This is a genomic window from Microbacterium oleivorans NBRC 103075, from assembly GCF_001552475.1.
In the GTDB taxonomy this organism is placed as follows: Bacteria; Actinomycetota; Actinomycetes; order Actinomycetales; family Microbacteriaceae; genus Microbacterium; species Microbacterium oleivorans.
Window position 1 is genome coordinate 1 of sequence record NZ_BCRG01000011.1, and the last position, 115,343, is coordinate 115,343.

A 115,343-nucleotide genomic window follows, 5' to 3' on the forward strand; every position below is an offset into this window, starting at 1 on the left:
CGGGGCACGCCGCGGACCTCCCGGGCCTTGGCGGCGATGCCGAGCCGGTGAGCGGCGCCCACGAGCGCCATGGCCGCCTCTCCCGACGGGCAGGAGACCTCGAGAGCGGCGGAACGACCCGGGTCCGACAGGGTGCCGGAGGCGAGGAATGCGCCCCGCCAGACGGCTGCCAGATCAGGACGGGCACCCGTCGTCAACTTGTTCGGCAAACCGCGGACGGGACGGCGTCGGTTGTCGAGCAGCCCGGTCTGGCGGGCGAGCGTCTCGCCGCCTTCGATGACGCGGACGGCAACCAGGTTCGCGGTCCGACCACCGGAGGACTGCACGTGCGCGAGTTCGGGACGGACTCCGTAGATCTCCACGAGGTCACGGGCCACTCGGCGGGCGAGGACATCGGTCTCGACCTCCGCCTCGACAGCCACGCGACCGGCGATGGAGTGCAGGCCGCCCGAGAACCGGAGGATCGTGGTCAGCTCGGCGACGCGAGCCGTCGGCCGAGGATCACGGACCGAGGTGAGTTCCGTCTTCACGTCAGCAGTCAGCGGCACGGCGATCCTTCAGTGGGGGCGATCGGGGACAAAGGATCAGCTTACTCGGGCACCGCTCACTCGCGACCCAGGTCACGGTGCGTGACCCTGACCGCGACGCCCGGCTCCTCAGCCAGACGTTGCGCCAATTCGATCGCGGTCACGACCGAACGGTGCTTTCCCCCGGTGCACCCGACCGCAACCACGGAGTGCCGCTTGTTCTCCCGCTGATACCCCTGCATCACGGGGCGAAGCGCAGTGGCGTAGGCATCGATGAACTCGCGCGCTCCGTTCTGCCCGAGTACGAACTCCCGCACCGCTTCGTCCTCCCCTGTGAGGGCGCGCAACGACGGCTCCCAATAGGGGTTCGGCAAGAAGCGCATGTCTGCGACCAGATCGACGTCGGGGGGCAGTCCGTATTTGAATCCGAAACTCATCACCGAGACCGTGTGCCGCGCATCGCCTTCGGCGCTGAACAGATCGACGATGCGGTTCGCCAGCTGATGGATGTTCAGCCCGCTCGTGTCGACGATGACGTCAGCCGCTTCACGGATCGCCGCGACGCGCTCGCGCTCCCGTCGAATGCCGTCGAGAATGGTGCCTTGGCCCTGGAGAGGATGCGGTCGCCGCACGGCCTCGAACCGGCGGACCAGCACCTCATCGGAGGCATCGAGGAACAGGACCCGCAGCTGCCGGCCATCGCGCAGCGAGCGGGTGACCGAGGGCAGCTCGCCGAACAGCTGGCGTCCGCGGACATCGACGACGGCGGCGACCTTCGGCAGCGCATCCGCCGCGAGAGCCGTCAGATCCAACAGGTGCGAGAGCATCTGCGGCGGCAGGTTGTCGACCACGTACCAGTCGAGGTCTTCGAGCGCGTTCGCCGCGGTGGTGCGACCGGCCCCGGACATACCGGTGACGATCAGGACCTCGCCCGTCGTCTGGCCGTCCATGCCTGCCCCGCCCTTCACGCGTGTTCGACCAGACTAACCATCCGACCCGCTCGCCACCGAACCGACCGCGAGATGCGAATGGATGCTCGTCGCGAGCCGCGGGCCGATGCCGGGGAGGTCCTGGATCTCCTCAGGAGTCGCCTGCTTGAGTCTGCTGACCGATCCGAAGTGGCGCAGGAGCGCCTTGATCCGTGCATCCCCCAAACCCGGCACTTCCGCCAGGACGGACGTGATGTCCCGCCCGCGCTTCTTCCGCTGGTGGGTGATGGCGAACCGGTGCGCTTCGTCGCGGAGCCGCTGCAGGAGATACAGCGCCTCGGACGACCTCGGCAGGATCACGGGGAAGTCGTCGTGAGGAAGCCACACCTCTTCGAGACGCTTCGCGATGCCGCACAGTGCGATCTCCTCGTGGCCGGCGTCGCGGAGTGCGCGCGCTGCCGCTTGAACCTGGGGCTGGCCGCCGTCGACGAGCAGCAGTTGCGGGCGGTACGCGAAGCGCGGGCGCTTGCGCGTGGCATCCACTTCGCCGTCCGCCATCGGGTCGATGGCCTCCTGCTCGGCCTCGTCCCTGTCGATGTGCGCGAGCCGTCGGGTGAGGACCTGGTACATCGAGTCGGTGTCGTCGGTGGTCTCGCTGACGGAGAAGGAGCGGTACTGGTCTTTGCGGGGTAGTCCGTCCTCGAACACGACCATTGACGCGACGACACCCGTCCCGCCGAGGTGGGAGACGTCGAAGCACTCGATCCGCAGCGGCGCCTCGGTCATGCCGAGCGCTTCTTGCAGGTCGGTCAGTGCCTTGGTGCGCGACGTGTAGTCGCTCGTGCGGCGGGTCTTGTGCAGCATGAGGGCCTGCTGGGCGTTGAGGGTCGCCGTACGCATGAGATCGGCCTTCTGGCCGCGTTGGGCGATCTGCACGGTCACCTTCTTGCCGCGCCGGGACTGCAGCCACTCCTCCAGTTCCGCCGAGTCATCGGGCAGCGTCGGGACGAGGACCTGCCGCGGGATGTCGTCCGCGCCGGCAGCGCCGTAGGCGCGCTGGAGGATCTGATCGACGAGGTCGGGGCCCGAGATATCGAGTTCCTTGTCGATCGTGGTGGCACGCACTCCGCGCACCCGGCCGCCGCGGACGATGAAGTGCTGGACTGCCGCGGAGAGCTCGTCCTCCGCGACGCCGAAGAGGTCGGCATCCGTGTCCTCGCTCAACACCAGTGCGCTGCGATTGAGGACAGCGTCGAGTGCCTGCAGCTTGTCCCGGTACGACGCGGCGCTCTCGTAGTCCATCGCCGCCGCCGCCTCGCGCATGCGCGCCTGCATCCGCTTCGTGTACTGCTTGTCGCTACCCGACATGAAGGCGATGAAGTCGTCGACGATCGCGCGGTGCTCCTCGATCGTCACCTTCATCGAACAGGGGCCTCCGCAGCGACCGATCTGGCCCGGGAAGCACGGCCGACCAGAGGCCATGGCCTTCTTGTAGGACGAGTCGCTGCAGGTGCGGATCGGGAAGACCTTGATGAGCTGATCGATCGTGTCGTGGACAGCCCAGACCTTCGGATACGGCCCGAAGTACTTCGCACCACGGATGCGGCGATTGCGCGTCACGATCACGCGTGGCGCCTCATCAGCAAGCGTCACCGCCATATAGGGGTAGGACTTGTCATCCTTGTACCGCACGTTGAACGGCGGCGAATACTCCTGGATCCACGTGTACTCGAGCTGCAGCGAGTCGATGTCGGTCGCCACGACGGTCCACTCCACCTTCGACGCCGTCGTCACCATCCGACGGGTGCGCTCGTGGAGCGTGTGCAACGGGGCGAAGTAGTTCGAGAGCCGAGCCCGGAGGTTCTTCGCCTTGCCGACGTACAGGATGCGCCCGTCGCTGTCGAGGAAGCGGTACACGCCGGGGTCGGTGGGAATCTCCCCCGGCTTCGGCTTGTACGGCAGAGCGGATGCCACGTCAGCCCGCCTTGCGCGCGGGCGCCACATCCAGGAGCTCGGCGAGGAACTGCCCCGTGTGACTGTCCGGTACGGCCGCGACCTGCTCCGGTGTTCCGGTCGCGACGATGGTGCCGCCGCCCGAGCCACCTTCAGGGCCCAGGTCGATGACCCAGTCGGACGACTTGATCACGTCGAGGTTGTGCTCGATGACGAGCACTGAATTCCCCTTGTCGACCAGGCTGTTGAGGACTTCGAGGAGCCGCTGGACATCCTCGAAGTGAAGGCCCGTTGTCGGCTCGTCGAGCACGTAGATGGTGCGACCGTTGGAGCGGCGCTGCAGCTCGGTGGCGAGCTTGACGCGCTGCGCCTCGCCCCCCGACAGCGTGGTCGCCGACTGCCCGAGTCGGACGTAGCCGAGCCCGACATCGACGAGCGTCTTGAGGAAGCGGTGGATGGCCTGGATGGGCTCGAAGAACTCCGCCGCCTCAGCGATCGGCATGTTGAGGACCTCGGCGATGTTCTTGCCCTTGTAGTGCACCGTCAGGGTGTCGCGGTTGTAGCGCTGACCGTGGCACACCTCGCAGTCGACGTAGACGTCGGGCAGGAAGTTCATCTCGATCTTGATGGTTCCATCGCCCGAGCACGCCTCGCAGCGGCCCCCCTTGACGTTGAAGCTGAACCGACCGGGCTGGTAGCCGCGAGCCTTCGCCTCGTTCGTCTCGGCGAAGAGGGAACGGATCCGGTCGAACACGCCCGTGTAGGTGGCGGGGTTCGAGCGCGGCGTGCGGCCGATGGGCGCCTGGTCGACGTGCACCACCTTGTCGAGGTGCTCGAGACCGGTCACCCGAGTGTGCTTGCCCGCCACGCGACGGGCGCCGTTGAGCTTGGTCGCCAGGACCTCGTACAGGATGCCGTTGACGAGAGACGACTTGCCCGACCCGCTCACGCCGGTGACGGCGGTGAGGACGCCGAGGGGGAAGTCGACGGTCACGTTCTGCAGGTTGTTCGCACGTGCCCCGACGACCCGCAGCTGACGGTTCTTGTCGATTTTCCGACGCTTCTTCGGCATCGCGATCGCGCGTCGGCCGCTGAGGTAGGCGCCCGTGATGGACTCCTCCTCCGTCAGCAGCTGGTCGACCGGTCCGGAGTGCACGACGTTGCCGCCCTCGACGCCGGCGCGCGGGCCGATGTCGACGATCCAGTCGGCCGCGTGGATGGTCTCCTCATCGTGCTCGACCACGACGAGCGTGTTGCCCAGGCTCTTGAGACGCACGAGCGTCTCGATGAGGCGACGGTTGTCGCGCTGGTGCAGACCGATCGACGGCTCATCGAGGACGTACAGGACCCCCGTAAGGCCGGAACCGATCTGCGTGGCCAGTCGGATGCGCTGCGCCTCGCCGCCGGAGAGCGATCCGGCTGCACGGCTGAGGCTCAGGTAGTTGAGCCCGACCTGGATGAGGAAGTCGAGGCGCGCACGGATCTCGCGCAGCACCGCCGCGGCGATCATCGCCTCACGGTCGGTGAGCGACAGGTCGGCGAAGAACTCCTGCGCCTCGCCGAGGCTCAGACGGGAGGCATCCGCGATGGAGTGCCCGTGCACAAGGACGGAAAGCACCTCGGGCTTCAGACGGTCGCCGTTGCAGACGGGGCAGGGCACCTCGCGGAGGAACTCCGCCCAGCGCTGTCGCTGCGTGTCGGTCTCGGCCTGGCTGAACTGCCGCTCGATGTACGGGATGACCCCCTCGAAGCCGGACGCGTAGCGCATCTCACGGCCGTAGCGGTTCTTCCACTTGACCGTGACCTTGTAGTTCTCACCCGAGAGGACGGCATCCTGAATCTCGGTGGGGAGCTTCTTCCAGGGCGTGTCGAGCGAGAAGCCGAGGTCGTCGGCCAGACCGATCAGCAGACGCTCGTAGTACTGGAACAGGCCCTTGCCCTGGGTGGTCCACGGCACGATGACGCCCTCCGCGATGGAGAGCTCCTCGTCGCCGAGCAGGAGTTCCGTGTCGACGGACATGCGGGTGCCGAGGCCGGAGCACGCGGGGCACGCACCGAACGGCGCGTTGAAGGAGAATGTGCGCGGCTCGATCTCGGTGAGCTGGAGCGCGTGCCCGTTGGGGCAGGCGAGCTTCTCGCTGTAGTTCTGCCAGGCGTCGTCGCCCTCTTCGTCGACGAAGTTGATCTGCAGGATGCCGCCCGCCAGACCGAGTGCCGTCTCCACCGAGTCGGTCACCCGGCTGAGGATGTCGGGGCTCGCCACCAGGCGGTCGACGACCACGGCGATGTCGTGCTTGTAGCTCTTCTTGAGTGTCGGCGGCTCGGCCAGTTGGACGGTCTCACCGTCGACGATCGCGCGTGCGTACCCCTTGGCCGAGAGCTCCTTGAAGAGGTCGACGAACTCGCCCTTCTTCTGCGAGACGACAGGAGCGACAACCTGATACCGGGTGCGCTCGGGCAGTTCCATGAGCTGATCGGCGATCTGCTGGACCGTCTGACGCTGAATGCGCTCGCCGCACTCAGGGCAGTGCGGCACCCCGACCCGCGCCCACAGCAAGCGCATGTAGTCGTTGATCTCGGTTATGGTGCCCACGGTCGAGCGCGGGTTGCGGTTGGTCGACTTCTGGTCGATGGACACCGCGGGGCTGAGCCCCTCGATGAAGTCCACGTCAGGCCGCTCCACCTGTCCCAGGAACTGGCGAGCGTAGGAGCTGAGCGACTCGATGTACCGGCGCTGCCCCTCGGCGAAGATCGTGTCGAAAGCGAGGCTGGACTTCCCTGAGCCGGACAGGCCGGTGAAGACGACGAGCGAGTCGCGTGGAATCTCGAGGTCGACGTTCTTCAGATTGTGGACGCGGGCGCCGCGGACACTCAGTTTGGAGGCGTGGGGAACGGGGACGATGGGCACCGGTCAATCCTAGGTTGGGCCACCGACATGGGCTCCGGGCTTCGCTCCCGGCGATCAGTCCGCGCGCGTGGTGCGACCGCCGGCGAAGGGCTGGAGGCCGTCTCGGAGCCGTTCGACATCTGCCACGCCGAGGCCCACGCGCTCCATGATCCGACGGGGCACATCGAGTGCTCGCTCGCGCAGGGCACGTCCCTCGTCGGTCAGTTCGATATCGAGCACGCGCTCGTCAGCCGCCCGGCGCCGCCGGATGACCCGTCCCTGGGCCTCCAGGCGCTTGATCGTCGGGGAGAGGCTGGCGGGCTCGACCGCGAGGGTGGCGGCGAGTTCGGAGAGCGATTGCGGCGCTCGCTCCCAGAGCGCGAGCATCACGAGGTACTGCGGGTGGGTGAGCCCCAGCGGCTCGAGAACGGGTCGGTAGATCGAGACGACGTTTCGCGCAGCCGTCACGATCGCGAAGCAGAGTTGGCTCTCCAGCTTCAGCGCGTCCTCGTCCATCCCAGTCCTCATCCCTCTAATAGTTAGTACACTAAGCAATATGGATGAGGAACGGGAATCACGGCCACCACTGCGTCAGCGGATCCGCGCAGCGGGCGGGTTCTACGCCTGGTGGAACAGCCGCCTCATCCGCTACGCGGGGCCAGCTTCCGTCGGGCCGTACGAGACGGAACCAGAGCCGATCCGCACCGAGCGGGCCTGTCCGTTGTGCGGGCACCCCATGTCGGAGCACACCTTCGACCGGACGGGCGAGCGCCCGCTCATCCACTGCCCGTGACAGCACGCCTGATCAGGCGTGCCCGGCTCGTTCCATCGCCCGCAGCTCTTTCTTGAGGTCTTGCACCTCGTCTCGGAGTCGACCCGCAAGCTCGAACTTCAATTCGTCGGCGGCGGCGAGCATCTGGCGGGTGAGGTCCTCGATCGTCGCTTCGAGCTGATTGGCACCCTCGGCCGCGATCCCCTCCCGCCGCAGCTGCGGTGTCGGACTCTTGCCCTTGCCGGACTTGTTCTTGCCCTTGTTGCGGCTGTCCATCATGTCGCGGGTGTCGCTCGCCTCGCGCGCCAGGGCGTCGGTGATGTCGGCGATCTTCTTGCGCAGCGGCTGCGGGTCGATGCCGTGCTCAAGGTTGTAGGCGACCTGCTTCTCGCGACGACGGTCGGTCTCCTCGATTGCCGCAGCCATCGAGTCGGTGATCCGATCGGCGTACATGTGAACCTCGCCGGAGACGTTACGAGCCGCTCGTCCGATCGTCTGGATGAGGGAGGTACCCGAGCGGAGGAACCCCTCCTTGTCGGCGTCCAGAATGGCGACCAGGGACACCTCGGGGAGGTCGAGACCCTCTCGAAGCAGGTTGATGCCCACGAGTACGTCGTAGACGCCCTGCCGCAACTCCGTCAGCAGCTCGACACGGCGCAGGGTGTCGACATCCGAATGCAGGTAGCGGACGCGCACGCCGTGCTCACCCAGGAAGTCGGTGAGCTCCTCGGCCATCTTCTTCGTCAGCGTGGTCACGAGGACGCGCTCGTCCCGCTCGACCCGGATACGGATCTCCTCGAGGAGGTCGTCGATCTGACCCTTCGACGGCTTCACGATGATCTCCGGGTCCACGAGGCCCGTGGGACGGATGATCTGCTCGACGATGCCGTCGGCGATCCCCATCTCGTACCGGCCCGGCGTCGCCGACAGGTAGACGGTCTGACCGATCCGCTGCTTGAACTCGTCGAAGCGGAGAGGGCGGTTGTCCATGGCGCTCGGCAGACGGAACCCGTGGTCGACGAGCGTGCGCTTGCGGGAGGCATCCCCCTCGTACATCGCACCGACCTGCGGCACGGTGACGTGGGACTCGTCGATGACCAGGAGGAAGTCGTCGGGGAAGAAGTCGAGCAGCGTGTGTGGGGCTTCGCCCGGCATCCGTCCGTCCATGTGACGGGAGTAGTTCTCGATGCCCGAGCAGAAACCGAGCTGCTGGAGCATCTCCAGGTCGAAGCTCGTACGCATACGCAGGCGCTGCGCTTCGAGGAGCTTGCCCTGAGACTCGAACTCCTTGAGTCGTTCCTCGAGTTCGTGCTCGATCGTCCCGATGGCGCGCTGCACCGTGTCGGTCCCCGCGACGTAGTGGGATGCCGGGAAGATCGGCACACTGTCGAGCTTCTGGACGATGTCACCCGTAAGCGGATGCAACATGTAGAGCGCTTCGATCTCATCGCCGAAGAGCTCGATCCGCACGGCGTACTCCTCGTACACCGGGATGATCTCGATCGTGTCGCCGCGCACACGGAAGTTCCCGCGCGAGAAGTCGACGTCGTTGCGGTTGTACTGCATCGCGATGAACTTGCGGATGAGAGCGTCGCGGTCATACCGCTCCCCCACCTGCAGGGCCACCATTGCGCGGAGGTACTCCTCCGGCGCGCCGAGGCCGTAGATGCAGGAGACCGTGGACACGACGACGACGTCGCGACGGCTGAGCAGGGAGTTGGTCGTCGAGTGACGGAGCCGCTCGACCTCGGCGTTGATCGAGGAATCCTTCTCGATGAACGTGTCCGTCTGCGGGACGTACGCCTCGGGCTGGTAGTAGTCGTAATAGCTCACGAAGTACTCGACCGCATTGTGGGGCATGAGGTCGCGGAACTCGTTGGCCAGCTGTGCGGCAAGGGTCTTGTTGTGCGCAAGGACGAGCGTGGGACGCTGTACCTGCTCGATCAGCCAGGCCGTCGTCGCGGACTTACCGGTACCCGTGGCACCGAGGAGGACGACGTCCGTCTCGCCCGCATTGATCCGGCCGGCGAGCTGTGCGATCGCCTGCGGCTGATCACCACTCGGGACGTACTCGCTGACGACCTCGAACGGCCGGACGGATCGCGTGGTCTGCATAGATCCAGCGTAGGCCGGGCCTCCGACACAGGCTCCGGCGTTCGCCGTCGGCGTGGGCCTCAGGGGGCGAGTCGAACCCAGAGGGCGTCGGTCTGGGCGAGGGTGTCGGCCATGTCGCCGGCCGTGTCGATGACGACGTCGGCGATCGCCAGCCGTCGCTCGTCGTCCACCTGGGCGGACAACCGCGCGTCCGCATCTGCGGGGGTCATGCCACGCAGTGCGACCAGTCGCTCCCGGCGAAGGGCCGCCGGAGCATGAGCGACCACGACCAGCTCCCACGGGTCCTCCGCACGCGCTTCCAGCAGGAGCGGCACGTCGTAGACGACGACCGTCCCCGGATCCGCATCCAGGGCCGCACGGAAGCGGCGCGCCGATTCATCGCGGACGGCCGGGTGGACGATCGCGTTGAGGCGACCGACGGCATCCGGATCACCGAAGACACGGGAGGCGAGTCCCGCCCGGTCGAGCTCGCCGGTCGAGGTCAGCACGTCCTGTCCGAACTCGGCGGCGATCGCGTCGAGCACCGGGGAGCCGGGCCGCTGGACTTCGCGCACGAGGCCGTCCGCGTCGACGATGACCGCGCCGTGCTCGGCGAGCCGCCGGGCGATGGTGGATTTCCCCGAGGCGATTCCGCCGGTCAGCGCGATGAGAGGCATCCTTCGAGGATGCCACGGACCGCTCAGGTCAGGTGCGACCGCGCCTCATCGAGACCTCCGAAGAGAACGGATGCCTCGAGGCTCCGTGACGCGCGGACCGCCGCACCGCGTGCGGATTCCATGAGCAGATCGGTGTCGTATCCGACGGTCTCCGTGAGCCCGATCCCGATTCCGACCACGGGCAGGAGCCCCGTGGGGTTGCCCGCGAGGTCGTCGATGCACCCGCGGTAGATGGCCGCCCCCTGACGACGCGCGTCGGCAGCCGTGCTCGCGACGCCGCAGACCGCCAGCGTCGAGTCCCCGTCCTCGCCGACGAAGGCGGATGCCGGGGCGTGGCGCCGGACGGACCGGCGCCATTGCGCGGCGAGTTCGTCGGCGGCATCCGAGCCGAACGCCGCGGCCATCTCGTCGAGACCGTCGACGTGGACGATGATCACGCTGACGAGTTCGCGCCGCCATCCGGCGCGCTCCGCCATGGCCGCGAGCGCGTCACGGTAGGTCCGTCGGAGCAGGATGCCGTCGGCCGCGACCCCGTTCTCGCTGATCCACTCGTACCGCTGGGTCACACTCTTGGACGCTCGGAGAATCGACGTCACGACCACAGCGACCATGGTGAGCACGATGGTCGCGATGTTCGCGGAGATCGACCCGAACCAGGTGCGGAAGAACGTTCCCTCCGGTCCGTCGATGACGAAGGCACCGAGGCGTGCCGCGTAGTACACGGCGGCGGCGAACAGCACTCCGGTGAGCAGTCGCGCGTTGCCCATGCGACCCATCGGGCGGCGCATCGCCTCCCACCCACCGGCCAGGAAGAAGAAGACGATGTGTGCGGCCATGACCGCCCATCCGCCCCACTCCCCCTCGATCGGAACCCGGATGACCGCCGCCAGGAAGGTGGTCACCGCGAGGACCCCGGCGACGACGGACTGCCAGACGATCGGCCGGTCATTGAAGCGACGATTGCCGAGCCACATGAAGGCCGGCGTCATAGCGAAAGCGGCGTTGCCGATCGCGATCGCGACCTCTTCGCCGATGCCCGCCGCCCAGGAGATGTACGCGAAGGTCGTGACCGTGCCGCAGAGGTAGGCGACGGCCCACAGGCGGCCGGCACCGGCATCCCGACGGCGCAGCGTCTCGATCACGAAGATGGCGGTCGCAACGAATGCGACGATCGCGGTCATCACCGTGACGGAGAAGAGGTCGAGCATCATGACACCGCCTCCGTGGCTTCCGGTTCGAGCGTCGCGTGGGCCGGAAGGCGGACGATGAACGTCGTGCCGGTCCCCTTCGTCGACGAGACGGTGATGTCCCCATCGTGTGCGCGAACGATCTCCCGACTGATCGCCAAGCCGAGCCCGGTCCCCGCAACACCGGATTCGGCGCGGAAGAACCGCTCGAACAGGCGCTCCTGATCCTCCGGTGACAGCCCGATCCCGGTGTCACGGACGAGGAACCACGAGACGTCACCGTCCGTCGAACTGCTCAGTGTGATCGACCCACCGTCCCTGTTGAACTTGATGGCGTTACTCAGGAGGTTGTCGACCACCTGGCGGATGCGGCCCGGATCGATGAACGCCGGCGTGTCCGCCACATCGGTCGTGTCGACACGAATGGCTCGCTCGCGCGCGACAGGAGCAAGATCGGATGCCGCGGCCCGCACCACCGCGCCGAGGTCGTGGAGGACCGGTGACACAGTCACCTCGGCCGACATCCTCGAGGCGGTCGAGGCAGCGAGGATCCCCGACACGATGCTGAGCAGTCGCTCGCTGTTGCGGTAGGCCACATCCACTTGGCGGTGCACGGTCTCGGGGACGTCTTCGGTGTCGAGGACCAGTTCGAGGTATCCGATGATCGAGGTCAACGGGGTCCGCAGCTCGTGTGACACGGAGGCGACGAGACTGTCGCGAGCTTTCAGCGCGGTGCGCTCATCGGTGACGTCGCGGGCCACCAAGACCACGCCTGCGGGATCACCGTCGGTATCCCTCATCCGTCGAGCCGTCAGGCTCAGTGCCGCACGACGCGAGTCGGAGACCGCGTACCAGACCACCACATCGCTGAAGCTCTCTCCGCGCAGGATGCGCGCGAGCGGGCGATCTTCGGCGGAGAGAGGCGTTTCGCCGTCGGCGGCGAAGATCTGCTCAACTCCGTCGACCCTCCCGAATCCCGGGATGCGCTGCTGGAACCGGCCGAGCGCGTCGTTGACGAAGGTGATCTCGCCGTCGGCGCCGACGCGCAGCACCCCGAAATCGACGGTGTCGAGAACCTCGGTCAGGAGCTGCTCCTGGCGGCTCGCGTGGCGCAGCGCCGCGGTGAGGCGTTCCGCCTGCCGGTCGAGCAGGGCGCGCTGCGCGAGGAAGCGTCGCGTGGCGTTGTACGTGGAAGCCCCGATCGCGATGACGACCGCAGGAAGGACGATGACAGCCCACGTGAGCTGGAAGTCGGGCACGAACAGCAGGGCGATCCAGTAAGCGCTGATCGACCCGACGCACGCCGCGATGAACCCCAGCCGCCCCATGGAAGACAGCCACATCGTCGGGAACGCCCAGAGCAGCCCGATCCCCGGCACGTCCGATGTCCGCATGAGACCGATGGCCACGATGTCGAGGAGGGGGATGATCGCAACCCACGAGGGGTGGAGCCGAGACCAGGGGACCGCCAGGCTCGCCACAGCCGCCACGACCACGATCACGGCGCCCGGGGCGAACTCCGGGGCGTCAGCCAACCACCCGCTTGGGATTCCCGAGAGGAAGATCGCGGCGACGATACCGGTGAGGAGCAGCTGGTTGTTGGCTGCAACGCGGTCGCGGAGCTCCGTCAGAGGGAGCTGCCGTCGCGGCGCGTCGAAGAATCGATGCATCCGCGGTCCCGTCCGTCGGGACGGCGATCGATCTGCGGTCGATCTCTCGTGCTCTTGCGCCACACCTGCACGTTACCGGGCGGCGGGCGGCGCGGCCTACGCCGCGGGAACGACCGAGGGGCCGGAGCACGTGGCTCCGACCCCTCGATTCAGGTGTTGTCGATCAGCGACCGGACAGCTTCTCACGAAGAGCAGCCAGTGCCTCGTCGTCAGCGAGGGTGCCCGCGCCGTTCGAGACCTCGGACGAGAAGGACGACGAGCCCGAGTCGGCCGGAGCGGCAGCCTCGGCCTCGAGGGCCTTGGCGACGGCAGCCTTGTGGGCTTCCCAGCGACCCTGAGCTGCGGCGTACTCGGCCTCCCAGGCAAGGCGGGCCTCGTCGAAGCCTTCCTTCCACTGGTTGGTCTCGGAGTCGAAGCCCTCGGGGTACTTGTACTCGCCGTTTTCGTCGTACTCGGTGACCATGCCGTACAGGGCCGGGTCGAACTCGGTGCCGTTGGGGTCGACCGACTCGTTGGCCTGCTTCAGCGAGAGCGAGATGCGGCGACGCTCGAGGTCGATGTCGATGATCTTGACGAAGACCTCTTCACCGACGGAGACGACCTGCTCGGCGAGCTCGACGTGCTTGCCAGACAGCTCGGAGATGTGCACGAGGCCCTCGATGCCGTCTGCGACGCGGACGAACGCGCCGAACGGAACGAGCTTGGTGACCTTGCCCGGAGCAACCTGACCGATTGCGTGGGTGCGGGCGAAGACCTGCCACGGGTCCTCCTGCGTCGCCTTGAGCGACAGGGAGACGCGCTCGCGGTCGAGGTCGACCTCGAGGATCTCGACGGTGACCTCCTGGCCGACCTCGACGACCTCGGATGCGTGCTCGATGTGCTTCCACGAGAGCTCCGAGACGTGGACGAGACCGTCGACGCCACCGAGGTCGACGAACGCACCGAAGTTGACGATCGACGAGACGGTGCCCTTGCGGACCTGACCCTTGTGGAGGTTGTTGAGGAAGTTCGAGCGCGACTCGGACTGCGTCTGCTCGAGCAGTGCGCGGCGCGAGAGGACGACGTTGTTGCGGTTCTTGTCGAGCTCGAGGATCTTCGCCTCGATCTCCTGGCCGAGGTACGGCGTCAGGTCACGAACACGGCGGAGCTCGATGAGCGACGCGGGCAGGAAGCCGCGAAGACCGATGTCGACGATGAGACCACCCTTGACGACCTCGATGACGGAGCCGGTGACAACACCGTCGTTCTCCTTGATCTTCTCGACGTCACCCCATGCACGCTCGTACTGTGCGCGCTTCTTGGAGAGGATCAGACGGCCTTCCTTGTCCTCCTTCTGGAGAACGAGGGCCTCGACCTGGTCGCCGACGTTGACGACCTCGTTGGGGTCGACGTCGTGCTTGATCGACAGCTCGCGAGAGGGGATGACACCCTCGGTCTTGTAGCCGACGTCGAGGAGGACCTCGTCGCGATCGATCTTGACGACGGTGCCCTCGATGAGGTCTCCGTCGTTGAAGAACTTCAGGGTCAATTCGACCGCGGCCAGGAAGTCCTCAGCAGATCCGATGTCGTTGATGGCGACCTGCTTGGTGGCCGGGGCGGTCGTTGCGTTAGTCATGTAGGGGGTTGTCCTTGGATGGTGTTGTAATCGGGCCTCGGGACTCATCCACACGAGGACGTGCGGCAGCCGATCGAGGCAGAGTGGTTGATGTTGCGATGCCGCGCGGGCATGGCTCAAGAGCCACGCGTGCGACGCTCCAGAGTATCAGAGGGCGCGGACGTAATACCAGCGGCCGGAGCGTCTGACGAATCGACTGTCTTCCACCAGCACACCCGTCTCCCCCGTCCCCGCTTCCCGCCAGTGCGCGCGGAATCTCACGCGTCCTGTTCGGCCGTCCGGGTCCGTCTCCGCGCCGAGGACCTCGAGCCGCGTCCACGAGGTCCCGGCGTCGAGCATCAGATCGTCGGGGCGCGTCGCGGGGAACCACGTGTCGGCCAGGTGTCGCGCGTCTCCGAGGGCGAACGCCGTGTAGCGCGATCTCATGAGGTCTTCGGGGGTCTCGGCTGGTCGTCCCTCGAGCACGGGCCCGCAACACGTACCGAACGCACGCCTCCCACACGGGCAGGGCTCGCCGAGCGCAGGCCGACGCCCTCGGTGAGCGGATGCCGCAGCTCCGAATGACATGGTCCTCCCCACACCTCACGATCAACGGCGCGAGCCTACGCGCTGTGGAGAACCCGCGGAGGAGGCGCATCCCTTCGTTATTTTGGTCGCATGATCGCTCGACGTTCCGCGGTACTGGTAGCAACGGTCACCCTCGCCGTCGCCCTTTCTGCGTGCACCCCTGCCGCCGCTCCTACTCCCACACCGTCGCCGACCGGCTTCGCGTCGAAGGAAGAGGCATTCGCCGCGGCGGAGGCGACCTATCGCGCGTACGTGGATGCGTTGAACAAGGTGGATCTGTCGGATCCTGCGACGTTTGAGCCGGTGTACGCGCTGCTCGATGGAAGCGCGCTCAACGGCTCAAAAAAAGAGCTGACAAATCTCCACGCAGAGTTGCTCGAGAAGCGAGGAGTCACGAAGGTGAAAAAGATCAATCGCGTGAATGCCGATCCCGAGACATCAACGGTGACCGTCAATGTCTGTCTGGATGTAACGGACGTCGACATAGTCGACGCCTCAGGGAGTTCGGTTGTCCCTGAGGGACGCAATGATCGCCAGCTGCTCGCGATTGAGCTCACTAAAAACCCGTCGGCACCGCGGCAACTCGTGATCTCTCAGAGCGAAGCGTTGAGTGACCAGCCGTGTGGGTAGCCATCGGCCTGAGCGCACAACTCCTTCTAGCTGGGGGGACCGGCAGCAGTGCGGGCTGCACGGCTGAGTCCGTCTGGACAACCTGCGAGACGAGCAACAACGGCTCTTCCGTCTCGATTGGTGCCACCCGCGGCGAGTCCATGCCGGTAGACCTACCCTCGCGCAGCTCCAACGGCGGCGGCCGAGGCGGCGGCTCGACGACTACCCCTCCCCCGGTGCGCGACCCCGACGCGTTCTATCCCGGCAACCGGACGCGAGACGAATGGCTTGCGGAGTGCGCGTTCGACCCGTCGTGCGCGGGGGCCGTCATCGTCCCCGATGGTGCGCCGCTACCGGGGACCGAGGCCGCCGATCAGCAGCCGACCGAACCCGCACCTCCCCCCGCTGTTCCGGACCCGACCACCGCGACCATCGACGACGTCGCGGAGTTCGCGCCGGACCCACCGCGCGTCGTGGGCGAACCTGACGGCGTCGGTGTGGTGGGAATGCCCACGAACTTCGTCGTCGACGCGATCGAACACACCGCGACGGGCGACATCTTCGACATCCCGGTGACGGTCCGATTCACGCCCGTTTCCTATGTCTTCGACTACGGCGACGGCACCCGCCAGGAGACGACGACACCGGGCACCTCCTGGGAAGACCTCGACGCACCGCAGTTCACGGTGACCGACACGAGTCACAGCTACGGAGAGCCCGGCGAGTACGAGGTCGGCGTGACGATCCGCTACGCAGCCGAGGCCGACGCCGGCGGAGGCTGGTTCCCGATCGCGGGACTGTTGGAACTCGCCACACCGACCACCGTTGTCAGGATCGTCGACGTCGACACCGCCCTCGTCGAACGCACCTGCACCGAAGACCCGCGCGGCCCGGGGTGCTGAGTGCGAGGATGAGCGCGTGACCGAACGCCTCATGCTGTTGGATTCCGCGAGCCTCTACTTCCGTGCCTTCTATGGAGTGCCCGACACGGTCAAGGCGGCGGACGGCCGTCCGGTGAACGCCGTCCGCGGCTTCCTCGACATGATCGCGAAACTGGTCGCGACGTACGAGCCGACTCACGTGATCGCCTGCTGGGACGACGATTGGCGTCCGCAGTGGCGTGTCGACCTCATCCCCTCGTACAAGACGCACCGCGTCGCCGAAGCGGTCGACTCCGCGCCGGACATCGAGGAAGTACCGGATCCACTGGAGCTCCAGGTCCCCGTGATCCGCGAAGCCCTCGGCACGCTCGGCATCCCGATCGTCGGCGCAGCCGAACACGAGGCGGATGACGTCATCGGCACGCTCGCCTCCACGAGTACGACCCCCGTCGACGTCATCACCGGCGACCGCGACCTGTTCCAACTCGTCAACGACTCCCGCGGCGTCCGCGTGATCTACACCGGTCGCGGGATGAGCAAGCTCGAGGTCCTGACCGACGAGGTCGTCGTCAGCAAGTACGGAGTCCTCCCCTCCCAGTACGCGGACTTCGCCGCCATGCGCGGCGACGCGTCGGACGGTCTGCCCGGTGTCGCAGGCGTGGGTGAGAAAACGGCGGCCACACTTCTCGCCGCTCACGGCGACCTCGCCGGCATCCGGCGAGCAGCCGACGCCGGTGAGGGAATGAGCGCAGGAGTCAGGGCGAAGATCTTGGCCGCCGCCGAATATCTCGACGTGGCACCGCGCGTGGTCGAAGTCGTTCGGACACTCGATCTGCCCGACGTCGACTCGCGCATCTCCGCTCCGGATGACGACGCCGTGACTCAGCTGGCCGACACCTGGTCACTGGGGTCATCCGCAAAGCGTGCCGCCGCCGCACTGACGGCTCAGGCCTAACGGCTCAGCGCGTCGCCTTCCACTCACGCAAGCGGGTCAGCGGCCACGTCGTGATGATGCGATCGGCCGGCACACCAGCCCGTTCCGCACGCGCGGCGCCGTGATCCAGGAGCGACAGCTGACCCGGGGCGTGCGCATCCGAGTCGATTGAGAACAGGCATCCGATCTCGATCGCGAGCGCCAGCAGGTCGTCCGGCGGATCTTCACGCTCGGGCCGTGAGTTGATCTCCACCGCAGTCCCGTGCTCCGCGCACGCCTCGAACACGGCCCTCGCGTCGAAGACTGACGGCGGACGCGTCCCGCGGGCGCCAGAGACGAGGCGGCCGGTGACGTGACCGAGGACATCGACGCGAGAATCGGATGCCGCCGCCACCAGCCGCCGCGTCATCGGCGCCCGCTCCATCCGCAAAGCCGAGTGAGCCGACGCGACGACGACGTCGAGTGCTCGCAAGAGCTCGTCCTCTTGGTCGAGCGATCCATCGTCGAGGATGTCGACCTCGATACCACTGAGCAGTGTGAAGGTGTCGTCCCCGAAGGCCGGGAGGAGTTCCAGCTGCTCGCGGAGTCGCTCCGGCGACAACCCGTGCGCGACCCGCAGACGCGGCGAGTGGTCGGTCAGCGCCAGGTACTCGTGCCCGAGAGCCCGAGCCGCGTCGACCATCAGATCGATCGATGTCAGCCCGTCGGACCATTCCGAGTGCGCGTGCAGATCGCCTCGAAGTTGGATGCGCAGTCCAGACGGCTCGGGAGGAGCAACTCGCTCGCGGAGCTCGGCCAGGTACGTCGGGACCCGTCCCGACAGGGCCTCCGTGATGACGGCGAACGTCGAGTCGCCGATACCTTTCCGCGATCGGAGGCGCGGCACATCCTCGCGCTCCGACGGGGTCAGACCGGTGAGGGTCTGCGCGGCGACTCGGAACGCCTTCGACTTGTACCGCGACGCCCGATCGCGCTCGAGGAGCCCCGCGATCTCCGTCAGCGCCTCGATCGGGTCCATGGCCGTCTCAGCGTCCCGAGGCGGCGACCCAGGCGTCGAGCTTGGCCGCCGCCGCTCCCGCGTCGACAGCAGCAGCAGCTTCGCCGTATGCCTCGGCGAGGCGTTCCACGAAGGGGCGCTGGAGCTCGGCGGCATCCTGGAACAACCGGTACGACACGATTCCCGCAGCAGCGTTGAGGAGGACGATGTCGCGGACCGGTCCCGCTTCGCCGTCGAGCACCCGCCGGACGATGCCCGCGTTGTGCTGCGCGTCGCCGCCGAGGAGGTCGGAGATCTCCGCCCGGGGAATGCCGAGATCCCGCGGGTCGAGGTCGTGCTCGCGCACGTCGCCGCGACTGATCTCCCACACACGGCTGTGCCCGGTGGTCGTCAGCTCATCCATCCCGTCGTCACCGCGGAACACCAGGGCCGTCGCGCCGCGGGTCTGGAACACACCGGTGATGAGCGGAACGCGATCGAGATGCGCGACTCCGACCGCGTTTGCTTCAGCACGCGCCGGGTTGCAGAGGGGGCCGAGGAAGTTGAATACCGTCGGGATGCCGAGTTCGGCGCGCGTCGGACCCGCGTGGCGGAAGCCCGGGTGGAATGCGGACGCGAACGCGAACGTGATCCCGACCTCACCGAGCACCTCGGCGACGCGCTCGGGCGATTGGGTGAGATCCACGCCGAGGGCGGCGAGCACGTCGGACGACCCCGACTTGGAACTCGATGCGCGGTTTCCGTGCTTGACGACCGGGATGCCGGTGGCCGCCACGACCACAGAGGCCGTCGTGGACACGTTCACGGTCCCATAGCGATCGCCGCCCGTCCCGACGATGTCGAGCACCTCGGCCGGCACCGGGAGGGGCACCGCCGCTTCGAGGATGGCGTCGCGGAAGCCCACGATCTCATCGACGGTCTCCCCCTTGGCCCGCAGGCCCACCAGGAAACCTGCCAGCTGAGCCGGAGTCGCTTCACCCTGCATCACCTGGCGCATGGCCCAGGTCGACTCGGACACACTGAGGTTCTTCCCCTCGAGCACCGTGGTGAGAATCCCGGGCCAGGAGTACATGTCCGCCATGACCCCCGATCCTACTCAGCACTCTGGCAGACGACTCCCGGCGGGCCCATCGCCGCCGCCGATCCTGCGGAAAGAGAGAAGTACCTTCAGGAATGCGAAACCCTCCCCCAACATCGGCCATAATGGGGAGCGTGACGACGACTCCCGCGACATACAACCAGGCACTGCGTTCGGTGAAACGACCGGACCCCGTGGCTGTCGGCACCATCGTGTGGCTGGGCAGCGAGGTCATGTTCTTCGCAGGCCTCTTCGCGATCTATTTCACGATCCGCAACACCTCGCCGGAGCTGTGGGCCGGCCGAACCGAGCTGCTGAACATCCCGTTCGCCGCGGTCAACACCCTGATCCTGGTGCTGTCCTCCTTCACGGCTCAGGCCGGTGTCTTCGCGGCTGAGCGCTTCCAGCCCTACCGTCGCGGGTCCATCTGGAACTTCCGCCAGTGGGGCATGGTCGAGTGGTTCTACCTGACCTTCATCATGGGCGCCGTCTTCGTCTCCGGCCAGGTGTGGGAGTACGCCACGCTGGTCGCCGAAGGCATGCCCATCAGTGCCGACTCGTACGCATCGGCCTTCTACATCACGACCGGCTTCCACGCCCTCCACGTGACGGGTGGCCTCATCGCCTTCCTGCTCATCATCGGACGCGCCTTCGCCGTCAAGAACTTCGGCCGGAAGGAGATGACCTCCGCGATCGTCGTGTCCTACTACTGGCACTTCGTCGACGTCGTGTGGATCATCCTCTTCGCCGTCATCTACTTCATCCGGTAATACAGAGCGGAGCTGAGTTCCTCAAATGGCATCCAAGACCCCGCGTCGGCAGACTGGCCGTCGCAGCAAGTGGGCGGCCGCCGCTCTCATCGGCGTCGGCCTGCTGCTCACGGGTGGCATCTACGCCGGTGCATCCGCAGCCATGGCGTCGACGTCGTCCACCGACACGGCTTCCACGCTGACCGTCGAAGACGGCAAGAAGCTGTTCCAGGCAAACTGCGCCACCTGCCACGGTCTCGACCTCGAAGGCACCGCAGACGGCCCCTCGCTGTACGGCGTGGGTGAGCTGTCGGTCGAGTTCCAGGTGGCCACGGGCCGTATGCCCCTCCAGGCTCAGGGACCGCAGGCTCCGCAGAAGGCTCCGCAGTTCACGGAGGACCAGATCAAGGCCATGGCGGCCTGGGTTCAGTCCGAAGCGCCCGGGCCGACATATCCCGACGAGGAGATCCTCGACGGTGGCGGAAACCTGACCGAAGGTGCCGAGCTCTTCCGCATCAACTGCGCCATGTGCCACAACGTGGCCGCCGCAGGTGGTGCTCTGACCGAGGGCAAGTACGCTCCGGCCCTCACGAAGACGAGCCCCCTCCACATCTACGCCGCGATGGTCACCGGCCCGCAGAACATGCCGGTCTTCAACAACATGACCATCACGCCCGACGAGAAGCGCGACATCATCTCGTCCCTCATGTACCTCCAGAAGAGCGAGCCCGTCGGCGGCTTCACGCTCGGGTCGCTCGGACCGGTATCGGAAGGTCTCTTCATCTGGATCTTCGGCATCGGCACGCTGATCGGCATCTCGGTGTGGATCACCGCGAAGTCCAACTGACCTTCCACTGACGTAAAGAATTTCTAGGCGAGGAGCACAATGTCACACGAGGAAGAGCCGCAGGCGCTCGAGAAGGCTCGGCCTTCGTCGGGGCTCGTCGTCGCGGTCGCTGACCCCGTGCAGAACCCCGGTCTGCCGCCCCACCGCGAGCGGATGACCGACAAGGACCCTGCTGCGATGAATCGCGCGGTCCGCACCGTCTACACGCTGTTCTACATTTCGCTCGCCGCCAGCCTGTGGGCCGTCGCCGCGTACATGCTGTTCCCGATCGAAACGGGTAACTTCGGCGACATCCGGAGCAACAACCTCTTCATCGGCCTCGGTATCGGGTTCGCCCTGCTGACCATCGGGATCGCCGCGATCCACTGGTCGAAGGCGATCATGCCCGACAAAGAGCACATCGAAGAGCGGCACCCCACGCGCGGCAAGGAGTCGACTCGCGAAGCCGCGGTCAACGTCTTCCGTGAAGCCAACGAGGAGTCCGGTTTCGGCCGTCGTACCGCTATCCGCGGTGGCCTGATCGCCGCTGTCGTGGCATCCATCGTTCCCGGCGTCACCCTCTTCCGTGGTCTTGCCCCGCATGGCTCGAACAACCCGGACCACCCCTTCGTGGGTGACCCCGTCGCTCTGCTGAAGCACACGATGTGGAAGGAGGGTGAGCGCCTCGCTCACGACCCCTCCGGTCTTCCCATCCGTGCCGCCGACGTTGCTCTCGGTTCTGCCGTCCACGTCATCCCCGAATCGCTGAAGGACGTCGATCACCTCGACGGCTATCTCGAGGAGAAGGCCAAGGCCATCGTCCTCCTCATGCGGCTGCTCCCCGAGCAGCTCCCCGCCGAGTACAACCGCCTCGACTGGTCCTACGACGGGATCGTGGCGTACTCGAAGGTCTGCACGCACGTCGGATGCCCCGTCGCGCTGTACGAGCAGCAGACCCACCACCTGCTCTGCCCTTGCCACCAGTCGCAGTTCGACGTGTCCCGCGGCGCCGAGGTCATCTTCGGCCCGGCCGCCCGACCGCTCCCTCAGCTGCCGATCACGGTCGACGCAGACGGTTACCTGGTCGCGAAGAGCGACTTCGAAGAGCCCGTCGGGCCAAGTTTCTGGGAGCGTCATTGAGCACCGCGACTGAATCCTCGCCAGCCACGACAACCGTGGCCAAGACGACTGACAAGCCTCTCGGCGGCCGTTTCATCGGCGCCACGGCGAACTACATCGACGAGCGCACGAGCATCTCCGGACTCGTCAAGGAGATCGGCCGGAAGATCTTCCCCGATCACTGGTCGTTCATGCTCGGCGAGATCGCTCTGTGGAGCTTCGTCGTCGTCTTCCTCTCGGGATCATTCCTGACGTTCTTCTTCGAGGCATCCATGGCCCCGACCCACTACAGCGGTGCGTATCAGCCTCTCCGCGGCATCGAGATGTCCGCGGCGCTGGAGTCGACACTGAACATCTCGTTCGACCTCCGCGGTGGCCTGCTGGTCCGCCAGCTGCACCACTGGGCGGCCCTGCTGTTCATCGCCGCCATCGGCGTGCACATGCTCCGAGTGTTCTTCACCGGTGCATTCCGCAAGCCGCGCGAGCTCAACTGGGTGATCGGATTCGTCCTCTTCATCCTGGCGATGGCCCTCGGCTTCACCGGTTACTCGCTCCCCGACGACCTCCTGTCGGGTAACGGCCTGCGCATCATCGACGGCATGATCAAGGGCATCCCGCTGATCGGAACGTGGACGTCGTATCTCCTGTTCGGCGGCGAGTTCCCCGGAACGGCGATCGTCAGCCGGCTGTACACGCTCCACATCCTGCTGCTGCCTCTGATCCTGATCGCCTTGATCGCGGCGCACCTGATGCTGATGATCATCAACAAGCACACGCAGTTCGCGGGCCCCGGTCGCACGAACAACAACGTCGTCGGCTACCCGATGGTCCCGATCTACATGTCGAAGATGGGCGGCTTCCTGTTCATCACGTTCGGTGTCCTCGTCCTCATCGCGTCGCTGTTCACGATCAACCCGATCTGGAACTACGGGCCGTACGACCCCTCCCCCGTTTCCGCGGGTACTCAGCCTGACTGGTACATCGGATTCGCGGACGGTGCGCTCCGCCTGGCTCCGTCGAACCTCGACCTGGTCCTGTTCGACCACACGTTCTCGTTCGGCATCCTTCTCCCGCTGACGGTGCTCGCTCTGTTCATCGTGCTCGTCGCGGTGTACCCGTTCATCGAGGCGTGGGTAACGGGCGACAAGCGTGAGCACCACATCGCTCAGCGTCCCCGCCACGCTCCGACCCGCACCGCCATCGGCGTCGCCGGCGTCATCTTCTACGCCGTGCTGTGGGCCGCTGCCTCGTCGGACATCATCGCGACGCACTTCCACCTCACGATGGAGGGTGTCATCCACACGCTCCAGGCGCTCCTGTTCGTCGGGCCGATCGTCGGGTACTTCGTCACGAAGCGGATCGCGATCGCACTCCAGAAGAAGGACCGCGAGATCGCTCTGCACGGTTATGAGTCGGGCCGCATCGTCCGCCTCCCCGGTGGCGAGTACATCGAGGTTCACCAGCCGGTGGACGCATACGAGCGCGTGAAGCTGATCGACTTCGAGATCCACGAGCCCCTCGTGGTCCGGCCGAACGACCAGGGCCGCATCCCGTGGACTCAGAACGTGCGTGCCTCGCTGTCGCGCTGGTTCTTCGAAGACCGTCTGTCGCCGGTCACTCAGGCCGAGGTGGATGCCGCTGTGGCTCACCAGCACCACGAGCTCGAGCACATCGAGCACGAGGAGCAGGAAGAGATCCGCGGTGCGCACGAGCGTGCCGGTGCCCCTGACGCCCCCCTCCGGCCGATCGACGACGGCCACCGCCCCGAGACGGCGAACCGACCGTCGAACATCATCGTGGTCGACGACGCCGCTCAGAAGAAGAACGATCGCTCCGACGACTGAGTTGTTGTGGCAGTAAAGCTGCGGGGTCTGACCGATCGGTCAGACCCCGCAGCTTTTGCGTGCCCGTAGCGTCGAATCATGAGCATCTCCTCCGCAGCGACCCTCTCCTACTTCCAGACGAAACTTCTCGTTGAGACGGACGTGAGCGATGTGTACGCAGCGCAACGGGCTGGCGAAGACTTCGTCCTCGTCGACGTCCGCAACCTCGAGGCCTGGGACCAAGGACACGCCTCGGGCGCCCAGCACATGCCTCACCGAGACATTGCGACACGGGCGACCGCTGAAATCCCCTTGACGCGGCCCGTGGTGGTCTATTGCTGGAGCCCGGGGTGCAACGGCGGCGCCCGCGGCGCCGTCGAGTTCGCGCAACTCGGGTACTCGGTTCGGGAGATGATCGGCGGCTACGAGTACTGGGCACGGGAGGGTCTGCCCGTAGAGAGCGCGCAAGGGCCTCTCCCCCGCGTGTTCGACCCGTTGGTGATGCCAGTCCGCACAACCGCCTGACGAGCTCTTACGCAGAGGCCAGACCCGCCTCGATGACCTCGGGCCACCGCTGCGCCGCCGCTCCGGCGATGACGGGTACCGCGTCCGCATCCGGCGTCCCGGCGTCGATGTCGCACACCACGGCGGTGACGTTGTCACGCGAGCACGCCTCTATCGCGAGATCGACGACAGCTTTTGCCGCCGTGGCGGGATCGGTGATTCCCACCAGGAGAGCTGCTATCGCTTCCTCCGGCACGTAGTCCGTCACGCCGTCGCTGCAGAGGAACCATCGATCGCCGATCACAGCGTCGCGGGTTTCGACCCGGATGGTGTCGTCATCATGGCCACCGAAGGAGGCGGTGATGATGTTGCGCCGCGGATGGGTCCAAGCGTCCTCCGGTCGAACCAGGCCGCGATCGACGAGCGCTTGAACGTACGAATCATCGCGCGTCTGCCGGGTGAAGCGGCCGCTCCTGAGCAGATACGCGCGGGAGTCACCGGTATGCGCGAGCACCAGATCATCGGCGGTGAGCCACACACCGGTGAGTGTGCTCGCCATCCCAGCGAGAGCAGCATCCCGCCTGACGTGCGCACCGATGTCCCAGTTCGCCGCGCGAAGGCGCTCGACGAGGTTCTCGGCGCTAGGCAGCGCCCCGCGCAGCGTGATCAGTTTATGTACGATCGCGGCTGAAGCCAGATCTCCAGACGGACCACCGCCAACGCCGTCCGCCACGGCTGCGGCGAACGGCGTTGAAAAGGCTGCGTCCTGATTGACGGCCCGGTAGCTTCCGACATCCGAGCGGACGCCTGCGTTGATACGCATGCGGATCAGCGGGCGAAGTAGCCCCGGTAGTACTCGTAGACCCACCCGACAATGGCAACGATGAAAATCGCGAAGCCGATCGGGATCATGAACTCGCCGACGGCCAGGCCGATAAAGGCGATCGCGGCGGATCCTGCGAGCACGAGCGGCCACCAGGACCAGGGCGAGAATTCACCCATCTCAGGGTCACCATCGTCGATGTCAGCCGTGAGCGAGTCCTCCGGCAGAACCCCACCCTGAGCCTTCTCGACGCGGCCGGTGTAGAACGCGATCATCGCACCCATCGCGGTCACGAAGACCAGGGCGACAGAGCCGACCCACTCGATCCGGTTGAACACCGGGAGCTGCGGGTGAGCCAGGATGTTCCATGTCACGTAGACCACCGCGACGAGGGCGAAGAACGCGGTCAGAACCCACCAGAGGTTGGTATTGGTCTTCATTTACTTGACCTTGCCGTTCGTCAGGTCGACCACCGGAGCGTCGGGCGCGTCCTTTGCAGGACCCACACCAACGGGGATGCCGGCTTCGGGGTGGTTCAGGTCGAAGGCAGGCCGCTCGCTGCGGATCCGCGGAATCGACGTGAAGTTGTGGCGCGGGGGCGGGCAACTTGTCGCCCACTCGAGCGAACCGCCGTAGCCCCACGGGTCGTTGACCGTGACGCGCGGCGCCGTGCGAGCGGTGATCCAGACGTTCAGGAGGAACGGGACCATCGACGCAGCGAGGATCATCGACCCGACGGTCGACACCTGGTTCTGCCACGTCCAGCCGTCTGCCGCCGAGTAGTCGGCGTAACGACGGACCATGCCGTCCGCGCCCAGCCAGTGCTGGATGAGGAAGGTCATGTGGAAGCCGATGAAGAGAAGCCAGAAGTGCACGAGGCCGAGGCGCTCGTTCAGCATCTTGCCGGTCCACTTGGGCCACCAGAAGTAGAAGCCCGCGAACATCGCGAAGACGACGGTTCCGAAGACCACGTAGTGGAAGTGAGCCACGACGAAGTACGAGTCCGAGACATGGAAGTCGAGGGGCGGCGACGACAGGATGATGCCGGTAAGACCACCGAAGACGAACGACACGAGGAACCCGAGTGCGAACACCATGGGGGTCTCGAATGTGATCGATCCCCGCCACATCGTGCCGATCCAGTTGAAGATCTTCACACCCGTCGGGACGGCGATCAGCATCGTCATGAGAGCGAAGAACGGCAGCAGAACAGCGCCCGTGACGTACATGTGGTGCGCCCAGACGGACACCGACAGCGCAGCGATCGCGATGGTGGCGTAGACGAGGGTCTTGTACCCGAAGATCGGCTTGCGGCTGAACACCGGGAAGATCTCCGACACGATGCCGAAGAACGGCAACGCGATGATGTACACCTCGGGGTGGCCGAAGAACCAGAACAGGTGCTGCCAGAGCAGAACGCCACCGTTGGCCGGATCGTAGATGTGAGCGCCGAGGATGCGGTCGGCAGCGGCAGCGAAGATCGCCGCGGCCAGGACCGGGAACGCCATCAGGATCAGGATGCTGGTGACGAGGGTGTTCCAGCTGAAGATCGGCATGCGCCACATCGTCATGCCAGGGGCGCGCATCGTCATGATCGTCGTGATGAAGTTGACGCCACCGAGAATCGTGCCGAAACCGCTCATGCCGAGACCCAGCATCCAGAGGTCACCACCGGCGCCCGGACTGAAACTCTCACCGGCCAGGGGCTGATACGCGAACCATCCGAAAGCTGCTGCGCCCTGCGGGGTGAGGAAGCCGGCGACGGCGATCGTCGATCCGAAGGTGAAGAGCCAGAAGGCGAACGCGTTCAGTCGCGGGAAGGCGACGTCGGGCGCACCGATCTGCAGCGGCAGCAGTGCGTTGGCGAACCCGGCGAACAGCGGGGTCGCGAACATGAGCAGCATGATCGTGCCGTGCATCGTGAAGAGCTGGTTGTACTGCTCCTTGGTCGGCACGACCTGCATGCCGGGCTCGAAGAGCTCCGCACGGATGATCAGTGCCATCACGCCGCCGAGCATGAAGAACAGGACGGAGGCGATCAGGTACATGTACCCGATGGTCTTGTGATCGGTGGAGGTGATCCACTTGACCACGATGTTGCCCTTGCGCTCGACGCGCGAGCTGCTCAGGAGCGCAGCCTGCCGCGGCGGAAGGGTCGGTGTCGGGGCCGGAGGTGCGATGGTGGCCATCAGTTCTGCTCTCCCTCAGCGGCGGGCGCGCCAGTTCCCGGTGCGTTCTGCTGGCGGTCCAAGACATCGTCGATGTCGCCGGTCTGTCCCTTGGACTCGAGCGATGCGATGTAGGTCTGGTATTCGGACTCGGAGACGACCTTCACATTGAAGAGCATCATCGAGTGGTACTGGCCGCAGAGCTCGGCGCACTTGCCGACGAACGTGCCTTCCTTCGTGGGCGTGAAGGACCAGTAGTTCTCGCGCCCCGGGTACATGTCCTTCTTGTAGAGGAAGTCCACGATCCAGAACGAGTGGATGACGTCGCGAGACTCGAGCTGCAGCGTCACCTTCTTGTTGACGGGAAGCACGAGCTCGGGAAGCTCGTTGGTGATGTTGCCCTGGGCGTCAGTCTGCGCCTGGACACCCATGGTCCAGACAGCGTCCTTGGGGTCGTCGCAGTCGTTCCCGTTGTACTGGAAGTCCCACGCCCACTGTTTGCCGATGGCGGTGATGCAGACGTCGGGGTCCTCGTACTGCGTCTCGAGGATGGCCTGGTCGCGTGCCGTGAAAGCGAAGAAACCGAGGACGAGGATGACCGGCGCGATCGTGAAGAACATCTCGATCGGCATGTTGTACCGAAGCTGCACCGGAAGGCCCGACTGGCCCTTCCGGCGGCGGTACGCGATCGCCGCGAAGCCCATGAGGGCCCACGTGATCACACCGACGGCGAGGACGACGATCCACGACGTGGTCCAGAGGCCGGCAATCATCGACGTGTGATTCGTCGCCTGGCCGCCCCCCTCATCGAAGCCGGGGAGGAAGCCGTTCGCTGTCGTGGGGCTGCATCCCGCAAGGGCGATCGCGGAGGCGATCGCAAGCGGGAGGGCTACCCAACGGAGTCGGCGGTTGACGCGCACGGTGCACCTTTCGGGGACATGAAGGTCAGACTCATGCCAGTCTAGGGCAACCTCTCACGGGATTCCGGCCATCCCTTCAGGGATACCGGGGCCCGCCGAGGGAAGCCCAGATGGATCAGTGGAAGCTGTCACCGCAGGCGCAACTGCCCGCAGCATTCGGGTTGTCGATCGTGAAGCCCTGCTCCGAGATCGTGTCCTTGAAATCGATCTTTGCGCCGTCGAGGTAGGGCACCGACATGTCGTCGACGATCACCTCGACACCGTCGAAGTCGACGGTCTTGTCTCCGTCGAGGTAACGCTCGTCGAAGTACAACTGGTAGATGAGACCCGAGCAACCACCCGGCTGCACGGCGACGCGGAGCCGAAGGTCGTCGCGGTTCTCCTGCGACAGGAGGCTCTTGACCTTGTCGGCCGCTGCGTCGGTCAGGGCGACGCCGTGAGCGGGAACGGTCTCGGTGGACTGCGTGGCGATGTCGGTCATGACTCTCCCCATGGTCGGGCCGCCAGTGTTCTTGAGGAACGGGGGCGGCGTACTCAGACGATTCTACGTCGCCTCACACGGTCTGGCCTGGCGGCGCGGGTATCGGGCGACCGGTTCACTCCGACGCGTCGAGCGACTCCAGGAGCAATGCCTCGGAGAGCAGGGCGTGGCGGAAGGTGTCGACGTGCAGGGACTCGTTCGGGCTGTGAGCACGCGCGTGCGGGTCTTCGACTCCCGTGACCAGAATTTCGGCGCCGGGGAATTCCCTCACGAGGTCTGCGATGAACGGAATCGAGCCGCCCACCCCGATGTCCACAGGAGTCCGGCCGTATCCGCTCTCCAGGGCGGCACGCGCTTTCTCAACCGCCGGTCCGGACGTGTCGACCAGGAACGCATCGCCGAAGTCGACGTCACGAAAGGCGAGCCGAGCGCCGAACGGTGCGTGCGCACGAAGGTGCGCTTCGATTGCCGCGAACGCGTCGGCGGCCGCCTGGCCGGGTGCGACACGGGTGCTGATCACAACGGACACCTTCGGCGAGAGGGTATTCGAGGCGTTGCGGACGCTGGGAGCGTCGATACCTGTGATGGTGATGGAGGGCTTGTTCCAGATGCGGCTCAGGATCTCGTCGCGCCCGATCGGCGACACACCCGCCGGCAGCCCGGCTTCGTCCCGCAGTGTCTCCTCGGAGTAAGGGGGCGTCGCGGCATCCCGCGATTCCAGACCCTTCACCGCAACCGCGCCGTCCGAGTCCCACAGGGTGGCGAGAAGGGTGACTGCCGCGAGCATCGCGTCGGGGACTGCACCGCCGAACATCCCGGAGTGCGAAGCGTGCTCGAGAGTCTCGATGTCGAGCGTGAACCGCGCATTGCCGCGGAGAGACACTGTGAGTGCGGGCGTCTCGGAATCCCAGTTGCCCGAATCGGCGACGACGATGACGTCAGCCCGGAGCGCGTCAGCGTTGTCGCTGAGGAACTGGGCGAAGGATGCCGACCCGGCCTCCTCCTCACCCTCGAAGAAGAGGTTCACGCCGAGGTCGAAGTCCGGGCCGAGCGCGTCGACGAGAGCGCGGAGGGCACCGATATGCGCCATGATCCCGGCCTTGTCGTCGGCGGCGCCGCGCCCGTAGATCCGACCGTCACGGAGCGTGGGCTCGAACGGAGGCGACTCCCACAGGGAGTCATCGCCGACCGGCTGAACGTCGTGGTGCGCGTAGAGAAGGATCGTCGGGCGGCCGTTACGGGCCTTGCGGGTCGCCAGCACGGCCGGCATCCCCTCCTCCCCGGTTTCGGGAATGACAGCCGTCTTGATTTCGACGTGTTCGAAGATCCCGAGGCCGTCGACGAGCGCTTTGACCGCCTCGGCGCTCCGCTGCACTTCGGCACGGTCGAAGCCCGGGAAGGCCACGGACGGGATGCGGACGAGGGAACCCAGATCAGCGAGGGCGGCGGGCACCTGAGTCAGGGCCGCCTCCCGCACCGCGGCGGACCGAGTGGTGTCGGAAGTCATGCGGGTAATCTTATGTCGCACGCCCTTTTCGCCGATTCCGAGGAACCGCCCCGTGGCAAAGACACCGCCCCCCGCCGACACCGCACCCGACGCCCCCACCGGCGCGGGCAAGAACCGCCCGACGCCTACGCGCGCCGAGCAGGAAGCGGCGCGCAAGCGGCCCCTCGTCGCCAACACGAAGGAGGCCCGCGCTCGCGCGAAGGCCGAACTCGCGGCGCAGCGCGACAAGGCTCGTATCGGCATGGCCAACGGCGACGAGCGTTACCTCACGCCTCGTGACCGCGGCCCCCAGCGTCGGTTCGCCCGTGACTACACGGATGCCGGCTGGCACTTCGGCGAGCTCGTGATGCCGCTCCTGGTCATCGTCATCCTCTTCGCTCTCGTCCCCAACTCCGCCGTCGTCTTCTACGCGTACGTCGGACTCTGGGTCTACATCCTCTTCGTCGTCGCGGACATGGCCATGCTCTCCCGCAAGGTGAAGAAGCTCGCCGCAGCGAAGTGGGGAGACCGCCGCGAGAAGGGCCTGGGCTGGTATGCCGCCATGCGCTCCGTGCAGATGCGCTTCATGCGTCTGCCGAAGCCGCAGGTGCGCCGCGGCGAGTACCCCGCCTGATCTCGACCACACTTGAGAACGGGCCCACACCGAGAGGTGCGGGCCCGTCTTTTCGTGCGACCGATGCCGCGCCTCAGCGCGTGAGGCCACGGTTGATCTGGCGCGCCCAGAGCGGTCCGCGGTACACGAACGCGCTGTAGCCCTGGACGATGTCGGCGCCGGCGGCGAGACGCTCGCGCACGTCGGCTGCCGTCTCCACTCCCCCCGCGGCGATCACGCAGAAGCCGTCCGGGACGGCGGCGCGAACGCGACGAAGGACCTCGAGCGAACGCTCGCGGAGCGGAGCACCGGAGAGTCCGCCGGCACCCATGGCATCGACGCGAGCGGCATCCGTCGTCAGTCCCGTGCGGGCGATCGTCGTATTGGTGGCCACAATGCCGGACAGCCCTGCGTCCACCGCCATCGCCGAGATCCCGTCGATCTCGTCGTCGGTCAGGTCGGGGGCGATCTTCACGAGGAGAGGGGTATCGCCAGCGGCATCCTTCACCGCGGCCAGGAGGGGACGCAGGGTCTCGACGGCCTGCAGTCCGCGGAGCCCGGGAGTATTGGGGGACGACACGTTCACGACGAGGTAGTCGGCGACCGGAGCGACGAGCCGAGTGCTCGCGACGTAGTCTGCGGTCGCGTCCTCGACGTCGACGACGCGAGATTTGCCGATGTTCGCTCCGAGGACGGGGCGTCGTTTGCGGCGGCGCATGCGCGCGAGTCGCGCAGCCACGGCCTCCGCACCGTCGTTGTTGAAACCCATGCGGTTGATGAGGGCACGGTCCGCGGGCAGTCGGAACAGCCGCGGACGAGGATTGCCGTCTTGTGGGATGGCCGTCACCGTGCCGACCTCGATGTGCCCGAACCCCAGAGCGTGAAGCCCGAGCGCGCCGACCGCGTTCTTGTCGAAGCCTGCAGCGATCCCGAACGGCGAGTCGAAAACGAGGCCGAGAGCCTCGGTCCGGAGCTCCGGTGCGGGGCGGGTCAGCGCTCGCGCAACCGCCGAGAACGGCGGCACCGCGGCAACACGGATCACGGCCATCCCGAGGTGGTGGGCGGTTTCCGGATCGAGCCGGCGGAGGACGAGGTCGAAGAGGAGTCGATACATCGGCTCCCAGCCTAGGGGTGGTGCCCCTGGTCTCGTGCTCAGGCGTCCTGGCGCGAGGCTCGCTCGGCGTGATCGGCTCGCAGGAGCGCAATCGCGTCGTCGAAATCGTCGAGGGTCTCGAATGCCTGGTACACGCTCGCGAACCGGAGGTACGCGATCTCGTCGAGTTCGCGGAGAGGTCCGAGGATCGCCAGTCCGATCTCGTTCGTGTCGATCTGCGAGACGCCCGTCTGACGGACCGACTCCTCCACCGCCTGGGCGAGCATGGCGAGATCGGCCTCGGTGACGGGGCGGCCCTGGCACGCCTTCCGGACGCCGGACATCACCTTCTCGCGGCTGAACGACTCGATGACTCCCGAGCGCTTGATGACGTTGAGACTCGCCGTCTCGATCGTCGAGAACCTGCCGCCGCACTCGGGGCATTGGCGACGGCGACGGATGCTGAGTCCGTCGTCGCTCGTGCGGGAGTCGATGACGCGGGAATCGGAGTGGCGGCAGAAGGGGCAGTGCATGGCGGCATCCAGACTACGCGTCGAAGCGCGCCGTCACGGCCTCGCCGTGCGCGGGGAGAACCTCGGCGTTCGCCAGCGTCACGATGTCGTCGTGCACGGCCCGCAATGCGTCGCGATCGTAGGTGATCACCTGCTGAGGACGCAGGAAGGTGGATGCCGAGAGGCCCGACGCGTACCGTGCCTGACCGCCGGTGGGGAGAACGTGGTTGCTCCCGGCGAGGTAGTCCCCCAGGCTCACGGGGGTCCACGGACCGACGAACACCGCGCCCGCGTTCACGTACTCCTCCGGACGCGGGTCGCGGAGGTGAAGCTCGAGGTGCTCGGGCGCGTACGCGTTGCTGAATGCGGTGGCCGTCGGGATGTCGTCGACGAGGAAGACCGCCGACTGCGGACCGGCGAGAGCCTGCGCCACGCGGTCGGCGTGGTGCGTCGCCGCGGCGCGGCGTTCCACTTCGACGACGACGGCCTCGGCAAGAGCTGCGGAATCCGTGACGAGGACAGCGGATGCTTGCTCGTCGTGCTCCGCCTGGCTCACGAGGTCGGCGGCGACAAGGCGGGCATCCGCGGAGTCATCGGCGACGATGAGGATCTCGGTGGCACCCGCCTCGGAGTCCGTACCGACCATGCCCGCCACGACACGCTTGGCGAGCGCGACGAAGTTGTTGCCCGGGCCGGAGATCACGTCGACGGAAGCGAGTTCGATCTCGGCGACGCCGTGCGCGTAGGCACCGATGGCCCCTGCGCCGCCCATCGCGTAGACCTCGGTGATGCCCAGCAGCTTCGCGGCGGCGAGGATCACCGGGTGGACCCGTCCGCCGTGGGCACGCTGGGGCGGCGAGGTCAGCGCGACCTGAGTGACGCCGGCCACCTGCGCGGGGACAACGTTCATGACGACGCTCGACGGGTAGACCGCCTTCCCGCCAGGAACGTATACGCCCGCGCGTCGGACGGGCCGCCAGTGCTGTTCGACGCGGGCACCCGGGCCGATCTCGGTGACGACCGGCGCGGGGACCTGCGCGGCGGAGGCGAGTCGAACCCGACCGATGGCGTTCTCCAGCGCAGAACGGATCGACGGGTCGAGCGAGGCGAGAGCCTCATCGAGGTGCGCGGCCGGAACCCGGATGTCATGCCCCTCGACGCCGTCGAACCGCGCCGCCTGTTCACGGAGGGAGACCTCTCCCCTTTCGGCGACGTCTGCAACGACCGCCGCCGCGGTGGCGAGGGCCTCGTCGCGCGCGGCTGTGGCGCGGGGAACGGCGGCGAGGAGATCGGTCGGTGTGACGGCGCGACCCCGGAGGTCGATCGTGCGGAGCATCCCTCCAGGCTACCGGCGGCTCAGCCCCGGGTGACGCCTGAGACGTCGGTAAGGTAGCCGATCCGACCGTCCTCATGACGGACGACGAACGAATCTCCGCGGTCCTCGATCACCAGAGCCCACGCAGTCGGACCGACGCGGAACACCGGGAGCCCATTCTCATCGACGACGTCGCGCTCGACAGGAGACAGTGCCCAGAACGCCTGCTGCGCGGAGGCGGGAGCAGGAGCCGGCTCGTCGTCGTCGATCGGGTCACCGTACGGAGCGGGGTCGGGGTCGACCGACGGCGCCGCCATTGTGAAGCGTGCGTCCGAGAGGGGACGCGCGACGACCGGACGCGCACGACGAGCGACACGGTGCGCAAGCGTCTCCGTCCGGTGAAGGAAGTCTTCGTGGAACGGCGGGATGAACGGCGCGAGGACGGTGAGCGCGACGCCGGCGGCCATGAGGATCACTTCGACCCAGACGACCCAGCTGCTGAGCCAGACGCCGGTCGCAGCGCCACGCGCGATGTTCGCCCACAGCCAGCTCAACCACACGACGGCCGAGACGGAGAACGCGACCGACGCGAACTGGTCGATGCCCAGGGAACCGACACGACGGATGCCGTCGGGCGAGAAGCGACGAAGAGTGACGAGGAAGACAGCGACCGTCGGGACGCCGATCGTCAGCACCCAGTCGATGCCTGAGGTCCAGACGGTTCCGCCGCCGAGAAGACGGGTGAACTGGTCGTTCGCGTAGAGCGGGAAGAACGAGAACAGGAAGGCCAGCGCCCAGACGCCCAGCAACGACACCTCGCGGAGCGAGAAGGGGCCGACGCCGTACTGCGGCGGAATGTGCCCCTCGCCGGGCTCACTCTCAGCAGGCTGCGCCGCGTCGACGGCGGGGCCAGCGGCCTCGGTGGGCTCCTCCGCGACGACGGGCTCGGCGACGTACGCCTCTCCGTCACCCGCGGCATCCGTGGAGAAGTCGTACGCCTCGGTCTCCTGATCGGCGCCGGCGGCCTCGTACACGGCGGTCTCCGGCGCGCGCACGACGGTCACGTCGAGGTCTTCGACAGAGCTCCCGGCTTCGTCCGGCGTTTCGGGGTTCGTCTTCTGGTCGGTCACGATGCTCCTTCCGAACAGCGCCGATGAGCGCCGCCTGCGATCCTACCCCGCGCGGTCGAGGCGACTCAGCCGAGACACTGCGGACCGAGCAGCCCCTTGAGCTCCCCGTAGAGGTCGACGGTCACTCCCACCTGCGCGGGAACTTCGAAGACCTTCGCCACTCCGCCGCGGTGAAGCTTGAGTGTTACTTCCGTCGAACCCGGATGCCGGTCGAGAACGGCCGCGAGCTGACCGATAGTGGTCTCCGTCGCGCGGTGCTCCGGCAGCAGGAGGACGAGCGGGCCCGCCGCATCGACCGACCCGAGATCGGGCACGAAGGCGGACTGACCGTGGAGGTTACGTCCGTCATCGCGCTGCGACACGCGGCCGCGGACGACGAGGATCGAGTCGGCCACGAGCATCGACTGGAACTCGGTGTAGGTCTTGCCCATGAACATGACCGTCACCTCGCCGTCGAAGTCCTCGACGGTGATCATGCCGTAGGGGTTGCCGCTCTGCTTCGCGACGCGGTGCTGGACGCTGGTGACCAGCCCCGCAATGGTGACGATGTCGCCGTCGGAGATGTCTTCCGAGACCAGCAGGTCATGGATCGACGTCGACGCGTGCTTGGCGAGCGGTATCTCGAGACCGGCGAGCGGGTGGTCGGACACGTACAGACCGAGCATCTCGCGCTCGAACGCGAGCTTGTCCTTCTTCGTCCACTCCGGCCGCTCCGGAACGCGCGCGACCTGCTGCGGCTCGTCGTCCCCCCACAGGCTGTCGAAATCGAACCCGACCTCGCCGTTGGCTTCGCGTCGCTTGTCGAGGACGGCTTGCTCGGTCGCATCCTCATGAATCTCCATGAGCGCACGCCTCGTCGACCCGAGCGAGTCGAACGCACCCGCCTTGATGAGCGACTCGACGGTCCGTTTGTTCGCGACGTGCGCGGGGACCTTCGTCAAGAAGTCATGGAAGCTCGTGTACGGCCCGTCGGTTCGGGCCGACACGATGCCGTCGACGACGTTGGTGCCGACGTTGCGGACAGCGCCGAGGCCGAAGCGGATGTCCTCGCCGACGGCGGCGAAGAAGCGGATGGACTCCCCCACGTCGGGCGGCAGCACGCGGATGCCCATGCGGCGGCACTCGTTGAGGTACACCGCCATCTTGTCCTTGGAGTCGCCGACGCTCGTGAGGAGCGCAGCCATGTACTCGGCTGGGTAGTGGGCCTTCAGATACGCAGTCCAGTAGGAGACGAGACCGTATGCAGCGGAGTGCGCTTTGTTGAACGCGTAATCGGAGAAGGGAAGGAGGATGTCCCAGAGGGACTTGATGGCCGCGTCACCGAAGCCGCGCTCCTTCATCCCGCCGGAGAAGCCCGCGTACTGCTTGTCGAGTTCGGACTTCTTCTTCTTACCCATCGCGCGTCGGAGGATGTCGGCCTGGCCGAGGGAGAACCCCGCCACCTTCTGCGCGATCGCCATGACCTGCTCCTGATAGATGATCAGGCCGTAGGTCGTGTCGAGGATGTCGCGCAGCGGCTCCTCGAGCTCGGGATGGATCGGGGTGATCGGCTGCACGCCGTTCTTGCGCAGTGCGTAGTTGGTGTGCGAGTTGGCGCCCATGGGACCCGGACGGTACAGGGCGATGACGGCGGAGATGTCCTCGAAGTTGTCAGGCTTCATGAGACGCAGAAGCGACCGCATAGGTCCACCGTCGAGCTGGAACACCCCGAGGGTGTCGCCGCGACTCAGGAGGTCGTACGCCGGTCGGTCGTCGAGCTCGAGGTGCTCGAGGTCGAGCTCCTCGCCGCGGTTGGTGCGGATGTTGTCGAGGGCGTCGGAGATGATCGTGAGGTTTCGAAGCCCCAGGAAGTCCATCTTGATCAGGCCGAGCGTCTCGCACGACGGGTAGTCGAACTGCGTGACTATCTGACCGTCCTGCTCGCGACGCATGATGGGGATGATGTCGATGAGCGGTTCGCTCGACATGATCACGCCGGCCGCGTGGACGCCCCACTGGCGCTTCAGTCCTTCGAGCCCGAGCGCGCGGTCGAACACCGTCTTGGCATCGGGATCGGTGTCGACGAGTGAGCGGAACTCGCTCGCCTCCTTGTACCTGGGATGCTTCGCGTCGAACATGCCGCCGAGCTCCATGTCCTTGCCCATGACGGGCGGCGGCATAGCCTTCGTGAGGCGCTCGCCCATGGAGAACGGGAAGCCGAGGACACGACCGGCATCCTTCAGCGCCTGCTTCGACTTGATCGTGCCGTACGTCACGATCTGGGCGACGCGCTCGGAGCCGTACTTCTCGGTCACGTAGTCGATGACCTCGCCGCGGCGTCGATCGTCGAAGTCGACGTCGAAGTCGGGCATGGAGACACGGTCGGGGTTCAGGAAGCGCTCGAAGATGAGGCCGTGCTCGAGCGGGTCGAGGTCGGTGATGCGCATCGCATAGGCGACCATCGAGCCGGCGCCGGAGCCACGTCCGGGGCCGACGCGGATGCCGTGGTCCTTCGCCCAGTTGATGAAGTCGGCAACGACGAGGAAGTACCCCGGGAAGCCCATCTGCAAGATGATGCCGGTCTCGTACTCCGCCTGCCTGCGGACGCGGTCGGGGATCCCGTCGGGGTACCGGTAGTGGAGGCCCGCCTCGACCTCTTTGATCAGCCAGCTGTCCTCGGTCTCACCCTCGGGCACCGGGAAACGCGGCATGTAGTTCGCGGAGGTGTTGAACTCCACCTCGCACCGCTCGGCGATGAGCAGCGTGTTGTCGCAGGCCTCGGGGTGGTCACGGAAGAGCTGGCGCATCTCCTGCGCCGTCTTGATGTAGTACCCGTCGCCGTCGAACTTGAAGCGGTTCGGGTCGTCGAGCGTCGAGCCCGACTGGACGCACAGCAGCGCCTCGTGAGCGTCGGCCTCGTGCTGATGCGTGTAGTGGGAGTCGTTGGTCGCGACGAGCGGGATGTTCAGGTCCTTCGACAACCGGATGAGGTCGGTCATGACGCGGCGCTCGATCGACAGGCCGTGGTCCATGATCTCGGCGAAGTAGTTCTCCTTGCCGAAGATGTCCTGGAACTCCGCGGCGGCGGCACGCGCGGCGTCGTACTGACCGAGGCGAAGGCGAGTCTGCACCTCACCCGACGGACACCCCGTCGTCGCGATCAGCCCTTTGCCGTAGGTCTGCAGCAGGTCGCGGTCCATGCGGGGTTTGAAGTAGTAGCCCTCGATGCTCGACAGCGAACTCAGCCGGAACAGATTGTGCATGCCCTCGGTGCTCTGGCTCCACATCGTCATGTGGGTGTAGGCGCCCGATCCCGAGACGTCGTCGCTCTTCTGATCGGGGGACCCCCACGCGACGCGCGACTTGTCGCTGCGATGCGTGCCGGGCGTGACGTACGCCTCCAGCCCGATGATCGGCTTGACGCCGGCGGACTGGGCCGCACGGTAGAACTCGAACGCGGCGAAGGTGTTGCCGTGGTCGGTCACGGCGATGGCCGGCATCCCGTAGTCGGCGGCTGCCTGCGTCATCGCGCCGATCTTCGCGGCCCCGTCGAGCATCGAGTATTCGCTGTGGACGTGCAGGTGAACGAAGGAGTCGGATGCCACGGATCGAGTCTACGTTCCGGTTCTGACACGGCGCCTAGGCTGGTCGGCATGACCACCCCCGAGTTCGTCCTCGCCCTCCGCGAGAAGATCGGCACCGCCCCGCTCCCCCTCGTCGGGGTCACCGCCGTCGTGTTCCGAGACGAGAAGGTCCTCCTCGGCAAACGCGCCGACAACGGCGAGTGGCAGTCGGTGTCAGGCATCGTGGAGCCGAGCGAGGAACCCGCCGACACAGCGGTCCGGGAGTGCCTCGAAGAGGCCGGAGTCGTCGTGCGCGCGACTCGGCTCGCAGCGGTCCAGCAGATCCCTCGGATCGTCTACGCGAATGGCGACGAGGTCGACTACCTCGACCTCGTGTTCCGGTGCGACTGGGTCTCGGGCGATCCGCATCCCGCCGACGGCGAACTGACCGAGGTCGGCTTCTACGGGCTCGGCGAGCTGGTCGACGTCGACCCGTCTCACGTCCGGAAGATCGCCCTCGCCATCGCCGAGGACGATCCGGCGAGCTTCACCGGCGGGCGCTGACTCACTGGTCGCGCAGGATCTCCAGCGCGTGCGCGAGATCCGCGGGGTACTCCGACCGGAACGTGACCCAGTCCCCCGTCGCCGGATGGGCGAAGGACAGCTCGTGAGCATGCAGCCACTGGCGCGTCAGGCCGAGACGCTGTGCCAGCGTCGGGTCGCCGCCATAGAGCGGGTCGCCGACGCAGGGGTGCTTGTGGGCGGCCATGTGCACGCGGATCTGGTGCGTGCGGCCGGTCTCGAGGTGGACTTCGAGAAGTGATGCCCGTGGAAACGCCTCGAGCGTCTCGTAGTGCGTCACCGAGTCCTTCCCGTCGGGGATGACCGCGAACTTCCACGAATGGTTCGGATGGCGCCCGAGCGGAGCGTCGATGGTTCCGACGAGAGGGTCCGGATGCCCCTGAACCACGGTGTGATAGACCTTCTCGACCTCGCGCTCCTTGAAGGCGCGCTTCAACGCGGTGTAGGCGCGTTCCGTCTTGGCGACGACCATGAGTCCACTCGTCCCGACGTCGAGCCGGTGAACGACGCCCTGGCGCTCCGCCGCTCCCGTCGTCGCGATGCGGAAGCCCGCCGCGGCGAGGGCGCCGACGACTGTCGGCCCCTCCCAGCCGAGCGAGGGGTGCGCTGCGACACCTGACGGCTTGTCGACGACCACGATCTCATCGTCGTCGTGGACGATGCCGAGGTCGGGAACCGGAATCGGAACGATCTCGGGCCCCCGTTTGTCCTCCCAGTCGACCTGCAACCAGGCGCCGGCGACGAGCTTGTCGGACTTCCCGACGGGACGCATGTCGAGCTGTACGCCGCCGCTCTCGGCGACGTCGGCCGCAAACGTCCGCGAGAAACCGAGGAGCTTGGCGAGCGCCGCATCGACGCGCGTGCCGTCGAGCCCGTCGGGGACGGGGAGGCTACGGCTGGGCATGAGGGTTCGCGGATGCCGGTGCGTCGGCGTCCGCCTCTGCGGACGCGGCGGCCCGGGCAGCATCCTTCTCCCGTGTGCCGTCGAACCGGCGACCGAGCAGAACCAGGATTGCGACCGCGATCATCATCGTCACGATGAACATGTCGGCGACGTTGTAGATCGCGGAAGGGAACCACAGCCAGAGCCACGGGGTGTGGATGAAGTCGACCACGTGCCCGACGAGAAGACCCGGAGCACGGAAAAGGCGGTCCGTGAGATTGCCGAGGATGCCGCCGAGCAGCAAGCCGAGGACGACAGACCACGCGCGCGATCGCACCCGGGTTGCGGCCAGGAAGACGATCGACAGAGCGGCGGCGGCGAGGACGAGGGTGAACACCCACGTGACGCCCTCCCCCAGGGAGAAGGCCGCTCCCGGATTGAACGTCAGGTAGAGCTGGAAGAAGTCGCCGATGACCGGCACGACCTCTCGCTCGGGCAGATTCTCCAGAGCGAGGTACTTCGTGAACTGATCAGCGGCCAGCACCAGCACCGCGAGAATCGCGATGGTGGTGCCGGCCGCTGCGGCGCGCAGTGTCGTCCGCTTCGCGGACGTTCGGCTCGACAACGTGCGCGTGGTCAGGACGCGGGGATGGGCGTCGAGCCCGAGGTGCCGGCGACGTCGAGGTCACGCAGCTTGTCCTCGATGAAACCACGGAGCTGAACGCGGTAGTCGCGCTCGAACTGACGCAGTTCGCTGATGCGGCCCTCGAGGGTGCCGCGCTCGCTCTCGAGGCGCGTGATCTCGTCGCGCGCCTTCGAACGGGCGTCGTTAAGAATGGCGTCGGCCTCGGCCTGCGCTTCGGAGATGAGCTTCTCCTTCTGCGACTTACCCTCGGCGACGTGCTCGTCGTGCAGACGCTGAGCCAGCTCGATGATGCCGGCAGAAGCCGCGACGGGAGCGGAGGCGCTCGATGCGGGAGCTTCGGCGGCAGGCTCGGCCTGGGCCGGGACCTCTTCGACGACCTCGGTCTGCGGGGCCGACTCGGCCTGCGGAGCGGACTCCTGCGGGGCGGGGGTCTCGCCGGACTCGAACGCGGCGAGCTTCGCCTTCAGTTCCTCGTTCTCAGCGATGGTCTTGCGCCACTCGACGACGATCTCGTCGAGGAAGTCGTCGACCTCATCGGGGTCGAAACCCTCCTTGAAGCGAACATGCTGGAACTGCTTGGTGACGACGTCTTCGGGAGTCAAAGGCATGTGTCTTTCCTCTTTCGGGGCTCAGGAGGCGGGCCGGTCAATGAAGACCCGCGAGGCGCGAGCCGTACCCCGACAGCATAGTCCGAGGCTGTCACGGGTGCGACGACGCGATGATCACACGCGGCTCAGGACCTGCGTGATCGACAGCAGAACGAAGCAGCAGAGCATCGTGATCGGGAACGCGAGATCCAGCGCGATCGGGCCGATGCGAAGCGGCGGAATGAACCGCCGGAAGAACTTGATCGGCGGATCCGTCACGGTGAACACGACCTCCGCGAGGACGAGCCAGCCGCCCCGCGGACGCCACTCCCGATTGAACATCGGGATGTACTCCAACACCAGGCGTGCCAGGAGGAACAGCACATAGATGAGAAGGAGCGCGTTGAGGATCCCGGCGATGAGGCCGATGACCGACACGGCGTCAGTGGGTGAAGGGCGCGGAGTCCGCGTCGCCCTGAGCGATCGCGCCTTCGCCGGACACCGCGACGTTCTCCGGCGAGAGCAGGAAGACCTTGCTCGTCACGCGTTCGATGCGTCCGTACAGACCCAGCGACAGACCGCTCGCGAAGTCGATGAGGCGGCGCGCGTCAGCGTCGCTCATCTGCGAGAGGTTGATGATGATCGGGATGCCGTCGCGGAAGTTCTCGGCGATCGTCTGAGCATCGCGGTACTGCTTGGGGTGCACGGTGACGATCTCGCTCACCGTGGCCGGAGCAGGCTGACGGACGACCGCGGGGCGGTGGATCGGGGTCACCGGCGCAGTCTTGTTCTCGACCTGCTTCTCCCGACGGGGAGCGGGCTCCTCGTACACCTCTTCCTCGTCGGCGAGGCCCAGGTACACCATGGTCTTCTTGAGCGGGTTCGACATCGCATCCTCCGTATTGCTCGTCTGTGACGAGGCTATCCGTGCACGGGCCTCGGGCCCGTGATTGCCGAACCGATCCGCAGGTGTGTCGCACCTGCCGCGATCGCTTCGGCGAAATCGCCGGTCATCCCGGCGGAAATCCAGTCGGCATCCGGCACCACGGTGCGGATGAGGGCAGCATGATCGGCGAGTCGGGCGAAGGCCGCTGCGGGCTCTTCGTCGAGGGGCGCGACCGCCATGACTCCCCGGAGCCGGAGCGACGGACAGGACGCAGCGACGTGCTCCGCGAGCTCTTCGATGCCCGCAGGCTCGACGCCCCCGCGACCGGGATCGTCGGTCAGATTGACCTGGATGAGCACATCCAGGATGTCGGCGTCGTCGTCCTCCCCGCGAGCTGCGTGCAACGCGTCGGCGAGGCGCGCTCGGTCGAGGGAGTGCACCGCATCGGCATCCCGTCGTACGGCCTTCGCCTTGTTGGTCTGCGCCTGGCCGATGAAGTGCCATCGCACCGGGGCACCCGAGTAGGTCTCGCGCTTCGCGCTGAGTTCCTGCTGTCGGTTCTCCCCGACGTCAGTCACACCGAGTCCGACGAGATCCTCCACCAGGTCCACGGGGTGGAACTTCGTGACGACGATGCGCGAGATCTCGGACGGGTCGCGGCCCGCCGACGACGCGGCATCCAAGATGCGCGCGTCTATGTCGGCGAGCCGCGAACGCAGATCCACGTCGGCGTTACTTCAGGAAGTCGGGGATGTCGAGGTCGTCATCACCGAACGCCGAGTCGTAGTCGCTCGTCGAGGACGGTGCGGACACCGACACCGACTCGCGCGGGCTCGTGTTCTCCGCGGCCGCGAGGTCGCGCGCGACGGTGTCGGCCGGCAGCGGCGGCAGGACCGGTGCGGATGCCGGGCGCGTCGCCGTGATCGGCTCGACCTTCACCTGGGGCTCACCGCCGTCGAAACCGGCGGCGATGACCGTCACACGCACCTCGTCACCGAGGGTGTCGTCGATGACGGTACCGAAGATGATGTTGGCCTCGGGGTGGGCGGCCTCCTTGACGAGCTGAGCCGCGTCGTTGATCTCGAAAATGCCGAGGTTCGACCCGCCCTGGATCGAGAGGAGCACACCGTGGGCGCCCTCGATCGAGGCTTCGAGAAGCGGCGACTCGACGGCGAGCTCGGCAGCCTTGATGGCGCGGTCGGCGCCCCGGGCGGAACCGATGCCCATGAGCGCGGAGCCCGCACCCTGCATGACCGACTTGACGTCGGCGAAGTCGAGGTTGATGAGACCTGGAGTCGTGATCAGGTCGGTGATGCCCTGCACACCGGCGAGGAGCACCTGGTCTGCAGTGGCGAACGCTTCGATCATCGAGATGCCGCGATCGCTGATCTCGAGGAGGCGGTCGTTCGGGACGACGATGAGGGTGTCCACCTCTTCCTTCAGCTTCGAGACGCCCGTCTCCGCCTGGGTCTGCCGACGGCGACCCTCGAACGAGAACGGCTTGGTCACGACACCGATGGTCAGAGCGCCGATCGACTTCGCGATCCGTGCGACGACGGGGGCGCCACCGGTGCCCGTACCGCCGCCCTCGCCTGCCGTCACGAAGACCATGTCGGCGCCCGCGAGGGCCTCTTCGATCTCTTCGGCGTGGTCCTCGGCGGCACGACGGCCCACCTCGGGATCGGCGCCGGCACCGAGACCGCGAGTCAGCTCGCGACCGACGTCGAGCTTGATGTCGGCGTCGCTCATCAGCAGCGCCTGGGCATCCGTGTTGACGGCGATGAACTCGACGCCGCGAAGGCCGAGCTCGATCATGCGGTTGACGGCGTTGACACCGCCACCACCCACGCCAACGACCTTGATCACAGCAAGGTAGTTCTGGTTCTGGCTCACGCCGGCCTCCGTATCGTCCTGAACCTCGAGTGCAAACCTTCAACCTCAACCAGAGGTTTAAAGAATTGCCGAGTATGCAATTCCTGATTCCGAACGTAGGCGGGTCGCGTCCCGCTGCCCGCAGCGGCGCGGGCGTGTCGTCGGATCGGATGTGTCGTCAGCGGATGACGAGCGCGCTCGGGGATGAGACGTCGTACTGTTCGACCTTCGACGGGGGCCGGGCGACGATCGCAGCCTTCAACACGCGGGCCTTCTCGACGGGCTGCTCCGCGCTCCCCCACAGCACATCGGCGCCCTCGATCTCGAGGGTGACGTCGTCGGGAGTCGTCGCCGACATCGCGCTCACCTGTTTGCGCAGGTCGGCGGGAAGCGACCGGTAGACAGCGCCGACCGCTCGGAAGGCCCGCGAGCCGGCTCCGCCCGTCGCCTCGATGACGGGGTACCCCTTCGGCGCCGCCGCCGTCGTGCCGAGGACGACTCCGGCGGCATCGACCAGGGAGAAACCGGCCTTCGTCGACACGACACCCACCGGGGTGCGCTCGATGATTCGGACGACGAGCTCCTGCGGTGGCCGCGCCTCGATCGAATAGCTCTCGACGAGCGGGAAAGACACCAGGGCCGCCTTCACGGCACTCGAGTCGACGAGGGCGAGCGGGGTGCCCATCTCCCCCGACAGGGCCTGTTCGATCGCCGCCGGAGCCAGCTTCTGAGTCCCGATCACGGTGATCTTCGACACGGCGAACAGCGGGCTGTAGGCGGCGCCGACCGCGCCGACCCCGAGGAGGACGACCGCGGCCAGCGCCCCGAGCCACGCGTACCGGCGACGCCGCTGGCGCACCGTGAAGCGGCGCACCTCGCGACGGAGGGCGCGTCGGCGTGCGCGTGCGGCAGCCCAGACGTCTCGCACACCGAGCGGGCGGTCTGCAGCGGCATCCGGAGCGGTCTCGTTCGACTCGGCCGCAGACGAGGCGGTCGGTTCCAGGGGAACGACAGGCGCGAGACGTCCGGGGGCAGCGGACTCGACGCGCTCAGGCGCGGCCTCCGCCGCGGGAGTCGGCGTGGGCGCCGAGCGTCGCGGTGCAGCCGGCGGCGTCGACGGGAGCGGGGACGGCCGCCGCATTGTCAGTCCTGCTCCGGGCCGAGCGCGTCGAGGACCTGCGGGATGATGCGGTAGACGTCGCCGCACCCGAGGGTGATGACGTAGTCCCCGGGCTGCGCGATGGATGCCGCGTACTCGGCCGCCTGCTGCCAGTCGGCGACGAAGCGGACCCGATCCTGATCGACGAACGCGCCGCTGACGAGCGCGCCGGTGACACCGGGAACGGGATCCTCGCGGGCACCGTAGACGTCGAGGACCACCGTCTGATCGGCGCGGGACTCGAGGATCTCGGCGAACTCGCGGTACATCGCCTGTGTACGGGAGTAGGTGTGAGGCTGGTGGAGCGCGATGATGCGCCCCTCGCCCACGACGGTGCGGGCTGCCGAGAGCGCGGCGTCCACCTCGGTCGGGTGATGAGCGTAGTCGTCGTACACGGCGACCCCCGCGCGCATTCCGTGCAGCTCGAATCGACGAACCGTGCCACCGAACTCCTCGACCGCGCGCAGGGCGGGCTCGAGTTCGTAGCCGAGCGTCAGGAGGACCGCGACGGCACCCGCCGCGTTGATCGCATTGTGGGCACCCGGAACAGCGAGAGCACCGGAGACCGTCTGGCCTCGGTGGTGGATCGTGAAGGACACCGGGCCCTCGGTCACGATGTCGTCGATACGGACGTCGGCATCGGGCGACGTGCCGAACGACACGACATTGTCGTGCGTGAGCGACGCCGCGACCTCGCGGGCGCCGAGATCGTCGGACGAGATGACCACGGCCTGGGAGGCGGCATCCGCGAATCGGACGAATCCGTCGTAGAACGCTTCTCGCGAGCCCCAGTGGTCGAGGTGGTCGGGATCGACGTTCGTGATGAGCGCGACCGCGGTGTCGTACAGCAGGAACGAGCCGTCGGACTCGTCGGCCTCGATCACGAACAGGTCGTCGGATCCGGTTCCGCTCGAGACGCCGAGCGACGCGATGACGCCGCCGTTGACGAACGTGGGATCGGCGCCGATGGCCCGAAGGGCCGTCACGATCATGCCGGTGGACGTGGTCTTGCCGTGCGCTCCCGCCACACTGACGAGGCGGCGTCCGCCGACGAGCCAGTGCAGGGCCTGCGAGCGGTGGATGACCGGCACACCGCGCTCCTTCGCCAGGAGGTACTCAGGGTTCTCCGGCCAGATGGCGCCCGTGAAGACGACCGCGTCGACCTCATCGGGCAGGTTGGCCGCGTCATGACCCACGTGCACGTCGGCTCCGCGCGCCGCGAGAGCGCGCATGGTGGAGCTGTCGGAGCGGTCGGAACCCGAGACGCGGATGCCGCGATCGAGGAACATCCCGGCGAGGCCCGACATCCCGGAACCGCCGATTCCGATGAAGTGGGCGGCGGTGATGTCCGCAGGAAGGGGGAGCGAGAGATCGGGGCGAATCATGGCCCGTCAAGTCTAGGTCGGGGCTGCCGCGAGGATGCCGCGGCGCGCTGGGCGGCCGGGGTCGCCGGTCAGCGCGCGAGGGCGCGATCGATCAGGCCCAGCACGTTCGCACTGCCGGAGCGCGTTCCGACGCTCTCCGCGGCCGCGCGCATGCGGTCGAGCGCGGCGGCATCCTTCAACAACGGCACGACGGTCGAACGGACCCGGTCGCCCGTGAGCTCGCCGTCCGGGATGAGCACGGCCGCACCCCCCTGAACGGCGGACGCCGCGTTCAGCGCCTGCTCGCCGTTGCCCACGGCGTACGGCACGTACACGGCCGGGATGCCGAGCGCGCTGATCTCGCTGACGGTCGCGGCGCCCGATCGCGACACGATCGCGTCGGCGAGGGCGAAGGCCAGGTCCATGCGGTCGATGTAGGGAACGACCCGGTACGACGGGTCGTCGGGGTCCGCGACGTCATTGCGCTCCCCCACCGCGTGGAGGATCTGCCACCCGGCGGCCACGACGTCCTGCCACGAGTCGGCGAACGCACGATTGAGTCGGACGGCGCCCAGCGAACCTCCGAACACGAGGAGTACCGGGCGAGCGGCATCCAGCCCGAAGGCCTCCGCGGCCTCGGACCGGAGCGCTGCGCGGTCGAGGTGGACGATCTCGGGACGGAGCGGCATCCCGACGACCTCCGCGCCCTTCAGCGGGGTGCCTTCGAAGGCGACCCCGGAGGCAGCAGCACGACGCGCCCCCAGAACGTTGGCGAGTCCGGGCTTGGCGTTGGCCTCGTGCACCACGACGGGAACACGCGCGCGACCGGCGGCGACGTAGGCAGGCGCGGAGGCGTAGCCGCCGAAGCCGACCACCACGTCGACACCGCGCTCGAGGATGTGGGTCCTCACCTGACGCACCGCGCGAGCGAACCGGCCCGGGAAGCGGACAGCCGCGGCATCCGGTCGGCGCGGGAACGGAACCTTGTCGACGAACAGCAGCTCGTAGCCGCGGAGCGGGACGAGGCGTGCCTCAAGCCCCTCGCGAGTGCCGAGGACGAGCACGGTGGCATCGGGTTCCCGAGCCGTCAGGGCGTCGGCGACGGCGAGCAGCGGATTGACGTGGCCCGCGGTGCCCCCGCCGGCCAGAAGGTACGTGGTCACCGGATCGAGCCTACCGGCGGGCTGCGGGGGCGACCGGCGGAGGGGCCGGCAACGTGCGCGCGAACGCGAGCAGCGCACCGCACGCCATCAGCACTGAGACGAGCGACGTGCCGCCCTGCGACATGAACGGCAGCGGGACACCCAGCACGGGGAAGACACGGAGCACGACGCCGACGTTGATGAGGGCTTGGCCCACGATCCAGACGATGATGCCACCCGCGGCGATGCGGATGAACGGGTCCTGCGTCTTGCGGATCACGTGGAAGGCGCCGACGGCGAACAGCGTGAACAGCGCGAGGACGACGATGCAACCGATCAGCCCGAGCTCCTCGCCGACGATGGCGAAGATGTAGTCGTGGGATGCCGCCGGCAGCCATGCGTACTTCTCGCGCGAGTTCCCGAGGCCGAGCCCGAAGACACCACCGCTCGCGAGGCCCCAGATACCGTGCAGCGGCTGGTAGCACGACGTCAGGTAGTCGTCGATGCAGTTCGGGTTGAGGAAGCTCGCGATACGAGCCATTCGGTTGGGGCTCGAGATGGCGAGATACGCGACGATCGCCGCCGCCACGACCACCGGGATGATGAACAGCCGGAGCTTGACGCCGGAGAAGAAGAGGGCGCCGAGGAGGATGAGCACGAGGATCATCGCCGTGCCGAGGTCTTTACCCGCCACGACCGATCCGATGACGATCGCGGACACCGGCACGACCGGGATGAAGACGTGACGCCACAGTCCGAGGAGCGTGTGCTTGCGGTACAGCACATACCCGAGCCAGAGCGCGAAGGCGAGCTTGAGGAACTCCGAGGGCTGCGCCTGGACACCCGCGATCGAGATCCAGTTGCGGTTTCCGTCGAACTCGTAGCCGAGCGGGGTGAAGACGAGGAGTTGGAAGGCGAGGGCCGCGCCGAGCGCGAACCACGAGATGCGCTTCCAGAACGTCATCGGCAAGCGGCTGAAGACGAACATCAGCGGAACTCCGAGGACGGCGAACATCGCCTGCCGGACGACCGTCTGGAACGGTCCGCCCTCGCTCGACGTCGCCATCGTCGCCGACAGCACCATGACCAGACCGAAGATGGTGAGAATCAGCGCGGTCGACGCGATGAGAAGGAACTCGCTCGGGATCGGCCGGAAGACCTTGCCGAGATCGACGCGGGCGGTGAAGGCGGCCGAGCCGCGGTCAGCCGGATCCGACGGGGCCGGACGGTCGGTCGTTGATGTCACCGGCGTCCTTTCCGATCCGTGCGTTCACCGCGTCGGCGAAGCGCCGGCCGCGATCCGAGTACGAGGCGAACTGGTCGAAGGATGCCGCTGCCGGAGCGAGGAGGACCACGTCTCCGTCCTGCGCGACACCCGCCGCAAGCGCGACGACCTCGGTCATGACGTCCTCAGTCTGAGCGTGGTCGACCTCGAACACCGGAACCGCGGGGGCGTGTCGTCCGAAAGCGGTCATGATGTCCGATCGATCGACGCCGATCACGATGGCGGCCTTGACTCCCGGACCCCGCGACGCGACGAGGTCGTCGATGTCGACGCCCTTCAACAGCCCCCCGATGACCCAGACGGAGCCGGGGTAGGCCTGGAGAGAGGATGCCGCAGCGTGCGGGTTCGTGGCCTTCGAATCGTCGATCCAGGTGACTCCTTCGGCGACGGCGATGACCTCGATGCGATGCGGGTCGAGCCGGAAGCCGCACAGCGCATCGCGGATGGCTGCGGGCGGGACGTCGAACGAGCGGGCCAGCGCCGCTGCGGCGAGGATGTTCGCGACGACGTGCGGCGCTCCGAGCCCCACCTCCGCGAGCTCGTCCACGGTTGTGAGTTCGAGCGCGTTGGTCCGACGCTCCTCGAGGAACGCGCGGTCGACGAGGATTCCGTCCACGACCCCGAGATCGCTCGGACCGGGGACACCGAGATCGAAACCGATGGCGCGGCATCCCTCGACCACCTCGGCGTCTTCCACCATCTCCCGCGTCGCGACATCGCCCTTGTTGTACACGCAGGCCACGCGCGTGCGCTGATAGACGACGGCCTTCGCGTCGCGGTAGGCGTCGAACGAACCATGCCACTCGAGGTGGTCCGCCGCGAGGTTCAGGCACACGCTGGCGTGGGGCGACACGCGGTGGTCGCCGTTCTGCAGCCCCAGGTACCAGAGTTGGTGGCTCGACAGCTCGACGACGAGCACGTCGAAGCCGGCGGGGTCGCGGACGGCGTCCAGCACCGGCACACCGATGTTCCCGCACGGCGCGGCGCGGAGGCCGCCGGCCACGAGCATCGTCGCGGTGAGCTGCGTCGTCGTCGTCTTGCCGTTCGTGCCCGTGATGAGCACCCACTCCGCCGGCGCGCCGTCGGGTCGGAGCACCTTGTCTCGGACGCGCCAGGCCAGTTCGATGTCGCCCCAGACGGCGACACCCGTGGCCCGCGCCCAGTCGATCACGGGATGATGCGGTGCGAACCCGGGCGAGGCGATGACGACGTCGGGGTGGTGCGCGATCAGTTCGTCCGGAACGGCGTCCAGTGCCCCCTGCCACATCTGCGCGCCGATGACGGGAAGAAGACGCGCGTACTCGTCGTCCGCGTGCTCAGTGACGACGAGGACGTCGGCACCCAGCTCCGCGAGGGTGTCTGCGACGGAGAACCCCGTCATCGACAGGCCGAGCACGACGACGCGCAGTCCCGACCAGTCGGCGTTCCAGCTGGTCAGGCGATCGAGGTCGGTGCTCATACCGCCGCCAGCCAGCCGACGTAGAACAGCGCGACGCCGAAGATCGCGAGAATGCCGGCGATGACCCACATCCGGACCACGATCGTGATCTCGGGCCAGCCACGCATCTCGAGGTGGTGGTGGAACGGGCTCATCAGGAAGAGGCGTCTGCCTCCCGTCGCCTTGAAGTAGTAGCGCTGCAGGATCACCGAGGCCGGGGCGATGATGAACACGCCCGCGAGGATGATGGACAGGATCTCGGTGCGGCTGAGGACGGCCATCGCGACGATGACACCGCCGATCGCCATCGAGCCGACATCGCCCATGAACATCTTCGCCTTCGGCGCGTTCCACCAGAGGAATCCGACGAGGGCTCCCACGAACGACGCCGCCACGATGGTGAGCCCCATCGGATCGCGGGTGTCGTAGCAGGCTGCCGTGTACTCGGTCACCAGCGCTGCCGAGTGACAGCGCTGCTGCAGCTGCCAGAACGTCACGAGGCTGTAGGCCGACACCGTGAAGATGCCCGCGCCGGTCGCAAGACCATCGAGACCATCGGTGAGGTTCGTGGCATTCGACCATGCGACCGACATGAACGAGATCCACAGAAGGTAGAGGATCCAGCCCGCGACCACGCCGAGGGCCATGAAAGAGAGAGTCGGGATGTCGCGGAAGAACGAGATGTAAGCGGACCCCGGTGTTTCGCCGTACTGGTTCGGGAAGTTCAGCGCCATGACGCCGAACGGCACGGCGACGGCGACCTGGCCGACGATCTTCCGCCATCCCGACAGCCCGAGGCTCCGCTGGGAACGGACCTTCATGTAGTCGTCGATGAAGCCGATGATGCCGAGCCCGACCATCATCCAGAGGACGAGCAGACCCGAGATGGTCGGTTCTGTTCCCCCCGTATAGCTGCCGACGAAGAAGCCGACGATCGTTCCCAGGATGAACACGATGCCGCCCATCGTGGTCGTGCCCCGCTTCGTGTGGTGACTCGGGTTGTGGGCGTCCTCCGGGGTCCGGATGACCTGGCCCCAACCGATCTTCCGGAACAACCGGATGAACAGGGGGGTCAGAAACAGGGTGAAAGCCAGCGAGATCGTCGCGGCGGCCAGCAGGGATCTCACGAGAAGAATTCTCCCAGACGATCGCCGAGGAACCTGAGCCCGGCGGAATTGGAAGACTTCACCAGCACGCGATCGCCGTCGCGGAGCTCGGTCGTCAGGTAGTCGTAGGCCTCATCAGCGGTCTCGAAGAAGACGGCCTCGCCGTCCCAAGAGCCCTCGCTGATGGCAGCCAGGAAAAGGCGTCGTGCGGCGGTGCCGATCACGACGATGCGTTCGTAGCGGAGGCGTACGGCCTGGAGCCCGATGCGATCGTGCTCCTCCCCCGCCTGCTCGCCGAGCTCGGACATCGCGCCCAGCACAGCGACTTTGCGCTGGTCCGAGGCGGTGATCTGGGCGACCGTGCGAAGTGCCGCGGCCATCGAGTCGGGGCTTGCGTTATAGGCGTCGTTGATGATGCGGACGCGGTCGCTTCCCAACGGCTGCATGCGCCAGCGTTCCGCGATCTCGACCGTGCCGATGCGGGAGATCGCGTCGGCCGGATCGACGCCGAGAAGCTGCGCGACGGTGATGGCGGCGAGGGCGTTCATCACGTGATGCTCGCCGAGCACGCGCAGATGCAACGGCAGGCTGCGGCCGTCGACGTGGATGGTCGCAGTGGTGCCGGATGCCGTGACTTCGACATCCTCGGCGCGGACATCGGCTGCAGAACCGCGTCCGAACCAACGGACGGAGGCGCCGCGCTCCTCGGCGGCCACGGCCATCGCCGCCACCCGCGCGTCGTCGGAGTTCAGCACCGCGGTGCCGCCGGGCCGAAGTGCCTGAACGAGTTCGGTCTTCGCCTTCTGCGTGGCCTCGACACCGCCGAAGCCCCCTGCGTGCGCGAGACCGACCATGAGGACGGCGCCGATGTCGGGGGTGATGAGACCGGCGAGTTCGGCGATGCGGCCGGGACGAGAAGCGCCCAATTCGCTGACGAGGAAGCGGGTGTCGTCCGTGACGCGGAGCATGGTGACGGGGGCTCCGACCTCGTTGTTGAACGAGGCGCGGGGGGCGACCGTCGGCCCTTCTTCCTGCAGGATGCGGGCGAGGAGGTTCTTCGTGGTCGTCTTGCCGTTCGACCCGGTGATGCCGACGACCTTCAGGCGACCCGCCGCCCGCACACGCGCGACGACCTCGCGGGCGAGGGCGCCGAGAGCCACTACGGCGTCATCGACGATGATCTGCGAGACGGGGGCATCGACCATGCGCTCCACGATCGCGAGTGTCGCGCCCGCGTGGACGGCGGTGTCGACGAACAGGTGGCCGTCGGTGACATCGCCGGGCTTCGCGACGAAGACGGAACCCGGTCCCATCTCCCGCGAGTCGGTGTCGACGACTCCGGAGACGACGGTCTCAGGGGTGTCGATGCCGTGGACGTGGAGCGTGCCGCCGATGGCGTGCGTCACCTCGGCAAGAGTCATGCGGATCATGCTGGGGATCTCCTCGTGCGCTCGGGTTCAGCCTGTGACGGGCAGGAGGGGGGTCTCCGAGCCCGACGGCATGACGCGGTAGTGCGTGAGCACCTGCGCCATCGCCTTCTTGAACACCGAGCGGTTGGCCGACGACATGCGCTGCTTCTTGGGCTCGTCGAAGACCGTCAGGACAACATACTGCGGATCCTCGGCGGGAGCGAAGCCGACCAGGGAAGTGAAGTACAGGTTCTTCTTGTACCCGCCCTTGCCGTCGGAGATCTGCGCCGTGCCCGTCTTTCCGCCCATCCGATAGCCCGGGAGCGCGACGTCGTCCGCGAGCGTGCCCTGCGCGAACACGTTCTCGAGCATCAGCGACACCTCTTTCGCCGTCTCTTCCTTCACGACACGTTCGGGGGCCGCGAGCTTCGGCTTGATGACCTCACCGTCCGCCTTCGTGCACGATTCGACGAGGGATGCCGGCATCCGGACTCCCCCGTTCGCGAAGGTCTGGTACGCGCTCGCGACCTGGACGGCGGTGACGGTGAACGCCTGGCCGAACGTGGTCGCGTACTTCGTCTGGTTGTCCCAGGTGTCGGCGGGGCTCAGAGTCGTCTTCGGCTCGCCCGACCAGTCGAGGCCGGATGCCTGGCCGGCGCCGAACTTCTTCAGATAGTCGTAGCGGGTCTCCGGTGCCACCATCGCACCGAACTGAGACATCGCCACGTTCGAGGAGGTGACGAGACCCCCGTTGAGGGTGAGATTCTCCGTGGAGTGCTTTTCGGAGTCGTTGACGACGGCACCGTTGTCGAACACCATGCGGTCAGGGACCTTGACGGTCGTTCCGGGCGTGACACCCGCCTGTTCGATGGCCGTCGCAGCGGTGACGGGCTTGAACGTCGAGCCCGGTTCGAACGAGAACCGGAGCAGCCGCGAACCGCGATCCTGGGGCTCGCTGGCGCCGGGGTCGTTGGGGTCGACCGTTTTGGTCTCAGCGAGTGCACGGATTTTTCCCGTGGCGACCTCCATCACGAGCACCCCGCCCCAGTCAGCCTGGTACCGGTCGGTCTCCTCAGCGATCAGCTGCTGCATGTACCACTGCAGGTCGGAGTCGATCGTGAGCTTGAGCGTACCGCCGTTGACAGCAGGCTTCTCGACCGCGGTGCCCGGGATGGTCACGCCGTTCGCGCCGCGCTGATAGCGGATGTTTCCGTCGGTGGGCTCCAGGCACGAGTCCTGCAGCTTCTCGACACCCTCGAGGGGCTTGCCGTCCGATCCCACGAAACCCAGGATGTTGCCGGCGACCGCGCCATCGGGGTATGACCGCGAGGCGACGGGCTCGAACCGGATGAAGGGAATCTCCAGATCGGCGAGCTTGCGGAACTCCGCGGTCGACACGAGCCGCTTGATCACCTGGTAGCGGTTGTTCGGGTCTTTCGCGATCGCGTCGTCGGCGATGGCACGCACCTCGTCAGGGTCCTGCCCGGTCACCTCGGCGATCTGCCCCGCGATCTCCGGCCACGTGACCATGACAGGCTCGCGGGCGTCGTTCTTGACGACCGCGCCGTTCTCGTCGCGGAGCGACATCCCCTTCTCCGCGAGCATCGGGTCGACGGTGACGTTGTAACGCAGCATGCTCGTCGCGAGGGGCGACCCGTTCGCGTCGACGATCGATCCCCGCGTCCCTTCGAGCGTCGACGTGGTCTGCATGCCCTTGCTGAAGGCATCCTGGACATGCTGACTCGCGTTGACGATCTGGATGTCGACGAGCCGAACGACGAATGCGACCAAGACCGCCAGAACGACAGCGAGAGCGACGACGGTGCGACGGCGCGGGCTTCGGGTTGCTCGTGTCGTCATGATCTCAGTGTGTGGCGGGGGTCGGCAGTCCGTCGGTGATCGACGGGGGTGTCGGCGTATTGGCCAGCAGTTCCTTGTCGATCGACGTGCCCGTGTCGAGGCTCGCCTCGGGGTCGGTGACGAGCGGCACGCCGGAGACCAGCGCGTTGGACACGGCCGCACGCGAGAGCGCCTCGATCGACGAGGCATCCGACGCACCCTTCTGCGGTCCGAGGGTCTTGCCGTCGCTGAGGCGGAGGTAGTTGGGCTCGCCGCCGGCGACGAGGCCGAGCGCTGCCGCATTCGCGGCGAGGAACTGAGGTGAGCTGAGACCGGCGACCTCCTCCTGGAGGATCTGCTTGCGGTAGTTGGCGTCCTGCTGCTGCGACGTGAGGCTCTTCACCTCGAAGGCGCCCTGCGTCGTGACGATGGACAGCCCCATCTGCACGCCGGCGATGGCGAGCGCGCCGGCAACCGCGACGACACCGAACACGCGGCGGGGGCGACGTCGAGGCAGGGGTACGACGCCGGCGCCGATGCGGCCGACGGGGCGGAGAGCGGGTGCTGCCGAGCCGAGGAGGACCTCGTCGGGTGCTGTGTCGATGGCTGTGGTGGCCAGGGCCGAAGCGCTCATGACGCCTCCCTCACTCGCTCGGCCGCACGCAGCCGCACCGGGGTGGCGCGCGGGTTGCGGATCTTTTCTTCGTCGGATGCCAGTTCCGCGCCCTTGGTGAGCAGACGGAACCGGGGGGCGTGCTCGGGGGGCTCGATCGGGAGTCCGGCCGGCGCCGTCGATCGGGTCGCCTCCGCGAAGACGCGCTTCACGAGCCGGTCCTCGAGCGACTGGTACGACATGACGACGATCCGACCGCTGACGGGCAGGATGCCGAGGGCGGCCGGAAGCGCACGCTCGAGCACCGTCAGCTCGCCGTTCACCTCGATGCGCAGCGCCTGGAAGACCCGCTTGGCGGGGTGCCCGCTGCGCTCACGCTGGACGGCCATGGGGGTCGCCGCGATCAGGATCTCGACGAGGTGCGCGGAGCGCTCGATCGGAGCCTGCTGGCGCGCGGTGATGATGGCGCGGGCGTATCGCCCAGCCAGCTTCTCGTCGCCGTAGCGCTCGAAGATCCGTCGGAGGTCGCCCTCGCCGTAGGTCGCAACGATGTCCGCCGCCGTCGTGCCGGCGGTCTGGTCCATCCGCATGTCGAGCGGAGCGTCTTTCGAGTACGCGAATCCGCGGTCGGCTTCGTCGAGCTGCAACGACGAGACGCCGAGGTCGAAAAGGATGCCGTCGGCCTGGCGGACGCCCGCGCTGCGGACGGCCTCGGCGATGCCGTCGTAGACCGTGTGCACGAGGGTCACGCGGTCGCCGAATCGTGCGAGCCGCTCCCCCGCGATCCGAAGGGCATCCGTGTCGCGGTCGAGGCCGACGAGATGAACCCGGGGGAATCGCTCCAGCAGCGCTTCGGAGTGACCGCCCATACCGAGCGTGGCGTCGACGACGACTGCGCCGTCGCGCTGGAGCGCGGGGGCGAGCAGCTCGACGCAGCGGTCGAGCAGAACGGGGGTGTGGATGTCGTCGTGTGTCATGGTGCGTCCGGGTCCGTGGGGCCCTCGACCCCGATCCCCATCCGCTCCGACCTGGCGCCGGGGAAGTGCGTCAGGGCGTGCGGCTGGGAGTCGCAGTCGAGGATCAGAAGAGTCCGGGGATCACCTCCTGCTCCATGTCCGAGTAGGTGTCTTCGTTGGTGTCGGCGTAGCTGTTCCAGGCGTCGGCGTTCCAGATCTCAGCGTGCGCGCCAACACCCGTCACGATCAGTTCCCGCTCGAGACCGGCATAGGTGCGCAGGTGCGGCGGGATCGTGATCCGGTTCTGGGAGTCCGGCTTCTCCGCGCTCGCGCCCGACAGGAACATGCGCTGGAAATCGCGCGCCTGCTTGTTGGTCAGCGGTGCTTCGCGGATGCGCTCGTACACCCGCTCGAACTCGACCGAGCTGAAGACGTACAGGCAGCGCTCCTGGCCGCGGGTGATGACGATGCCGGGGCCGAGATCATCACGGAACTTGGCCGGCAGGATGACCCGACCTTTGTCGTCCAGCTTCGGGGTGTGGGTGCCCAACAACATCGCTCGGTCACCCCCTTAAGTCCGGCCCGCTCCAGGTTGACGCCACTTTACTCCACTTTCCTCCACTCCGCGACAGAATCCTGGGGTGACGCCGCACGCGCACACCACTGCTCGGATGGCGCGCCCGTCGCGGTCGCCGCCGGGCACAAAAAAAGCACCGACCCGGAGGTCGGTGCTTCAGAAGTGGAGTGAGGTGGAGGGCCTCAGATCATCGGTCGTCGTTGCGACGATCCCAGCGGTCGTTCATGCGGTCCATGAAGGATGCGGAGGCCGGCGCTTGCGCCGCGCGAGGCTTACGGGTACCCGTGGCCGCGCGGGAAGCGGCACCTCCCTTGGCGGGGGTGAAAGCGAGGACGACGCCTCCCACCATGAGGACGAATGCGAGAACGCCGATCACGATCAGCGAGGTCGCCACGCCGACGACCAGGCCGGCGATGCCCAAGAGCACGATGACGGAGCCGTAAACGATGTTGCGGTAGCTGAGGGGAGCTGCTCCCCGGTCCGCGCTGACAACATCGGCGTCGTTGCGCATGAGATGACGTTCCATCTCGTCCAGCAGACGCTGCTCCTGCTCTGACAGTGGCATGCATCCCCCTCGGGTCGGTCCGTCAAGTGTACGCGTCCGCGTGATCACTAGGCTAGGCCCGTGCCCTCCTCCCCCGATCCGATCGTGGCCGTTTCCCAGCGAGTCGAGAGGTTCCTGCAGGCTCAGCGCGACGCCGCGGGGGAATTCGGCGAGGAAGCGCTCTCGTTCGTCGAATCCGGCGCATCCGCGGCGACCGGCGGGAAAGGGTTCAGGGCCAAGTTCTGCCTCGCCGGATGGCGAGCTGTCGCGACCGCCGGCTGGAGCGGGTCGAGGAGCATCCCGGAAGTCGTGACCGCGGCATCCGCTGCTCTCGAGATCTTCCACGCGGCGGCTCTCGTCCACGACGATGTCATCGACCGCTCCGACACTCGCCGCGGCCGGCCCGCGTCGCACCGGGCGTGGGAATCCCAGCACGGATCACGAGGATGGGCAGGTGACGGAGCCGAGTTCGGTCGGTCCGCCGCCATCCTCCTGGGCGATCTCCTCGTCGCCTGGAGCGACGACCTGTTAGAAGAGGGACTGGCCGAGACGGACGCAGAGCGGGCGCAGCGAGCGCGCAGCGAATTCGCACGGATGCGCCGCGAGGTGACCATCGGCCAGTTCCTCGACGTCGCGGAGGAGTCGGCGTACGTGGCCGCACCCGTGGAGACGCACCCCGATCGGGCACTCCGCGTCGCCTCACTCAAGTCGGCGAGGTACAGCGTGCAGCACCCGCTCCAGCTCGGTGCGGCTCTCGCAGACGCGGATGCGGAGCAGTACCGCGCGCTGGGAGCCTTCGGACATCCCGTCGGGCTGGCATTCCAACTGCGCGACGACGTCCTCGGTGTATTCGGTGACTCGGCTGTGACCGGCAAGCCGGTCGGCGACGACCTGCGCGAGGGGAAGCGTACGCTCCTCATCGCCTACGCTCGCGCCGCCCTGTCCCCGGGCGCACTCCGCGTCTTCGACGAACTCGTCGGCGACCGAGAGCTGACGGCCGACCAGGTGTCGCACCTGCAGCAGACAATCATCGACACGGGCGCCCTGGCGCGCGTGGAGGAGCGGATCACCGAATGGGCGACGGAGGCCGACCGAGCCCTTCGCGGCGCCCGGCTCGATCACGCCGCGGTCAGCGAGCTCCGTGAGCTGGCACGCGCGGCCACCGTCCGCACGGCCTGACGCGCGACCCGCGATCAGGCGAGCGTCTGCGCGACTCGACGCACCTCACTCTTTCGACCCTGCCGCAGCGCTTCGATCGGGGCGAACCCGATGGACTCCTCGGGGGCGAGCAGCCAATCGATCGCTTCATCGTCGGAGAAGCCGGCATCGTGCAGCACGATGATCGTGCCGCGGAGGGACGAGAGCGGCTCACCGTCGACGAGGAAGACGGAGGGAACTCGCGGAGCACCGAAACGGCGCGAGGCGACGAGCTGATGCTCGTCGAGCATGCGGCGCACGCGCCCGAGCTGCTCCCCGGTCAGCTCCACCAGTTCGGGAAGACTCAGCCAATCAGTGGACACGGGTGCATCAGAACTCACACCTCAACTATCGCATCCCGCGCACGGAACCGCTTGTACCACCAGTCACATACGCCTCATGGATTGACACCAGTCACATCGGCGTGTCACGGTTTCCCCGGGGGGATCCACCGATCCAAGGCTGAATGAAGGAATACCTGTGCGCCGGAACGACGTTCTCCCCGCCTCCCTCCGCCAGATGAGCGCCCCCGCCATGATCGGGTCCATCGCCCTCTCGCTCTCCCTCCTCCCCCTCGACGCCGGAGCGGCGGAAGCGCGGGAGAGGCCCACTCCCGAACCCCTCTCGGCACGCACGCATGCCGCGCCCGCAACCGCTGACGATGAGCGCAGCGTCGTCGGGATGCCCGCGTCCCGGAACTCTGTCAAGACCCACATCGTCGCCCGCGGTGACACCATCAGCGCGATCGCGGCCACCCACGGTGTCCGGACCGCCGACGTCCTGGCGTGGAACGGACTCGGGTGGCGATCCGTCATCCACCCCGGCGATGTCCTGCGACTCGGGCCGAAGGAGTCGCGGGCGGATGCTGAGGCTAAGCCGAAGGCGCGGGCCGCGGCATCCACTTACACCGTTCGTGCCGGCGACACGCTCTGGTCGATCGCCGCACGACACGGGGTCACCGTCTCCGCTCTCTCCCGTGCCAACGACCTCGGAGCGTCGACGACGATCCACCCCGGACAGAAGCTGAAAGTCGGCGTCCTCGCCGCGCCTCGAGCCGCAGCGCGCACCGACGCGAAGAAGCCCGCGGCATCCAAGCCGGCCGCTGGCCCCGTCCACGAGGTGGCTAACGGTGAGACCCTTTGGGCCATCGCCGATCGGAGCGGGGTCAGCCTCGCCCGGCTGCTCGACGCGAACGGGCTCGACGAGGGATCCATCATCTACCCGGGGCAGAAGCTCCGCATCCCGACCGCCGCGGCAGCACGCAAGGCGCCGGCCGTCGCGGGGACCACGGGGGTGGCACTCGACGCCGAGCAGATCACCAACGTCCGCACCATCATCCAGGTGGGCCGCGACCGCGGCGTCTCACGCGACGGCATCGCCATCGCGCTCGCCACCGCGATGGTCGAGTCATGGATCCGCAACCTGGACGGCGGCGACCGCGACTCGCTCGGACTGTTCCAGCAGCGGCCGAGCGCCGGGTGGGGCTCGGAGGCGGAGATCCGCGACCCGCGGCGATCCGCGGCGGCCTTCTTCGGCGGACCGTCGGACCCGAACGGCGATGACACGCGAGGCCTCCTCGACATCGACGGCTGGGAGGACATGGACTTCGGCGACGCCGCTCAGGCCGTGCAGATCTCCGCGTACCCGGAACGGTATGGCCCGTGGAAGAAGCAGGCGTACCGCTGGCTCGAGATGTATGGGTGAATCCGTGACAGCTCCGAGCGAGGGTGCGCCGTTACCCGGGCTCGCAGGGTCGGCTCCGTAGACTTCTGACGTGAACGCCACCCCGCAGACCGACCCGCTGATCGGCCGCCTGGTCGACAGCCGGTACCGGGTTCGCGGGCGCATCGCGCGAGGCGGTATGGCCACCGTCTACGTCGCCACCGATCTTCGACTCGAACGCCGAGTCGCGCTCAAGGTCATGCACGGCCACCTCTCTGATGACACGGTCTTCCAGAACCGCTTCATCCAAGAAGCTCGTTCGGCCGCGCGACTGGCCGACCCGCACGTCGTCAACGTCTTCGACCAGGGCCAAGACGGCGAGATGGCGTACCTCGTCATGGAGTACCTGCCGGGGATCACCCTGCGCGAGCTGGTGCGCGAGCAGAAACGCCTCACCCTCCCCCAGACGATCACCATCATGGATGCGATCCTCGCCGGACTGTCCGCGGCGCACCGCGCGGGCATCGTGCATCGCGATGTGAAGCCGGAGAACGTCCTGCTGGCCGAGGACGGCCGCATCAAGATCGGTGACTTCGGCCTGGCCCGCGCCACCAGCGCCAACACCGCCACCGGGCAGATGCTCCTCGGCACCATCGCCTACCTCGCCCCCGAGCTCGTCACACGCGGTACGGCGGATGCTCGCAGCGACATCTACGCGCTCGGCATCATGCTCTACGAGATGCTCACCGGCGAGCAGCCCTACAAGGGCGAGCAACCGATGCAGATCGCCTACCAGCACGCCACCCACTCGGTGCCTCGCCCGAGCGTCAAGAACCCGGGCGTTCCCGAACAACTCGATGAACTCGTCCTGTGGGCGACGGAACGCTCCCCCGAGGACCGCCCGACGGATGCCCGAGAGATGCTCGACAGGCTCCGCGACATCGAGAAGCAACTCGGCGTCTTCCCCCAGGTCGTCCGGTCCACCCCCGCGGGAGCGACGGTCGTCGTCGACGACTCGCTGGACTCCGACGAGGTCACGCGCGTGATGCCGGGCACCTTCACGGCACCCAGCGTCACCACGGAGATCGACAACGCGACCCGGCTCCGTCGACGCTCGCATCGGAACACCGTCAAGGGCGGCTGGCTGCTCGCCGCCGTCCTCGTGATCGCCGCCGCGGCAGGCGGGCTCGGGTGGTGGTTCGGGTCTGGCCCTGGATCGCTCGTCTCGGTGCCTTCCGTCGAGGGAATGAGCTTCGACAAGGCTGCGAGTGCCCTGTTGGAGAACACGCTCGTCGCCGAGCGTCGCGATGTCCACAGCCTTGAGATCCCCGCCGGGGAGGTCATCGGAACCGACCCCGATGCCGGGACCTTCCTTGGTCGTGACGCCACCGTCACCGTCGAGATCTCCTCGGGCCCCGCGACCGCCGAATTACCCACCCTCCAGGATCGCACCCGCTCCGACGTGGAGACTCTCCTGCAGGAGAACAACATCACGGTGGCGACGACGAAGAAGTACTACACGAGCTTCGCGGCCGACCGGGTCGTCCGGGTCTACGTCACGCAGCCCGGCTCGTCGGACCCGGTGCAGTGCACCGAAGGATGCTCGGTTCTGCAGGGCTCGACCGCCGAACTGCGGGTGTCGCTCGGCGCACTCCCTGATGTCACCGGCAAGAACGCCGACGACGCCACGGACACACTCCGGCAGGCCGGCATGAAGGTCGAGGAGGAGCGCGAGTACAGCAGCTCCGTCGACGACGACCTCGTCATCCGCGTGCCCGAACGGCCCGGCGGCGGCTCCTGGCAGCAGGGTGAGACCATCACCATCGTCGTGTCGGACGGGCCGAAGCCCGTCGAGGTGCCCAACGTCGTCGGCGAGACGGTGCGAACCGCCGTCGACCGTCTGCAGGCGGCCGGGTTCAAGGTGAACCCGAACATCGAGGACGCGGAGATCCCCCTCGGTGGGCGCTACTGGGACGTGTACCGCGTCCGCTCCATGACCCCCGAGGGTGGTTCGCTGCAGCGCCCGGGCACCACCGTCAGCCTGACACCCCAGTTCCAGCCCTTCGGCTGACGGCTCGCCGCCTTGCACCGGAGAACGACGATGGCCCGGTGAGCGTCGTCACCGGGCCATCGCGTCGTGCGGTCAGCGGTTGCCGAGCTCCTCGGCGACCAGGAACGCCAGCTCGAGCGACTGCATGTGGTTGAGGCGCGGGTCGCAGAGCGACTCGTACCGCGTGGCCAGGGTCGCCTCGTCGATCATCTCGGAACCTCCGAGGCATTCGGTGACGTCATCACCGGTGAGTTCGACATGGATGCCGCCGGGGAAGGTGCCGACGGAGCGGTGCGCCTCGAAGAAGCCACGAACCTCGTCGACGACGTCGTCGAAGCGACGCGTCTTGTAGCCCGTCGGCGTCGTGATGCCGTTTCCGTGCATCGGGTCGGTGACCCAGAGCGGGGTGGCTCCGGAGTCCTTGACCGCCTGCAGCAGGGGCGGCAGCGCGTCGCGGATCTTGCCCGCGCCCATCCGCGTGATGAAGGTGAGTCGGCCCGGCTCGCGTTCGGGATCGAGCTTGTCGATGAGCTCGAGCGCCGTCTCGGGCGTCGTCGTGGGACCGAGCTTGACCCCGATGGGGTTGCGGATCTTCGAGAAGTAGTCGACGTGCGCACCATCCAACTCGCGCGTGCGCTCTCCCACCCAAAGGAAGTGAGCCGACGTGTTGTACGGCGTACCCGTCCGAGAGTCGATGCGTGTCATCGGGTGTTCGTAGTCCATGAGGAGACCCTCGTGGCCGGTGTAGAACTCGACGCCGCGGAGCTCGTCGAAGTTCGCACCGGCGGCTTCCATGAACTTGATGGCGCGGTCGATCTCGCCCGCCAGTCGTTCGTAGCGCTGGTTGGCGGGGTTCTTGGCGAAGCCCTGATTCCAGCTGTGCACCTCACGGAGGTCGGCGAAGCCTCCCTGCGTGAACGCGCGGATGAGGTTCAGCGTCGAGGCAGCCGTGTGGTATCCCTTCAGCAGACGCTGCGGGTCGGCCGTACGCGAGGCCTCGGTGAAGTCGTAGCCGTTGACGATGTCGCCTCGGTAGGCGGGCAGCGTGATGTCACCGCGCGTCTCGGTGTCGCTGGAACGGGGCTTGGCGAACTGCCCCGCCATCCGGCCCATCTTCACGATGGGCATCGACGCACCATAGGTCAGGACGACCGCCATCTGCAGGACCGTCTTGATGCGGTCGCGGATCTGCTGCGCGGTGGCGCCGGCGAAGGTCTCGGCGCAGTCGCCTCCCTGGAGGAGGAACGCCTGTCCGGATGCCGCCTTGGCCAGACGGTCGCGGAGGTTATCGACCTCGCCGGCGAAGACGAGGGGCGGGAGGGTCGCGATCTCGGCGGAGACGGCAGCGACCGCATCCGCGTCGGGCCACAACGGCTGCTGCTTGATCGGGAGCGAGCGCCAGTGGTCGAGAGGAGTGGGCATCCGCTCATTCTAGCGGCGGACGACGACCCGGTCGGTCGTGTGACGGACGGCCTCAGGAGGCGGTGGCCGGACGGCGGTCCTTGACCGTCGACGCGTAGACATCCTCGTATTCCTGCTCCCCCATGCGCTGGAGCGCGACCATGATCTCATCGGTCACCGAACGGAGGACGAAGCGGTCGGACTCCATGCCGTAGAAACGGCTGAAGTCGAGGGGTTCGCCGATGACCATGCCCACCCGTCCGACGCGCGGGATGGAACGTCCGATCGGCATGACCTCATCGGTGCCGATCATGACGACCGGGACAACGGGGACGCGAGCGGTCAGCGCCATCCGAGCGAGCCCGGTGCGGCCGCGGTAGAGCTTGCCATCGGGACTCCGGGTCCCCTCGGGATAGATGCCGAGGATGTCGCCCCGCCCGAGCACCTGCAGGCCGGTGTTGAGGGATGCCTCCGACGCCTTGCCGCCGGTGCGATCGATCGGGATCTGGCCTGTGCCCTTCATGAAGACCCGGGTGGCCCATCCCTTCACCCCGGTGCCCGTGAAGTAGTCGCTCTTGGCGAGGAAGGACATCGGCCGGTCGATCATGAGCGGGAAGAAGATCGAGTCGCTGACGGACAGGTGGTTGCTCGCGATGATGGCGGCACCGGATGCCGGAATGTTGCTGCGTCCCACGATCCACGGCCGGAAGATCGCCTTCACGATCGGCCCGATGATCAGGTACTTCAGGACCCAGTAGATCATGTCAGACCCTGCCGCCTGCGAGGTCGGCGACGCCGATGAGACCGGCGTCGTTACCGAGGGTGGCGATCGCGAAAGACGCGATCGGGCGCTCACCGTAGCCGGGCAGCGCGGTCGCGTACGCCTCGCGCACGGGGCCCAGGAGCCGTTCGCCGAGATCCGCGACGCCGCCGCCGATGACGAACAGGCCCGGGTCGAGCACTGCCTGGAAGCCTCCGCACGCCTCGCCGAGCGCCGTTGCGACGCGATGCACGGCTTCGAGTGCTCCGGCGTCACCCGCCGCGATGAGAGCTTCCATCGCCGCGGCCGGCACGATCCCCTCGGCCGTCCGCGCCTCGGCGAGGCCCGCACCGAAGGCGCCGGATGCCGCGATCTCCGCGGCCTCGCGCTGCAGCGCCCGACCCGACGCGTACTGTTCGAGGCATCCGTTCTGGCCGCAGCCGCACGGGCGCCCACCGCGCTCGAAGCGGATGTGGCCGAGCTCACCGCCGATGCCGTTGCCGCCGACGAGCAGCTCGCCGTCGATGATCGCAGCGCCGCCGACGCCGGTGCCCAGCGTGATCATCACCATGTCGCGGACCTCGCGGCCGGCGCCGAAGCGGTACTCACCCCATCCGGCGGCGTTAGCGTCGTTCTCGAGGGTCACGGGGCGACCGATGCGTCGTTCCAGCTCGTCGCGGAGCGGTTCGTCGGTCCAGTCGATGTTGGGCGCGTGGAGGATGACCGAGCGGCTGGCATCGATGAAGCCCGCGGCAGCGACACCGACGGCGTGGACCACTCGATCGGTGACCAGGTCAGCGACCATCGCGGCGACGGCATCCGCCAACGCCTGCGGGTCGGACGGGGTGGGGACGCGGCGGCGGTCGAGGATGGCGCCATCGGGGTCGACGATGCCACCGGCGATCTTTGTCCCACCGATGTCGATGCCGACGTTGAGCACGCCACTCCCCTCCGCGCGTGCGCGATCGCACGGCATCCGTGAGTCTAACGGGGCGGCGCGGCGCGCTGCGGCCACGGGATCGAGGATCACGATGCCCTAGACTCAGTCGCACCAGACGCCACCCGGTACCGAAGGAGTTGCCGCCCATGAGCGCCGTACAATTCGACGTCCCCGCTGTCGTACCCGCGGACCCGACCGCCAATACGTCGGACATCCTGGTCGAGCGGGTGAAGGCCACTCCGTCGCTCGCTCTGTTCGCCGTTCCGGACGGCGGAGGATGGCGCGACATCACCGCCGCCGAGTTCCACCGCGAAGTCGTCGCCCTGGCCAAGGGCTTCGCGGCCAGCGGCATCCAACCCGGCGACAAGGTCGCGTTCCTCGCGCGCACCACATATGACTGGACGCTCGTCGACTTCGCACTCTTCTTCGCCGGAGCCGTCATGGTTCCCGTCTACGAGACGAGTTCACCGTCGCAGATCAACTGGATCCTCACCGATTCGGGCGCCGTCGCGATGATCGTCGAGAGCTCCGTCCACACCGATCGCGTCGCTGAGATCCGCTCCGAGGTACCGCTCCTCCGCGAGGTGTGGACGATGCAGACGGGCGACCTCGACACGCTGCGCTCGCGCGGCTCGGAGGTCACGGACGAGGAGATCGAGCGACGCCGCTCGCTCGCGAACGCGGACGACATCGCCACCCTCATCTACACCTCTGGTTCGACAGGCCGGCCCAAGGGCTGCGTCCTGACGCACAAGAACTTCGTCGAGCTGTCGCGCAACTCGGCGGAAGCGCTCAGCGAGGTCGTCCAGCAGCCGGGCGCCGCCACACTCCTGTTCCTCCCGCTCGCACACGTCTTCGCCCGGTTCATCTCGATCCTCAACATCCACGGCGGGGTGAAGACAGGTCATGAGCCCGACACCACGAAGCTGCTCGCGGGGCTCGGGTCGTTCAAGCCGACCTACCTGCTGGCCGTTCCGCGTGTGTTCGAGAAGGTCTACAACTCCGCCGAGCAGAAGGCGGAGGCGGGCGGAAAAGGCAAGATCTTCCGCGCCGCTGCAGCGGTGGCCGTCGAGCACTCTCGTCGCCTGCAGGACGGCGAGAAGATCCCACTGACGATGAAGATCAAGTTCGCGCTCTTCGACCGCTTGGTCTACAGCAAGCTGCGGACGGCCATGGGTGGCCGCGTCGCCCACGCGGTGTCGGGCTCCGCCCCGCTCGGGTCGCGTCTCGGTCACTTCTTCCACAGTCTCGGGGTGCAGATCCTCGAGGGCTACGGCCTCACGGAGACGACGGCTCCCGCGACCGTGAACCTTGCGACCAAGTCGAAGATCGGAACCGTCGGACCGGCCCTACCCGGCGTCGGGGTCCGCCTCGCCGATGACGGCGAGATCGAGGTCCGCGGCGTCAACGTCTTCAAGGAGTATTGGCGTAACCCCGAGGCGACGGCCGCCGCTTTCGATGACGGCTGGTTCCGGACGGGCGACATCGGCTCGTTCGATTCCGAGGGCTACCTGACGATCACCGGCCGCAAGAAGGAGATCATCGTCACCGCGGGCGGCAAGAACGTCGCTCCGGCTGTGCTCGAAGACCCCATCCGCGCGAATCCGATCGTCGGCCAGGTCGTCGTGGTCGGCGACCAGAAGCCGTTCATCGGCGCGCTGGTCACCCTCGACCGCGAGATGCTGCCGACGTGGATGTCGAACAACGGTCTGTCCGCAGACATGCCGATGTCGCAGGTCATCGTCCACCCGAAGGTGCTCGCAGAGGTGCAGTCGGCGGTGGACCGGGCGAACAAGTCCGTGTCGCGCGCCGAATCGATCCGCAAGTTCGTGATCCTCGACACCGAGTGGACCGAGGCGTCGGGACATCTGACGCCGAAGATGAGCATCAAGCGAAACGTCATCCTGTCGGACTTCGCTGCGGACATCGACGAGCTCTACCAGGCGAACGTGTCGACGACGAACATCTCGCTCGGCAACTGACCGCGACGACTGAGGGCCCCGGGAGACCGGGGCCCTCAGTCGTATGCCGAATGCGGATCAGAACCAGTCGGACTCGCGCACTTCGCGCATCGCCTGCCGGCGAATGTCCTTCGGGAGTCGATCGAGGTAGAGCATGCCCTCGAGGTGGTCGTATTCATGCTGCAACGCCTGCGCGAGGAGGCCTTCCCCCTCGATCACGATCTCGTCGCCGTTCAGGTCGACGCCTGTGACGCGCGCCCACGGGTGACGCATCGCGTCATGCCACAGACCGGGGACGGAGAGGCATCCCTCTCCCGTCGGAACGGGGTCACCGGAGACCTCGAGCGTCGGGTTCAAGACGTAACCGATCACTCCGTCGACGTTGTAGCTGAACGCCCGGAGGCCCACACCGATCTGCGGGGCGGCAACGCCGGCGCGACCCGGCTCGGCCACCGAGTCGACGAGGTCTGTCACGAGACCGTGGACGCCCTCGTCGATGTCGACGATCGGTGTGCTCACGCTCCGGAGGACGGGATCGCCGAAGAGGCGAATCGGGCGGACCGCCATCAGCGGACCGTCCCCGCGCTGCGAAGCCGCTCGACGACGACGGCGGCAAGCTCGCGCGCTGCACCCCGCGTTGCGGCGGAGAGGTCACGGAACGTGATCGGCCCGCCGGTGGCGATGTGAGCATCGTAGGGAATCGTCACGACCGCCCGGACGCGGGTCCGGAAGTGCGACTCCAGCTCGGCGGGTCGGACGAGACTCGCGCCCGGCCGCGACGTGTTGAGGACCACGATCGCGTGCCGAGCAAGCTCGGCGTACCCATTCGATTCGAGCCACGAGAGCGTCTCCGAGGCGAGCTTCGCCTCATCCACGCTTCGACCCGCGACGATGAGGAGCTGGTCGGCCAGCTCGAGGGTCGCATCCATCACGGAGTGGACGATGCCCGTGCCGCTGTCCGTCAGGACGATCGAGTAATAGTGGGCAGCGATGGCAGCGACGTCGTGGTAATCACGATCGCTGAACGCCTCGGAAAGGTGTGGATCGGCGTCCGAGGCGAGGATGTCGAGACGCGTCTCATCGCGCGCGACGATGGCCGAGAGGTCGTTGAACCCCGAGACGTCCGCACGCGCACGCACGAGGTCACGGACGGTCTTGCCGCTCGAGCGCTCGATGCGCTCCGCCAGGGTGCCTCGGTCGGGATTCGCGTCGATGGCGATCACGCGGTCTTCCCGGGCATCGGCGAGGGCCATCCCGAGAAGCGTCGTCACGCTGGTCTTGCCGACGCCGCCCTTGCGGGACAGGACGGGCACGAATTTGGCGCCGCCGGCCAGCGGGGCGGAGATGCGACGATCCAGTTCCTTGCGCGCGCGCACACGAGGGTTGTCAGCCAGCGCGACACGGCCTCGCGTCGCTCCGTAGACGAGCCGCTGCCACACCCCTTCGGGCTCCGGCGCGGCCACGCGGGCGCGATCGATCAGCCGATCGGCGGTGAGGAGGTCGGGACTCTCGCGGTCGGCGCTGAGCTGGTCGAGCCGCCGCGACTGCAGGGGCTCCTCCTCCACTCGCGCGCCGCGTACCCGTTCGAGGGCGTGCTTGTCGTTCGACACCGGGTGGTGCATGGCGCGCCGGGTGACACCCGTGTGCGTGGCCACAGCGGCCTCCGCGGCGGGGACGACGACCTCGGCGTCGACGACCTCCTCCGCCGGCTCGACGGTGGCGAGGTCCTCTGCGGCGAGGTCCTCGCCGAGACCTTCTTCGCCGTCGGCATCCTGATCGCCGTAGCGGAGGTCATGGTCATTCACCGGGACGGCGGAATCCTCGTCCTCGACGTAGTCGTCGTCATCGTCCGACAACCGAGGCAGCGCCAGGTCGATCTGAGCGGTCGTCCCGTCGACGATGCCGATCCCGGTCGTCTCGAGGTTGTCGGTGCGCTCGAGCACACCATTGTCGACGTCGTCCGACGTCTCGTTGTCGCGCTCACGCATCACGGGGGTCACTCCTGGTGGATCTCGGGGCTCGAAAAGCCCGACGCACCAGGTTAGTCCGCAGGACGGACCACGAGCAAAAGGTCCCCCGCCTCCACCTGCGCAGTCGATGCGATGACGACGCGCTCGACGACGCCGTCGACGGGCGCCGCGATGGCCGCCTCCATCTTCATCGCCTCGATGGATGCCACGGGTTCACCCGCGCGGACCTTCGTCCCCACGTCCGCCTTGACCGTGACGACACCCGAGAAGGGCGCTGCCACCTGGCCCGGCTTCGAGGTGTCCGCCTTCTCGGCCTGTCGGGCCTCGACGTCGATGGAACGGTCGCGCACCGTGACGGGGCGCAATTGGCCGTTGAGCGTGGCCATGACCGTCCGCATCCCCTTGTCATCAACGTCGCCGATGGCCTCGAGACCGACGTACAGCTGCACGCCGCGTTCGATCTCGACGACGTGCTCTTGACCGGACCGCATCCCGTACAGGTAGTCGATCGTGTCGAGCACGCTCAGATCGCCGTACGTCTCGCGGACCTCGTGGAACGCCTTCGTCGGAGCGGGGAAGAGCAGGCGGTTGAGCTTGTCGCGACGGGTAGCCGAATCGGCGTCGAGCGCCTCCGCGTCGTCCGCAGAGATCTCGGTGACGCCCACCTTCACGGAACGCCCCGCAAGGACCTTGGACCGGAACGGTTCGGGCCATCCGCCGGGGAGGTCACCGAGCTCTCCCGCCATGAAACCGACGACCGAATCGGGCACGTCGTACTTCTCCGGGTGCGCTTCGAAGTCCGCAGGGTCCGCCTTCACGGCCGCCAAATGCAGGGCGAGATCGCCGACGACCTTCGACGAAGGCGTCACCTTCGGGACGCGACCGAGGATGCGATTCGCCGCGGCGTACATGTCCTCGATCAGTTCGAAGTCCTCGGACAGGCCGAGCGCGATCGCCTGCTGGCGCAGGTTCGACAGCTGCCCGCCCGGGATCTCGTGGTGGTACACACGTCCGGTCGGGCCGGGAAGCCCCGACTCGAAGGGCGAGTACAGGTTCCGAACGGCCTCCCAGTACGGCTCGAGATCCGAGACCGCCTGGAGGTCGAGACCGGTGTCGCGGTCGGTGTCGCCCAGCGCCGCCACGAGTGCGGAGAGCGACGGCTGGCTCGTGGTGCCCGACATCGGCGCGGCAGCTGCGTCAACGGCATCCGCTCCAGCGGCGCTGGCCGCCAGGAGCGTCGCCAACTGGCCGCCCGCCGTGTCGTGCGTGTGCACGTGGACCGGCTGATCGAAGCGATCGCGGAGCGCGGTGACGAGCTTTGTCGCGGCGGCCGGACGCAGCAGACCAGCCATGTCCTTGATGGCGATGATGTGGGCGCCGGCATCGACCATCTGCTCTGCGAGACGGAGGTAGTAGTCCACCGTGTAGAGATCCTCGGCGGGGTCGAGGAGGTTCCCGGTGTAGCAGAGGGCGGCCTCGGCGACAGCGGTATCGGTGGCCAGCACCGCCTCGATGGCGGGGCGCATCTGACTCACGTCGTTCAGCGCATCGAAGATGCGGAAGATGTCGACGCCGGATGCCGCGGCTTCCGCCACGAACGCATCGGTGACCTTCGTCGGGTACGGCGTGTACCCCACGGTGTTCCGCCCGCGCAGGAGCATCTGGATCGCCACGTTCGGAAGCGCGGTGCGGAGGGCGTCGAGGCGCTCCCAGGGGTCCTCGCCGAGGAAGCGGAGCGCGACGTCGTAGGTGGCACCGCCCCAGGCTTCGACCGACAGCAGCTGCGGGGTGAGGCGCGCGACGTGGGGGGCGACGCGGACGAGGTCCTTCGTACGCACGCGCGTCGCCAGGAGCGACTGGTGCGCATCACGGAACGTCGTCTCCGTCACGGCAAGGCTGCGTTGACCACGGAGCGCCTCAGCGAACCCCTTCGGGCCGAGTTCGCGAAGCCGCTGGCGTGAGCCCGACTCGGGCTCGGAGTCGAGAGCGACCGCGGGCAGCTTCGCCGCCGGGTCGGTGTGGACCGGGCTGTCGCCGTGGGGCCGGTTGACGGTCACGTCGGCGAGCCACGCCACGACCTTCGAGCCGCGGTCCTTCGACTCCCGACCGAGGACGAGCTCCGGACGCTCATCGATGAAGGCGGTGCTCAGATCCCCCGCCACGAAGGCCGGGTCGTCGAGGACGCGCTGCAGGAACGGAATGTTGGTCGAGACGCCGCGGATGCGGAACTCCGCCAGAGCCCGTCGCGAGCGGACGACAGCGGCTTCGAAGTCGCGACCACGGCAGGTCAGCTTCGAGAGCATCGAATCGAAGTGCGGGCTGATCTGAGAGCCCGCGGCGGTCGTTCCCCCGTCCAGGCGGATGCCGGCACCGCCGGGCGACCGGTACGTCGTGATCTTGCCGGTGTCGGGACGGAAGCCGTGAGCCGGGTCCTCCGTCGTGATCCGACACTGGAGCGCAGCTCCACGAAGGTGGATCTGCTCCTGGCGCAGGCCGAGATCCTCGAGGGTCTCCCCCGACGCGATGCGCATCTGCGACTGCACCAGGTCGACATCGGTGACCTCCTCGGTCACCGTGTGCTCGACCTGGATGCGCGGGTTCATCTCGATGAAGACGACCTCGCCGGTGCGAGGCCCCGCCGTCTCGAGCAGGAACTCGACGGTCCCGGCGTTCTCGTATCCGATCGACTCCGCGAACGCGACGGCGTACGCGTGAAGGTTCCGTCGGATGTCGTCCGCCAAGTTCGGCGCCGGAGCGATCTCGACGACCTTCTGGTGCCGGCGCTGCACGGAGCAGTCCCGCTCGAAGAGGTGGACCGTGTTCCCCGCTTTGTCCGCCAGGATCTGCACCTCGACGTGGCGGGGACGCTGTACCGCTTGCTCGAGGAAGACTCGGGCGTCGCCGAACGCACTGCCGGCCTCGCGCATCGCCTCCGACAGTGCGGGCGGGAGCGCATCGGGGTGCTCGACCCGCCGCATCCCGCGCCCGCCGCCACCGGCGACGGCCTTGACGAAGATGGGGAAACCGATGCCGTCCGCCTGCGCGACGAGGGCGTCGATGTCGTCGGAGGCCTCCGTCGAGCGGAGGACGGGAACTCCGGCGGCCACGGCGTGCTGCTTCGCGGTCACCTTGTTGCCAGCCATCTCCAACACCGTCGACGACGGCCCGATGAACGCGATCCCGTTGGCCGCCGCCTTGGCCGACAGCTCAGGGTTCTCGGACAGGAATCCGTAGCCGGGGTAGATCGCGTCGGCGCCGCTCTCGAGGGCGACGCGAATGATCTCGTCGACGTCGAGGTAGGCGCGCACGGGATGGCCCACCGCGCCGATCTGATACGCCTCGTCGGCTTTCAGCCGGTGGAGCGAGTATCGGTCCTCGTAGGGGAAGACGGCAACGGTCCGAGCACCGAGCTCGTACGCGGCACGGAATGCACGGATGGCGATCTCTCCGCGATTGGCGACCAGAATCTTGCGAAACATGCTCTTCACCTCTACTGGGTGCGGGGCCGCTGCATCGGGGCCGCGAGGTACGGGCTGAGTACCCTCACAGCCTAGGGGACGGTAACGTGGAGCCTTGTGCACGTACTCTCCGTCAGCTCCCTCAAAGGTGGCGTCGGCAAGACGACCGTGACCCTGGGCCTCGCCTCCGCGGCGTTCGCGCGCGGGGTACGGACCCTTGTCGTCGACCTGGACCCGCAGTCCGACGTGTCGACGGGGATGGATATCCACGTCGCCGGCCGGCTCAACGTCGCCGATGTGCTCGCGAACCCCAAGGAGAAGGTCGTCCGTCAGGCGATCACCTCCAGCGGTTGGGCGAAGGTCCACCCGGGCACGATCGACGTCATGATCGGCAGCCCGTCGGCGATCAACTTCGACGGGCCGCACCCGAGCGTCCGCGATGTGTGGAAGCTCGAAGAGGCGCTCGCCACGATCGAGGCCGACTACGACCTCGTCCTGATCGACTGCGCACCGTCGTTGAACGCTCTCACGCGCACCGCGTGGGCGGCATCCGATCGGGTCGTCGTCGTCACCGAGCCAGGTCTGTTCTCCGTCGCTGCGGCCGACCGTGCCCTGCGCGCCATCGAGGAGATCCGCCGCGGTCTCTCCCCCCGCCTGCAGCCACTCGGGATAGTCGTGAACCGGGTGCGCCCGCAGTCGATCGAGCACCAGTTCCGCATCAAGGAACTGCGCGACATGTTCGGGCCCCTCGTCCTCACCCCGCAGCTGCCGGAGCGCACCTCACTGCAGCAGGCTCAGGGCGCGGCGAAGCCCCTCCACATCTGGCCCGGCGACTCCGCTCAGGAGCTAGCGGCGGACTTCGACTCTCTGCTGGACCGCATCGTCCGGACCGGCCGCATCCCGGTCACCGGCAGCGCCTCCCCCGCCTGAGGCATCCCGCCCACCGTCATCGACGATCGTCGACGGAGGGCGCAAGGAAACATCGCCCTCGACGGCGGATCCCGCTGTCGCGAGCGGAGAGTGTCAGGCCGAGCGAGCGGAACGCCGCGCGGCCAGTTCGTCGACGTGATCCGGCTGCTGCGCGTCGAAGTCGATCAGCGTCGTCTCCACCTCGCGGAGAACCTTTCCGACCGCGATGCCGAACACGCCCTGACCGCGGCTGACGAGGTCGATGACCTCGTCATTCGACGTGCAGAGATAGACCGAGGCACCGTCGCTCATGAGCGTGGTGCCGGCGAGGTCACGGATGCCGGCAGCGCGAAGCTGGTCGACGGCGATCCGGATCTGCTGCAGCGAGATCCCCGTATCGAGGAGGCGCTTGACGAGCTTCAGGACCAGGATGTCGCGGAAGCCGTACAGGCGCTGCGATCCTGACCCGCTTGCTCCGCGGACGGTGGGCTCGACCAGTTCGGTGCGCGCCCAGTAGTCGAGCTGACGGTAGGTGATGCCGGCGGCGCGGGCCGCCTGGGCACCGCGATAACCGACTTCGTCGTCCATCTCCGGAAGGCCGTCGGTGAACAGCAGTTCTGATGAGAACTTCTGCTCGCCCAGCGCGTCGTGCGCAGTCATCGAGGCCTCCTGCAGGTGATCGGTTCTTCCACGCTAGAGGAGGGATGGTCCTCCGGCAACGACATCGGGCTCGGGGGCCCCGGCGTGTCGCTCGGGACGGTCACGGGGTGAGGCGCTCGAGCGCCGCACCGACGAACACCTGTCGGATCTCTTCCAGACGCCGCGCCAGCTCAGGCGCCGCTTCACTCGCCTGCGCGCGTGAGCCCGCATCGGTGCGCCGCAGAAGCGGGGCGATCGCACTCTCGATGAGAGCCACCTCTCGCTCCGCGCTCTGTCGGATGGTGCGGACGTGCCGCGGCTGGATGCCGTGCGCGTTCAGAGCGACCAGGGAGCGCAGCAGACCGAGAGCGCGTTCGTCGAAGAAGTCCGCCGGCGTGATGAGCCCGGCCGAGACGGCCTCGTTCAACAGGGTGGGCGACGCTCCGGCGACGCTGATCAGCTCGTCGCGACGGTAGCGCCGGCTGGTCTGGACGATGGAAGCCGGCGGGGCCGGAGCGACCTCGTCGCCGTGCTCTTCGAGGTATTCGCGGATCCGTGCGAGCGGGATACCGAAGTCCCGCTGCATCGTGAGAGCGGTCCGCAGGCGCTCGACATCAGCAGCCGAGAACTTCCGGTAGCCCGAGTCGGTGCGCACCGGGGTCACGATCCCCTGAACCTCGAGGAAGCGGAGCTTGCTTGCCGTCAGGGCGGGGAACTCGGGGCTCAGCCGGGCGAGCACCTGACCAATGCTCAAGGACCCGGAAGACGCAGCTCGTCCCCGGGTGGCGGCAGCCGGGCTCACGCGCCGATCGCCCGCTCAGCAGGAGCGACGAAGAAGTTGAGGCGGAACTTGCCGACGCGCACCTCGGCGCCGTCGGTCAGAGTCGCACGATCGACGCGTTCTCCGTTGACGTACGTCCCGTTGAGGGACCGCTGGTCGATCAGTTCGTAGGTCGAGCCCGTCCGAGTGATCTCCGCGTGACGTCGCGACACGGTCACGTCGTCGAAGAAGATGTCGGCCTCGGGGTGGCGCCCCACCGTCGTCACATCCGTGTCGAGGAGGTACCGAGCGCCGGCGGTGGGGCCGGATCGCACGATGAGCAGTGCCGCGCGAGCGGGCAGTGCGTTGATCGCCTCGACCTCGGCGGCCGTCAGTTCGGCGCCGAAGGGTACGAAGGAGAGGTCTGAGTCGTGGCCGAAGGTCTGCGTCGAATCCACGAGTCGTGGGTGCGCAGACGTCTCGGCAGCACGATTAATATCGCCGCTCGGTCGCTGATTGTCGTCCACGATGTCCTCCTTCTTCCACAGTAACCGATCGGTCACGCTCCGGGTTGCCGGGCGCCCGGGATCGGCGCGCGTCAGCGGTATTTCTCCGTGTGTCGTCGGGCACGACTCTCGGAGACCCGCCTGCGTAGCCTGGCGCACATCACCCCTCACTAACAAGGAGCAGATCGTGTCCCGCCCATTCCCTCGCATCCCGGCCGCCGTCGCGCGTCAGGCTGCGACGTGCATGTGCGACTCGGGACGAGCGTGCTCCTCCTTCGAACCGGGGCACGCACTGTCCCTCGCCCAGACCCGCCTCGTGGATGCGACGCCCGATGGCTGGACGGACGCCGTCGTGACGGCCGTCTGGGCGGAGACGGGCGAGATCCACCTCGCAACATGGAACGACGACGATCGCATCTCGCTGTGGAACGGTGCCGGAGCAGCGGCCGACGCCGAGCTGGGCGAACCCGTGACATACCACCGACGTCACCACGTCCTGGCGATCGGCTCCCGGCGGTTCAACGCCCTGCCGGTGGTCTGAGCCGAGCCGAGCGGCGAATGGTAGCGGGCCTCGTCGAACGACGACAGGGCGGGTGACAGTCGGGTCACCCCCACGTAACCTCGCGCGCATGTCTTCCACCACACGTCGCGCCTCGCGCCTGAGCGGTGCCATCGCCGGAGCAGCGGTCGCTGCGCTCCTCTTGCTCTCGCCCACCGCCACGGCGGCCGCTCACGATGCTCTCCTCGCGTCCGACCCCGCACCGGATGATGTGCTCGGAACGACGCCGGACAAGATCACGCTGACATTCAGCGACGCAGCCTCCACCGAGCCCGGCGCGACGGAGTTCGCCGCGTTCGACGAGGAATGCTCACCTCTGGCGAGCGGCGAGCCGGTCGTCGACGGCAACACCGTCACGCAGGCCATCAGCGGCCCGGTGGAGGGGGCCGTCCTCGTGCAGTGGAAGGTGGTCTCGAGTGATGGACACCCCATCTCGGACGAGTACACCTTCTCCGTCGGGGAGGAGGGCAAGGTCGCGGCCGTCGAGCAATGCGGCGAGTCCCTCGCCGAGCAAGCCGAGGGCTCATCCGAGGGATTCAACGCGGTGCCGTACGCGGTCGGCGGAGCCCTCATCTTCACCGCTGTCGGCGTCGTCATCGCCGTCGCGATCGTCCGAGGTCGCCGGGGCGCCACGAAGGAGTGACGACACCGACAGCGGGCTAGGCTGGACGCATGCCTCACTACGACGTCGTCATCCTCGGTGCCGGCCCCGGCGGCTATGTCGCGGCCGTCCGCTCGGCACAGCTCGGACTGTCCACCGCCATCATCGAAGAGAAGTACTGGGGCGGTGTCTGCCTCAACGTCGGCTGCATCCCCTCGAAGGCTCTTCTGAAGAACGCCGACCTGGCGCACACGTTCACGCACAAGGCCGAACTCTTCGGCATCAGTGGAGACGTGCACTTCGACTTCGGCACCGCCTGGGATCGCAGTCGTAAGGTCGCCGACACGCACGTCAAGGGCATCCACTTCTTGATGAAGAAGAACAAGGTGACCGAGTACGACGGGCGCGGGACATTCGTCGACGCGAAGACCATCGAGGTGAAGAAGTCCGACGGATCGATCGAGACCGTCACCGCCGACAACGTCATCATCTCGACCGGCTCCACCGTGCGTCTTCTTCCGGGCGTCACGCTCAGCGAGAACGTCGTCACCTACGAGGAGCAGATCCTCACGCGCGAGCTCCCGAACTCCATCGTCATCGTCGGCGCCGGCGCCATCGGCATGGAGTTCGCGTTCTTCATGAGCAACTACGGCGTCAAGGTCACGATCATCGAGTTCCTCGATCGTGCCCTGCCCAACGAAGACGTCGAGGTCTCGAAGGAGATCCAGCGTCAGTACAAGAAGTACGGCATCGAGATCCTCACCTCGACAAAGGTGGAATCCGTCGTGGACTCCGGGGACAAGGTCACCGTCTCGTATTCCGCCAACGCCGACGGCGCGAAGGGCCAGATCGAGGCGGACAAGGTCCTCATGTCGATCGGCTTCGCTCCGCGGGTCGAGGGCTTCGGCCTCGACAAGACCGGCGTGAAACTGACCGACCGCGGTGCCATCGAGATCGACGACTACATGCGGACCAACGTCGAAGGCGTCTACGCCATCGGCGACGTTACCGCCAAGCTTCAGCTCGCCCACGTGGCCGAGGCTCAGGGCGTCGTCGCGGCTGAGACGATCGGCAAGGCCGAGACGCAAACGCTCGGCGATTACCGCAACATGCCGCGCGCGACCTTCTGCTCGCCGCAGGTCGCCTCGTTCGGTCTGACGGAGCAGCAGGCGCGCGACGCCGGCTACGACGTCAAGGTCGCGAAGTTCCCGTTCTCCGCCAACGGCAAGGCCAACGGCCTCGGGGAGCCCGTCGGCTTCGTGAAGCTGATCGCGGATGCCGAGCACCTCGAGCTCCTCGGCGGGCACCTCATCGGACCCGACGTGTCGGAGCTCCTTCCTGAGCTGACCCTGGCCCAGAAGTGGGACCTGACGGCACTCGAGGCGGCCCGCAACGTACACACGCACCCGACACTGTCGGAAGGCCTGCAGGAGGCGTTCCACGGCCTCGCCGGCCACATGATCAACCTCTGATCAGCAGGGAAGACCTATCGCAACGAATGGCTCTTCAGTAACCTGACGATCACGTCTGACGCCGCCCCGAACGAAGCCGGGGGCGGCGTCAGTGCGTTAACCCGTGCGGACGGTCAGAGCCCGAGAGCGCGTTCGAGCTTCGAACCCGATGCCGAGACCTCTCCCCCGGCAGCACGGACCAGAACGTCCGCGGCGTCGAAGAGCACTTCTCGGGCCGCGGCATCCGTCGGCGCAGCGGGGCCCAATTCGAGCTCCCACTCCCGCCACGACCTGTCGACATCGCGTCGGACATCGGTGGCAGTGACGCGGTCGTCGACGAACTCGGCGACGAGCTCGCCCGATGCGTCGAGCAGCGCGTACGCCGTGCGTGCGTTGCGGATGCGCGCGAGGGGTGCGAACGGCGGGGCCGCGATCTCCGCCAGTGCCGCCTCGATCGCCGGCGGGACGACGACGTGTTCCGAGTCCCCTTCGTCGAGTGGCCAGCGGGACTCCGCCTTGCCCTCGGGCGTCACGCGCTTGATGTGCCAGCCCTCGTCGGGGCCGCCGCTGCGGCGGCGGAGCGCGACCCTCGCCCGTCCGAGCGCGCCGTCGTGGGTGTCGAGGTAGTGCGCGTCGAGCTCACGCGGCTCCGCCTCGCCGACGACGGCGACGCCGGGAAGCTGCGCCCAATCGGGCAGCGGCGTCCCGGCGTCGACGTCGTAGGTGCGCTCGATCTCGAGCGAGTGCTCCGGCTCAGTCGTCAAGAGTCGAACGGTCGTCGCGCTCGTCGGCTGACGGGTCGATGTCGTCCTGTGCAGCAACGAAGTGGAAGTCGGCGGACGTGGGTCCGTCGGCCTCCCCCGTGTTCTCGTCGGCGCCGGAGCGCTCGTAGGTGATCTGCGTCTCGCTGTAGGGCAGGATCAGGCGATCCGTGTCCTCTTCGAGCGGGATGACCTGGCCGTCGAGCGGGCCGCCGTGAAGTCGTGCAATAGCCATGTTGTGTACCTCCGACACCGACTGTAATCGCGTGAGCGACTGAGCCCCGTCGCCTTGTCAGCATGCCGGAGCAGTGATATCCATCCGGGTCAGACGATCGGCGGCGTGTGCCAGATGCGGTCGATGTAGTCGCGCATCGACCGGTCGGAGGAGAAGAACCCGCACCGCGCGACGTTGAGGATCGCGGCGCGTGTCCAGGCATCCTGATCGGCGTACAGGGCATCGACACGCTTCTGAGCGGCGATGTAGTCGGTGTAGTCCGCGAGCGCCATGAACGGGTCGTGGTGGGTCAGGTTGGTCACGACGGGCTCGAACACCGATGTGTCCCCGCCCGAGAACGCGCCCGAGGAGATGAGCTCGAGCGCACGGGACAGGTTCTCGTCTGCGCGCACGAAGTCGATCGGGTGATATCCACGGGACTGCAGATCTGCGACCTCGGGCTCCGCCATGCCGAACAGGAAGAAGTTGTCGTCACCCACGAGCTCTCGGATCTCGACGTTGGCGCCGTCGTCCGTGCCGATCGTGAGCGCGCCGTTGAGAGCGAACTTCATGTTGCCGGTGCCCGACGCCTCCTTGCCCGCGAGCGAGATCTGCTCGGAGAGGTCTGCGGCCGGGACGACACGCTCGGCGAGCGTCACGTTGTAGTTCGGCGGGAACAGGACCTTGAGACGCCCCTCGACCCGCGGGTCGTCGTTGACGACGGAACCCACCGCATTGATCAGATGGATGATGCGCTTCGCCATCGCGTAGCCGGGAGCCGCCTTCGCCCCGAACACGAAGGTGCGCGGCGTGACCTGGTCGGCCGTGACGCGACCCGAGGCGATCGCGTCGTACTCGGTGATGATGTGGAGGAGCTTCAGCGTCTGACGCTTGTACTCGTGGAGGCGCTTCACCATGACGTCGAGCAAGTGGTCGTCGGCCACGGTCAGGCCGTCGCGCTCGGCGAGGGTGCGGGCGAGGACGCGCTTGTTGGCCGCCTTCACGGCCCGGAATGCCGAGCGGAACTCCGCATCATCGGCGTAGTCCTCCAGCTCGCGGAGCCGGTCGAGGTCGGTGAGCCACCCCGCACCGATCGTGTCGGTGATGAGTCGCGACAGTCCCGGGTTCGCCAGTCGGACGAAGCGTCGCGGCGTGACCCCGTTGGTGACGTTTGTGAACTTGCCCGGGAAGAACTCGTCGAAGTCCGGCAGGACCTTCTCCCGGAGCAGCTGCGAGTGGAGCTCGGCGACACCGTTCACCTTCGACCCGGCGACGGTCGCCAAGAACGCCATACGCACCGACCCGTCCGGCGAGATGATCGACATGCGCTGGACACGGTCGGCATCACCTGCGAAGCGCTCCCGGACCTGCTCGAGGAACTCGTCGTTGATCCGGTAGATGATCTCCAGGTGGCGCGGGAGGAGCCGCCCGAGCAGGTCCGCCGACCAGACCTCGAGCGCTTCGGGCAGCAGGGTGTGGCACGTGTAGGCGAAACACTGCTGGGTGATCTGCCAGGCGGCATCCCACTCGAGCTTCCGCTCGTCGACCAACACGCGCATGAGCTCGGGCACGCCGATCACGGGGTGGGTGTCGTTGAGCTGGAAGATGACTCGCTCCGGCAGATGCGTCACGTCGAAGTCGCTCGGCAGGATCAGGTTGACGAAGTCGCTGATGGATGCGGCGACGAAGAAGTACTGCTGCTGGAGGCGAAGCTCCTTGCCCTGCGGGGTGGAGTCTTCGGGGTAGAGGACCTTCGAGATGTTCTCGGCATAGGTCTGCGCGCGGACGGCCTCCTGGTAGTCGCCGGCGTTGAACACACGCAGGTCGAAGCCCTTCGTGGCCTGCGCGCTCCAGAGCCGGAGCGTGTTCACGCGGCCATTGTGGTACCCGGGGACCATGTAGTTGTACGGCACGGCAAGCACGTTCCAGGACGGCTCCCACCGCGTGCGGGTGACGCCCTCGTCGTCGTAGGTCTCGGTGTGGCCGCCGAAGGAGATCGTCTGCGCAGCCTCGGGGTGCGGGAACTCCCACGGCGAGCCGAGCGCGAGCCAGGAGTCCGCCTGCTCGACCTGCTGGCCGTTGACGAACGTCTGGCGGAAAATGCCGTACTCGTACCGGATGCCATAGCCGATGCTCGGGACACCGAGCGTCGCGAGCGAGTCGATGAAGCATGCCGCGAGCCGGCCGAGGCCGCCGTTGCCGAGGCCGGGCTCGACCTCGAGGGCACGGACGTCCTCGAGGTCGAGGCCGCAGGCAACGAGTGCCTCGGCGGCGATGTCGGTCAGGCCCGTGGCGAGCAGGTTGTTGTCGAGCTGACGCCCGAGCAGGTACTCCGCTGACAGGTAGGCGACGCCCTTCGACTGCATCGTGCGCTGACGACGGACATCCTCCAGCCATCGCGCCATGAGGTAGTCGCGAACCGTCGCGGCGAGCGCGAAATAACGGTCGTTGGCCGTCGACGTCGATAGCGCGACGCCGCGACCGTTGTTGAGGTTGCGGAGATATTGCGTCACGAAGCCGTCGACGGTGGGCTCGGGTGCCTGCACGGGGGCGAGGGCGATCGGGTGGCTCGGTTGAAGGCGCGGGTTCTTCACGGTTCGACGGTACACACCCTTGGCCCGCGACACCGAGCAGATGCGTCAGAGTTCACACAGCGGTGACGAGGCGGAGACGCGTGGCGCTGGCCCGCGCGGGTCAGTCGGTGCTGCGCTCGGCCGCGAGAGCTTCCCGCGCTGCGTGAAGCTCATCTGCCGCGGCCTTCACCTGGTCCTCCGCGGTCTGGACCCGGCGCTCGATGAGCGTGGTCGCACCGTGGACCCGGCGGACCCGGTCCTCGCTCTCGAGCGTCGCGGTCACGATGTACGACGACGCGATGAGGATCACCTGGCACGAGAGGTTGATCCACAGGAGCAGCGCGATGAGAGACGCGAACGACGCCAGGAGAGGGTTGGAGCCCGCTCCTCCGACGAACAGGCTCGACAGCTGCTGGAGCACGGTGAGCCCGACTCCGCCGATGAGCGCTCCCGTCCAGAGCGCGCGTGCCGGCGCGCGGACGCCGGAGAGCGCGCGGAACAGCAGCGCGACGACGGCGGTGTCGAGCGCGAAGGTGACCAGGATGCCTACCACGGCGCTGACGCCGACGGTCAGCGGATTGTCGGCCGAGACTCCCACGACACCGGCAACGAGGCCGACGCCGGCCGTGCCGAGGACCGTCGCGGCGGCGGCGGCAACCAGTCCGACACCGATGACGACGGCGAGCACGAGGTTCCGGCCGAGGACGATGAAGACGAGTGTGTCGTCGTGGATCTTGTCTGCGATCGTCCGCAGAGCGGTCCGGAGCGAGCCGATCGCACCGATCGCCGCGAGGATGAGGCCGACGAGTGAGAGCACTCCGGCGAGCGAGAAGGCGATGGGCTGGCTGAGGTTTTCGGTCTTGATGATCCCGCCCTCGCCCACGAGACCGGGGATGACGCCGTCGACGGCGTCGATGAGGCTCTGCCATGCCTGCGGGTTGCCGGCGAGCCAGAGAGCCGCCATCGAGAAGCCCAGCAGGACCCCGGCGAACACGCTGAAGAGCGTGCGGTAGGTGACGCTGTCGGCGAGGAGCGGCCCGCGGCGTTCGCTGTATCGGAGGTAGGCGCGAACGACCCGCAAGGACAGCGCGCGAGCGATCAGGCGCGGAACGAGCGGGGTCTTGGTGTCGTCGGCCATACGTTCACGCTAGCTATGGACCGAACCTGCCCGAACTCCCTTGCGTCGCGGCGATGGATCTGTCACAGACCGAGTCGCTCGACGAGCGCACCGCCAACGAGGATCCCCACCCACGCACCGAGCAGCATCCACGGTCCGAACGCGACAGCGGTGCGGCGACCGGCGCGTCGGGTGGCGATCAGGAGAGCGCCGTAGACACCCCCGAGGGCGAACCCTGCGAACACGCCGACGGCGAGCGCCGACCATCCGGCCCAGCCGAGGGCGATCCCGATGACTCCGGCGAGCTTGACGTCTCCCCCGCCCATCCCGCCGCCGGCGGCGCGCAGCAGGAGGTAGAACAGGAAGAGCGCCGCGCCGCCGATCACCGCGCGGAGCAAGGACGACCAGGGTGCGCCCGCGAGGCACGCGACGAGCAGGAGCACGAGGAAGGCCGGATACCCCGGCAGCACCCACGCATTGGGGAGACGGTGCGTGCGGGCGTCGATGACTCCGAGCACGACCGAGGCGAGGGCGAACCACAGGTAGGCGAGCGCCACGGCGACGAGCCCGACCGTCCCCCACACGCCGATGAACGGGGCGAGCACGCGTCAGCCGTCGAAGACGTCGAGTCGCGCGTGGACCGTGTCCCCGTCGGAGATGCCCTCGCGTTCGCGGACCGACCGTTTCAGCGGGAGGACGTAGACCCCTCGGCTCGCGTCGGGGAAGATCGACGTCCGCCACGTCGACGCGCCGATCGTGACCTGCACCGGGACCGACCCGAAGCCTCGTCCCGGACGCGGGACGTCGCGGATGTCCGCGCTGACCTCCTCCGGAAGCGGCACGAAGTACCAGTCGTCCCTCCGCGACTCCCAGCGGAACAGCACTCCAGCGACGTCGACGATCATGCGGTCACGCTAGCGAGTTCGCACGGACGGGGCGGGAGGCATCCCCACCCCGGTGATCACCACTGCGGGTGGATGTCGGCCCGGAGCCTGCGGTCGTAGACGTCGGCGACCGCGGCAGCGAACGTGTCGAGGGTTGCGGGGTCGATCAGCCCCGCTGCCGCGTTCGATTGCGCCTGGGCAGTCGTCCGCGCGCCGGGGATGACGGAGGTGACGCCGGGACGGGAAGCGATCCAGGCGAGGGATGCCGCGGGGAGCGACACCCCGTCGGGAAGAGCGGCGCTCAACTCGTCCGCGGCGACGAGGCCCGTCTCGTAGTCGACGCCGGAGAACGTCTCGCCCCGGTCGAAGGCTTCGCCGTTGCGGTTGTAGGAGCGGTGATCGTTGCCGGCGAACGAGGTCGACGCCGTGTACCGACCGCTGAGCAGACCCGAAGCGAGCGGAACGCGGGCGAAGATGGCTACGCCGGCAGCGTCCGCGGCCGGCAGGACCTCGTCAAGGGGCTTCAGCCGGAAGGGGTTGAAGATGATCTGAACGTTCGTGATCCCGGGGCGCGAGATGGCCGAGAGCGCCTGTGCGCAGGTTTCGACGGAGACGCCGTAGGCGGCGATCGCCCCGTCGGCAACCAGAGCGTCGAGCGCGTCGTACGTCTCGTCGGCGTCGATCACCGCGGACGGCGGACAGTGCAGCTGCACGAGGTCGAGGGTGTCGACGCCCAGATTGCTGCGCGAGCGATCGGTCCAGGCCCGGAAGTTCCCGGCAGTGTAGTTCTCGGGCACCTGGTCCATGCGGCGGCCCATCTTGGTCGCGACCGTGATTCCATGGCCGGGGTGTTCCGCGAGGAAGCGGCCGATCAGGGTCTCACTGCGTCCGTCGCCGTAGACGTCGGCGGTGTCGAAGAGGGTGACGCCCGCCTCGACGGAGGTCGCGAGGACGTCCAGGGCGTCGGCCTCCGAGACATCGCCCCAGTCCGCCCCGAGTTGCCAGGTACCGAGGCCGATGGTGGAGACGGAACGGCCGGTGGCGGCGAGGGGGCGCTGATGCATGCGCCTCACCCTACTTCGCCCCGGGCGCCCCGGAGCCTGCGGTCGTCATCTCCGCGACGGCGGATTCGAGGTGTCGAAGCACTGTCGCGACCGCGGGCACGCGGGCCGCGCCACGCGCAGAGACGGCGTGCAACTCGCGCCGGTCCCCGGAGGCCAGCGGACGCGTCACGACACCCGCCACGAGGGGGAAGGATGCCACCGCCAGCCGAGGAAGCGTCGCGACGCCGACCTGCTGCGCGACGAGTTGCTCGACGGCCGCCACATTGTCGGTCTCGAAGCGGATTCGGGGAAGGAACCCGGATCGGGCGCACGAATCGAGCAGGTGGCTGCGGCACCGCGGGCATCCTGCGATCCAGTCGTCGGCGGCGAGCGCTTCGAGTTCGACGACGTCGTCCGTCGTGCGAGGGTGCCCCTCGGGGAGGACGAGCAGCAGATCTTCCGCTCCGATGCGGCGGGCGTCGAGGCCCCGGATGCTGTCGCCGTGGGCATCCGTCCCCCCACCCGGGTGGCTGAACGTCAGCGCGATGTCTGCCCGGTCGGCCCGGACGGCGGCGACCGCTTCGGGGGGCTCCGCCTCCACGTACGTGAGCGATACGCCCGGGTCGGTTTCTGCGAGGCGCCGCATGAGCCGTGGCAGGACGGTCGGCGACGCGGACGGGAAGCCCACGAGCCGGACCGTGCCCGTCCGTCCCCCGCTCAGATCGGCGAGCTCTCCCGCCACCGCACCGAGTGCCGTCGTGATGGAGGCCGCGTGCCGAGCGAGGATGCGTCCTGCTTCGGTGAGCCGCATCCGTCTGCCGACGCGTTCCACGACGGCCATGCCGAGCCGCGACTCGAGGCGGCGGAGCTGCTGACTCACGGCCGGCTGGCTGTAGCCGAGCGCGGCAGCCGCGGCGGTCACGGAGCCCGTGTCGCCGACGGCTTTCACGATCCGGAGCTCAGCGACGGACAGGTCGGGGAGGGAGGTGGGCACCTGCACATATAACGCGAAGTCATGTCGTCGATGCAATACCTGCGGTAGTGCTATTCCGTCCCGATCGAGACCATGGAGTCATGGCCCTCTCCCCCGCAGCCGTCCGCGCATCTTTCCCCGATGTGCGCGGCTACGTCGCGGCGTGCACCGCGGGCATCCCCTCGCACGCCACCCGAGCGGCCGTGCGAGACGACCTCGACCTCCTCCCCGACCCCGTGCGTTATGCGGAGATCGCCGAGCGGTGCCGGATCTCGTTCGCGCGGCTCGTCGGGGTCGCGCCGGACGCGGTGGCCCTCGGCGCGCAGACCTCGGCGTTGGTGAGCCTCATCGCGGCATCCCTCCCCGACGGCTCCGTCGTCGTGTGCCCCGAGGGCGAGTTCTCTTCGCTCGTTCTACCGTTCGTCCACGCCGGCCGCGGCATCACCGTCCGGTCCGTGCCGTTGGCCGCGCTCGCGGACGCGATCGTGGAGGGCGACGCCCTGGTCGCGTTCTCGATCGTCCAGTCCGCCACGGGGGCCGTCGCCGACGCCGACGCGATCATCGCCGCGGCGCACACCCACGGGGTGCGGACCCTCTGCGACGCCACCCAGGCCGTCGGATGGATGCCGGTGAAGGCCGCGGAGTACGACGCGCTCGTCTGCCACGCGTACAAGTGGCTGTGCGCACCGCGCGGCGTCGCCTTCCTGACTCTCGGCGAGGGTTTCGCGGCCACGATCTCGCCGCGGCAGGCCGGCTGGTACGCCGGATCGGACCCGTGGGCGTCGTGCTACGGAGCGGATGCGGCACTGGCGGCATCCGCCCGACGGTTCGACGTCTCCCCCGCATGGCAGGCCTTCGTCGGGGCGGAGCCCGCGCTGGCCCTGTTCGCCGACGCCGACCCGGAGGCGCTGTGCCTGGAGGTGACCGGTCTCGCTGCGGCCCTGCGGGAGCGGCTCGATCTTCCCCAGCCGGAGCGCGCCACCCCCATCGTGACGTGGCGAGACGAGAGCGGCGCCGACATCGCGCGCCTGCGAGCGGCGGGGATCATCGCTTCGAGCCGCGCCGGGAACGCGCGCGTCGCCCTGCACGTCTTCAACGACCTGCGCGACGTCAACGACATCGCGGCCGCGCTCGCGCGCTGAGCCCCCGTCAGATCCGGTCGGAGCGCAATTCGATCGCAATCTGCGACGCGTCGATCACGGCCAGTTCGTGCGCGAGGACGTCAGCGTCGAAGGTCCCGCTGTCCCGAGCGTCGAGGAGCACACGGCGCTGGACCGCCAGGACCTCGAGTCGTCGGGCGCTCTCGATCTCGAAGATCTGAGACCGGTCCGCATCAGCCGGCCGTTTGGCGGCTGGCACCGTAGCGGCGCTTTCGCGGAGCATCTCGAGGATGTGACGACGCTCCTCCCGCTCGCGCTGACGGGTCTCCTCTTGCGACTCCGCCGAGGTGAGCACCGTGACCAGGGGGGCAACCGTCGATCCCTGACCGACGAGGGAGAGGACGGCGACGCCGAAGGCGACGAGGATGAGGACCGACCGCTGCGGGGTGTCCTCGGGAAGGGTCTGCGCGGCGGCGAGGGTGATGGCGCCCCGCATCCCCGCCCAGACCACGAGGGCGCCCTCACGCCATCCCAGCGGCGCCTCCTGAAAGTAGCGGATGTCCGCCAATCCCCGCGTGACACGGGGTCCGAACCGGCGGACCGTGTCGCGTGAGACGGTCCGACCGCGGCGGGCGAAGGCGTCGACGAGCTTCTTCTCGCCCTCCTCGCTCTCGAGCCGCTGCGCGATCGTCTCGAGTCGTGGTTGCAGTCGGCGGACGCGCCTTGCGCTGAGCGACAGGAGGGCGAGCAGTGGCGCCACGTATCCGGCGCGGACGACGACGGTCAGCAGCCACGCCCCCACCGCGATGAGGAGCGCCGGCGCGACACCGGCGTGCGCCGCCTGCACGTCGGAGATGATCGTCGTCAGCTGGAGTCCCATGAACAGGAACACGAGCCCCTCGAGGACGAGCTCGATCGTGCGCCAGTTCTGCGCATCCGAGAGTCGATTGCGGGCGGAGAACACCCTCGGACCGCCGACTCCCGTGATGATGCCCGCGACAACGGCAGCGACGAGTCCCGACGCCTCGAGGAGTTCCGCCGGGATCGCCGCGAGGAACGGCACCGTGAACGACAGCACGGTGTTCACCGTCGGATCCTTCGCGCGCCGACGCACCGCGAGGTTGAGCCAACCGAGGAACCCGCCGATCAGCACTGCAACGACGACCGCGTAGGCGAACGTGCCCACTGCTCCCCAGAACGAGAAGGATGCCGCAGCCGCCGCGATCGCCGTGCGGAGCAGCACGAGCGCGGTGGCGTCGTTGAGGAGACTCTCGCCCTCGAGAATCGCGACGACGCGTTTGGAGACGGGCGTGCGTTTGATGATCGACGTCGCGACCGCGTCGGTCGGGCTGACGATCGCGCCGAGCGCGACGCCCCACGCGAACCCGAGATCGGGGATCACGATCATGAAGAACAGCCCGAGAGCGAGCGCGGTTCCGATGACGAGAAACACCGAAAGCCCCGCGATCGCGCCGAACTCGCGCCGGAAGTGCATGGCCGGCATCGAGACAGCCGCCGAATAGAGCAACGGCGGCAGGATGCCGAGCAGGATCCACTCCGGGTCGAGGACGAAGTCGTCGAACATCGGCAGGAAGCTGCCGCCGACGCCGACGGCGACCATCAGGATCGGCGCGGCGATACCCGCCCACCGTCCGACGACGGTGGTCAGCGCGACGACGAGGAGGGCGACCACCAGGCCCAGGAGCGTCTCGATCACACGGCAAGCCTCTCAGAGCGGCGGTGTGCGCGACGACGATTCGGAAGGTTCTTCACCGCTCGATAGGCTCACGAATCGTGCTTCGCCTCGTCTTGTCCGCAGCTGTGGGCACTCTCATCGGGGGCGCCATCGCCGTTCTCGTCGGTCCTCCCGGAGCCGGCATCTGGGTCCTTGCGATCGCGCTTCCCGTCGGCATCCTCAGCCTTGTCTTCATGCGCCTGGGGGCGTCGGGGCTCGCCTCGACGGCCGTGTCGCAAGAGGACCTGATCCGGGCGCGGGCCGAGGACCGGTTGGGGGTGGCGCGCATCGAGGCCGTCCGCCAGACCGGAACGCAGATCAACGATCAGCCTCTCTGCGAGATAGACGTCACGGTGCAGCCGCGTCGCGGCGCCGGCTATGCGACAACGGTGCGCACGGTTGTGCCGCTCGTCGAGCTGTCGTCCCTCCAAGCCGGCGCGATCCGCCGCGTCGCGGTACTCATCGACGGCGGTCCCGAGTTCGGCTTCGTCGACGGCGAGGTGTCCGCTGCGGAGATCGGGGACCTCGTCGTCCCTCCGCGGGGATCGGTCCCGACGCTGGTCTGGCCGAAAGCGATGCGGGTGGTGAACGGAGCGCGACGGGGACCGCTCTTGGGGATCGGGCGTCGCGGGCGGATGCTGCGCGGCATCCTCTTCCTCGTCGTCGCGCTCGTCGCCGCAGGCGCCGTCGTCGCACCCTACACGCGGGCGGTCATCATGACCGTCCAGGCTGCGCAGGAGGGGCGCTTCGGTGTCGACCTGCGCCGCCCCGACGAACTCGCCGTCGCCGCGAAGGCGCTCGAGGACGAGATCGGGCACGACCGCATCGTCACCGTCCTCATCCGCCCCGACTTCATCAGGGTCGAGGCACCCGTGACTCCCGGACGAACCGAGACCGACGTGTGGATGTACCGAGGCGGGGTCGTCGAGCACACCGGGGCTGCCCCCTCACAGCCGGAGCTCGCTGCGGAGCAGTTCGTCTGGAAGGACATCGCCCTACCGAAGGTCTGGTCTCTGCTGAGCGAGGCTTCGATGGAATCGGGGCTCGGCATCGACGACGCGAGCGTCCTCGTCACGCGCGGCACAGACAGCGACATCGACAGCGAGACCTTCGGAGAACCGGTCGCGGCACCGGAGATGAGGTTCTCGCTCCGCACCGAGTACAAGGACTCGTCGTTCCGGGTGAACGCGGACGGATCGGGCGAACTCGTCGCGCCGTGAGACGCCCTCAGGCCGCGGCGAGCTCGCCCGGCCGAGGGACCGACTGCATCGCAGCTGCGCTCGGAAGGTCGACACGCAACCGAGTGGTGCCGGGACGCGGGCCGGCCCCGTTGACGACCGCAGCGCCACCGAGACGCGCGAGCGGTGCGGCGAGAGCAGCAGCCGAATCCGCCGGGAGGAATCCAACGACGCGCCCGTTCGAGTGCACCGCGACATCGACGGCGCGACGTGTGCGGCCGCGGCCGACACGCAAGACGTAGAGCCGGTCGTCGCGGGTGCGACGTTCGGGATCGTCGACGAGGTAGTAGGTCCGCTCGACCTCGACACGGGAGGTGGGGAGGTCACGGAGATCCGGGAGATCGTCGTGCGATCGCGTCCGGCCGATCAGGGAATGACAGAGATGTTCGAGCCAGGTGGGCACGGGGCCCCCTTTCCTGCGTGCGGCACGAAGCTCATGCCGCTGTCTCAAGCCTGTCACAGTGCGCCTGGCAATCCTCCGTTCACGGAATGCCTCGGCGCCTCAGCAAGTTCCCTTTCGGTATGAAGGCGATCATCTACCGCGCCCCGGGCGCATCCGACGTCCTGTCCCTCGTCGACCGCGACATCGCGGTGCCCGGCGCCGGCGAGGTGCGCGTACGCATCGCTGTGTCCGGCGTGAATCCGACCGACTGGAAGTCCCGCGCCGGCGGGACGCAGCGTGCCTCCTACGTCGAGACCGTGCCCAACCAGGACGGTGCCGGCATCGTGGATGCGCTCGGCGACGGTGTCGACGGGCTCTCCGTCGGCGACCGCGTGTGGGTGCACCTCGCCCAGCACCAGCGCCCCACGGGCACCGCGCAGGAGTACACGGTGGTCCCGGCATCCCGCGCCATCCGACTTCCGGACGGCATCGACTTCGCGACCGCAGCCAGCCTCGGCGTGCCCGCCGTCACCGCCCACCGCGCATTGACCGTCCACGAGGACGGCCCCGCACGCCTCGCCCCTGGCGCGCTCGCAGGTCGCACAGTGCTCGTCGCCGGAGGTGCGGGCGCTGTCGGCCACGCCGCCATCCAACTCGCTCGCTGGGCCGGGGCGACCGTCATCACGACCGTCAGCTCCGATGCCAAGGCCGACCTTGCCCGCGCGGCGGGTGCCCACCACATCGTCGATTACACGCAGGGCGACCTAGTCGAGAAGGTGCGGGAGGTCGCTCCCGACGGTGTGGACCAGTTCGTCGAGGTGTCCCTCGCCACGAACGCCGCCGTCGATGCGGAGGTCGCCGCCGGCCACGCGGTCATCGCCTTCTACGCCGACGACAACGGCGACACGTTCAGCATGCCGATCCGCCCCACGTTCGCGAAGAACATCCGGGTGCAGGGAGTTCTGCTCTACACGGTCGGCGAACCGGCGCTGGATGCCGCGATCGCCGACATCACGCTCGCCCTCCAGGACGGCGTGCTCCCCGTCGGGGAGGAACACGGCCTTCCGCTGACCTGGTTCCCGCTCGCCGAGACCGCCGCTGCGCACGACGCCGTCGAAGCCGCCGCGGTCGGCAAGGTACTCATCCGCGTCGCGGAGCTTTGAGCTCTCGAATCCGAAGATCGCGGAACGTCGTCGCACCACCATGCGAGTACAGCCGAATGCCGTCATCGGACGCCAACGGAAACGCTCGGTGCGAGTGGACCACTCGACCGTCCCCGACGAAGAGCTCGACACTCGCGTGGTCGACCAGAAGTCGCACATGAAGAGACCCTCCGCCGATGTCGAAGGGCGCCTGCGATTCGCCCCCGGTCGGGTTTATCGTCGGCCGACGGTTCACGTAGGTGAACGGACCGTTCACGAACGCCCCGGCCGCCACATGCCGACCGCCTTCCGGCGCACGGCACACTTCGAAGCCGATGTTCTCGGGGTGGGCACCGCGGTCCCACACGAGTTCGCACGACAGCTCGTAGGCGCGGGATCGTACGTTCAGGTCGCGGGTGCCGTTCACAGTCACGTCCCCGAGCCGATGCTGTCGGAACGCGTAGCCCCGCAGCGCGGCGGTCGGCGCCGACGCCAGGTAATAGGTGTCGGAACCACGAACGAGGCGGAGATCGCGGACGATCATGTCGTCTCCGTTGTAGCCGTCCGTCACCAGGGTGGGGGTGTTGTGCGGATAGTCCCAGAAGTTCGCCCATCCGAGAGCGTGGCGCACCGTCGGGTCGATCTGACCTGATGCGTCGCGATGCTCGTAGGTGACGGCACCGTAGAAGTCGAAGCCATGATCGAGCCACGCGGGCTCGGCGGCATCCGGAACGAATGACACCCCGTCGAATCGTCCGGTCCAGTACGCGTAGGTCGCCGGCAGGCCTCGAGACTTCCCATTGGCACTCACCCCGAGGATCCACCGGGTCGTCCCGTCGTCGGCAGTCATCCGGAAGATGTCAGGGCACTCGAGAAGACCCAGGTCGTCGCGGGAGAACTCCCCGACGCGTGTCCACCGATGAAGATCCGGCGAGGTGTAGAACCCGATGCGGCGCCCCTCGGCATTGGCCATGAACCACCGAGCCCGCTCCTCATCCCAGATCACCTTCGGATCCCGGAAATCGGGGGTTCCCGGATTCGCGAGCACCGGAGCCGCGCCGCCCGGCCGGAACGTGCGTCCGCCGTCGGTCGAGTACCAGAGGTACTGGGCTTGTCGTCCCTCGGGCGCCTGTGTCACGAGGGCCACGATCGCTCCTCGCCCGAACCCGGCCGTGTTGCGGTCGTCGACGACGAGGCTCCCGGACCAGCAGTCGCCGTTCGCGTTCGTGAACTTCGGAATCGCGACGCCGCGATCCCGGAACGAGACGTGGTCCGTGGTCGTCGCCCGGCGCCAGGAGGTCCCCCCACCGCCGTCGAGGTAGTCGGCGTTGTACAGGTAGTAGTAGTGGTACTCGCCGTTCACCCAGATGGGGCGTTGGGGATCGTTCTTCCAGTTGTCGGGAACGCTGAAGTGATAGGTCGGTCGCATGGATGCCGGGTGTCCCTTCCCTCTCGCCACGGGAAGCTCCGCCGCTTCGACAGTGGAGCCCAGCGCGGGCGTCAGTACGTGGGCAGCCGCTGCCACCCCGGTCGCGGCGAACAGCGAGCGCCTCGAGATTGCGGATGTCATGGTTCCTCCGATTCGGTCAGCGCGGCGTCGCTGCCGCACTCATTTCCCATGCACGTAGGTGGACGCGTGCTCCCGACGCCTGGATCTCGACGCCGACCGCATCCCGGAGCGTCGGGTAGGCCCGCGCCGCCAGCGGGACGCCGTTCACGAACGCCTCGAGTGCAGAGTGGTCGACGAGCACCCGCACAGCCACCCGGTCGCCGCTCATCGGGAAGGTCCCGGAGAGCTCCGCGGTGTCGACGTCGGAATCGAGACTGGATCGCGACCGGTCGAGGAGGATCGTCGCTTCGCCGTCCGAGCGGGACACGCGATAGACGCTTCGCTCGTCGCCCTGAGGCGACGCCAGCACGGCGAGCTCGACCGAGCCGCCCTCGGGAAGGTCGATGTCGAGCTCGAGGTCGAGCTGGTCGCCCCGCACGGAGGCACCTTCGGCCGGCCCGTCGTGCAGCAGCTCCTGCCGGAGGCTCGACACTTCGGGCGCGGGCGCCTGGTGCAGCGACCCGTCTGCTCGCAGCGTCGCGACGCGCGGAAGCGACATCACGCCCGACCACCCCGCGGCGACAGCCGCCGCGTCGGGCCGCCCCTCCTGCATCCAGCCGAACAGGACCCGGCGACCGCCGGCATCCTGCATGGATTGCGGAGCGTAGAAGTAGCGCCCACCGAGGTCGAGGCGGTGGAGCGCCTCCGGCTCGAAGTGCACGCCTTCGTAGTGCCCGGTCCAGTAGAGCGGATGATGCGTCACGCCCTCATCCCAGGCGGAGAAGACGAGCACGTCGCGGTCGACATCGTCGGCGTCGAGGTGGAACAGGTCCACGCATTCCCACATCGTGCCGGTCCAATCCGGGGCGTCACGTGGACGGTCCTCGGAGTCTCCGACGAGCAGCGGACCGAGATAGTTCCACTGCCGAAGGTCCGGGGACTCGTACATCAGGGCGGTACCGCCCTGACCGCGGATGCCCGCACCGATGATCTGCCGCCAGGTGTCGCCCTCGCGCCACACGCAGTGGTCACGGAAGGCGACGATGTCGAGGTCGGGAGGCGGCGCCGCGATGGCGGGGTTGCCGGTGTCCTTCGTCCAGGTGACGAGGTCGCCCGACCCGGTGGCGAGACAGGGCAGTTCCTGATCGCCGTGCCTGCCGGAATAGACGATCGTCGGCACGTCGCCGTCGTACACGAGCACGCCGGACCAGCACCCGTCGACGTCGGGCCCCTCACTCGGCGCGAGCGCGATGGGCAGGTCGCGCCAATTGACGAGGTCTTCGCTGATGGCGTGACCCCAGTGGATGCGGTCGTGGACCGCAGCGAACGGGTTGAACTGGTAGAAGAGGTGGAACACCCCGTCGCGCTGCGTGAGGCCGTTGGGGTCGTTGAGCCAGCCGGCAGGCGACGTGAAATGGAACGCCGGACGGTGACGGTCGGCCGCGGCCCGCTCGAGCATCTCGGACGGCATGGCCTGCAGGGGTGTGACGATGTCGGTCATAGGACGGTGGACTCCTCATCCATCGCGGGGCTGTCGATCGCGGTGCCGGGCGCATCGGAGGGCGGCGCATAGAGCTGGCAACGGACCCAGTGCTCGGGCGTATCGCTCACGCGGTGGAAGACGGGGGTGTCGGCCGAGCAGGGCTGGTCGCCCGTTCCTTCCCACCGGCAGGTCGTCGGGTGCAGCACCTCTCGTCGCAACCGCGCGCGCTCGGCGGCATCGAACGATCCGCGGCGCCGCGGGTCCGGCACCGCGGAGATGAGCAGCTGCGTGTAGGGATGCATCGGATCGGCCAACAGCGCCATCGCATCTCCACCCTCGACGAACTCGCCGGCGAACATGACCACGATGCGGTCGGCAATGTAGCGCGCCGACGCGAGATCATGCGTGATGTAGAGCATCGAGATTCCCTGCTGCTCGCAGAGCGTGCGCATCAGGTTCAGCACGCCGATGCGCACTGACACGTCGAGCATCGACGTCGGTTCGTCGGCCAGGATGAGTCGCGGATTGACGGCGAGCGCCCTCGCGATGGCGATGCGCTGGCGTTGTCCACCCGACAACTCATGCGGGTAGCGGTCGAGCAGTTCTGCCGGCAGATCCACTTTCGCCATCAAGCGGCGCTTTGCCGCATCGATCTCCGAACGCCCCGCAGCCGCGTCGTGGAGACGGAGCGGCCGCTCGAGGAAGTGCCCCACACGGTGGACCGGGTTGAGCGATCCGAACGGGTCTTGGAAGATCATCTGCACGGCCGAACGGTATGCGCGGCTCGCGCCCCGGCGCTCAGACGTCAGGATGTCGCGCCCCTCGAACGAGAAGGTGCCTCCCGAAGGCTGCTCCAGGCGGGCGAGGCAGCGGGCGAGCGTGGACTTACCGCTGCCCGACTCCCCCACCAGCGCCACCACCTCACCGTGCGCGATGTCGAGGTCGACGCCTCCCAGCGCCCGCACGCGGCCACGCGAGAAAGCGCTGCCGATCGAGAAGGTCTTCTCCAGACCGCGGATGGACAGGACTGGTGTGTCGGACGGGCTCATCGAGCGACCTCCGTCGAGGAGTCGGTGGGCCCCGACGGCGCGACCCAGTGGTCTGCGGCGACGGGGACCAAGTCGGGGATGTGGGCGAATCGGATGCCCTCGCCGAGGCCGGTCAGCCGCGTGCGCGGACCGGTCATCGGCGGGAAGGCGTTCATGAGGGCGCGAGTGTACGGATGCCGGGGCTCGTCGAACACGGTGACCGCCGGTGCGGTCTCCACGAAGCGGCCCGCATACATCACGGCCATCCGGTCGGAGAGCTCGACCATCAGCGACATGTCGTGCGTGATGAACAGCACCGCGAACCCGAGTTCGCGCTGCAGGTCTTTGATCTGCGCCATGATCTCCTGCTGCACGACGACATCGAGAGCCGTCGTCGGCTCGTCCATGATGAGGAGCGGGGGTCGGAGCGCGGTCGCCATCGCGATGACGACGCGCTGCCGCATCCCGCCCGAGAGCTGGTGCGGGTAGGAGCGCAGGCGTTCGCGCGGGATCCCGACCAGGTCGAGGAGGCCTGCCGCGCGGCGCAATGCCTCCTTCTTCGAGATGCCATCGTGCGTCGTGTAGATGTCGGCGATCTGATCGCCGATCGTCATCACGGGGTTGAGCGAGTTCATCGCGCTCTGGAAGACCATGGCGACCTGACGCCACCGGAAGGCGCGAAGCTCCTGGGCAGTGAGCGCGAGCACGTCGGTGCCGCGGAAGCGGATCGATCCGCCGGCGATCACGGCGGGGTCGCGAAGTAGACGCAGCACCGCGTTCGCGATGGTCGACTTTCCGCATCCCGACTCACCGGCCAGTCCGAACACCTCGCCTTCACCGATGGTGAAGCTCACTCGGTCCACGGCGGTGACGACCCGCGTGTCGGTCACGTACTCGACGGTGAGGTCGTCGACCTCGAGCAGAGGAGCGCTCATCGTGAGACCTCCTTCGAGCTAACGGGTGTGGGCTGGGCTGCGGCGACCCGGCGACGGGGGCGACGCAGGCGAGGGTTGGTCGTCTCGTCGACGCCGTAGTTGACGAGGGCAAGCGCGAAGGCGACCAATGCGATCGACACGCCCGGAGGGACGAAGACCCACCATGCGCCGGTCAGCAGCGCCCCGTCGTTGCTGGCCCAGTAGAGGTTCGTGCCCCAGCTGACCGTGCTGATGTCGCCCAGGCCGAGGAACTCGAGCCCGGCCTGCGCACCGATGCCGAAGATGATGCACGCCAGGAGCGTGCTCCAGACGATCGACGCCATGTTCGGGAGGATCTCGCGGAACATGATGCGGAACGATCCCTCACCGGTGACCTGTGCGGCAGCGACGAAGTCCTTGCCACGGATGGACAGGGCCTGCGACCGCAGCACGCGCGCCGATCCCGCCCACCCGGTGATCACCAGGACGAGGATCACGGTGCCGATGCCCTGCGGGAGGAAGGCAGCGAGGATGACGAGCAGGGGCAGCCCGGGCAGGAGGAGGAACACGTTCGTCACGAGCGACAGGACGTTGTCGACCACCCGGCCGAGGTAGGCCGATGCGAGCCCCACGAGCAGGCCGACAAGGGTGGCGAGGATGCCGACGATGAACCCGACGAAGAGCGAAGAGCGCGCGCCCCACAGGTTCAGTGCCAAGACGTCCTGCCCCTTGGCGGTGGTGCCCAGCAGGTGATCCCTCGACGGCGGCTGTGCGCCGAGCCCTTGAATCAGGGTCGGGTCGTCCGGCGACAGCACCGGCGCGAGCAACGCGATCGCGGCGAACACCGCCAGGATGACGAGGCCCGCGATCGCCTTCTTGTTCGAGAGCAGGCCCTGGATCAGGCCCTCACGGGCGGGTCGGCGTCGCGAGGTGGAATCGGGTTCACCGCCGAGGTCGAGCTCGGCCATCGCGTTGGGTTCTTGTGCGAGAGACATAGTCACGCTCCAATCAGCTGACGCGCACGCGCGGGTCGAGCCGCACGTACACGATGTCCACGAGGAAGTTGGCGATCAGGACCGCGGTGGTGATGGTGAGGAACAGGCCCTGCATCAGCGGGTAATCGAGGTTCTGCACAGCAGAGAGAAGTTGGTATCCGACGCCCGGGTAGGCGAAGACGACCTCGGTGAGCAGGGCGCCACCGACGATGAAGCCGAGCGACATGCCGAAGGCGGTCACCGACGGGAGCATCGCGTTGCGCGCGGCGTATCGCATCATGATCCGGCCGGGACGGAGGCCCTTCGCCTCGGCCATGACGATGTAGTCCTCGGCGTTCGTGGCGATCATCGTGTTGCGCATCCCCAGCATCCACCCGCCGATCGAGACGAGGACGATCGAGGTTGCCGGCAGCACGAGGTGGTAGGCCACGTCGCCGACGAAGTCGAGCGAGAAGTCCGGGACCGTGCCCATCGAGAACGCGTGACGGAGCGGGAACCATCCGAGGGTCACGCCGAACAGCCACAGCAGTCCCATGGCGAGCCAGAAGTAGGGGAACGAACCGATGAAGATCAGCACCGGCGGGAGGACGGAATCCAGAACCCCGCCTCGACGCCAGGCGGCGAGGATGCCGAGAAGGTTGCCGATGGCCACTGCGATGATCAACGAGGTCAGCCCCAGCAGAACGGTCCACCCCACTTGTCCGGCGATGACGTCGGTCACGGGCGTCGGGAATCGTGAGATCGAGAAGCCCATGTCGCCCGAGAGCATTTGTCCCAGGTAACGCACGTACTGCTCCCACAGGGGGGCGTCGTCGACGCCGAACGACCGGCGCAGCGCCTCGATCTGCTCGGGCCGGATCGACCCCTGCAGTCGTGCGACCATGCGCGAGACGGGGTCGCCGGGCATGAGCCTGGGCAGCATGAAGTTCAGGGTTATCGAAACCCAGAAGGCGGCCAGGTAGAACCCGAGTCGCCGAAGGATGTATCCCATGGTGTTCCTCCTCGGTGCCCGTTGCGCCACCACACCGGGTGGCGCAACGGGCTGCCGAAATCAGCCCTTGACGGGCTCGAGCGTCGTCAGGATGAGAACCGCGGTACGCGCACGCGTCGAGAGAGTCGCGTACGGGTCGTCCTCGGTCGGCCACCCGGTGAAGCGCGCCGTGCTGGCCGCTCCCCACTCCGGCCCGGGGAACAGCGGCGCCACCGGGGCCTCCGCCGCGAAGAGCGCTTCAAGTTCGTTCATGACCGAGGTCTGCGTCGCCTGATCGGATGCCGCAGCGAACCGGTCGAGGAGGGCGTCCGCCTTGGGGGTGCCGAAGCGGTGATAGTTCTCGAAGGCTTGCTCGCCGGCCGGTTTGACGGTTTCGGTCGACATGACGCCCCGGTAGAACTGGTACGGCGTCGGCGCGGCGTTGCTCCACACCACTCCGGAGTCGAAGTCGCCGGACTCATAGCCCGAGACGACCTCCGCCCAGTCCCGCGCGGCGACATTCACCGTGACGCCGAGTTCGGCGAGGTTCTGTGCGATGACGTTGCCGACCGACACCCAGTCGCTCGATGCGGCGCCCACCGAATAGTCGAACTCGAACGGCGTACCGTCGGGCAGGACGCGCTTGCCGTCGGAACCGAGTGTGATTCCGGCTTCGTCGAGCAGCTTCGCCGCGCCGTCGAGGTCGCGCTTCGTCCAGGTGCAGGAGGACACGACATCCTCGTCACGCCAGGAGTCGTAAGACCCGGTCAGCCCGGTGCAGTCCGCGGGCTTCGTGTAGCCCTGCATCCCGATTTCAGCGACCTGCTCACGATCCACGGCCATCGACAGCGCCTTGCGTACATTCGCATCGTCGAACGGTGCCTTGGTCGTGTTGAACTGCCAGTTCACCATCGAGCCGGTCGGGGGGAACCAGTAGAAGCGGTGCTCCGGGTCCTTTTCGACGTAGGCCTTCTCGATGTTGGGGATGAACTGCGGCGCCCAGTCGACGTCGCCGTTGGCGGCCGCGAGGTTCGCGCCGTCGTTGCCGGCGAAGGCGAGTACACGCACGCCCTCGATGCGCTGGGCGTCGGGCTGCCAGTACTCCGGGTTACGAAGCAGATCGAACGACTGCGCTTGGAAGTTCGTGACCTCGGTGTACGGGCCGGTTCCGACGGGTTCGGGGTTGGTTTCCTTGGCGGGGTCGTCGAACTCGCGCCAGATGTGGGCGGGTGCGATGGACTGCTGACCGATGTCGAGAAGAGCGGGCGAGAACGGCTCGGAGAAGTCGAACTGGACCGTCGTGTCGTCGACGGCGGTGATCTTCTCGATGTAGTCGAATCCGCCGCGGATCTGGCGCTGCAGATCGAAGCTGACGACGACGTCGTCGGCCACGAGCGGCTCGCCGTCGGACCACTTCACGTCGTCACGGAGGTGGTAGGTCACCCCGGTCCCGTCGGGAGCCACCTCCCACTCGGTTGCGAGCCAGGGCGTGGTCGTGCCGTCGGCGGGGTTGAAGATCAGCATCGATTCGTAGATCGCCTGCTGGGTCATGGGGAAGTCGGGGTTGGAGAACGGGTTGAAGTTGCGGTCGAACGTTCCCATGTCCTCCCGCGGAATAGTGAGCAGCTGAGTGCCGTCCAGATCGGCGGCGGTGTCTTTCCCGCCGCCGCTGCATCCGACGAGCGCAAGGGCGAAGGCCGCCGCGGCGGCCACCGCCGCGAGCGCGCGGCCTCTACGGAGTGTCATGATGATGGTGTTCCTTTCTTCTTCCTTGAAGGCGAAGGGTGTGCTCGTTCAGCGATGTCCAGTCACACGGACGAGCGTTCCAGGAGCGGGCAGTCGACCGTCACCCGTGTGGCGTCGGTCGACTGGCCCGCTGTGATAGCGGCGAGGATGTCCACGCCTCGGGCGCCCATCTCATCGAAGGGCAGGGCGACCGTCGTCAGACTCGGCCTCAGGTACGCCGCGATGAGCTCCTGATTGTCGAATCCGATGACGGCCACGTCGTGGGGGATGCGCAGTCCGCGCTCCTTGATGGCGTCGTACGCTCCCATGGCCATCCGGTCGTTCGCGCAGAAGATCGCGGTGGGAGGCGTCGGAAGGTCGAGCAGAGCGTCGACCGCAGTGAAGCCGCCGTCTGCTGTCGCGTGTCCAGATATCTCGAGGGATTCGTCGATGTCGAGGCCCGCGTCGCGCAATGCGTCGTGGTAGCCCAAGCGGCGGCCCACTGCCGCCGGAATCCCGGGATCGAGATTGACGAAGCCGATTCGACGATGTCCCGCAGCGAGAAGTCGTTCGGTGGCGCGGCGCCCGCCCGTGCGCTCGTCGGGGACGACCGCAGGGTAGCGACCCTCCTCGTCGAAACAGTTCACGAGGACGGTGGGAACCTCGCTCGCGATGTCCGGGATGGCGACGGCACGGTGCCATGTCGCGGCGTAGATGATTCCCTCGACGCGTTGTTCCAGGAATCGCTCGATAGCAGCGGACTCAGCCTCGGCATCCGACTCGGTCGAGGCGATGAGGAGGTACTTTCCGTCCGTCAGCGCGCGATCCTGAGCACCCTTGATGATCTCGACGGCGAACGGGGCGGTGACGATCTCCGTGACGAGGCCGTACCAGTCGCTTCGCTGGTGGGCGAGCGCTTGTGCGCTCGCATTGCGCCGATAGCCGAGCTCCGCGGCGACGCTCAGCACGCGGTCTCGCGTCTCATCCGACAGAGAGACAGAACGACGGTCGTTCAGCACGAACGAGACCGCGGTCCGCGACACACCCGCCCGCTCGGCGATGTCGCGCATCGTCACCGCGCGTTGCCTGTCGATCGACACGTGAGCCCTCTCCGTTGAGGCGACTAACCCGGGTTAACGCCATGTGTGGATGATGCTAACCCGGGTTAGAACGGGCCGTCAAGTGAAGTTCAGATCGACCTTCGGCTGAGCAAAGGTGATCGACGTGGGCCGCTCGCAGCTGGTCTGCGCCGCCAGAGCGTTCCTCGCTGCGGGCTGACGTCCGGTCAGCCGACGGTCACCGAGATGGAATGCCAGCCCTCGGCGCCGTCCGGGACGACGGGGACGTCGTCACCGCTCTGCACCTGACCGTCGGCGTCCGTCGCGCGGACTTCGATGTCGTGGGTGCCGGCGGCGGCGTCCCACTCGTACACCCACTGGACCCAGGTATCCGAGGAGATCGCCGTCGCCAAGCGCGCGTCCTGCCAGTCGCCGCCGTCGACGCGTACCTGCACGCCCCGGATGCCGGTGTGCTGAGCCCATGCAACGCCAGCGACAGCCATCGGGCCGGCCGTTACCGACGCGCGGTTCGCCGGCACATCGATGCGTGAGCCGATCTTGACGGGTCCCCGCTCCGACCACCCGCGGTCGGTCCAGTAAGCGGAGGCCCGATCGAACGTGGTGACCTCGAGCTGCGTGACCCATTTCGTCGCCGACACATAGCCGTACAGGCCGGGCACGACCATGCGCACGGGAAAGCCGTGCTCCGGCGGCAACGGCTCGCCGTTCATGCCAACCGCGAAGATCGCGTTACGGTCCTCTTCTTGGAGGATCTCGAGCGGCGTGCTCGCGGTGAATCCGTCGACGCTGCGAGAGAGCACCATGTCGGCGCCGGCCAGTGGCCGGGCCCGAGCCAGCAGGTCGCGGATCGGATAGCCGAGCCAGAGTGCGTTCCCGATCAGGCTGCCTCCCACCTCGTTCGAGACGCACATGAGGGTGGTGATGGACTCGTCGAGCGGCAATGCGAGCAGCTCGTCGAAGCCGATCTCGATCTCGTTCTCCACCATGCCGACGATGCGCAGACGCCAGGTCTCCGGGTCGATGGCGGGTACCTGCAAGGCGGTGTCGATCCGGTAGAAGTTCTCGTTCGCAGTGATCAGCGGCGAGATCCCCTCGACGTCGAGCGATGCGCCGGCGGGCACGGGCGCCGCCGTCGTCGTGGGCTTCGGCAGGGTGATGGCCCGACGGATGGTCTGCGTCGTGATGGTCGCGGCGTTCGCGAGGCGTGAGCCCACGCCGACGACGATCGCCGCCGCGGCCGACCCTGCGAGCAGAGCGACGAAACCACGTCGCGACGGCGAGGAAGGGGATGCCGTGGCGCCGTTTGGGGTGGGGAGGGACCGCCGCAGGCGCACGATGAGCATGTGCAGCAGCAGGCATCCGACCGCGATGCCCAGGACTGTCGGGATGGCCCACGCTCCGGTCGCTTGTGCGCGGGTCGTGACCGCGATAGCCGCGATGACGCCGAGCAAGCCCAGGACGATGACACCTCGGGGCGGAGCAGCGAGTTGAAGGATGCCGGCGCCGGCGGCGACGAGCGCCAGCAGCACCGACAGCAGCACCAGCAGGAAGATTTTGTCGTTCGTGCCGAACAGTGCGATGGCGGCGTCTTTCGCCCACGGTGGGGCGAGGTCGATCACGAGAGAGCCGACGGCCAACAGCGGGCTGCTCTGCGGAGCGACCATGAGCGCGATCAGCTCGGCGACAGCGAGGGCTGCGCCGACGGACACGACTCCCGCCGTGGCCGCCCACGCCCTCGACTGTGCAGTCATGGGGTCATGGTAAGCCTGTGCGCCATGTGGCGGCCCAGAGGCCCCTCCTGATCAGGGGGAGGCGGCGGCACGGGGATCAAGACCATGCCCGTGCTGCTGAGTTTCGCGCAGGCGCGGGAGAAGTGGTCGGCGAACGCGTCCGGCGAGATCCGAGACGCCGCCATCGTCAAGATCATCCTCGGCGGGCATCGGACTCGCGCCGCACGGGCGCACAGGCTCTGACCGGCGGTGACCGCCATGAACGACCACGACACCGCACCCGAGCCCGAGCCCGAGCCCGAGCCCGAGCAGCCGGACATGCATGAGGCGCGTGAGGAGTGCGACGGGCCGCGTATCCCATAGAGGAGCGCGCGTGATCACTTTCAGCATCCGGTCCCTCCACGCACTCTCCCGGACAAAGTGCGAGCCCCTAAACAAGAAAGGAGATGGGCACTGGCGCGAAGCCAGTGCCCATCTCCATTTTCGACTGTTCTGTGCTCAGCATTACCAACAGCCCAGACCGTCGGGATGACAGGATTTGAACCTGCGACCCCTTGAAGCAGCGACGGGGTATCTCTCACTATCAAGCAATACCCGACGATCCCTTGCGGGAGTAAGGCTCGCGAGAGATGGGGCTTCCCGAGGATTCCCGCAAAATCCCACAAAACCACGGAGCTTGCGGTGCCAGTTGTGGTGCCGAGATTTTCTGGCTTTTGCGTGCGGCATAGAGCAGGAACGTGATGAAGCGCCCAGGAGCGTGCCGCTGGTCCAGCAAGTCTGCGAAGACGGTGGATGCGGTGCCAGATTTGGCACCGCTGAGAACCGTGCCACCGAGTTGAACGCGATCGTGATCTGTCAGAGGATACCTCGGGCCTTGGGCCTACGGGCGAAGCCCCGGTTGCAGGTGCAACCGGGGCTTCTGCGGTGTGCATGAGTTCTTCGCCTGTGGATGCGGCTATGCGAGCACCGTGGAATCAACCTTCACGGCCTTGCACATGTTCGCGAAGTGGTCTGGATCAACCGCCCGCAGGAACTCCATGCAGCGGCGGACTTGCCCATGAACGGCCCTCGCATCGAGCACTTCAACAGTCTCGCTTCCCTCACCGTGGGAGAAGCGATTGCAGAAATCGAACACGTCGCGGTATGGCTCGTCGGGGTCGGCGACCACCAGCGACTCCAGCTGCTGAAGGAAGTTTGGCCGATGAGGTGCTTTATAGCTCGCAAACGACTCTAGGACACGCCGAGCTGCGTTGGGAAGCAGGAATAGGCGCTCGTGGTCCTCGGTGTCCTGCACCCCCTTCATCACCATCGAGAAGAGATACGCATACTCGGAGGTGCTGTTCCGCAGCAGGTCCGGCAAGGGGCCGACCTTCGTTGTCCGCTTGCCTTCCTTGGTGGCCGCGAACATCTCCAAGAACGCAACTCTTGGGAATCGCACCTCATTCGCGTCGCCGTCCCGCTGGGTCTTGACAGATGTACTCCACTTACTCCTATGGGATGTGATGAAGAGACGCAACAGATTGAAGTCATGAGTCAGGACGACGTACTGACCGAAGTTCTGGAGCGTGTTGAACAGCCATTGATGGGTAGCAAACAGGGCTTCACGGTCAAGCGAGCTGGACGGGTCATCAATGACAACGATGCGCTGGGTTGGGTCAATTCCGTGCGTCTGCTGGTCTTCAAGGTTCCGGAGGAAGTAGAGCAAGGACAACGTGGTGCGCTCCCCCTCGCTCAGGTTCGTGCCAGCCTTATCGCCCCGGCGACAGGTGTAGGACTTGCCGTCATCGGTCACGGCGATGCTGAGATGCGCTTTCCCGTAGACACGCGCCAGATCGCGCGTGAGTTTGTCGGCCATGTCCTTCGTCGTGAACTGCTGCTGACGCACCCGATCAAGGTTGCGACTGGCGAGCTCGACTGCCTTTGCGGTGCCGTCGCATGATTCCTTCGCATCGGTCACCTGCTTCTCCAGATCGCGAAAGGCCTGGCTTTGCGATCCGACGATATGGTCAAGTACAACGGTCCTACGTTGTTCCGTCAGCTCTCCGTAGCTCTTGGCTTGCTCGTTGTGGTCCTTCACAGCTTCTGACAGAACAGTGGCGGAGACTGCGGTGCCGAGTACCTTCCACTCTGGTTCGACAGGGACGGCACTCGGATCGTCGATCTTGGCGGTGAGAGCGGCCTCGACGAGTTCAAGACTTTCCACGCGTGCATCGACGTCTCCGCGCGCTTGCTCCATCGCTTGTCTGTAGACAGCCTGCAAGTCGCTAGCGAGATCCGACGGATCAGGCATCGAGCCCAGCCAGGCCTTCAGCTCTCGCTTGCGTCCGGTCACTACTTGGTGGAGCTGCTGCGCCGCGCCTCGGATCTCCAGCCAGCTCTTGTCGAAATGCTGCGCGAGCTGCGTTCGCCTCGCGGCCGACACTTCACTGTCGCAGAACAGGCAATTGTCTCGCCCCTCATGAAGCCCAAGACCCTGCTCGACCCATGACTGAGCACGCGGGTCGGCCTCGAGAGCTGCCAGCGCGACGCGCGTCGGCGTGCGCTCCAGGACAGTTCCGAGCCCTTTCAGCTCGTCGTTCAGCGCCTGCGGCGGGCTCGCAACTTCTGCAACAGCAGCGGGCGCTTCCTCGCCCAGCCGCACCAGTGCATCCGCGTGGGCCCCATCGTCTGGAAAGTCAGTTCGGGGAATTCGCAGAAACTCGCCGACTTTCACCACCGAGTAGCGGTTCCGGCTGTAGTGGTTGTAGTCGAACCGTTGGAGCTCGCCGACGATGCGGTCCTGCACGTCGCGGGCGAGTTTGCTTGCCTTCTGCTCCAGCTTCTTCTTCAGGGCGGTCGCATCCTCCGCTTCACTGCGCAGCCTGGCGATCTCCTCCTCGAGACTCTTCTGCGTCTCCTTCGAGTCGATGGCTTCCTGGCCCAGAGTGACGATGGCGTCAGCATTCTCGCCAGCCAGGAACTCGGAGAGATTCGCTTGGACCCACGCGCGTGTGAAGACAGCCATTGCCGGCGAGGGGCTATTTCCCCCAGCTGGGACATTGACCTTCGCTTGATCGCTCTTCTCCCACACGACTCCGGTGGCCGCCTGTCCTTCACCGAGACTCAAGAGCAGCTCGGCGAGAGTGGACTTGCCACTGCCATTGTGGCCGTACACCACGGTCGCACGTCCCAGGGGACGATCGTCAGGCCAGAAGCCGCTCTCGAAAGATCGCCATTGTTCTTTCACTTCAAGTCTGCGGAGCATGCTCTCACCGTAGCGGCGGCAGTCGCTCGCCCACGCAACTCGCCTATTCGCTGCATGCAGGCTTCGGCAGTGGTTTGGAGACCGATGCTGTCGATCAGTAGTTACGGGCGCGCCAACGCGGCGTCGTGCACACAGCGATGTCGGAGCTCGACCCTAGTCTGCGATCATGACCACTTCAGACCTGATCCAGCTTGCCGCCGTTCTGGCAGCAGTAGCTGCCGCGATTATCGCTCTGATCATCTCGGGACTCGACCGCAGGAACGCGCGCCGGATCGCTGACGCAGACAGGGCAAGCGCACTTCGGCACTCGCACCTGATGTTCGAGCTCGAAGCGCTGACACGACTGACCCAGAATCTGAATCGCGGCGGGTCAACTGATGATCTCGAGCGAGCGCAGATGGGCGCGGAGGCACTCACGCTCGTTGGAGTCCTCAGCCCTGATCGGGTCCCTGAGCTGTGGGAGCGGAAGGTGGGCAGCGATGACCGGTTGCGTGCCGCGTTCGCCGACCCGGAGATGCCGGAGTACAAGAAGGAAGCGCTTGAAGCACAGCTTGCGATCAGCGCTGTTCTCCGCGAGATCCGCGAAGAGACCAGGGCCGCCTGATGGAGATCGCCGCTCTTGCCATCGCAATCCTGAGCCTTGTCCTGGCAGCGCTCGCTCTGGGCTGGCAGATTGCGGCCTGGGCTCTGGACGGACCACGTCTTCGCGCCACGCTCCAGCACGGAGTCCTGGGCCGCGGCGGCGTTGTCGTCTCGACCGTCGGCCGCAGCAGCAAGCTGAGGGACATGTCCTCGATGCGCGAGCAGGGCTGGAATGGGCCGGACGTTGTTGCGATCCTTGTCACCAACCATGGCAGGTCGCGTGCGAAGATCACTCGCTTCGGCATCCAGCTGCAGCGAGGCGGAATGAGCGCGCAGTACCCGGAAAGCAACGCATGGTCACCGCAGCTCCCCTACTGGCTCGAACCAGGCGAGTCGGCGACATGGCACGCCGAGCTGCAAGATGCGAAAGCGCTGATCGATGCGACCCGTCAGACGGTTCGGGCCGACGCCGGTGGCGTGTTCATGACGATCGAGACCGGGACAGGCAAGACCGTCCGCACTCGTCGACTCTTGGAACTTCCGTAGCGGAACTCACACGTTGAATCAGCGGAACTCCACCGCATGCCGGTCGGGAAACCGGGTCATGATCACCTCGACGCGATCGATTCGGCACGCGTGGCTGAGCGACCTGATCGGGCAGATCCACGAGTCCTCCTATGGCACGTACGGGCGAATGCGGATCCGTGCGGAGTTGCAGAGGTCCCATGAGGTCACGGTCGGCCAGAACACCGTCGCACTCCTGATGCGTCGATCCGGGCTGGTCGGGCTCCCGTTACGTCGCCGCTCCAAGCGCGTGCCGCACCAGGTCACCGTCACCGATCTCGTTCGTCGCCGCTTCCACGCGGACGGACCGGACCGGCTCTGGGTGACCGATATCACGGAGCATCCGACACGAGAGGGAAAGCTCTATTGTTGCGTCGTACTCGACGTGTTCAGCCGACGGGTCGTCGGGTGGGCAATCGACACCGAGTAGTGAAAGTCCTCCAACACGATAAATTTAGGCGTCTCTGCGGTCGTCAACCCGGAGATGATGTCGTTCACATCGGCCGGATCGAGTTCAAGGCTACGACCCTCAACGGTCTCTTCGTCGTGATGTCCCATATCTGTGCCGCCACCACCGCCAGCCTCGGCGAATGGAACTTTGAATCCCGCTTTGAACTCTGCCCGGATTTTGAAGTCTCCGCCGACGGTTTTCGTTGTGGTCCCTTCGACCACGTATCCGGCGGCCTTGAGGATCGCCGTGTGCAGGTCGCGCAGCATCCACTTGTTGGAGCATGTGACGACCAGGTACTCACCGTCGTCCAGGTTGTACTTCCGCAAGACCAGATCTTTTATTGCCTCGAGAACGAGATCAGGGACATGATCGAGTCGCAGCTGGAAGAGGCGCACGGGGAAAGCTGGTGGGACGACCATTGCCCCGAAAACGTAAAAGTGTCTGTCGTGAACAATAAGAAGCGGGAACAGGACAACGGAGTAATCCTCCGCTCTTCTCACCCGATTGACTACACCACCTTTGGCGAACTGGGCGAGATACTGAAGGTGAACTGGGACATCTTCGGCGCGACGTTCAACAGCAAACGTGGCGTCGAGAAGGTTCTGAGCAGTCTCAACCTCCTCCGCGGGCCGATCGCCCACTGCGCACCCCTCGCAGAAGACGAAGTCGTCCGACTCCATCTTGCGGTCCGCGACTTCTACCGGCTGATGGAGTAGCTCAAGGCACTGGCGGAGCCCTTCTGGAGTCCTCCGAGGTTTGCCGATATGCAGAAGGCCCGGAACCTCTGTTGAGATTCCGGGCCTCTCCCGGTCGGGATGACAGGATTTGAACCTGCGACCCCTTGACCCCCAGTCAAGTGCGCTACCAAGCTGCGCCACATCCCGGTCCGTTGCCCTCGCGGACAACTCCCCTATCCTACCCGGTCGGCGGGCCGGCCGCGAACCGCTACGGGGTTCCGCGTGTCCGACCTCGTCGCTACCCTTCCGGCATGACCGAGATCACGATCGAGCCGGCCCGGGCCGACCGCTTCGCCGACGCGGAGCACGCGCTGACCGGTGGCGGCGACGGCGCGAGCTGCTGGTGCCAGTGGTGGATGCTGGTGCCCAAGGACTTCGACGCGGTCACGACCGACGAGAAACGCGAGCGCCTGCGCAACGACCTCGCGGCACCGATCCCCTCGGCGCTCATCGCCTACGTCGACGGTGAGGCCGCGGGCTGGGTGAAGGTCGCCCCGCGACCCGATCAGCCACGGCTCGCGCGGACCCGGAGCGTGCAGAAGTCTCCCGAACAGATGGACGACCCCGACGTCTGGGCGATCACCTGCTTCGTCGTGCGGAAGGAGCATCGGTCGCACGGCCTCGCGTCACGTCTGCTGGACGCCGCGATCACCCACGCGCAGGCGAACGGCGCCCGCGTGGTCGAGGCATACCCCGTCGACACCGGGGTCAAGCGCTTCTCCCCGAACGAGCTCTACCACGGCACCCTCTCGAGCTTCCTTGCGGCCGGTTTCACCGAGACCGCCCGCCCCGGCGCCGCCCGCCCCATCGTCGCGAAGCAGCTCGCGTGACCCACATCACCGCAGTCCGCGGCGACATCACCCAGCAGCAGGTCGACGCGGTCGTCAACGCCGCCAACCGCGCCATGCGCGGCGGCGGGGGCGTCGACGGTGCCATCCACCGGGCCGGTGGACCCGACGTCCTCGTCGACTGCATCGCCCGCTTCCCCCACGGACTCGCGACCGGGGATGCCGGGTGGACCACCGCGGGCGACCTCCCAGCTCGGTGGGTAATCCACGTCGTCGGACCGAACTTCACTGCCGGAGAGCGCGACCGCGGGCTCCTCACCTCCTGCTACCGCCGTGCTCTCGAGGTCGCCGACGAACTCGGCGCCGCGACCGTCGCGTTTCCCCTCGTCAGCGCCGGCGTCTATGGCTGGCCCCTCGACGACGCCGTCGACGCCGCCGTGTCGACTCTCACCGATACCCCGACCCGCGTCACCGAGGCCCGTCTCGTCGCCTACGACGACGCGATGCTCGCCCGGCTCGAACGGCGGCTCGCGGCCTCCTGAGCCGACCTACGATGGATCCACCGGACGGGAGGAGAGGGACATGGCGGATGCCGTCCGTGTGGACTCCTGGCTGTGGGCCGTCCGCGTCTACAAGACCCGGTCCGCAGCGACCACCGCATGTCGCGCCGGGCATGTCCGCGTGAACGGCGAGAAGGCCAAGGCCGCCCAGCAGGTGCGACCGGGCGACGAACTGCGCGTGCGCATCGCGGGGTTCGACCGCATCCTCGTCGTCCGCCAGCTGATCACCAAGCGCGTGGGCGCACCGCTCGCCGCCGTCGCCGCGGAAGACCGCACCCCCGAGCGGGAGCCCGTCGCGCTCGTCGCCGTCCGCGACCGCGGCGCCGGCCGCCCCACCAAACGCGAGCGACGCGACATCGAACGTCTCCGCGGACGCGACTCAGACTGAAGCCGGGCGCCGGCGCGCACGGCGCATCGCGGCATCCGTCACCGCCACGAGCACCACCGTCACCGCGTAGACGAGCAGGTCGCGCGCGTCGAAGACGGTGCCGAACATCAGCACGATCGGCGGCCACTCCCCCGCCCACCGCACCGGCAGGCCCGTGAGCTGGAACAGCTCCACCCCCACGCACCACACCAGCACGACGGCGCCGACGACCCACGACGACCATCGCGGAAACAGCGCCACGAGTCCGCCCCACACGGCGACCACGTAGAGCGCATCTCCCGCGATGTCGGATGCCGCGCCCTCCCCTGCCCCGAAGTGCACGGCCAGGCCGGCGGCCACCGCCGCGAGGACGGTGGTGACCCCGACGATCCGGCGCGTCACGCCACGTCGCGCAACCACGACGCGCCCCGCACGCTCGCGCCGATCGCGACCGCCCGCTCGCCGAGCGCGCGGTCGCTGGTCACGAGCAGGACTCGCTCTCCGTCGCCGACGCGCCGCTGCGCCTCGGCGACGAGCGTGTCGTCGCCCGCGGCATCCGCGCGCACCACCTCGACGAAACCCGATCCGTCGGGAGCGCTCCGCGCCTCGCCCTCGAGCACCGCGACGACTGTCGGGTACCAGGTGTCTCCGGGGAGGGAGAACTCCGCTGCGGCGACACCCGTCCGCGAGAAACCATCGAGCCGACCGAGCAGACGCGATGCGGCGCCGGCCCGGTCACGCCACCACCCGTCGGGCACCGAGCCGACGACGTTCGCCGCGTCCACGAGGACGGTCGGACGGACCGCGAGCAGATCCCGGAGAGGTCGCCACGAGTCAGAGAAGCCGGGGTGCAGAGGCAGCGCATCGACCTCGTCGAGCGGCACCCACTCGAGCGCGTAGCTCTCGGGGTCGGCGATCACCGGTTCGAACGGCCGGACCACGTCGGCGACCAGGGTCGTGTACGACCAGACGTCGAGATCGAGCACGCTCGTGAACCGGGGGCGCAGCGCCTCGGCCGGAACGCCTGCCTCCTCGTGAGACTCGCGCATCGCGGCATCCGTGGCGCTCTCGCGCTGATGCCGCGCGCCGCCCGGGATGCCCCACGTGCCGCCGTGGTGACTCCACGCGACACGATGCTGCAGCAGCACTCCCCGCGCCGGATCGTGCGCGAGTAGACCCGCGGCGCCGAACCTGCCCCAAAAGCGATCCCCGGCGTCGGTGACCACCCAGGCGTCACCCGGATCGCGGTGCGCGGACAGGGGCGGAGGCCCTCCGGACGGCTCCTCGATCCTCATGCCCCCAGCCTCTCACGCAGCCGAGCCGCGGGACGCGGCATCCGTCACGTCCCGGAACAGACCCAGCTTCATCCGCAGACGAGAAAGGAGATGACGCCTCGCGAGGGCCGGTTCGACCGGATGCCTCCTCGCGACGTGTCATCTCCTCTCGAAGCGACGGGGCCGAGCGTCAGCGCTGGCGACGCTCGCGCACTCGCATGTTCGTGATGATCGGCGTGCCCTCGAAGCCGAAGATCTCGCGCAGGCGACGCTGGATGAACCGGCGGTAGCCCGGGTCGAGGAACCCCGTCGTGAACAGCACGAATGTCGGCGGACGCGTCGACGCCTGCGTCCCGAACAGGATGCGGGGCTGCTTGCCGCCGCGGAGCGGATGCGGGTGCTCGGCGATGAGTTCGGCGAGGAACGCGTTGAACTTGCCGGTGGGGATGCGCTGATCCCACGACTCGAGCGCGGTCTCGAGCGCCGGGACGAGCTTCTCGAGGTGGCGTCCCGTGCGGGCCGACAGGTTGACGCGCGGCGCCCACGTGACATGTGCGAGATCCTGCTCGATCTCCCGCTCGAGGTAGCGGCGGCGATCGGCGTTGTCCATGTCGTCGTCGTTGAGGCGATCCCATTTGTTGAACGCGAGGACGAGCGCACGCCCCGATTCGAGGACCAGGTCGATGATGTTCAGGTCCTGCACGCTAATCGTCTCGGTGACATCGAGGACGACGACGGCGACCTCCGCCTTTTCGAGGGCGGCACTGGTGCGGAGCGATGCGTAGAAGTCCGCGCCCTGCTGGAGGTGCACACGACGACGGATGCCGGCGGTGTCGACGAGACGCCACAGCTTGCCGCCGAGCTCGACGACCTCGTCCACCGGGTCGCGCGTGGTGCCGGCGAGGTCGTTGACGACGACGCGCTCCTCCCCCGCGGCCTTGTTCAGGAGCGAGGACTTGCCGACGTTCGGGCGGCCGAGGATCGCGACCCGGCGGGGTCCGCCGAGCTCGTTCTTCGCCACTGCCGAGATTTCGGGCAGCACCTTCATGACCTCGTCGAGGAGGTCGGCGACGCCGCGACCGTGGATTGCCGACACCGGGTGCGGCTCGCCGAGACCCAGGTTCCAGAGCGCCGCAGCCTCGGGCTCGTGGCGGGCGTCGTCGATCTTGTTGGCGACGAGGAAGACCGGCTTGTCGGTCTTCCGGAGCATTCGAACGACCTGCTCGTCGGTCGCCGTGGCGCCCACCATGGCGTCGACGACGAACATTACGACGTCGCAGAGTTCGATCGCGATCTCGGCCTGCGCGGCGACGGAACGATCGATGCCCTTGGCGTCGTGCTCCCAGCCGCCGGTGTCGACGAGGGTGAACCGCCGGTCCATCCACTCGGCCTTGTAGCTCACACGGTCACGCGTCACACCGGGGGTGTCCTCGACGACGGCCTCACGGCGGCCGAGGATGCGGTTCACGAGCGCGGACTTGCCGACGTTCGGCCGTCCGACGATCGCCACCACGGGAAGGGCGGGCAGCAGCTCGACGACCTCGCCGCCGGCAGTGAAGCCGGCGAGGAGCTCATCGTCGTCCTCGTCCAGCTCGTAGTCGGCGAGCGACGCCCGGAGGGCGGCGGCGCGCTGTTCGGCGAGTTCCTCGTCGAGGTTGGCGAGCTTCTCCTCGATCCGGTCGGGGCCGGCTTCGTATTCGTAATCGTCTTCGGCGCTCATCGCGAGCCTTCCGTTCCCGACCGCACGACGTCCATGACGGCGTCGACGGTCTGTGCGAAGTCCAGGTCGGTCGAGTCGACCACCGTCACGCCGGGGGCGGCGGTGAGGAAGTCGACGACCTGGGAGTCGGATGCGTCGCGCTTGTGCAGCGCGGCGGCGACAGCCGCGGCATCCTGTGAGGTCAATTCGGCGCTGCGCCGGGCGGCGCGCACCTCGGGGGCGGCGGTCAGGAGGATCCGCACGAGAGCATCGGGGGCGACGACGGTGGTGATGTCGCGGCCCTCGACGATGACACCGGGACGGCCGGACTCTGCCACCAGGCGGCGGAACAGCACGTTCACCTGCTCGCGGATGACCGGCACCCTCGCGACGCCGCTCACAGCCGAACTCACGTGCGGCTCGCGGATCGCGTCGGTGACGAAGGTCTCGCCGACGCGGACCCAGTATTCGTCGGGGTCGAGCGAGATGGCGTAGTCGAAGTCGCCGGCCGCGTCGACGACCGCGGCGGCGTCCGACGTGTCCGCGCCATGCTGGAGCACGTGCCACGCCAGAGCGCGGTACGCGGCACCGGTGTCGAGGTAGCCGTAGCGGAGTCGACGTGCGGCCTCTTTCGAGACGCTCGACTTGCCGCTCCCGGCCGGACCGTCGATGGCGATCGTGATCGGGTCAGTCATTGAGGCTCGCAATCTTCCACCCGCGCGCCGCGAGACCGTCAGTGGCGACGGTGACGGCGGACGGGACGACACTGATCTCGCCGAGGCCGAACTGGGCTCCGGGCGAGTGCTCGAGACGGAAGTCCTCGACGTTGACCTCGAGCTCGCCGAGGTCGCCGAACAGGCGCCCCAATTGCCCGGGGGTGTCGTCGACCATGACGACCACCGTCTCGAATCGGCGGTTCTGACCGTGCTTGCCCGGGAGGCGTTCGACGCCTTCGTTGCCACGGCGGATGGTGTCGGCGACAGCGCGTCGCGCGCCAGGGGCGTCGGGATCGCGGAGCGCGCCGGCGACGGTGGTGAGGTCTGCCGCGAGGGCGTCGAGGACGTCGACGACGGGATCCGAATTGGCGCCGAGGATCTGAACCCACAGCTCCGGAGCGGATGCCGCGATGCGGGTCGTGTCGCGGACTCCCTGCCCCGCAAGCCGCAGCGAGGCGTCCTCAGCCCCGACGAAACGGCCGGCGAGAAGGGATGCTACGAGCTGCGGCACGTGGGAAACCAGAGCGACGGAGCGGTCGTGCTCCTCGGGCGTCATCTCGACGAGGCTCGCACCGAGGTCGAGCGCGAGGCCCTCGACGACGGCGAGATCGCGCGCAGACGTCTCCTCGTCGCGGCAGATGACCCACGGGCGACCGAAGAAGATGTCGGCTCGGGCGGAGATGGCGCCACCGCGCTCACGGCCGGCCATCGGGTGCGACCCGATGTAGCGGGAGAGGTCGACGCCGCGCTCGCGGAGCGCGAGGAGCGGGTCGAGCTTGACGCTCGCCACGTCGGTGACGACCGCGTCGGGAAAGGCGGTGAGCTCGCGCTCGATGACATCGGCGGTCACATCCGGCGGCACAGCGACGACGACGAGGCCGGGTCGGTCCTCATCGCGCGCGGCGCGCCCCGCGCCGTAGTCGACCGCGAGACGAAGCTGCGCGGGTGATGCGTCGGCGAGGACGACGTCGACGCCGAGGGCCCGCAACGCATGCCCGATGCTCGAGCCGAGCAGACCGGCGCCGACGATGCGGACGAGGCCGCTCGTGCGGACGGCGCGGGCGCGCGCGTCGATGGCGTCGGTCACAACTGCTCCTGAGTGGGGTCCCCGGGCGGGGTGTCCGCCTGGCGCGCGAGAGTCAACAGCGCACCACGCTCCACTGTAGTCAATTCGCGTGCCCGGCCCGCTGGGAGCGTGCCCAGGTGCAGCGGCCCGAACTGGCGTCGCACCAGCTCTTCGACGGGATGACCGACCGCGGCCATCATGCGTCGAACGATCCGGTTCCGCCCCGAGTGAAGAGTGAGCTCGACGAGGCTCGTGTCGCCGCTCGCGTCGAGCAGTCGGGCCTTGTCAGCCGCGATCGGGCCGTCCTCGAGCTCGATGCCTTTCGTGAGCTGGGCGATCGTCTGCGGCAGCACGCGCCCCGAGACCTTCGCGATGTAGACCTTCGTCACGCCGAACGACGGGTGCGCGAGAACGTGCGCGAGCTCGCCGTCGTTGGTGAGGACGAGGAGGCCGCTCGTCTCGGCATC

The 115,343-nt window shown here is 67.5% G+C and carries 108 protein-coding genes, 1 tRNA gene and 1 pseudogene (1 of these 110 running past the window's edge); 30 read left to right on the forward strand and 80 right to left on the reverse strand.

The features are described from left to right. From whiA to MO1_RS11065, 5 genes are all read right to left on the reverse strand, one after another. On the reverse strand, window positions 1-548 hold a 548-nt coding region (gene whiA, locus MO1_RS11045; RefSeq protein WP_082724412.1), incomplete at its 3' end, for a DNA-binding protein WhiA. A 56-nt stretch (window positions 549-604) separates the two neighbouring features. Then, window positions 605-1,477: an RNase adapter RapZ gene (gene rapZ / locus MO1_RS11050; RefSeq protein WP_036308561.1), complete on the reverse strand. Its 873-nt coding sequence runs from the start codon at window positions 1,475-1,477 to the stop codon at window positions 605-607. Window positions 1,478-1,510: 33 nt separating this feature from the next. After that, window positions 1,511-3,430: an excinuclease ABC subunit UvrC gene (uvrC, locus tag MO1_RS11055; RefSeq protein ID WP_036308558.1), complete on the reverse strand. Its 1,920-nt coding sequence runs from the start codon at window positions 3,428-3,430 to the stop codon at window positions 1,511-1,513. A 1-nt stretch (window position 3,431) separates the two neighbouring features. Beyond that, window positions 3,432-6,317, reverse strand: coding sequence for an excinuclease ABC subunit UvrA (gene uvrA, locus MO1_RS11060; protein WP_036308556.1), 2,886 nt, complete (start codon window positions 6,315-6,317; stop codon window positions 3,432-3,434). Between the two features lie 54 nt (window positions 6,318-6,371). Beyond that, on the reverse strand, window positions 6,372-6,812 hold the full coding sequence (locus MO1_RS11065; RefSeq protein WP_060916057.1) for a MarR family winged helix-turn-helix transcriptional regulator: 441 nt from the start codon (window positions 6,810-6,812) through the stop codon (window positions 6,372-6,374). 40 nt (window positions 6,813-6,852) lie between these two features. On the opposite strand from MO1_RS11065, the gene MO1_RS14515 reads away from it, so the two are divergent. After that, window positions 6,853-7,089 carry a hypothetical protein gene (locus MO1_RS14515; protein ID WP_081416908.1) on the forward strand — a complete coding sequence of 79 codons (237 nt, stop codon included), beginning with the start codon at window positions 6,853-6,855 and terminating at the stop codon, window positions 7,087-7,089. Window positions 7,090-7,101: 12 nt separating this feature from the next. On the opposite strand, the gene uvrB is transcribed toward MO1_RS14515, so the two are convergent. The 6 genes from uvrB to MO1_RS11095 form a co-directional block, all read right to left on the reverse strand. Beyond that, complete coding sequence (uvrB, locus tag MO1_RS11070; RefSeq protein WP_060916058.1) at window positions 7,102-9,183, reverse strand: excinuclease ABC subunit UvrB; 2,082 nt, start codon at window positions 9,181-9,183, stop codon at window positions 7,102-7,104. A gap of 59 nt (window positions 9,184-9,242) precedes the next feature. Then, entirely contained in the window at window positions 9,243-9,839 is a 597-nt protein-coding gene (gene coaE, locus MO1_RS11075) for a dephospho-CoA kinase (protein WP_036308550.1), read from the reverse strand. A 23-nt stretch (window positions 9,840-9,862) separates the two neighbouring features. Beyond that, window positions 9,863-11,050, reverse strand: coding sequence for a diguanylate cyclase (locus tag MO1_RS11080; protein ID WP_036308549.1), 1,188 nt, complete (start codon window positions 11,048-11,050; stop codon window positions 9,863-9,865). Next, window positions 11,047-12,696 carry a sensor histidine kinase gene (locus MO1_RS11085; RefSeq protein WP_036308546.1) on the reverse strand — a complete coding sequence of 550 codons (1,650 nt, stop codon included), beginning with the start codon at window positions 12,694-12,696 and terminating at the stop codon, window positions 11,047-11,049. Before MO1_RS11085 ends, MO1_RS11080 begins: the two co-directional genes overlap by 4 nt. Before the next feature lie 163 nt (window positions 12,697-12,859). Continuing rightward, entirely contained in the window at window positions 12,860-14,311 is a 1,452-nt protein-coding gene (gene rpsA, locus MO1_RS11090) for a 30S ribosomal protein S1 (protein WP_036308544.1), read from the reverse strand. Window positions 14,312-14,458: 147 nt separating this feature from the next. Continuing rightward, window positions 14,459-14,776 (reverse strand): YchJ family protein, encoded by a 318-nt coding sequence (locus tag MO1_RS11095; protein WP_306307183.1) that lies wholly within the window; start codon window positions 14,774-14,776, stop codon window positions 14,459-14,461. A gap of 192 nt (window positions 14,777-14,968) precedes the next feature. On the opposite strand from MO1_RS11095, the gene MO1_RS14520 reads away from it, so the two are divergent. The 3 genes from MO1_RS14520 to MO1_RS11105 all read left to right on the forward strand — a co-directional run bounded on the left by MO1_RS14520 (window position 14,969) and on the right by MO1_RS11105 (window position 17,323). Beyond that, a complete protein-coding gene (locus MO1_RS14520; RefSeq protein ID WP_081416907.1) occupies window positions 14,969-15,508 on the forward strand; it encodes a hypothetical protein in 540 nt (179 codons plus the stop codon). A 215-nt stretch (window positions 15,509-15,723) separates the two neighbouring features. Further along, complete coding sequence (locus MO1_RS11100; RefSeq protein WP_036308543.1) at window positions 15,724-16,389, forward strand: hypothetical protein; 666 nt, start codon at window positions 15,724-15,726, stop codon at window positions 16,387-16,389. 16 nt (window positions 16,390-16,405) lie between these two features. Next, window positions 16,406-17,323: a 5'-3' exonuclease gene (locus MO1_RS11105; RefSeq protein ID WP_060916059.1), complete on the forward strand. Its 918-nt coding sequence runs from the start codon at window positions 16,406-16,408 to the stop codon at window positions 17,321-17,323. 4 nt (window positions 17,324-17,327) lie between these two features. Here the strand turns inward: MO1_RS11105 and MO1_RS11110 are convergent, their stop codons facing one another. After that, window positions 17,328-18,320, reverse strand: a complete 993-nt coding sequence (locus MO1_RS11110) for a PHP domain-containing protein (RefSeq protein ID WP_060916060.1) — start codon at window positions 18,318-18,320, stop codon at window positions 17,328-17,330. Between the two features lie 7 nt (window positions 18,321-18,327). Beyond that, window positions 18,328-19,380: an anthranilate phosphoribosyltransferase gene (trpD, locus tag MO1_RS11115; RefSeq protein WP_036308537.1), complete on the reverse strand. Its 1,053-nt coding sequence runs from the start codon at window positions 19,378-19,380 to the stop codon at window positions 18,328-18,330. A gap of 122 nt (window positions 19,381-19,502) precedes the next feature. Here trpD and ctaE point away from each other — a divergent pair, with 122 nt between their 5' ends. The 5 genes from ctaE to MO1_RS11140 all read left to right on the forward strand — a co-directional run bounded on the left by ctaE (window position 19,503) and on the right by MO1_RS11140 (window position 24,419). After that, window positions 19,503-20,147 (forward strand): aa3-type cytochrome oxidase subunit III, encoded by a 645-nt coding sequence (gene ctaE / locus MO1_RS11120; protein ID WP_036308535.1) that lies wholly within the window; start codon window positions 19,503-19,505, stop codon window positions 20,145-20,147. A gap of 25 nt (window positions 20,148-20,172) precedes the next feature. Then, window positions 20,173-20,973 carry a cytochrome bc1 complex diheme cytochrome c subunit gene (qcrC, locus tag MO1_RS11125; protein WP_036308533.1) on the forward strand — a complete coding sequence of 267 codons (801 nt, stop codon included), beginning with the start codon at window positions 20,173-20,175 and terminating at the stop codon, window positions 20,971-20,973. Window positions 20,974-21,012: 39 nt separating this feature from the next. After that, complete coding sequence (gene qcrA, locus MO1_RS11130) at window positions 21,013-22,092, forward strand: cytochrome bc1 complex Rieske iron-sulfur subunit (RefSeq protein ID WP_036308530.1); 1,080 nt, start codon at window positions 21,013-21,015, stop codon at window positions 22,090-22,092. Between the two features lie 35 nt (window positions 22,093-22,127). Continuing rightward, window positions 22,128-23,915, forward strand: a complete 1,788-nt coding sequence (gene qcrB, locus MO1_RS11135; RefSeq protein WP_174520583.1) for a cytochrome bc1 complex cytochrome b subunit — start codon at window positions 22,128-22,130, stop codon at window positions 23,913-23,915. Window positions 23,916-23,993: 78 nt separating this feature from the next. Next, complete coding sequence (locus MO1_RS11140; protein WP_036308525.1) at window positions 23,994-24,419, forward strand: rhodanese-like domain-containing protein; 426 nt, start codon at window positions 23,994-23,996, stop codon at window positions 24,417-24,419. Between the two features lie 7 nt (window positions 24,420-24,426). Here the strand turns inward: MO1_RS11140 and MO1_RS11145 are convergent, their stop codons facing one another. From MO1_RS11145 to MO1_RS11170, 6 genes are all read right to left on the reverse strand, one after another. Further along, a complete protein-coding gene (locus MO1_RS11145) occupies window positions 24,427-25,221 on the reverse strand; it encodes a PP2C family protein-serine/threonine phosphatase (protein ID WP_060916061.1) in 795 nt (264 codons plus the stop codon). A gap of 5 nt (window positions 25,222-25,226) precedes the next feature. Beyond that, complete coding sequence (locus MO1_RS11150) at window positions 25,227-25,661, reverse strand: cytochrome c oxidase subunit 4 (protein ID WP_036308523.1); 435 nt, start codon at window positions 25,659-25,661, stop codon at window positions 25,227-25,229. Next, window positions 25,662-27,410, reverse strand: a complete 1,749-nt coding sequence (gene ctaD, locus MO1_RS11155; protein WP_036308522.1) for an aa3-type cytochrome oxidase subunit I — start codon at window positions 27,408-27,410, stop codon at window positions 25,662-25,664. Then, window positions 27,410-28,309, reverse strand: coding sequence for an aa3-type cytochrome oxidase subunit II (gene ctaC / locus MO1_RS11160; protein ID WP_036308520.1), 900 nt, complete (start codon window positions 28,307-28,309; stop codon window positions 27,410-27,412). The genes ctaD and ctaC overlap by 1 nt, the downstream gene beginning before the upstream one ends. 115 nt (window positions 28,310-28,424) lie before the next feature. Beyond that, on the reverse strand, window positions 28,425-28,790 hold the full coding sequence (erpA, locus tag MO1_RS11165) for an iron-sulfur cluster insertion protein ErpA (RefSeq protein ID WP_036308517.1): 366 nt from the start codon (window positions 28,788-28,790) through the stop codon (window positions 28,425-28,427). Window positions 28,791-28,905: 115 nt separating this feature from the next. Then, window positions 28,906-30,297, reverse strand: a complete 1,392-nt coding sequence (locus MO1_RS11170; RefSeq protein WP_036308516.1) for a M20/M25/M40 family metallo-hydrolase — start codon at window positions 30,295-30,297, stop codon at window positions 28,906-28,908. Window positions 30,298-30,349: 52 nt separating this feature from the next. Between MO1_RS11170 and MO1_RS11175 the strand changes: the two genes are divergently transcribed. Next, window positions 30,350-30,910: a DUF3043 domain-containing protein gene (locus tag MO1_RS11175; protein ID WP_036308513.1), complete on the forward strand. Its 561-nt coding sequence runs from the start codon at window positions 30,350-30,352 to the stop codon at window positions 30,908-30,910. A gap of 73 nt (window positions 30,911-30,983) precedes the next feature. On the opposite strand, the gene MO1_RS11180 is transcribed toward MO1_RS11175, so the two are convergent. From MO1_RS11180 to dnaE, 5 genes are all read right to left on the reverse strand, one after another. Next, a complete protein-coding gene (locus MO1_RS11180) occupies window positions 30,984-32,003 on the reverse strand; it encodes a quinone-dependent dihydroorotate dehydrogenase (RefSeq protein WP_036308512.1) in 1,020 nt (339 codons plus the stop codon). Between the two features lie 38 nt (window positions 32,004-32,041). After that, window positions 32,042-32,515: a transcriptional regulator NrdR gene (gene nrdR / locus MO1_RS11185; protein WP_036308510.1), complete on the reverse strand. Its 474-nt coding sequence runs from the start codon at window positions 32,513-32,515 to the stop codon at window positions 32,042-32,044. A 13-nt stretch (window positions 32,516-32,528) separates the two neighbouring features. Next, complete coding sequence (gene hisD / locus MO1_RS11190) at window positions 32,529-33,830, reverse strand: histidinol dehydrogenase (RefSeq protein WP_060916062.1); 1,302 nt, start codon at window positions 33,828-33,830, stop codon at window positions 32,529-32,531. A gap of 20 nt (window positions 33,831-33,850) precedes the next feature. Then, complete coding sequence (locus MO1_RS11195) at window positions 33,851-34,939, reverse strand: hypothetical protein (protein WP_036308506.1); 1,089 nt, start codon at window positions 34,937-34,939, stop codon at window positions 33,851-33,853. A 65-nt stretch (window positions 34,940-35,004) separates the two neighbouring features. Continuing rightward, entirely contained in the window at window positions 35,005-38,523 is a 3,519-nt protein-coding gene (gene dnaE / locus MO1_RS11200; protein WP_036308504.1) for a DNA polymerase III subunit alpha, read from the reverse strand. Window positions 38,524-38,571: 48 nt separating this feature from the next. On the opposite strand from dnaE, the gene MO1_RS11205 reads away from it, so the two are divergent. Further along, window positions 38,572-39,045 (forward strand): NUDIX hydrolase, encoded by a 474-nt coding sequence (locus MO1_RS11205; protein ID WP_036308503.1) that lies wholly within the window; start codon window positions 38,572-38,574, stop codon window positions 39,043-39,045. Between the two features lies 1 nt (window position 39,046). Here MO1_RS11205 and MO1_RS11210 read toward each other — a convergent pair whose 3' ends face one another. The 19 genes from MO1_RS11210 to MO1_RS11300 form a co-directional block, all read right to left on the reverse strand. After that, a complete protein-coding gene (locus MO1_RS11210) occupies window positions 39,047-39,967 on the reverse strand; it encodes an RluA family pseudouridine synthase (protein ID WP_060916063.1) in 921 nt (306 codons plus the stop codon). After that, entirely contained in the window at window positions 39,954-40,571 is a 618-nt protein-coding gene (gene lspA, locus MO1_RS11215; protein WP_060916064.1) for a signal peptidase II, read from the reverse strand. Before lspA ends, MO1_RS11210 begins: the two co-directional genes overlap by 14 nt. Window positions 40,572-40,582: 11 nt before the next feature. Beyond that, window positions 40,583-41,200 (reverse strand): DivIVA domain-containing protein, encoded by a 618-nt coding sequence (locus tag MO1_RS11220; RefSeq protein ID WP_060916065.1) that lies wholly within the window; start codon window positions 41,198-41,200, stop codon window positions 40,583-40,585. Between the two features lie 114 nt (window positions 41,201-41,314). Beyond that, window positions 41,315-41,617, reverse strand: a complete 303-nt coding sequence (locus MO1_RS11225; RefSeq protein WP_036308497.1) for a YggT family protein — start codon at window positions 41,615-41,617, stop codon at window positions 41,315-41,317. 4 nt (window positions 41,618-41,621) lie between these two features. Next, complete coding sequence (locus MO1_RS11230; protein ID WP_036308496.1) at window positions 41,622-42,068, reverse strand: cell division protein SepF; 447 nt, start codon at window positions 42,066-42,068, stop codon at window positions 41,622-41,624. Window positions 42,069-42,100: 32 nt separating this feature from the next. Next, on the reverse strand, window positions 42,101-42,790 hold the full coding sequence (locus MO1_RS11235; RefSeq protein WP_060916066.1) for a YggS family pyridoxal phosphate-dependent enzyme: 690 nt from the start codon (window positions 42,788-42,790) through the stop codon (window positions 42,101-42,103). 7 nt (window positions 42,791-42,797) lie between these two features. Continuing rightward, the gene (gene ftsZ / locus MO1_RS11240) at window positions 42,798-43,958 is read right to left on the reverse strand and encodes a cell division protein FtsZ (protein WP_036308494.1); all 1,161 of its coding nucleotides are present in this window, start codon (window positions 43,956-43,958) and stop codon (window positions 42,798-42,800) included. Between the two features lie 157 nt (window positions 43,959-44,115). Continuing rightward, a complete protein-coding gene (locus MO1_RS11245; protein ID WP_060916067.1) occupies window positions 44,116-45,078 on the reverse strand; it encodes a cell division protein FtsQ/DivIB in 963 nt (320 codons plus the stop codon). A gap of 2 nt (window positions 45,079-45,080) precedes the next feature. Beyond that, the gene (gene murC, locus MO1_RS11250) at window positions 45,081-46,481 is read right to left on the reverse strand and encodes a UDP-N-acetylmuramate--L-alanine ligase (RefSeq protein WP_060916068.1); all 1,401 of its coding nucleotides are present in this window, start codon (window positions 46,479-46,481) and stop codon (window positions 45,081-45,083) included. Window positions 46,482-46,549: 68 nt separating this feature from the next. Beyond that, on the reverse strand, window positions 46,550-47,623 hold the full coding sequence (locus tag MO1_RS11255; protein ID WP_060916069.1) for a UDP-N-acetylglucosamine--N-acetylmuramyl-(pentapeptide) pyrophosphoryl-undecaprenol N-acetylglucosamine transferase: 1,074 nt from the start codon (window positions 47,621-47,623) through the stop codon (window positions 46,550-46,552). A gap of 10 nt (window positions 47,624-47,633) precedes the next feature. After that, window positions 47,634-48,848 carry a putative lipid II flippase FtsW gene (ftsW, locus tag MO1_RS11260; RefSeq protein WP_036308488.1) on the reverse strand — a complete coding sequence of 405 codons (1,215 nt, stop codon included), beginning with the start codon at window positions 48,846-48,848 and terminating at the stop codon, window positions 47,634-47,636. Next, window positions 48,805-50,346 (reverse strand): UDP-N-acetylmuramoyl-L-alanine--D-glutamate ligase, encoded by a 1,542-nt coding sequence (gene murD / locus MO1_RS11265; protein ID WP_060916070.1) that lies wholly within the window; start codon window positions 50,344-50,346, stop codon window positions 48,805-48,807. The genes ftsW and murD overlap by 44 nt, the downstream gene beginning before the upstream one ends. Next, window positions 50,343-51,452 carry a phospho-N-acetylmuramoyl-pentapeptide-transferase gene (gene mraY, locus MO1_RS11270; RefSeq protein WP_036308485.1) on the reverse strand — a complete coding sequence of 370 codons (1,110 nt, stop codon included), beginning with the start codon at window positions 51,450-51,452 and terminating at the stop codon, window positions 50,343-50,345. The genes murD and mraY overlap by 4 nt, the downstream gene beginning before the upstream one ends. Beyond that, on the reverse strand, window positions 51,449-52,861 hold the full coding sequence (locus tag MO1_RS11275; RefSeq protein ID WP_060916071.1) for a UDP-N-acetylmuramoyl-tripeptide--D-alanyl-D-alanine ligase: 1,413 nt from the start codon (window positions 52,859-52,861) through the stop codon (window positions 51,449-51,451). Before MO1_RS11275 ends, mraY begins: the two co-directional genes overlap by 4 nt. A gap of 27 nt (window positions 52,862-52,888) precedes the next feature. Then, complete coding sequence (locus MO1_RS11280; protein WP_036308482.1) at window positions 52,889-54,700, reverse strand: peptidoglycan D,D-transpeptidase FtsI family protein; 1,812 nt, start codon at window positions 54,698-54,700, stop codon at window positions 52,889-52,891. Between the two features lie 4 nt (window positions 54,701-54,704). Then, window positions 54,705-55,313 carry a cell division protein FtsL gene (gene ftsL, locus MO1_RS11285; RefSeq protein ID WP_052009358.1) on the reverse strand — a complete coding sequence of 203 codons (609 nt, stop codon included), beginning with the start codon at window positions 55,311-55,313 and terminating at the stop codon, window positions 54,705-54,707. Then, complete coding sequence (gene rsmH / locus MO1_RS11290) at window positions 55,310-56,269, reverse strand: 16S rRNA (cytosine(1402)-N(4))-methyltransferase RsmH (RefSeq protein ID WP_036308480.1); 960 nt, start codon at window positions 56,267-56,269, stop codon at window positions 55,310-55,312. Before rsmH ends, ftsL begins: the two co-directional genes overlap by 4 nt. 103 nt (window positions 56,270-56,372) lie before the next feature. Further along, window positions 56,373-56,804 (reverse strand): division/cell wall cluster transcriptional repressor MraZ, encoded by a 432-nt coding sequence (mraZ, locus tag MO1_RS11295; RefSeq protein ID WP_060916072.1) that lies wholly within the window; start codon window positions 56,802-56,804, stop codon window positions 56,373-56,375. Window positions 56,805-57,012: 208 nt separating this feature from the next. Further along, window positions 57,013-57,390 (reverse strand): SCO2097 family morphological protein, encoded by a 378-nt coding sequence (locus MO1_RS11300; protein WP_036308476.1) that lies wholly within the window; start codon window positions 57,388-57,390, stop codon window positions 57,013-57,015. A 60-nt stretch (window positions 57,391-57,450) separates the two neighbouring features. On the opposite strand from MO1_RS11300, the gene MO1_RS11305 reads away from it, so the two are divergent. Next, the gene (locus MO1_RS11305; RefSeq protein ID WP_060916073.1) at window positions 57,451-58,548 is read left to right on the forward strand and encodes a polyprenyl synthetase family protein; all 1,098 of its coding nucleotides are present in this window, start codon (window positions 57,451-57,453) and stop codon (window positions 58,546-58,548) included. 14 nt (window positions 58,549-58,562) lie between these two features. On the opposite strand, the gene MO1_RS11310 is transcribed toward MO1_RS11305, so the two are convergent. After that, on the reverse strand, window positions 58,563-58,889 hold the full coding sequence (locus tag MO1_RS11310) for an Rv2175c family DNA-binding protein (protein WP_036308474.1): 327 nt from the start codon (window positions 58,887-58,889) through the stop codon (window positions 58,563-58,565). Between the two features lie 211 nt (window positions 58,890-59,100). On the opposite strand from MO1_RS11310, the gene MO1_RS11315 reads away from it, so the two are divergent. Both MO1_RS11315 and pknB read left to right on the forward strand, forming a co-directional pair. Beyond that, window positions 59,101-60,270, forward strand: coding sequence for a LysM peptidoglycan-binding domain-containing protein (locus tag MO1_RS11315; RefSeq protein WP_060916110.1), 1,170 nt, complete (start codon window positions 59,101-59,103; stop codon window positions 60,268-60,270). Between the two features lie 70 nt (window positions 60,271-60,340). Then, window positions 60,341-62,299: a Stk1 family PASTA domain-containing Ser/Thr kinase gene (pknB, locus tag MO1_RS11320; protein WP_060916074.1), complete on the forward strand. Its 1,959-nt coding sequence runs from the start codon at window positions 60,341-60,343 to the stop codon at window positions 62,297-62,299. A gap of 72 nt (window positions 62,300-62,371) precedes the next feature. On the opposite strand, the gene MO1_RS11325 is transcribed toward pknB, so the two are convergent. The 3 genes from MO1_RS11325 to MO1_RS11335 are packed head-to-tail and all read right to left on the reverse strand — an operon-like array spanning window position 62,372 to window position 65,379. After that, the gene (locus MO1_RS11325) at window positions 62,372-63,700 is read right to left on the reverse strand and encodes a class II 3-deoxy-7-phosphoheptulonate synthase (protein WP_036308472.1); all 1,329 of its coding nucleotides are present in this window, start codon (window positions 63,698-63,700) and stop codon (window positions 62,372-62,374) included. Window positions 63,701-63,752: 52 nt separating this feature from the next. Beyond that, on the reverse strand, window positions 63,753-64,442 hold the full coding sequence (locus tag MO1_RS11330) for a lysophospholipid acyltransferase family protein (RefSeq protein WP_036308471.1): 690 nt from the start codon (window positions 64,440-64,442) through the stop codon (window positions 63,753-63,755). Between the two features lies 1 nt (window position 64,443). Next, window positions 64,444-65,379 carry an ROK family glucokinase gene (locus MO1_RS11335; RefSeq protein WP_060916075.1) on the reverse strand — a complete coding sequence of 312 codons (936 nt, stop codon included), beginning with the start codon at window positions 65,377-65,379 and terminating at the stop codon, window positions 64,444-64,446. A 146-nt stretch (window positions 65,380-65,525) separates the two neighbouring features. Here MO1_RS11335 and MO1_RS11340 point away from each other — a divergent pair, with 146 nt between their 5' ends. Beyond that, entirely contained in the window at window positions 65,526-67,361 is a 1,836-nt protein-coding gene (locus MO1_RS11340; protein ID WP_036308468.1) for an AMP-dependent synthetase/ligase, read from the forward strand. Window positions 67,362-67,418: 57 nt separating this feature from the next. On the opposite strand, the gene MO1_RS11345 is transcribed toward MO1_RS11340, so the two are convergent. Genes MO1_RS11345 through MO1_RS11355 form a run of 3 tightly spaced genes read right to left on the reverse strand, consistent with a single transcriptional unit; the run spans window position 67,419 to window position 72,789 of the window. Beyond that, window positions 67,419-67,907, reverse strand: coding sequence for a peptide deformylase (locus tag MO1_RS11345; protein WP_060916076.1), 489 nt, complete (start codon window positions 67,905-67,907; stop codon window positions 67,419-67,421). After that, window positions 67,907-69,328, reverse strand: a complete 1,422-nt coding sequence (locus tag MO1_RS11350) for a MinD/ParA family ATP-binding protein (protein WP_060916077.1) — start codon at window positions 69,326-69,328, stop codon at window positions 67,907-67,909. Before MO1_RS11350 ends, MO1_RS11345 begins: the two co-directional genes overlap by 1 nt. Window positions 69,329-69,381: 53 nt before the next feature. After that, window positions 69,382-72,789 carry a pyruvate carboxylase gene (locus MO1_RS11355; protein ID WP_060916078.1) on the reverse strand — a complete coding sequence of 1,136 codons (3,408 nt, stop codon included), beginning with the start codon at window positions 72,787-72,789 and terminating at the stop codon, window positions 69,382-69,384. A gap of 96 nt (window positions 72,790-72,885) precedes the next feature. Between MO1_RS11355 and MO1_RS11360 the strand changes: the two genes are divergently transcribed. Beyond that, window positions 72,886-73,698 (forward strand): ParA family protein, encoded by an 813-nt coding sequence (locus MO1_RS11360; RefSeq protein ID WP_060916079.1) that lies wholly within the window; start codon window positions 72,886-72,888, stop codon window positions 73,696-73,698. Between the two features lie 93 nt (window positions 73,699-73,791). Here MO1_RS11360 and MO1_RS11365 read toward each other — a convergent pair whose 3' ends face one another. From MO1_RS11365 to MO1_RS11375, 3 genes are all read right to left on the reverse strand, one after another. Continuing rightward, window positions 73,792-74,337, reverse strand: coding sequence for a MerR family transcriptional regulator (locus tag MO1_RS11365; protein ID WP_036308462.1), 546 nt, complete (start codon window positions 74,335-74,337; stop codon window positions 73,792-73,794). Window positions 74,338-74,437: 100 nt separating this feature from the next. Continuing rightward, window positions 74,438-75,070 carry a transcriptional regulator FtsR gene (gene ftsR, locus MO1_RS11370; protein WP_060916080.1) on the reverse strand — a complete coding sequence of 211 codons (633 nt, stop codon included), beginning with the start codon at window positions 75,068-75,070 and terminating at the stop codon, window positions 74,438-74,440. A gap of 44 nt (window positions 75,071-75,114) precedes the next feature. Then, window positions 75,115-75,603: an FHA domain-containing protein gene (locus MO1_RS11375; protein ID WP_036309414.1), complete on the reverse strand. Its 489-nt coding sequence runs from the start codon at window positions 75,601-75,603 to the stop codon at window positions 75,115-75,117. 166 nt (window positions 75,604-75,769) lie between these two features. Here MO1_RS11375 and MO1_RS11380 point away from each other — a divergent pair, with 166 nt between their 5' ends. From MO1_RS11380 to lpdA, 3 genes are all read left to right on the forward strand, one after another. Then, on the forward strand, window positions 75,770-76,123 hold the full coding sequence (locus MO1_RS11380; protein ID WP_235186020.1) for a hypothetical protein: 354 nt from the start codon (window positions 75,770-75,772) through the stop codon (window positions 76,121-76,123). An 88-nt stretch (window positions 76,124-76,211) separates the two neighbouring features. After that, the gene (locus MO1_RS11385; RefSeq protein ID WP_052009356.1) at window positions 76,212-76,784 is read left to right on the forward strand and encodes a copper resistance CopC family protein; all 573 of its coding nucleotides are present in this window, start codon (window positions 76,212-76,214) and stop codon (window positions 76,782-76,784) included. Between the two features lie 29 nt (window positions 76,785-76,813). After that, window positions 76,814-78,214: a dihydrolipoyl dehydrogenase gene (gene lpdA / locus MO1_RS11390; protein WP_060916081.1), complete on the forward strand. Its 1,401-nt coding sequence runs from the start codon at window positions 76,814-76,816 to the stop codon at window positions 78,212-78,214. Between the two features lie 113 nt (window positions 78,215-78,327). Here lpdA and MO1_RS11395 read toward each other — a convergent pair whose 3' ends face one another. From MO1_RS11395 to MO1_RS11430, 8 genes are all read right to left on the reverse strand, one after another. Then, window positions 78,328-78,957, reverse strand: coding sequence for a CYTH domain-containing protein (locus MO1_RS11395; protein ID WP_060916082.1), 630 nt, complete (start codon window positions 78,955-78,957; stop codon window positions 78,328-78,330). Next, window positions 78,947-79,189 (reverse strand): hypothetical protein, encoded by a 243-nt coding sequence (locus MO1_RS11400; RefSeq protein WP_060916083.1) that lies wholly within the window; start codon window positions 79,187-79,189, stop codon window positions 78,947-78,949. The genes MO1_RS11395 and MO1_RS11400 overlap by 11 nt, the downstream gene beginning before the upstream one ends. Before the next feature lie 89 nt (window positions 79,190-79,278). Continuing rightward, window positions 79,279-81,762, reverse strand: a complete 2,484-nt coding sequence (locus MO1_RS11405) for a glycogen/starch/alpha-glucan phosphorylase (RefSeq protein ID WP_157526415.1) — start codon at window positions 81,760-81,762, stop codon at window positions 79,279-79,281. A gap of 100 nt (window positions 81,763-81,862) precedes the next feature. Then, complete coding sequence (locus tag MO1_RS11410; protein WP_036308454.1) at window positions 81,863-82,879, reverse strand: YihY/virulence factor BrkB family protein; 1,017 nt, start codon at window positions 82,877-82,879, stop codon at window positions 81,863-81,865. A gap of 62 nt (window positions 82,880-82,941) precedes the next feature. Continuing rightward, on the reverse strand, window positions 82,942-83,463 hold the full coding sequence (locus MO1_RS11415) for a prepilin peptidase (RefSeq protein ID WP_255209259.1): 522 nt from the start codon (window positions 83,461-83,463) through the stop codon (window positions 82,942-82,944). Window positions 83,464-83,466: 3 nt separating this feature from the next. After that, window positions 83,467-83,763, reverse strand: a complete 297-nt coding sequence (locus MO1_RS11420) for a DUF1905 domain-containing protein (RefSeq protein WP_036308453.1) — start codon at window positions 83,761-83,763, stop codon at window positions 83,467-83,469. 56 nt (window positions 83,764-83,819) lie between these two features. Further along, window positions 83,820-84,806 (reverse strand): aldo/keto reductase, encoded by a 987-nt coding sequence (locus tag MO1_RS11425; RefSeq protein WP_036308452.1) that lies wholly within the window; start codon window positions 84,804-84,806, stop codon window positions 83,820-83,822. Window positions 84,807-84,816: 10 nt separating this feature from the next. Continuing rightward, entirely contained in the window at window positions 84,817-85,779 is a 963-nt protein-coding gene (locus tag MO1_RS11430) for a LysR family transcriptional regulator (protein WP_036309408.1), read from the reverse strand. An 80-nt stretch (window positions 85,780-85,859) separates the two neighbouring features. Between MO1_RS11430 and MO1_RS11435 the strand changes: the two genes are divergently transcribed. After that, window positions 85,860-86,900, forward strand: a complete 1,041-nt coding sequence (locus MO1_RS11435) for an aminotransferase class V-fold PLP-dependent enzyme (RefSeq protein ID WP_060916084.1) — start codon at window positions 85,860-85,862, stop codon at window positions 86,898-86,900. A 7-nt stretch (window positions 86,901-86,907) separates the two neighbouring features. Here the strand turns inward: MO1_RS11435 and MO1_RS11440 are convergent, their stop codons facing one another. Then, on the reverse strand, window positions 86,908-88,575 hold the full coding sequence (locus MO1_RS11440; RefSeq protein ID WP_060916085.1) for a cation:proton antiporter: 1,668 nt from the start codon (window positions 88,573-88,575) through the stop codon (window positions 86,908-86,910). Between the two features lie 77 nt (window positions 88,576-88,652). Here MO1_RS11440 and MO1_RS11445 point away from each other — a divergent pair, with 77 nt between their 5' ends. Further along, a complete protein-coding gene (locus tag MO1_RS11445) occupies window positions 88,653-89,813 on the forward strand; it encodes an aromatic acid exporter family protein (RefSeq protein ID WP_060916086.1) in 1,161 nt (386 codons plus the stop codon). A 7-nt stretch (window positions 89,814-89,820) separates the two neighbouring features. On the opposite strand, the gene MO1_RS11450 is transcribed toward MO1_RS11445, so the two are convergent. Further along, window positions 89,821-90,234: a hypothetical protein gene (locus tag MO1_RS11450; RefSeq protein WP_060916087.1), complete on the reverse strand. Its 414-nt coding sequence runs from the start codon at window positions 90,232-90,234 to the stop codon at window positions 89,821-89,823. A 119-nt stretch (window positions 90,235-90,353) separates the two neighbouring features. Here MO1_RS11450 and MO1_RS11455 point away from each other — a divergent pair, with 119 nt between their 5' ends. Beyond that, complete coding sequence (locus tag MO1_RS11455) at window positions 90,354-91,376, forward strand: NADPH:quinone reductase (RefSeq protein WP_060916088.1); 1,023 nt, start codon at window positions 90,354-90,356, stop codon at window positions 91,374-91,376. Here the strand turns inward: MO1_RS11455 and MO1_RS11460 are convergent. The 9 genes from MO1_RS11460 to MO1_RS11500 form a co-directional block, all read right to left on the reverse strand. Further along, the gene (locus tag MO1_RS11460) at window positions 91,354-92,925 is read right to left on the reverse strand and encodes a glycoside hydrolase family 32 protein (protein ID WP_255209260.1); all 1,572 of its coding nucleotides are present in this window, start codon (window positions 92,923-92,925) and stop codon (window positions 91,354-91,356) included. The genes MO1_RS11455 and MO1_RS11460 overlap by 23 nt on opposite strands. Before the next feature lie 16 nt (window positions 92,926-92,941). Further along, complete coding sequence (locus MO1_RS11465; protein ID WP_060916090.1) at window positions 92,942-94,405, reverse strand: glycoside hydrolase family 32 protein; 1,464 nt, start codon at window positions 94,403-94,405, stop codon at window positions 92,942-92,944. Then, on the reverse strand, window positions 94,402-95,436 hold the full coding sequence (locus tag MO1_RS11470; protein ID WP_060916091.1) for an ATP-binding cassette domain-containing protein: 1,035 nt from the start codon (window positions 95,434-95,436) through the stop codon (window positions 94,402-94,404). Before MO1_RS11470 ends, MO1_RS11465 begins: the two co-directional genes overlap by 4 nt. Beyond that, window positions 95,433-96,350 carry an ABC transporter ATP-binding protein gene (locus tag MO1_RS11475; RefSeq protein WP_036308438.1) on the reverse strand — a complete coding sequence of 306 codons (918 nt, stop codon included), beginning with the start codon at window positions 96,348-96,350 and terminating at the stop codon, window positions 95,433-95,435. The genes MO1_RS11470 and MO1_RS11475 overlap by 4 nt, the downstream gene beginning before the upstream one ends. Then, window positions 96,347-97,324, reverse strand: coding sequence for an ABC transporter permease (locus MO1_RS11480; protein WP_255209261.1), 978 nt, complete (start codon window positions 97,322-97,324; stop codon window positions 96,347-96,349). Before MO1_RS11480 ends, MO1_RS11475 begins: the two co-directional genes overlap by 4 nt. Before the next feature lie 13 nt (window positions 97,325-97,337). Next, window positions 97,338-98,315, reverse strand: a complete 978-nt coding sequence (locus MO1_RS11485; RefSeq protein ID WP_036308436.1) for an ABC transporter permease — start codon at window positions 98,313-98,315, stop codon at window positions 97,338-97,340. 60 nt (window positions 98,316-98,375) lie between these two features. After that, on the reverse strand, window positions 98,376-100,040 hold the full coding sequence (locus MO1_RS11490) for an ABC transporter substrate-binding protein (protein WP_060916093.1): 1,665 nt from the start codon (window positions 100,038-100,040) through the stop codon (window positions 98,376-98,378). 62 nt (window positions 100,041-100,102) lie between these two features. Beyond that, entirely contained in the window at window positions 100,103-101,119 is a 1,017-nt protein-coding gene (locus tag MO1_RS11495; protein WP_255209262.1) for a LacI family DNA-binding transcriptional regulator, read from the reverse strand. Between the two features lie 185 nt (window positions 101,120-101,304). Then, window positions 101,305-102,849: a molybdopterin-dependent oxidoreductase gene (locus MO1_RS11500; protein WP_060916094.1), complete on the reverse strand. Its 1,545-nt coding sequence runs from the start codon at window positions 102,847-102,849 to the stop codon at window positions 101,305-101,307. A 60-nt stretch (window positions 102,850-102,909) separates the two neighbouring features. Between MO1_RS11500 and MO1_RS14625 the strand changes: the two are divergent. Next, window positions 102,910-103,071 (forward strand): annotated as a pseudogene (locus tag MO1_RS14625) (TraM recognition domain-containing protein); the annotation flags it as partial. Window positions 103,072-103,783: 712 nt separating this feature from the next. Here MO1_RS14625 and MO1_RS11505 read toward each other — a convergent pair. Next, entirely contained in the window at window positions 103,784-106,072 is a 2,289-nt protein-coding gene (locus MO1_RS11505; protein WP_060916095.1) for an AAA family ATPase, read from the reverse strand. 166 nt (window positions 106,073-106,238) lie between these two features. Here MO1_RS11505 and MO1_RS11510 point away from each other — a divergent pair, with 166 nt between their 5' ends. Genes MO1_RS11510 through MO1_RS14630 form a run of 4 tightly spaced genes read left to right on the forward strand, consistent with a single transcriptional unit; the run spans window position 106,239 to window position 108,385 of the window. After that, window positions 106,239-106,676, forward strand: coding sequence for a hypothetical protein (locus MO1_RS11510; RefSeq protein WP_060916096.1), 438 nt, complete (start codon window positions 106,239-106,241; stop codon window positions 106,674-106,676). Next, entirely contained in the window at window positions 106,676-107,200 is a 525-nt protein-coding gene (locus MO1_RS11515) for a hypothetical protein (RefSeq protein ID WP_060916097.1), read from the forward strand. The genes MO1_RS11510 and MO1_RS11515 overlap by 1 nt, the downstream gene beginning before the upstream one ends. 58 nt (window positions 107,201-107,258) lie before the next feature. Then, window positions 107,259-107,648, forward strand: a complete 390-nt coding sequence (locus MO1_RS14995; RefSeq protein ID WP_060916098.1) for an IS3 family transposase — start codon at window positions 107,259-107,261, stop codon at window positions 107,646-107,648. After that, a complete protein-coding gene (locus MO1_RS14630; RefSeq protein WP_157526419.1) occupies window positions 107,648-108,385 on the forward strand; it encodes a Swt1 family HEPN domain-containing protein in 738 nt (245 codons plus the stop codon). Before MO1_RS14995 ends, MO1_RS14630 begins: the two co-directional genes overlap by 1 nt. A gap of 94 nt (window positions 108,386-108,479) precedes the next feature. Here MO1_RS14630 and MO1_RS11530 read toward each other — a convergent pair. Then, window positions 108,480-108,553, reverse strand: a tRNA-Pro gene (locus MO1_RS11530). Window positions 108,554-108,657: 104 nt separating this feature from the next. Between MO1_RS11530 and MO1_RS11535 the strand changes: the two genes are divergently transcribed. From MO1_RS11535 to MO1_RS11545, 3 genes are read left to right on the forward strand one after another with little or no spacing between them, the layout of a single operon-like run. After that, entirely contained in the window at window positions 108,658-109,236 is a 579-nt protein-coding gene (locus MO1_RS11535) for a GNAT family N-acetyltransferase (RefSeq protein WP_060916100.1), read from the forward strand. After that, entirely contained in the window at window positions 109,233-109,736 is a 504-nt protein-coding gene (locus tag MO1_RS11540) for an O-acetyl-ADP-ribose deacetylase (RefSeq protein ID WP_060916101.1), read from the forward strand. The genes MO1_RS11535 and MO1_RS11540 overlap by 4 nt, the downstream gene beginning before the upstream one ends. A 40-nt stretch (window positions 109,737-109,776) precedes the next feature. Continuing rightward, a complete protein-coding gene (locus MO1_RS11545; protein ID WP_060916102.1) occupies window positions 109,777-110,142 on the forward strand; it encodes an RNA-binding S4 domain-containing protein in 366 nt (121 codons plus the stop codon). On the opposite strand, the gene MO1_RS11550 is transcribed toward MO1_RS11545, so the two are convergent. From MO1_RS11550 to MO1_RS11575, 6 genes are all read right to left on the reverse strand, one after another. Then, a complete protein-coding gene (locus MO1_RS11550; protein WP_060916103.1) occupies window positions 110,134-110,523 on the reverse strand; it encodes a ribosomal maturation YjgA family protein in 390 nt (129 codons plus the stop codon). The two genes, MO1_RS11545 and MO1_RS11550, sit on opposite strands and share 9 nt — an antisense overlap. Beyond that, the gene (locus MO1_RS11555; RefSeq protein WP_060916104.1) at window positions 110,520-111,416 is read right to left on the reverse strand and encodes an NUDIX domain-containing protein; all 897 of its coding nucleotides are present in this window, start codon (window positions 111,414-111,416) and stop codon (window positions 110,520-110,522) included. The genes MO1_RS11550 and MO1_RS11555 overlap by 4 nt, the downstream gene beginning before the upstream one ends. Before the next feature lie 169 nt (window positions 111,417-111,585). Further along, window positions 111,586-113,115, reverse strand: coding sequence for a ribosome biogenesis GTPase Der (gene der, locus MO1_RS11560; RefSeq protein WP_036308425.1), 1,530 nt, complete (start codon window positions 113,113-113,115; stop codon window positions 111,586-111,588). Further along, complete coding sequence (cmk, locus tag MO1_RS11565; RefSeq protein WP_060916105.1) at window positions 113,112-113,789, reverse strand: (d)CMP kinase; 678 nt, start codon at window positions 113,787-113,789, stop codon at window positions 113,112-113,114. Before cmk ends, der begins: the two co-directional genes overlap by 4 nt. Continuing rightward, a complete protein-coding gene (locus tag MO1_RS11570; RefSeq protein ID WP_036308421.1) occupies window positions 113,782-114,897 on the reverse strand; it encodes a prephenate dehydrogenase in 1,116 nt (371 codons plus the stop codon). Before MO1_RS11570 ends, cmk begins: the two co-directional genes overlap by 8 nt. Continuing rightward, window positions 114,894-115,343, reverse strand: partial view of a pseudouridine synthase gene (locus MO1_RS11575; protein ID WP_036308419.1) — the 3' portion only. The gene runs 333 nt beyond the window's last position; 450 of the gene's 783 nt are visible here — the last part of the coding sequence; the start codon falls outside the window, past its right edge; it ends in the stop codon at window positions 114,894-114,896. Before MO1_RS11575 ends, MO1_RS11570 begins: the two co-directional genes overlap by 4 nt.

Bases quoted from the DNA above. Each gene is read 5' to 3' on its own strand.
- MO1_RS11210 (WP_060916063.1), bottom strand. From the start codon at position 39,967: ATGCCCAGCCGTAGCCTCCCCGTCCCCGACGGGCTCGACGGCACGCGC.
- trpD (WP_036308537.1), bottom strand. From the start codon at position 19,380: ATGGCGGACATGTACTCCTGGCCCGGGATTCTCACCACGGTGCTCGAG.
- MO1_RS11460 (WP_255209260.1), bottom strand. From the start codon at position 92,925: ATGACATCCGCAATCTCGAGGCGCTCGCTGTTCGCCGCGACCGGGGTG.
- coaE (WP_036308550.1), bottom strand. From the start codon at position 9,839: ATGCCTCTCATCGCGCTGACCGGCGGAATCGCCTCGGGGAAATCCACC.
- MO1_RS11245 (WP_060916067.1), bottom strand. From the start codon at position 45,078: ATGCGGCGGCCGTCCCCGCTCCCGTCGACGCCGCCGGCTGCACCGCGA.
- MO1_RS11470 (WP_060916091.1), bottom strand. From the start codon at position 95,436: ATGAGCCCGTCCGACACACCAGTCCTGTCCATCCGCGGTCTGGAGAAG.
- ctaE (WP_036308535.1), top strand. From the start codon at position 19,503: ATGGGGAGCGTGACGACGACTCCCGCGACATACAACCAGGCACTGCGT.
- MO1_RS11315 (WP_060916110.1), top strand. From the start codon at position 59,101: ATGATCGGGTCCATCGCCCTCTCGCTCTCCCTCCTCCCCCTCGACGCC.
- MO1_RS11205 (WP_036308503.1), top strand. From the start codon at position 38,572: ATGACCACCCCCGAGTTCGTCCTCGCCCTCCGCGAGAAGATCGGCACC.
- MO1_RS11490 (WP_060916093.1), bottom strand. From the start codon at position 100,040: ATGACACTCCGTAGAGGCCGCGCGCTCGCGGCGGTGGCCGCCGCGGCG.
- MO1_RS11300 (WP_036308476.1), bottom strand. From the start codon at position 57,390: ATGCCACTGTCAGAGCAGGAGCAGCGTCTGCTGGACGAGATGGAACGT.
- MO1_RS11515 (WP_060916097.1), top strand. From the start codon at position 106,676: ATGGAGATCGCCGCTCTTGCCATCGCAATCCTGAGCCTTGTCCTGGCA.
- murD (WP_060916070.1), bottom strand. From the start codon at position 50,346: ATGAGCACCGACCTCGATCGCCTGACCAGCTGGAACGCCGACTGGTCG.
- MO1_RS11275 (WP_060916071.1), bottom strand. From the start codon at position 52,861: ATGATCCGCATGACTCTTGCCGAGGTGACGCACGCCATCGGCGGCACG.
- MO1_RS11220 (WP_060916065.1), bottom strand. From the start codon at position 41,200: ATGCCTTTGACTCCCGAAGACGTCGTCACCAAGCAGTTCCAGCATGTT.
- MO1_RS11085 (WP_036308546.1), bottom strand. From the start codon at position 12,696: ATGCATCGATTCTTCGACGCGCCGCGACGGCAGCTCCCTCTGACGGAG.
- MO1_RS11345 (WP_060916076.1), bottom strand. From the start codon at position 67,907: ATGGCGGTCCGCCCGATTCGCCTCTTCGGCGATCCCGTCCTCCGGAGC.
- MO1_RS11485 (WP_036308436.1), bottom strand. From the start codon at position 98,315: ATGGGATACATCCTTCGGCGACTCGGGTTCTACCTGGCCGCCTTCTGG.
- qcrA (WP_036308530.1), top strand. From the start codon at position 21,013: ATGTCACACGAGGAAGAGCCGCAGGCGCTCGAGAAGGCTCGGCCTTCG.
- MO1_RS11435 (WP_060916084.1), top strand. From the start codon at position 85,860: ATGGCCCTCTCCCCCGCAGCCGTCCGCGCATCTTTCCCCGATGTGCGC.
- MO1_RS11150 (WP_036308523.1), bottom strand. From the start codon at position 25,661: ATGAAGACCAATACCAACCTCTGGTGGGTTCTGACCGCGTTCTTCGCC.
- MO1_RS11280 (WP_036308482.1), bottom strand. From the start codon at position 54,700: ATGACGACACGAGCAACCCGAAGCCCGCGCCGTCGCACCGTCGTCGCT.
- der (WP_036308425.1), bottom strand. From the start codon at position 113,115: ATGAGCGCCGAAGACGATTACGAATACGAAGCCGGCCCCGACCGGATC.
- MO1_RS11355 (WP_060916078.1), bottom strand. From the start codon at position 72,789: ATGTTTCGCAAGATTCTGGTCGCCAATCGCGGAGAGATCGCCATCCGT.
- MO1_RS11400 (WP_060916083.1), bottom strand. From the start codon at position 79,189: ATGGCTATTGCACGACTTCACGGCGGCCCGCTCGACGGCCAGGTCATC.
- murC (WP_060916068.1), bottom strand. From the start codon at position 46,481: ATGATTCGCCCCGATCTCTCGCTCCCCCTTCCTGCGGACATCACCGCC.
- MO1_RS11180 (WP_036308512.1), bottom strand. From the start codon at position 32,003: ATGTATCGACTCCTCTTCGACCTCGTCCTCCGCCGGCTCGATCCGGAA.
- erpA (WP_036308517.1), bottom strand. From the start codon at position 28,790: ATGACCGACATCGCCACGCAGTCCACCGAGACCGTTCCCGCTCACGGC.
- MO1_RS11065 (WP_060916057.1), bottom strand. From the start codon at position 6,812: ATGGACGAGGACGCGCTGAAGCTGGAGAGCCAACTCTGCTTCGCGATC.
- mraZ (WP_060916072.1), bottom strand. From the start codon at position 56,804: ATGTTGTTGGGCACCCACACCCCGAAGCTGGACGACAAAGGTCGGGTC.
- MO1_RS11365 (WP_036308462.1), bottom strand. From the start codon at position 74,337: ATGACTGCGCACGACGCGCTGGGCGAGCAGAAGTTCTCATCAGAACTG.
- MO1_RS14515 (WP_081416908.1), top strand. From the start codon at position 6,853: ATGGATGAGGAACGGGAATCACGGCCACCACTGCGTCAGCGGATCCGC.
- MO1_RS11535 (WP_060916100.1), top strand. From the start codon at position 108,658: ATGACCGAGATCACGATCGAGCCGGCCCGGGCCGACCGCTTCGCCGAC.
- MO1_RS11330 (WP_036308471.1), bottom strand. From the start codon at position 64,442: ATGATCTACTGGGTCCTGAAGTACCTGATCATCGGGCCGATCGTGAAG.
- MO1_RS11425 (WP_036308452.1), bottom strand. From the start codon at position 84,806: ATGCATCAGCGCCCCCTCGCCGCCACCGGCCGTTCCGTCTCCACCATC.
- MO1_RS11510 (WP_060916096.1), top strand. From the start codon at position 106,239: ATGACCACTTCAGACCTGATCCAGCTTGCCGCCGTTCTGGCAGCAGTA.
- MO1_RS14520 (WP_081416907.1), top strand. From the start codon at position 14,969: ATGATCGCTCGACGTTCCGCGGTACTGGTAGCAACGGTCACCCTCGCC.
- MO1_RS11420 (WP_036308453.1), bottom strand. From the start codon at position 83,763: ATGATCGTCGACGTCGCTGGAGTGCTGTTCCGCTGGGAGTCGCGGAGG.
- MO1_RS11480 (WP_255209261.1), bottom strand. From the start codon at position 97,324: ATGTCTCTCGCACAAGAACCCAACGCGATGGCCGAGCTCGACCTCGGC.
- uvrB (WP_060916058.1), bottom strand. From the start codon at position 9,183: ATGCAGACCACGCGATCCGTCCGGCCGTTCGAGGTCGTCAGCGAGTAC.
- MO1_RS11110 (WP_060916060.1), bottom strand. From the start codon at position 18,320: ATGGACCCGATCGAGGCGCTGACGGAGATCGCGGGGCTCCTCGAGCGC.
- MO1_RS11145 (WP_060916061.1), bottom strand. From the start codon at position 25,221: ATGCGTATCAACGCAGGCGTCCGCTCGGATGTCGGAAGCTACCGGGCC.
- MO1_RS11325 (WP_036308472.1), bottom strand. From the start codon at position 63,700: ATGCCCACTCCTCTCGACCACTGGCGCTCGCTCCCGATCAAGCAGCAG.
- MO1_RS11170 (WP_036308516.1), bottom strand. From the start codon at position 30,297: ATGACTTCCGACACCACTCGGTCCGCCGCGGTGCGGGAGGCGGCCCTG.
- MO1_RS11140 (WP_036308525.1), top strand. From the start codon at position 23,994: ATGAGCATCTCCTCCGCAGCGACCCTCTCCTACTTCCAGACGAAACTT.
- MO1_RS11475 (WP_036308438.1), bottom strand. From the start codon at position 96,350: ATGAGCGCTCCTCTGCTCGAGGTCGACGACCTCACCGTCGAGTACGTG.
- MO1_RS11455 (WP_060916088.1), top strand. From the start codon at position 90,354: ATGAAGGCGATCATCTACCGCGCCCCGGGCGCATCCGACGTCCTGTCC.
- qcrC (WP_036308533.1), top strand. From the start codon at position 20,173: ATGGCATCCAAGACCCCGCGTCGGCAGACTGGCCGTCGCAGCAAGTGG.
- MO1_RS11465 (WP_060916090.1), bottom strand. From the start codon at position 94,405: ATGACCGACATCGTCACACCCCTGCAGGCCATGCCGTCCGAGATGCTC.
- MO1_RS14995 (WP_060916098.1), top strand. From the start codon at position 107,259: ATGATCACCTCGACGCGATCGATTCGGCACGCGTGGCTGAGCGACCTG.
- ctaD (WP_036308522.1), bottom strand. From the start codon at position 27,410: ATGGCCACCATCGCACCTCCGGCCCCGACACCGACCCTTCCGCCGCGG.
- hisD (WP_060916062.1), bottom strand. From the start codon at position 33,830: ATGCTCCGCACGATCGACCTCCGGGGTCGCGCCGTCACACCGACCGAT.
- MO1_RS11350 (WP_060916077.1), bottom strand. From the start codon at position 69,328: ATGCGTGAGCGCGACAACGAGACGTCGGACGACGTCGACAATGGTGTG.
- MO1_RS11230 (WP_036308496.1), bottom strand. From the start codon at position 42,068: ATGTCGAACCCGCTCAAGAAGACCATGGTGTACCTGGGCCTCGCCGAC.
- MO1_RS11505 (WP_060916095.1), bottom strand. From the start codon at position 106,072: ATGCTCCGCAGACTTGAAGTGAAAGAACAATGGCGATCTTTCGAGAGC.
- MO1_RS11555 (WP_060916104.1), bottom strand. From the start codon at position 111,416: ATGAGGATCGAGGAGCCGTCCGGAGGGCCTCCGCCCCTGTCCGCGCAC.
- rapZ (WP_036308561.1), bottom strand. From the start codon at position 1,477: ATGGACGGCCAGACGACGGGCGAGGTCCTGATCGTCACCGGTATGTCC.
- nrdR (WP_036308510.1), bottom strand. From the start codon at position 32,515: ATGCACTGCCCCTTCTGCCGCCACTCCGATTCCCGCGTCATCGACTCC.
- MO1_RS11545 (WP_060916102.1), top strand. From the start codon at position 109,777: ATGGCGGATGCCGTCCGTGTGGACTCCTGGCTGTGGGCCGTCCGCGTC.
- cmk (WP_060916105.1), bottom strand. From the start codon at position 113,789: ATGACTGACCCGATCACGATCGCCATCGACGGTCCGGCCGGGAGCGGC.
- MO1_RS11410 (WP_036308454.1), bottom strand. From the start codon at position 82,879: ATGGCCGACGACACCAAGACCCCGCTCGTTCCGCGCCTGATCGCTCGC.
- rpsA (WP_036308544.1), bottom strand. From the start codon at position 14,311: ATGACTAACGCAACGACCGCCCCGGCCACCAAGCAGGTCGCCATCAAC.
- lpdA (WP_060916081.1), top strand. From the start codon at position 76,814: ATGCCTCACTACGACGTCGTCATCCTCGGTGCCGGCCCCGGCGGCTAT.
- MO1_RS11080 (WP_036308549.1), bottom strand. From the start codon at position 11,050: ATGATGCTCGACCTCTTCTCCGTCACGGTGATGACCGCGATCGTCGCA.
- MO1_RS11500 (WP_060916094.1), bottom strand. From the start codon at position 102,849: ATGACTGCACAGTCGAGGGCGTGGGCGGCCACGGCGGGAGTCGTGTCC.
- MO1_RS11385 (WP_052009356.1), top strand. From the start codon at position 76,212: ATGTCTTCCACCACACGTCGCGCCTCGCGCCTGAGCGGTGCCATCGCC.
- MO1_RS11340 (WP_036308468.1), top strand. From the start codon at position 65,526: ATGAGCGCCGTACAATTCGACGTCCCCGCTGTCGTACCCGCGGACCCG.
- ftsL (WP_052009358.1), bottom strand. From the start codon at position 55,313: ATGAGCGCTTCGGCCCTGGCCACCACAGCCATCGACACAGCACCCGAC.
- rsmH (WP_036308480.1), bottom strand. From the start codon at position 56,269: ATGACACACGACGACATCCACACCCCCGTTCTGCTCGACCGCTGCGTC.